Annotated in this window: 102 protein-coding genes (2 of these 102 cut by a window edge); 70 read left to right on the forward strand and 32 right to left on the reverse strand. The window is 61.0% G+C overall.

Annotated elements, in window-relative coordinates; all coding sequences use genetic code 11:
• The 11 genes from ffh to C0058_RS05835 form a co-directional block, all read left to right on the forward strand.
• Positions 1-774, forward strand: partial view of a signal recognition particle protein gene (gene ffh, locus C0058_RS05785; protein WP_003209589.1) — the 3' portion only. The gene continues 603 nt to the left of window position 1, outside the view; only the last 774 of its 1,377 coding nucleotides appear in the window; the start codon falls outside the window, past its left edge; the stop codon is at positions 772-774.
• A 250-nt stretch (positions 775-1,024) separates the two neighbouring features.
• On the forward strand, positions 1,025-1,276 hold the full coding sequence (gene rpsP / locus C0058_RS05790) for a 30S ribosomal protein S16 (protein ID WP_003209587.1): 252 nt from the start codon (positions 1,025-1,027) through the stop codon (positions 1,274-1,276).
• 5 nt (positions 1,277-1,281) lie between these two features.
• The gene (rimM, locus tag C0058_RS05795) at positions 1,282-1,818 is read left to right on the forward strand and encodes a ribosome maturation factor RimM (RefSeq protein ID WP_003175898.1); all 537 of its coding nucleotides are present in this window, start codon (positions 1,282-1,284) and stop codon (positions 1,816-1,818) included.
• Between the two features lie 43 nt (positions 1,819-1,861).
• Positions 1,862-2,572 carry a tRNA (guanosine(37)-N1)-methyltransferase TrmD gene (gene trmD / locus C0058_RS05800; protein ID WP_236260845.1) on the forward strand — a complete coding sequence of 237 codons (711 nt, stop codon included), beginning with the start codon at positions 1,862-1,864 and terminating at the stop codon, positions 2,570-2,572.
• A gap of 45 nt (positions 2,573-2,617) precedes the next feature.
• The gene (rplS, locus tag C0058_RS05805) at positions 2,618-2,968 is read left to right on the forward strand and encodes a 50S ribosomal protein L19 (RefSeq protein WP_003175895.1); all 351 of its coding nucleotides are present in this window, start codon (positions 2,618-2,620) and stop codon (positions 2,966-2,968) included.
• A 362-nt stretch (positions 2,969-3,330) separates the two neighbouring features.
• Positions 3,331-4,227 carry a site-specific tyrosine recombinase XerD gene (gene xerD, locus C0058_RS05810; RefSeq protein WP_003209584.1) on the forward strand — a complete coding sequence of 299 codons (897 nt, stop codon included), beginning with the start codon at positions 3,331-3,333 and terminating at the stop codon, positions 4,225-4,227.
• A gap of 154 nt (positions 4,228-4,381) precedes the next feature.
• Positions 4,382-5,113 carry a bifunctional protein-disulfide isomerase/oxidoreductase DsbC gene (gene dsbC, locus C0058_RS05815; protein WP_003209582.1) on the forward strand — a complete coding sequence of 244 codons (732 nt, stop codon included), beginning with the start codon at positions 4,382-4,384 and terminating at the stop codon, positions 5,111-5,113.
• A 126-nt stretch (positions 5,114-5,239) separates the two neighbouring features.
• Positions 5,240-6,544, forward strand: coding sequence for a homoserine dehydrogenase (locus C0058_RS05820; RefSeq protein WP_003209580.1), 1,305 nt, complete (start codon positions 5,240-5,242; stop codon positions 6,542-6,544).
• 67 nt (positions 6,545-6,611) lie between these two features.
• Positions 6,612-8,021, forward strand: a complete 1,410-nt coding sequence (thrC, locus tag C0058_RS05825; RefSeq protein WP_003209579.1) for a threonine synthase — start codon at positions 6,612-6,614, stop codon at positions 8,019-8,021.
• A 109-nt stretch (positions 8,022-8,130) separates the two neighbouring features.
• Positions 8,131-11,712: a transporter substrate-binding domain-containing protein gene (locus tag C0058_RS05830; RefSeq protein ID WP_102368199.1), complete on the forward strand. Its 3,582-nt coding sequence runs from the start codon at positions 8,131-8,133 to the stop codon at positions 11,710-11,712.
• Positions 11,713-11,785: 73 nt separating this feature from the next.
• Complete coding sequence (locus tag C0058_RS05835) at positions 11,786-13,030, forward strand: EAL domain-containing protein (protein WP_003209575.1); 1,245 nt, start codon at positions 11,786-11,788, stop codon at positions 13,028-13,030.
• Here C0058_RS05835 and C0058_RS05840 read toward each other — a convergent pair.
• Positions 12,999-13,652, reverse strand: coding sequence for a response regulator transcription factor (locus C0058_RS05840; RefSeq protein ID WP_003209573.1), 654 nt, complete (start codon positions 13,650-13,652; stop codon positions 12,999-13,001). The genes C0058_RS05835 and C0058_RS05840 overlap by 32 nt on opposite strands.
• A gap of 150 nt (positions 13,653-13,802) precedes the next feature.
• Positions 13,803-14,003, reverse strand: a complete 201-nt coding sequence (locus tag C0058_RS05845; protein ID WP_003209572.1) for a hypothetical protein — start codon at positions 14,001-14,003, stop codon at positions 13,803-13,805.
• Positions 14,004-14,305: 302 nt separating this feature from the next.
• Here C0058_RS05845 and C0058_RS05850 point away from each other — a divergent pair, with 302 nt between their 5' ends.
• A complete protein-coding gene (locus C0058_RS05850; RefSeq protein ID WP_003209570.1) occupies positions 14,306-14,590 on the forward strand; it encodes a DUF3509 domain-containing protein in 285 nt (94 codons plus the stop codon).
• A gap of 171 nt (positions 14,591-14,761) precedes the next feature.
• Here the strand turns inward: C0058_RS05850 and C0058_RS05855 are convergent, their stop codons facing one another.
• Both C0058_RS05855 and C0058_RS05860 read right to left on the reverse strand, forming a co-directional pair.
• Positions 14,762-15,640: a TIGR02285 family protein gene (locus C0058_RS05855; RefSeq protein WP_102368200.1), complete on the reverse strand. Its 879-nt coding sequence runs from the start codon at positions 15,638-15,640 to the stop codon at positions 14,762-14,764.
• Positions 15,640-16,839, reverse strand: coding sequence for a CaiB/BaiF CoA-transferase family protein (locus C0058_RS05860; RefSeq protein WP_003209568.1), 1,200 nt, complete (start codon positions 16,837-16,839; stop codon positions 15,640-15,642). The genes C0058_RS05855 and C0058_RS05860 overlap by 1 nt, the downstream gene beginning before the upstream one ends.
• Positions 16,840-16,984: 145 nt before the next feature.
• On the opposite strand from C0058_RS05860, the gene C0058_RS05865 reads away from it, so the two are divergent.
• The 6 genes from C0058_RS05865 to C0058_RS05890 all read left to right on the forward strand — a co-directional run bounded on the left by C0058_RS05865 (position 16,985) and on the right by C0058_RS05890 (position 22,277).
• Positions 16,985-17,527, forward strand: coding sequence for a YaeQ family protein (locus C0058_RS05865; RefSeq protein ID WP_003209567.1), 543 nt, complete (start codon positions 16,985-16,987; stop codon positions 17,525-17,527).
• Positions 17,528-17,713: 186 nt separating this feature from the next.
• A complete protein-coding gene (recJ, locus tag C0058_RS05870) occupies positions 17,714-19,423 on the forward strand; it encodes a single-stranded-DNA-specific exonuclease RecJ (protein ID WP_008438230.1) in 1,710 nt (569 codons plus the stop codon).
• A gap of 151 nt (positions 19,424-19,574) precedes the next feature.
• A complete protein-coding gene (locus C0058_RS05875; RefSeq protein WP_003209564.1) occupies positions 19,575-20,681 on the forward strand; it encodes an NADH:flavin oxidoreductase/NADH oxidase in 1,107 nt (368 codons plus the stop codon).
• Positions 20,682-20,873: 192 nt separating this feature from the next.
• Entirely contained in the window at positions 20,874-21,374 is a 501-nt protein-coding gene (locus tag C0058_RS05880; protein WP_102370223.1) for an ATP-binding protein, read from the forward strand.
• Positions 21,358-21,894, forward strand: a complete 537-nt coding sequence (locus tag C0058_RS05885) for a GNAT family N-acetyltransferase (RefSeq protein ID WP_102368201.1) — start codon at positions 21,358-21,360, stop codon at positions 21,892-21,894. The genes C0058_RS05880 and C0058_RS05885 overlap by 17 nt, the downstream gene beginning before the upstream one ends.
• Positions 21,895-22,091: 197 nt before the next feature.
• Positions 22,092-22,277 carry a hypothetical protein gene (locus tag C0058_RS05890; RefSeq protein WP_003209560.1) on the forward strand — a complete coding sequence of 62 codons (186 nt, stop codon included), beginning with the start codon at positions 22,092-22,094 and terminating at the stop codon, positions 22,275-22,277.
• A 45-nt stretch (positions 22,278-22,322) separates the two neighbouring features.
• Here the strand turns inward: C0058_RS05890 and C0058_RS05895 are convergent, their stop codons facing one another.
• From C0058_RS05895 to C0058_RS05945, 9 genes are all read right to left on the reverse strand, one after another.
• Positions 22,323-23,948 carry a glucan biosynthesis protein D gene (locus tag C0058_RS05895; RefSeq protein WP_102368202.1) on the reverse strand — a complete coding sequence of 542 codons (1,626 nt, stop codon included), beginning with the start codon at positions 23,946-23,948 and terminating at the stop codon, positions 22,323-22,325.
• A gap of 357 nt (positions 23,949-24,305) precedes the next feature.
• Positions 24,306-26,168 (reverse strand): NAD(P)/FAD-dependent oxidoreductase, encoded by a 1,863-nt coding sequence (locus tag C0058_RS05905; protein WP_087695108.1) that lies wholly within the window; start codon positions 26,166-26,168, stop codon positions 24,306-24,308.
• A gap of 174 nt (positions 26,169-26,342) precedes the next feature.
• Complete coding sequence (locus tag C0058_RS05910) at positions 26,343-27,767, reverse strand: gamma-aminobutyraldehyde dehydrogenase (protein ID WP_003209554.1); 1,425 nt, start codon at positions 27,765-27,767, stop codon at positions 26,343-26,345.
• A gap of 178 nt (positions 27,768-27,945) precedes the next feature.
• Positions 27,946-28,755, reverse strand: a complete 810-nt coding sequence (locus C0058_RS05915) for an ABC transporter permease (RefSeq protein ID WP_003209553.1) — start codon at positions 28,753-28,755, stop codon at positions 27,946-27,948.
• Positions 28,745-29,674 carry an ABC transporter permease gene (locus tag C0058_RS05920; protein WP_003209552.1) on the reverse strand — a complete coding sequence of 310 codons (930 nt, stop codon included), beginning with the start codon at positions 29,672-29,674 and terminating at the stop codon, positions 28,745-28,747. Before C0058_RS05920 ends, C0058_RS05915 begins: the two co-directional genes overlap by 11 nt.
• Position 29,675: 1 nt before the next feature.
• On the reverse strand, positions 29,676-30,710 hold the full coding sequence (locus C0058_RS05925; RefSeq protein ID WP_003209551.1) for an ABC transporter ATP-binding protein: 1,035 nt from the start codon (positions 30,708-30,710) through the stop codon (positions 29,676-29,678).
• 180 nt (positions 30,711-30,890) lie between these two features.
• Positions 30,891-32,042 carry a putative ABC transporter substrate-binding protein YdcS gene (ydcS, locus tag C0058_RS05935; RefSeq protein ID WP_003209550.1) on the reverse strand — a complete coding sequence of 384 codons (1,152 nt, stop codon included), beginning with the start codon at positions 32,040-32,042 and terminating at the stop codon, positions 30,891-30,893.
• A gap of 72 nt (positions 32,043-32,114) precedes the next feature.
• Positions 32,115-33,572, reverse strand: a complete 1,458-nt coding sequence (locus C0058_RS05940; protein ID WP_003209549.1) for a gamma-aminobutyraldehyde dehydrogenase — start codon at positions 33,570-33,572, stop codon at positions 32,115-32,117.
• Between the two features lie 133 nt (positions 33,573-33,705).
• On the reverse strand, positions 33,706-34,617 hold the full coding sequence (locus tag C0058_RS05945) for a LysR family transcriptional regulator (RefSeq protein ID WP_003209548.1): 912 nt from the start codon (positions 34,615-34,617) through the stop codon (positions 33,706-33,708).
• Positions 34,618-34,785: 168 nt separating this feature from the next.
• Between C0058_RS05945 and C0058_RS05950 the strand changes: the two genes are divergently transcribed.
• The 17 genes from C0058_RS05950 (at position 34,786) to C0058_RS06040 (ending at position 52,443) form a co-directional block, all read left to right on the forward strand.
• Positions 34,786-35,499, forward strand: a complete 714-nt coding sequence (locus tag C0058_RS05950; RefSeq protein ID WP_003209547.1) for a tellurite resistance TerB family protein — start codon at positions 34,786-34,788, stop codon at positions 35,497-35,499.
• Positions 35,500-36,134: 635 nt separating this feature from the next.
• The gene (locus C0058_RS05965) at positions 36,135-37,757 is read left to right on the forward strand and encodes a methyl-accepting chemotaxis protein (protein WP_102368205.1); all 1,623 of its coding nucleotides are present in this window, start codon (positions 36,135-36,137) and stop codon (positions 37,755-37,757) included.
• Complete coding sequence (locus tag C0058_RS05970) at positions 37,757-38,269, forward strand: chemotaxis protein CheW (RefSeq protein ID WP_102368206.1); 513 nt, start codon at positions 37,757-37,759, stop codon at positions 38,267-38,269. Before C0058_RS05965 ends, C0058_RS05970 begins: the two co-directional genes overlap by 1 nt.
• Positions 38,269-39,531: a protein-glutamate O-methyltransferase CheR gene (locus C0058_RS05975; protein ID WP_102368207.1), complete on the forward strand. Its 1,263-nt coding sequence runs from the start codon at positions 38,269-38,271 to the stop codon at positions 39,529-39,531. The genes C0058_RS05970 and C0058_RS05975 overlap by 1 nt, the downstream gene beginning before the upstream one ends.
• Complete coding sequence (locus C0058_RS05980) at positions 39,528-40,214, forward strand: chemotaxis protein CheW (RefSeq protein ID WP_102368208.1); 687 nt, start codon at positions 39,528-39,530, stop codon at positions 40,212-40,214. Before C0058_RS05975 ends, C0058_RS05980 begins: the two co-directional genes overlap by 4 nt.
• Entirely contained in the window at positions 40,211-42,514 is a 2,304-nt protein-coding gene (locus C0058_RS05985; RefSeq protein ID WP_102368209.1) for a hybrid sensor histidine kinase/response regulator, read from the forward strand. Before C0058_RS05980 ends, C0058_RS05985 begins: the two co-directional genes overlap by 4 nt.
• Positions 42,511-43,521 carry a chemotaxis response regulator protein-glutamate methylesterase gene (locus tag C0058_RS05990; protein WP_003219250.1) on the forward strand — a complete coding sequence of 337 codons (1,011 nt, stop codon included), beginning with the start codon at positions 42,511-42,513 and terminating at the stop codon, positions 43,519-43,521. The genes C0058_RS05985 and C0058_RS05990 overlap by 4 nt, the downstream gene beginning before the upstream one ends.
• Positions 43,522-43,572: 51 nt before the next feature.
• Positions 43,573-44,574 (forward strand): diguanylate cyclase, encoded by a 1,002-nt coding sequence (locus C0058_RS05995; RefSeq protein ID WP_003219248.1) that lies wholly within the window; start codon positions 43,573-43,575, stop codon positions 44,572-44,574.
• Between the two features lie 247 nt (positions 44,575-44,821).
• Positions 44,822-45,917 (forward strand): peptide chain release factor 2 gene (prfB, locus tag C0058_RS06000; protein WP_096236834.1). Its coding sequence is split into 2 segments (ribosomal slippage): positions 44,822-44,893 and positions 44,895-45,917, totalling 1,095 coding nucleotides; the frame shifts between segments, so codons are not numbered across the junction.
• 78 nt (positions 45,918-45,995) lie between these two features.
• Entirely contained in the window at positions 45,996-47,498 is a 1,503-nt protein-coding gene (lysS, locus tag C0058_RS06005; RefSeq protein ID WP_003219243.1) for a lysine--tRNA ligase, read from the forward strand.
• Between the two features lie 152 nt (positions 47,499-47,650).
• On the forward strand, positions 47,651-48,367 hold the full coding sequence (locus C0058_RS06010) for a TetR/AcrR family transcriptional regulator (RefSeq protein WP_102368210.1): 717 nt from the start codon (positions 47,651-47,653) through the stop codon (positions 48,365-48,367).
• Between the two features lie 16 nt (positions 48,368-48,383).
• A complete protein-coding gene (locus tag C0058_RS06015; protein ID WP_003219239.1) occupies positions 48,384-48,932 on the forward strand; it encodes a hypothetical protein in 549 nt (182 codons plus the stop codon).
• Positions 48,933-48,953: 21 nt separating this feature from the next.
• Positions 48,954-50,231, forward strand: coding sequence for a flavohemoglobin expression-modulating QEGLA motif protein (locus C0058_RS06020; RefSeq protein WP_003219237.1), 1,278 nt, complete (start codon positions 48,954-48,956; stop codon positions 50,229-50,231).
• Positions 50,232-50,404: 173 nt separating this feature from the next.
• On the forward strand, positions 50,405-51,310 hold the full coding sequence (locus C0058_RS06025) for an alpha/beta hydrolase (RefSeq protein ID WP_102368211.1): 906 nt from the start codon (positions 50,405-50,407) through the stop codon (positions 51,308-51,310).
• Positions 51,307-51,633: a hypothetical protein gene (locus C0058_RS06030; RefSeq protein WP_003219233.1), complete on the forward strand. Its 327-nt coding sequence runs from the start codon at positions 51,307-51,309 to the stop codon at positions 51,631-51,633. The genes C0058_RS06025 and C0058_RS06030 overlap by 4 nt, the downstream gene beginning before the upstream one ends.
• 112 nt (positions 51,634-51,745) lie before the next feature.
• Positions 51,746-52,000 (forward strand): FlxA-like family protein, encoded by a 255-nt coding sequence (locus C0058_RS06035; protein ID WP_102368212.1) that lies wholly within the window; start codon positions 51,746-51,748, stop codon positions 51,998-52,000.
• Positions 52,001-52,209: 209 nt separating this feature from the next.
• Positions 52,210-52,443, forward strand: coding sequence for a hypothetical protein (locus C0058_RS06040; RefSeq protein WP_008431103.1), 234 nt, complete (start codon positions 52,210-52,212; stop codon positions 52,441-52,443).
• A gap of 27 nt (positions 52,444-52,470) precedes the next feature.
• On the opposite strand, the gene C0058_RS06045 is transcribed toward C0058_RS06040, so the two are convergent.
• The 3 genes from C0058_RS06045 to C0058_RS06055 all read right to left on the reverse strand — a co-directional run bounded on the left by C0058_RS06045 (position 52,471) and on the right by C0058_RS06055 (position 54,369).
• Positions 52,471-53,256: an OmpA family protein gene (locus C0058_RS06045; protein WP_003219227.1), complete on the reverse strand. Its 786-nt coding sequence runs from the start codon at positions 53,254-53,256 to the stop codon at positions 52,471-52,473.
• Between the two features lie 55 nt (positions 53,257-53,311).
• Complete coding sequence (locus C0058_RS06050) at positions 53,312-53,740, reverse strand: DUF4398 domain-containing protein (RefSeq protein WP_003219226.1); 429 nt, start codon at positions 53,738-53,740, stop codon at positions 53,312-53,314.
• Between the two features lie 284 nt (positions 53,741-54,024).
• Positions 54,025-54,369, reverse strand: coding sequence for a hypothetical protein (locus C0058_RS06055; RefSeq protein WP_003219222.1), 345 nt, complete (start codon positions 54,367-54,369; stop codon positions 54,025-54,027).
• A gap of 187 nt (positions 54,370-54,556) precedes the next feature.
• On the opposite strand from C0058_RS06055, the gene ppc reads away from it, so the two are divergent.
• The 7 genes from ppc to C0058_RS06095 all read left to right on the forward strand — a co-directional run bounded on the left by ppc (position 54,557) and on the right by C0058_RS06095 (position 61,782).
• Positions 54,557-57,202 carry a phosphoenolpyruvate carboxylase gene (gene ppc, locus C0058_RS06060; RefSeq protein ID WP_102368213.1) on the forward strand — a complete coding sequence of 882 codons (2,646 nt, stop codon included), beginning with the start codon at positions 54,557-54,559 and terminating at the stop codon, positions 57,200-57,202.
• A 268-nt stretch (positions 57,203-57,470) separates the two neighbouring features.
• Positions 57,471-58,118: an adenylate kinase gene (adk, locus tag C0058_RS06070; protein WP_102368215.1), complete on the forward strand. Its 648-nt coding sequence runs from the start codon at positions 57,471-57,473 to the stop codon at positions 58,116-58,118.
• Between the two features lie 89 nt (positions 58,119-58,207).
• A complete protein-coding gene (tsaB, locus tag C0058_RS06075; RefSeq protein ID WP_102368216.1) occupies positions 58,208-58,894 on the forward strand; it encodes a tRNA (adenosine(37)-N6)-threonylcarbamoyltransferase complex dimerization subunit type 1 TsaB in 687 nt (228 codons plus the stop codon).
• A gap of 160 nt (positions 58,895-59,054) precedes the next feature.
• Positions 59,055-59,366, forward strand: coding sequence for a hypothetical protein (locus C0058_RS06080; protein ID WP_003219213.1), 312 nt, complete (start codon positions 59,055-59,057; stop codon positions 59,364-59,366).
• A complete protein-coding gene (locus tag C0058_RS06085) occupies positions 59,366-60,226 on the forward strand; it encodes a DUF72 domain-containing protein (protein WP_102368217.1) in 861 nt (286 codons plus the stop codon). Before C0058_RS06080 ends, C0058_RS06085 begins: the two co-directional genes overlap by 1 nt.
• A 26-nt stretch (positions 60,227-60,252) precedes the next feature.
• Positions 60,253-61,080, forward strand: coding sequence for an oxaloacetate decarboxylase (locus C0058_RS06090; protein ID WP_102368218.1), 828 nt, complete (start codon positions 60,253-60,255; stop codon positions 61,078-61,080).
• A gap of 3 nt (positions 61,081-61,083) precedes the next feature.
• Positions 61,084-61,782, forward strand: a complete 699-nt coding sequence (locus C0058_RS06095) for an extensin family protein (RefSeq protein ID WP_087695213.1) — start codon at positions 61,084-61,086, stop codon at positions 61,780-61,782.
• Between the two features lie 3 nt (positions 61,783-61,785).
• On the opposite strand, the gene C0058_RS06100 is transcribed toward C0058_RS06095, so the two are convergent.
• Complete coding sequence (locus C0058_RS06100; RefSeq protein ID WP_102368219.1) at positions 61,786-62,406, reverse strand: energy transducer TonB; 621 nt, start codon at positions 62,404-62,406, stop codon at positions 61,786-61,788.
• A gap of 95 nt (positions 62,407-62,501) precedes the next feature.
• On the opposite strand from C0058_RS06100, the gene C0058_RS06105 reads away from it, so the two are divergent.
• Positions 62,502-63,284 (forward strand): class I SAM-dependent methyltransferase, encoded by a 783-nt coding sequence (locus C0058_RS06105; RefSeq protein WP_003219204.1) that lies wholly within the window; start codon positions 62,502-62,504, stop codon positions 63,282-63,284.
• A gap of 835 nt (positions 63,285-64,119) precedes the next feature.
• On the opposite strand, the gene C0058_RS06120 is transcribed toward C0058_RS06105, so the two are convergent.
• On the reverse strand, positions 64,120-64,758 hold the full coding sequence (locus C0058_RS06120) for a TetR/AcrR family transcriptional regulator (RefSeq protein WP_008430503.1): 639 nt from the start codon (positions 64,756-64,758) through the stop codon (positions 64,120-64,122).
• A gap of 92 nt (positions 64,759-64,850) precedes the next feature.
• Between C0058_RS06120 and C0058_RS06125 the strand changes: the two genes are divergently transcribed.
• The 3 genes from C0058_RS06125 (at position 64,851) to C0058_RS06135 (ending at position 69,757) form a co-directional block, all read left to right on the forward strand.
• Positions 64,851-65,951, forward strand: a complete 1,101-nt coding sequence (locus tag C0058_RS06125) for an efflux RND transporter periplasmic adaptor subunit (RefSeq protein WP_102368220.1) — start codon at positions 64,851-64,853, stop codon at positions 65,949-65,951.
• A gap of 6 nt (positions 65,952-65,957) precedes the next feature.
• Complete coding sequence (locus C0058_RS06130; RefSeq protein ID WP_102368221.1) at positions 65,958-69,023, forward strand: efflux RND transporter permease subunit; 3,066 nt, start codon at positions 65,958-65,960, stop codon at positions 69,021-69,023.
• Positions 69,024-69,565: 542 nt separating this feature from the next.
• Positions 69,566-69,757, forward strand: a complete 192-nt coding sequence (locus C0058_RS06135; RefSeq protein ID WP_008430499.1) for a hypothetical protein — start codon at positions 69,566-69,568, stop codon at positions 69,755-69,757.
• A 48-nt stretch (positions 69,758-69,805) separates the two neighbouring features.
• Here the strand turns inward: C0058_RS06135 and C0058_RS06140 are convergent, their stop codons facing one another.
• From C0058_RS06140 to plsB, 3 genes are read right to left on the reverse strand one after another with little or no spacing between them, the layout of a single operon-like run.
• Positions 69,806-70,495, reverse strand: coding sequence for a DUF4197 domain-containing protein (locus C0058_RS06140; protein WP_003219356.1), 690 nt, complete (start codon positions 70,493-70,495; stop codon positions 69,806-69,808).
• Between the two features lie 28 nt (positions 70,496-70,523).
• On the reverse strand, positions 70,524-70,925 hold the full coding sequence (locus C0058_RS06145) for a YbaY family lipoprotein (RefSeq protein ID WP_003219355.1): 402 nt from the start codon (positions 70,923-70,925) through the stop codon (positions 70,524-70,526).
• Positions 70,926-70,976: 51 nt separating this feature from the next.
• The gene (gene plsB, locus C0058_RS06150; protein ID WP_102368222.1) at positions 70,977-73,481 is read right to left on the reverse strand and encodes a glycerol-3-phosphate 1-O-acyltransferase PlsB; all 2,505 of its coding nucleotides are present in this window, start codon (positions 73,479-73,481) and stop codon (positions 70,977-70,979) included.
• 196 nt (positions 73,482-73,677) lie between these two features.
• On the opposite strand from plsB, the gene C0058_RS06155 reads away from it, so the two are divergent.
• Positions 73,678-73,887, forward strand: a complete 210-nt coding sequence (locus C0058_RS06155; protein WP_003219353.1) for a cold-shock protein — start codon at positions 73,678-73,680, stop codon at positions 73,885-73,887.
• Between the two features lie 142 nt (positions 73,888-74,029).
• Here the strand turns inward: C0058_RS06155 and C0058_RS06160 are convergent, their stop codons facing one another.
• From C0058_RS06160 to C0058_RS06175, 4 genes are all read right to left on the reverse strand, one after another.
• Positions 74,030-74,407, reverse strand: a complete 378-nt coding sequence (locus tag C0058_RS06160; protein ID WP_102368223.1) for a hypothetical protein — start codon at positions 74,405-74,407, stop codon at positions 74,030-74,032.
• 78 nt (positions 74,408-74,485) lie between these two features.
• Positions 74,486-75,295 carry a putative RNA methyltransferase gene (locus C0058_RS06165; RefSeq protein WP_102368224.1) on the reverse strand — a complete coding sequence of 270 codons (810 nt, stop codon included), beginning with the start codon at positions 75,293-75,295 and terminating at the stop codon, positions 74,486-74,488.
• Positions 75,295-76,446, reverse strand: coding sequence for a succinyl-diaminopimelate desuccinylase (gene dapE, locus C0058_RS06170; protein ID WP_008430488.1), 1,152 nt, complete (start codon positions 76,444-76,446; stop codon positions 75,295-75,297). The genes C0058_RS06165 and dapE overlap by 1 nt, the downstream gene beginning before the upstream one ends.
• Before the next feature lie 237 nt (positions 76,447-76,683).
• Entirely contained in the window at positions 76,684-79,275 is a 2,592-nt protein-coding gene (locus C0058_RS06175) for a glycosyltransferase (protein ID WP_003219347.1), read from the reverse strand.
• Between the two features lie 219 nt (positions 79,276-79,494).
• On the opposite strand from C0058_RS06175, the gene tcdA reads away from it, so the two are divergent.
• Entirely contained in the window at positions 79,495-80,304 is an 810-nt protein-coding gene (gene tcdA / locus C0058_RS06180; RefSeq protein WP_003219345.1) for a tRNA cyclic N6-threonylcarbamoyladenosine(37) synthase TcdA, read from the forward strand.
• Between the two features lie 117 nt (positions 80,305-80,421).
• Here the strand turns inward: tcdA and C0058_RS06190 are convergent, their stop codons facing one another.
• The 4 genes from C0058_RS06190 to C0058_RS06205 all read right to left on the reverse strand — a co-directional run bounded on the left by C0058_RS06190 (position 80,422) and on the right by C0058_RS06205 (position 83,537).
• Entirely contained in the window at positions 80,422-80,835 is a 414-nt protein-coding gene (locus C0058_RS06190) for a SufE family protein (RefSeq protein ID WP_102368225.1), read from the reverse strand.
• Positions 80,832-82,037: an aminotransferase class V-fold PLP-dependent enzyme gene (locus tag C0058_RS06195; protein ID WP_008432246.1), complete on the reverse strand. Its 1,206-nt coding sequence runs from the start codon at positions 82,035-82,037 to the stop codon at positions 80,832-80,834. The genes C0058_RS06190 and C0058_RS06195 overlap by 4 nt, the downstream gene beginning before the upstream one ends.
• A gap of 69 nt (positions 82,038-82,106) precedes the next feature.
• Positions 82,107-83,141: a 2,3,4,5-tetrahydropyridine-2,6-dicarboxylate N-succinyltransferase gene (dapD, locus tag C0058_RS06200; protein WP_003219342.1), complete on the reverse strand. Its 1,035-nt coding sequence runs from the start codon at positions 83,139-83,141 to the stop codon at positions 82,107-82,109.
• 33 nt (positions 83,142-83,174) lie between these two features.
• Positions 83,175-83,537: an ArsC family reductase gene (locus C0058_RS06205; RefSeq protein ID WP_003219341.1), complete on the reverse strand. Its 363-nt coding sequence runs from the start codon at positions 83,535-83,537 to the stop codon at positions 83,175-83,177.
• A gap of 213 nt (positions 83,538-83,750) precedes the next feature.
• On the opposite strand from C0058_RS06205, the gene C0058_RS06210 reads away from it, so the two are divergent.
• Entirely contained in the window at positions 83,751-85,394 is a 1,644-nt protein-coding gene (locus C0058_RS06210) for a Na+/H+ antiporter (protein ID WP_003219338.1), read from the forward strand.
• Between the two features lie 120 nt (positions 85,395-85,514).
• Here the strand turns inward: C0058_RS06210 and dapC are convergent, their stop codons facing one another.
• The 3 genes from dapC to map form a co-directional block, all read right to left on the reverse strand.
• Positions 85,515-86,714: a succinyldiaminopimelate transaminase gene (dapC, locus tag C0058_RS06215; RefSeq protein WP_102368226.1), complete on the reverse strand. Its 1,200-nt coding sequence runs from the start codon at positions 86,712-86,714 to the stop codon at positions 85,515-85,517.
• Between the two features lie 46 nt (positions 86,715-86,760).
• Positions 86,761-89,463 (reverse strand): [protein-PII] uridylyltransferase, encoded by a 2,703-nt coding sequence (locus tag C0058_RS06220; RefSeq protein ID WP_102368227.1) that lies wholly within the window; start codon positions 89,461-89,463, stop codon positions 86,761-86,763.
• 61 nt (positions 89,464-89,524) lie between these two features.
• Positions 89,525-90,307 carry a type I methionyl aminopeptidase gene (gene map / locus C0058_RS06225; RefSeq protein WP_003219332.1) on the reverse strand — a complete coding sequence of 261 codons (783 nt, stop codon included), beginning with the start codon at positions 90,305-90,307 and terminating at the stop codon, positions 89,525-89,527.
• 385 nt (positions 90,308-90,692) lie between these two features.
• Here map and rpsB point away from each other — a divergent pair, with 385 nt between their 5' ends.
• The 21 genes from rpsB to eno all read left to right on the forward strand — a co-directional run.
• The gene (gene rpsB / locus C0058_RS06230) at positions 90,693-91,430 is read left to right on the forward strand and encodes a 30S ribosomal protein S2 (RefSeq protein ID WP_003219330.1); all 738 of its coding nucleotides are present in this window, start codon (positions 90,693-90,695) and stop codon (positions 91,428-91,430) included.
• Between the two features lie 192 nt (positions 91,431-91,622).
• Entirely contained in the window at positions 91,623-92,486 is an 864-nt protein-coding gene (gene tsf / locus C0058_RS06235) for a translation elongation factor Ts (RefSeq protein WP_008432237.1), read from the forward strand.
• A 211-nt stretch (positions 92,487-92,697) separates the two neighbouring features.
• On the forward strand, positions 92,698-93,441 hold the full coding sequence (gene pyrH, locus C0058_RS06240; RefSeq protein ID WP_003219327.1) for a UMP kinase: 744 nt from the start codon (positions 92,698-92,700) through the stop codon (positions 93,439-93,441).
• On the forward strand, positions 93,438-93,995 hold the full coding sequence (frr, locus tag C0058_RS06245) for a ribosome recycling factor (RefSeq protein ID WP_003219325.1): 558 nt from the start codon (positions 93,438-93,440) through the stop codon (positions 93,993-93,995). The genes pyrH and frr overlap by 4 nt, the downstream gene beginning before the upstream one ends.
• A 17-nt stretch (positions 93,996-94,012) precedes the next feature.
• Positions 94,013-94,768, forward strand: a complete 756-nt coding sequence (gene uppS / locus C0058_RS06250; protein WP_003219323.1) for a polyprenyl diphosphate synthase — start codon at positions 94,013-94,015, stop codon at positions 94,766-94,768.
• Positions 94,768-95,574: a phosphatidate cytidylyltransferase gene (locus C0058_RS06255; RefSeq protein ID WP_102368228.1), complete on the forward strand. Its 807-nt coding sequence runs from the start codon at positions 94,768-94,770 to the stop codon at positions 95,572-95,574. Before uppS ends, C0058_RS06255 begins: the two co-directional genes overlap by 1 nt.
• Complete coding sequence (ispC, locus tag C0058_RS06260; protein ID WP_087694925.1) at positions 95,571-96,761, forward strand: 1-deoxy-D-xylulose-5-phosphate reductoisomerase; 1,191 nt, start codon at positions 95,571-95,573, stop codon at positions 96,759-96,761. The genes C0058_RS06255 and ispC overlap by 4 nt, the downstream gene beginning before the upstream one ends.
• A 53-nt stretch (positions 96,762-96,814) precedes the next feature.
• Positions 96,815-98,167: a sigma E protease regulator RseP gene (gene rseP, locus C0058_RS06265; RefSeq protein ID WP_008432227.1), complete on the forward strand. Its 1,353-nt coding sequence runs from the start codon at positions 96,815-96,817 to the stop codon at positions 98,165-98,167.
• Between the two features lie 74 nt (positions 98,168-98,241).
• Positions 98,242-100,629: an outer membrane protein assembly factor BamA gene (bamA, locus tag C0058_RS06270; protein ID WP_008432225.1), complete on the forward strand. Its 2,388-nt coding sequence runs from the start codon at positions 98,242-98,244 to the stop codon at positions 100,627-100,629.
• 45 nt (positions 100,630-100,674) lie between these two features.
• Positions 100,675-101,178, forward strand: coding sequence for an OmpH family outer membrane protein (locus C0058_RS06275; RefSeq protein WP_003219314.1), 504 nt, complete (start codon positions 100,675-100,677; stop codon positions 101,176-101,178).
• Between the two features lie 3 nt (positions 101,179-101,181).
• Complete coding sequence (lpxD, locus tag C0058_RS06280) at positions 101,182-102,237, forward strand: UDP-3-O-(3-hydroxymyristoyl)glucosamine N-acyltransferase (RefSeq protein WP_102368229.1); 1,056 nt, start codon at positions 101,182-101,184, stop codon at positions 102,235-102,237.
• A gap of 110 nt (positions 102,238-102,347) precedes the next feature.
• A complete protein-coding gene (fabZ, locus tag C0058_RS06285) occupies positions 102,348-102,788 on the forward strand; it encodes a 3-hydroxyacyl-ACP dehydratase FabZ (protein WP_003219309.1) in 441 nt (146 codons plus the stop codon).
• On the forward strand, positions 102,785-103,561 hold the full coding sequence (lpxA, locus tag C0058_RS06290; RefSeq protein WP_003219308.1) for an acyl-ACP--UDP-N-acetylglucosamine O-acyltransferase: 777 nt from the start codon (positions 102,785-102,787) through the stop codon (positions 103,559-103,561). Before fabZ ends, lpxA begins: the two co-directional genes overlap by 4 nt.
• Before the next feature lie 2 nt (positions 103,562-103,563).
• Complete coding sequence (gene lpxB, locus C0058_RS06295) at positions 103,564-104,703, forward strand: lipid-A-disaccharide synthase (RefSeq protein WP_087694922.1); 1,140 nt, start codon at positions 103,564-103,566, stop codon at positions 104,701-104,703.
• On the forward strand, positions 104,700-105,332 hold the full coding sequence (gene rnhB, locus C0058_RS06300) for a ribonuclease HII (RefSeq protein ID WP_102368230.1): 633 nt from the start codon (positions 104,700-104,702) through the stop codon (positions 105,330-105,332). Before lpxB ends, rnhB begins: the two co-directional genes overlap by 4 nt.
• Before the next feature lie 75 nt (positions 105,333-105,407).
• Positions 105,408-108,929, forward strand: coding sequence for a DNA polymerase III subunit alpha (gene dnaE, locus C0058_RS06305; RefSeq protein WP_102368231.1), 3,522 nt, complete (start codon positions 105,408-105,410; stop codon positions 108,927-108,929).
• Positions 108,930-109,068: 139 nt separating this feature from the next.
• Positions 109,069-110,016 carry an acetyl-CoA carboxylase carboxyltransferase subunit alpha gene (locus C0058_RS06310; RefSeq protein ID WP_003219302.1) on the forward strand — a complete coding sequence of 316 codons (948 nt, stop codon included), beginning with the start codon at positions 109,069-109,071 and terminating at the stop codon, positions 110,014-110,016.
• 175 nt (positions 110,017-110,191) lie between these two features.
• A complete protein-coding gene (gene tilS, locus C0058_RS06315; RefSeq protein ID WP_102368232.1) occupies positions 110,192-111,511 on the forward strand; it encodes a tRNA lysidine(34) synthetase TilS in 1,320 nt (439 codons plus the stop codon).
• Between the two features lie 273 nt (positions 111,512-111,784).
• Entirely contained in the window at positions 111,785-113,416 is a 1,632-nt protein-coding gene (locus C0058_RS06320; RefSeq protein ID WP_003219298.1) for a CTP synthase, read from the forward strand.
• Between the two features lie 5 nt (positions 113,417-113,421).
• Positions 113,422-114,267 carry a 3-deoxy-8-phosphooctulonate synthase gene (gene kdsA / locus C0058_RS06325; protein ID WP_003219295.1) on the forward strand — a complete coding sequence of 282 codons (846 nt, stop codon included), beginning with the start codon at positions 113,422-113,424 and terminating at the stop codon, positions 114,265-114,267.
• A 156-nt stretch (positions 114,268-114,423) separates the two neighbouring features.
• A protein-coding gene (gene eno / locus C0058_RS06330) for a phosphopyruvate hydratase (protein WP_102368233.1) crosses the window boundary here: on the forward strand, positions 114,424-115,343 show its 5' portion. 370 nt of this gene lie beyond the right edge of the window; 920 of the gene's 1,290 nt are visible here — the first part of the coding sequence; it begins with the start codon at positions 114,424-114,426; its stop codon lies beyond the right edge, outside the window.

The following is a 115,343-nucleotide window of genomic DNA, read 5'->3' on the forward strand; positions in this document are numbered from 1 at the left end:
ATGGGCGAGATCAAGGCGCTGCATGCCGCGATCAACCCGGTAGAAACCCTGTTCGTGGTCGATGCCATGACCGGCCAGGATGCGGCCAATACCGCCAAGGCCTTTGGTGATGCACTGCCGCTGACCGGTGTGATCCTGACCAAGGTCGACGGCGATGCCCGTGGCGGTGCCGCCTTGTCGGTACGCGCCATTACCGGCAAGCCGATCAAGTTCATCGGTATGGGCGAGAAGAGCGAAGCGCTCGAGCCGTTCCACCCTGAGCGTATCGCCTCGCGTATCCTCGGCATGGGCGACGTGCTCAGCCTGATCGAGCAAGCGGAAGCGACCCTCGACAAGGACAAGGCCGACAAGCTGGCTAAAAAGCTGAAGAAGGGCAAGGGCTTCGACCTCGAGGACTTCCGCGACCAGCTGCAGCAGATGAAGAACATGGGCGGCCTCGGCGGCCTGATGGACAAGCTGCCGAACATCGGCGGCGTGAACCTGGCGCAAATGGGCAATGCCCAGGGCGCGGCAGAGAAGCAATTCAAGCAGATGGAAGCCATCATCAATTCCATGACCCCGGCCGAGCGCCGCGACCCTGAGCTGATCAGCGGTTCGCGCAAACGTCGGATCGCCATGGGTTCCGGCACCCAGGTGCAGGACATCGGTCGCTTGATCAAGCAACACAAGCAGATGCAGAAGATGATGAAGAAATTCTCCGCAAAAGGCGGAATGGCCAAGATGATGCGCGGCATGGGCGGTATGTTGCCCGGCGGCGGCATGCCGAAAATGTAAAGAATTCGAGCAGAAGTTCGCTTCTGCTCCGACCCGCAGGGATGCGGGATCTCCAGCAAACCCGCCATTGGCGGGAGCTGACTTGCCGTTTTAACCGACGGCTCTATAGCAGATCTGAATGGCACGCTGATAGGCGCCAGAAAAAGACATTTGCAAAAGTCCGGATATTCCTTAGAATATGCGGCCTTTCGGGCACCTATGCCCGCTGTGCATTTAGATTTGCAGCACCGACTACAGGAACGATGTTCACATGCTAACAATCCGTCTTGCCCTTGGCGGCTCCAAAAAGCGCCCGTTTTACCACTTGACCGTAACTGACAGCCGCAACCCACGTGACGGCTCTCACAAGGAACAAGTTGGCTTCTTCAACCCGATCGCTCGTGGTCAAGAAGTCCGTCTGTCCGTGAACCAAGAGCGCGTAGCCTACTGGCTGAGCGTTGGTGCACAACCTTCTGAGCGCGTTGCTCAGTTGTTGAAGGATGCATCTAAGGCTGCGGCCTGAGCAATATGAACGCGACGCCAGCGGTTGCTGATGATTTGATCGTTATCGGCAAGATTTATTCTGTTCATGGCGTTCGCGGCGAAGTGAAGGTGTATTCCTTTACTGATCCGACTGAAAACCTGTTGCAGTACAAGACCTGGACGCTCAAGCGCGAAGGTAGTGTGAAACAGGTAGAGCTGGTCAGTGGACGCGGGAGCGACAAGTTCCTGGTCGCAAAGCTCAAGGGTCTTGATGATCGTGAAGAAGCTCGTCTTCTGGCCGGTTATGAGATCTGCGTGCCGCGCAACCTGTTCCCTGAATTGACCGACGGCGAGTACTACTGGTACCAGCTGGAAGGTCTGAAGGTTATTGATCAACTTGGGCAATTGCTCGGGAAAATCGATCATCTTCTGGAAACCGGCGCCAATGATGTAATGGTGGTCAAGCCTTGCGCTGGCAGCCTGGATGATCGCGAACGCCTGTTGCCCTATACCGAGCAATGCGTGTTGGCCGTCGACCTGGCAGCGGGCGAGATGAAGGTGGAATGGGACGCGGACTTCTAACGTGGCTAACCTGCGCGTTGAAGTGATCAGTTTGTTTCCCGAGATGTTTTCCGCCATCAGCGAGTACGGCATCACCAGTCGGGCGGTGAAACAGGGGCTCTTGCAGCTCACCTGTTGGAACCCGCGAGACTACACGACGGATCGACATCACACTGTGGACGATCGCCCATTTGGCGGTGGCCCGGGCATGGTGATGAAGATCAAGCCCCTGGAAGATGCGTTGGTTCAGGCCAAGGCAGCCGCCGGGGAGAAGGCGAAGGTAATTTACCTGTCCCCTCAAGGCCGTCAGCTGAATCAGTCGGCGGTACGCGAGTTGGCGAATCTGGAAGCATTAATCCTGATTGCCGGTCGCTATGAAGGCATTGACGAGCGTTTTATTGATGCTCATGTCGATGAAGAGTGGTCGATTGGGGACTATGTCCTGTCTGGCGGCGAGCTGCCGGCGATGGTCCTGATAGATGCGGTTACACGACTGCTGCCTGGAGCTTTAGGGCATGCGGACTCCGCGGAGGAAGATTCCTTCACGGATGGTTTGCTGGATTGCCCGCACTACACCCGACCGGAGGTGTATGCGGATCAGCGTGTTCCCGACGTATTGCTAAGTGGCAATCACGCACACATCCGGCGTTGGCGTTTACAGCAGTCCCTCGGGCGGACCTATGAACGACGCGCCGATCTTCTGGAAAGCCGCTCGCTTTCTGGAGAAGAGAAGAAGCTGCTCGAGGAATACATCCTCGGGCGGGACGATAGTTAACAACGTATCGATGGTAGGTCCGACGACTTACCTTAGGAGCACAGCATGACTAACAAAATCATCCTTGCACTCGAAGCAGAGCAGATGACCAAAGAGATCCCTACCTTTGCCCCGGGCGACACCATTGTCGTTCAGGTGAAAGTGAAGGAAGGCGACCGTTCGCGTCTGCAAGCGTTCGAAGGCGTGGTAATTGCCAAGCGTAACCGTGGTGTGAACAGTGCTTTCACTGTTCGTAAAATCTCCAACGGTGTTGGCGTAGAGCGTACTTTCCAGACCTACAGCCCGCAAATCGACAGCATGGCCGTTAAACGTCGCGGTGACGTACGTAAAGCCAAGCTGTACTACCTGCGTGACCTGTCCGGTAAAGCAGCTCGCATCAAGGAAAAACTGGCTTAAGTCCAGCTTCCCGATGCAGAAAAAAGCAGCCTACGGGCTGCTTTTTTGTTGCCTGAAATTTGTCCATTTCCCCGGTATCTATTCATGACTCCCCGCCTCGAAGAAATTCAGCGTCGCACTGACCTTAAAGCCGTTTTCCGCTTTTGTGGCGAGGGAGCTTGCTCCCGTTGGGCTGCGCAGCGGCCCTGAAACCGGCAATAGAAGTCTCTCTGTTGGACCTCAATGGTCAATCAGGGCCGCTTCGCGCCCCAGCGGGAGCAAGCTCCCTTGCCACAGATTATTTGCCCGCTTTCATTGATGTGTAGCGGCCCGTGCTGCGATAGGATCTACCCGACATCGCCATTTTCCCTGCTTGAGCCCTCATGTCCGCCATCGACCACCCCCAGATAGACCGCTTCCTCGACGCCCTCTGGCTGGAAAAAGGCCTGTCGGACAACACCCGCCAGGCTTACCGCAGCGACCTCGCGTTGTTCAATGGCTGGCTGCAGGAGAAAAACCTCGAGCTGCTCGACGCCGGTCGCGAGCTGATTCTCGACCACCTGGCCTGGCGCCTGGAGCAAAACTACAAGCCTCGCTCTACTGCGCGTTTTCTCTCAGGCGTGCGTGGCTTCTATCGCTACCTGCTGCGGGAAAAGCTGATCGCTGTCGACCCAACCCTGCAAATCGACATGCCACAGTTGGGCCGGCCACTGCCCAAATCCCTGTCGGAAGCCGACGTCGAAGCCCTGCTCGCAGCCCCCGACCTGAGCGAAGCCATCGGCCAGCGCGACCGTGCCATGCTGGAAGTGCTGTATGCCTGCGGCCTGCGCGTCACCGAGCTGATCAGCCTGACCCTGGAACAGGTCAACCTGCGCCAGGGCGTATTGCGCGTAATGGGCAAGGGCAGCAAGGAGCGCCTGGTGCCCATGGGCGAAGAGGCGATCGTGTGGATCGAACGCTACATGCGCGACGCCCGAGCCGAGTTGCTCAACGGTCGGCCCAGCGATGTACTGTTTCCCAGCCAGCGCGGCGAACAGATGACCCGCCAGACCTTCTGGCATCGCATCAAGCACCAGGCCAAGGTTGCCGGCATCGGCAAGTCGCTGTCGCCCCACACCCTGCGCCACGCGTTCGCCACGCATTTGCTCAACCACGGCGCGGATTTGCGCGTGGTTCAAATGCTCCTGGGCCACAGCGACTTATCCACCACCCAGATCTACACCCACGTGGCGCGGGCACGTTTGCAGGAGATGCACGCCAAGCACCATCCCCGTGGATGAAAAACACTTCGGAAAAAGCCCAATTTCCCCGCGACTGGCTGCCCTGCGGCCCAACTGTGGTAGGCTTTGCCGGTTCGCAAAGGGGACGGCCCAAACCCGTGTTTGAAGATCGGTGTTCCTGCTCCCGTCCCTGCATCTGCCTTCAGGAGTTCCCATGCGCTTGACCCAGATTTTTGCCATCGCAGCCATTGCGTTGGTCTCAACCTTTGCCGTCGCCGACGACGCCGCAGAGAAGACAATCCGCAAGAGCCTGGAAGCCCTCCAGCTCGACACCCCGATTGAAAGCATCAACGCCAGCCCGATGGCCGGCCTGTACGAAGTCAAGCTCAAGGGCAGTCGCGTGCTGTACGCCAGTGCCGATGGCCAGTACATCGTCCAGGGCTACCTGTTCCAGCTCAAAGACGGCAAGCCGGTGAACCTCACCGAGAAAGCCGAGCGCCTGGGCGTGTCCAAGCTGATCAACGGTATTCCGGTGGCTGAAACCGTGGTTTACCCGGCCATCGGCGAAACCAAGACCCACATCACCGTGTTCACCGACACCACCTGCCCGTACTGCCACAAGCTGCATGCCGAAGTGCCTGAGCTGAACAAGCTCGGCGTTGAAGTGCGCTACGTGGCGTTCCCGCGCCAGGGCCTGGGTTCGCCGGGTGACGAGCAGTTGCAAGCCGTCTGGTGTTCGGCCGACAAGAAAGCGGCGATGGACAAGATGGTCGATGGCAAGGAAATCAAGGCCGCCAAGTGCGCCAACCCGGTTTCCAAGCAGTTCGCCCTCGGCCAGTCGATTGGTGTGAACGGTACGCCGGCCATCGTTTTGGCTGACGGCCAGGTGATTCCGGGCTACCAGCCTGCGCCGCAAGTTGCCAAACTGGCACTGAACGCAAAGTAAGCATTATCGTCGAGCCTTGACGATCATGATCCGCCGACAGTTCGGCGGGTCATTAATAGAGAGCCGCAGTTGTGCGGCTGTTTTCACGGCCGACCTTGAGTCGGCCGTTTCATGGGGAGTTCTTCAGTGAAACCGGTCAAAGTAGGCATCTGTGGGTTAGGGACCGTCGGTGGCGGCACCTTCAACGTACTTCAGCGTAACGCTGAAGAAATTTCCCGCCGTGCAGGGCGTGGGATTGAAGTGGCACAAATTGCCACGCGTACGCCAAAGCCTCAGTTCCAAACGACCGGTATTGCGATTACCAACGATGTCTTCGAAGTCGCCACCAACCCTGAAATCGATATCGTCATCGAGCTGGTAGGCGGCTACACCGTGGCCCGCGAGCTGGTGCTCAAGGCCATCGAAAACGGCAAGCATGTGGTCACTGCCAACAAGGCGCTGATTGCCGTGCACGGTAACGAAATCTTCGCCAAGGCCCGCGAGAAGGGCGTGATCGTGGCGTTCGAAGCCGCCGTGGCCGGTGGCATCCCGGTGATCAAGGCGATCCGTGAAGGCCTGTCCGCCAACCGTATCAACTGGGTGGCCGGCATCATCAACGGCACCGGTAACTTCATCCTCACCGAAATGCGCGAGAAGGGCCGTACCTTCGAAGACGTGCTGGCCGAAGCCCAGGCCCTGGGTTACGCCGAAGCCGATCCGACCTTCGACGTGGAAGGCATCGACGCTGCCCACAAGCTGACCATCCTGGCGTCCATCGCCTTTGGTATCCCGTTGCAGTTCGACAAGGCCTACACCGAAGGCATCACCAAGCTGACCACCGCCGACGTGAACTACGCCGAAGCCCTGGGCTACCGCATCAAGCACCTCGGTGTGGCGCGCAGCACCCCGGCCGGTATCGAGCTGCGTGTGCACCCGACACTGATCCCGGCCGACCGCCTGATCGCCAACGTCAATGGCGTGATGAACGCCGTGATGGTCAACGGTGACGCTGCCGGTTCCACCCTGTTCTACGGCGCCGGCGCCGGCATGGAGCCGACCGCTTCGTCTGTGATCGCCGACCTGGTGGACGTGGTGCGTGCCATGACCAGCGACCCGGAAAACCGCGTACCGCACCTGGCCTTCCAGCCGGACTCGCTGTCGGCCCACCCGATCCTGCCGATCGAAGCCTGCGAAAGTGCCTACTACCTGCGCATCCAGGCCAAGGATCATCCGGGCGTGCTCGCCCAGGTGGCCAGCATCCTGTCGGAGCGCGGCATCAACATTGAATCGATCATGCAGAAGGAAGTCGAAGAACAGGACGGCCTGGTGCCCATGATCCTGCTGACCCACCGTGTGCTGGAGCAGCACATCAACGACGCCATCGCCGCGCTTGAAGCGTTGCAGGGCGTGGTTGGGCCGGTGGTGCGGATTCGCGTCGAACACCTGAACTAATCGTTTTGCGGCAAGGGCCCCACGCGTTCGGCGGCCCTTGTTCAAGCATGCTCTAGAGGAGCCAGTCATGCGTTATATCAGCACCCGCGGCCAGGCACCGGCCCTGAATTTCGAAGACGTTCTGCTGGCCGGTCTGGCCACTGACGGCGGCCTGTACGTGCCGGAAAATCTGCCACGCTTCACCCAGGAAGAAATCGCTTCGTGGGCCGGCCTGCCGTACCACGAGCTGGCGTTCCGGGTCATGCGCCCGTTCGTCACCGGCAGCATCCCGGATGCGGATTTCAAGAAGATCCTGGAAGAAACCTACGGCGTGTTTTCCCACAGCGCCATCGCCCCGTTGCGTCAACTGAACGGCAACGAATGGGTCCTGGAGCTGTTCCACGGCCCAACCCTGGCGTTCAAGGACTTCGCCCTGCAACTGCTGGGTCGCCTGCTGGACTACGTGCTGGAAAAACGCGGTGAGCGCGTGGTGATCATCGGCGCTACTTCCGGTGATACCGGCTCGGCGGCGATCGAAGGCTGCAAGCACTGCGAAAACGTCGACATCTTCATCCTGCACCCGCACAACCGCGTGTCGGAAGTGCAGCGTCGGCAGATGACCACGATCTTCGGCGAGAACATCCACAACATCGCCATCGAAGGCAACTTCGATGACTGCCAGGAAATGGTCAAGGCCAGCTTCGCCGACCAGAGCTTCCTCAAGGGCACCCGCCTGGTAGCGGTGAACTCGATCAACTGGGCGCGGATCATGGCCCAGATCGTCTACTACTTCCATGCTTCCCTGCAGTTGGGCGGCCCGGCGCGTTCGGTGTCGTTCTCGGTGCCAACCGGCAACTTCGGCGACATCTTCGCCGGTTACCTGGCACGCAACATGGGCCTGCCGATCAACCAGTTGATCGTCGCCACCAACCGCAACGACATCCTGCACCGCTTCATGAGCGGCAACCAGTACGTCAAGGAAACCCTGCACGCCACACTGTCGCCGTCGATGGACATCATGGTCTCGTCGAACTTCGAACGCCTGCTGTTCGACATGCACGGTCGCAACGGTGCTGCACTGGCCGGCCTGATGGACAGCTTCAAGCAAGGTGGCGGTTTCAGCGTCGAGCAGGAGCGCTGGACCGAAACCCGCAAGCTGTTCGACTCCCTGGCGGTGGACGACGCAGAAACCTGCGAGACCATCGCCGAAGTCTACGCCCAGACCGGCGAGCTGCTGGACCCGCACACCGCCATTGGTGTCAAGGCCGCGCGTGAATGCCGCCGCAGCCTGGACATCCCGATGGTGATTCTCGGCACCGCGCACCCGGTCAAATTCCCGGAAGCGGTAGAGAAGGCCGGGGTTGGCAAGGCGCTGGAATTGCCGCCGCACCTCACCGACCTGTTTGAGCGTGAAGAGCGTTGCACGGTATTGGCCAATGACCTGAAAGCGGTGCAGGCGTTTGTCAGCCAGCATGGCAATCGCGGCAAGCCACTCTGATCCAACGGCTTTGCGTGGTGGATCAAGCCCGTCTTCGTGACGGGCTTTTTCATTCTGGCGAGCCATACTTGCGCGGCGACCAACAAGAATAATCAAGGAAACCCAACCGGTGTATTTATCGACCCGAGCACACGCGTGGCTGGCATGTGTGCTGCTGCTTGGCCATGGTTCGGCAAGCCTCGCGGCTGTCAGCCTGCCGTTCAAGCTGGTGCCGGCGTTCATTGCCCTGGAGCCCATGCCCCTGACGGCCAGCGAGCAGCAATGGCTGGCGGCCCATCGGCCACTGAGAGTGGGCATTTCGATTGATGACTATCAGCCGATCGATATCACCCGCGACCGCAATCGCTACCAGGGCATCAGCGCCGATTACCTGAGCCTGATCGGCGCGCGTCTGCATGCACCGATGCAAGTCCTGGGTTTTGCCGAGCGGGCGCAGGCGGTGGAGGCCCTGCGGAGCGGCGCCATCGATATTCTCACCAGTGCCAACGGTTACGAGCGTGATGTGTCGGGGTTGCGCTTTACCGAAGACTACATGCCGGACCGCTCGGTGGTGGTCGTGCGCCGGGATGACAGCACCCAGAACGAGGACCTCAAGGACAAGAAGCTGGTGTTGCTGGACGGTTACGCCAACGTCAAGAACGTCCATCAGGCGTATCCCGGGAGCCACATCATGCTGGCACCGAATCTCTACAGTGGCCTCGAAGCGCTGAAGCAAGGTGATGCCGATGCGTTTATCGGCAACGAAGTGATCGTGCGCGCCTATAAATCGCTGCGGCCCTACCTGGGCTTGCAGATCAAGGTGGAAAGCCGGCTGGCGCCCATCGGCTTTGCCTTTGCCACGCGGGAGGCCGACCCGCTGTTGGGGACGCTGATGGACCGGGCGCTGGCGAGTATTGATGAGTCTGTGCGGCGGGAGATCCTTGCGCGCTGGACCACCGGACTGGGGGTGGGCATTGCCGCCGAGCGCATCGCCTTGTCGGCCCCGGAGCGGGCCTGGGTACTTCAGCATCCGCATGTGGTGGTGGCGTCCCAGCAACTGTCTCCCTATGTATTCAAGGACAAGGACGGCCAGTGGGTGGGGCTGAATGTGGACTTGCTCAACCGCATTTCACGCATGACCGGCCTGCAGTTCGTGATGGAGGAAGTGTCCTCCACGGCACAGACCCTGGGGTTGCTGGAAACGGGCAGGGCGGACATGAACACCACCCTGGCCGAAAATCAGGAGCGCAAGGCCTTTCTCGATTTCAGCCATGGGTTCGGGGGCTCAGGCTGGGTGTTTATCCAGCGCGCTGACGCACCGCCAGTGGCCAGTTTGAGCGAGCTTTCAGGCAAGGTGCTGGCGCTGCCGGCACGCCATGTCCTGGAGGGATATATTCGTCGCGAGCACCCCGGGATCAAGCTGCAATCGGTGGATAACTACGTCCAGGCCCGTGAGCTGGTAACGCAGGGTCGCGCGGCGGCGACTATCCAGAGTGAAGTGGAAGTGCAGAGTTACCCGGCCGATGAGTTGCGCATCGGCCGCAGTGTCGAGGGCAAGTGGTCGGCCAACAGCCTGTCGGTGCGCAAGGATCAACCGGAACTGCTGAGCATTTTGAACAAGGCGCTGGAAGCGCTGCCGGTCGCGGAATTGAGCGCCCTGCGTTTGCGTTGGCTGGGGAGCGTACCCGTCCCGGTGCCGGCCTGGCAGCGTGTGCCGCCATGGGCCTACTGGACGGTCGCCATGGCGCTGCTGTTTGTGCTGGTGTCCCTGGCCTGGAACAGCCGGCTCAAGCGCCAGATTCGCCAGCGCCTCCAGGCCGAGCAGCGGCTCAACGACCAGTTGGCGTTCAAGCGCGCGCTGCTGGACGGCATGCCCAACCCGGTATTTGTGCGTGATCTGGAAGGACGCCTGGTGACCTGCAACACCAGCTATGAACAACAGTTGAACACCCGGCGCGAGCAGATCCAGGGCCTGACGCTGATGGAAAGCGGGCTGATGCCTGACGCTACGGCCGCGCGCCTGCATGCCGGCCACATGGAGCAATTGGCGAGCCAGCAGTCGCTGTTCGTCGACCGGCAGCTGGAGTTCAATGGCGGGGCGTTTCATGTGTATCAGTGGACGGTGCCGTTCTTCGACGCCAAGGGCCAGCTCCAGGGTTTGCTCGGTGGCTGGGTCGATATCAACGAGCGCAAGGTCCTGGAGCTCCAGCTGATGGATGCGCGGCAGGCCGCTGACGAAGCGAACTACGCAAAAAGCGCGTTTCTCTCGACCCTGAGCCACGAGATTCGCACGCCGATGACCGCCATTATCGGTCTGCTCGAGCTGGAGCAGGAGCGTGCCCAGGCTGAAGGCAAGCCAGTGTCTGAAGCCCTGCGAGTGGCCCATCGCTCGGCGCGTGAGTTGATTGCCCTGATGGGTGACAGCCTGGACCTGGCCAAGATTGAAGCCGGTCATCTGCAACTGGCGCCGCAGGCCACTGACTTGAAAGGTTTCTTCGAGGGCATACAGCGCTTGTTCGAACCCATGGCGCAGAAAAAGGGCCTTCACCTGACCCTGGCATTCGACCCGAGCGCGCAAGGATATTACTGGTTCGACCCGCTGCGCCTGCGTCAGGTTATCCATAACCTGTTGGGCAACGCGCTCAAGTTCACCTCGCGCGGTGAGGTTCGGGTCAGTGTTGCGCGCAAGCTTGACCCGGCGGGGGCCGAATATTTGCAGCTGTGTGTGGAGGACAGCGGGCCGGGCATTGGCGTCGAGCAGCAGGCGCGAGTGTTCAAGCCGTTTATCCAGGTCAGCGCGCGGACGGCTGCCGAGCACGGCGGCACGGGACTGGGCTTGAGCATCTGCCAGCAACTGGTGGAATTGATGGGAGGCAGCATCACCCTGAGCAGCGTGGTGGGAGAGGGCACGGTGGTGTGCATCGACCTGTACCTGGATCGGGTCAGCAGCGACGACGTGCCAGCATCTGCCGGTGTACCGCTGCTGGTGGCCGGCCGCAACCTGTCGGTGTTGGTGGTGGATGACCTGCCGGCCAATCGGCTGGTGCTGGTTCAGCAGTTGCAGTTCCTGGGTCATCAAGTAGTGGCCGTCGATTCGGCCGAAGCGGCCTTGCAGCGTTGGCACCATGAGGTGTTTGACGTCCTGGTCACCGATTGCAATATGCCGGGCATGTCCGGCTACGCCTTGAGTGAGGCCATCCGCCGGCTGGAAGCCCAGGAGCAACGGCCACGCCTGGCGCTGGTGGGTTGCACGGCGAATGCCCTGGATGATGAACAGCAGCGCTGCCGGGAGTCGGGAATGGATGAACTGCTGGTCAAGCCCGTGACCCTTGAGCACTGGACGCGTGTGCTCGCCCGCGTCGTGCCTGCACGTTCTTTCAGCATCCAGACCCTGCGCACCATGACCCAGGCCGACGGACCGGTTTTGCAGCGGATGCTGCAGGAGCTGGCGAGGAGCCTTGAGCAGGAGCATAACCTGATGGCCTCCGCCATGGCGGACCACGACCAGGTCCGGCTGGCCGCCTCGCTGCACCGCCTGAAGGGCATATGCTGCCTGGTGGATGCGTTGCCGCTGGCCAAGGCCTGTGTGGCGCTGGAAGGGTGTATTCGGGAGCAGCGCAACGCTGAGATTGAACTGCATTGGTTAGCGCTGCGCGAAGCATTGATCGAATTCCAGGTCGAGCTTGAGGCTTATCTGGACCCGTCCGAATAAGACATGTCCTATGGGGAAGGCGCGGGGTTTTTATTAGTCTGTGCACCCTCGCTTCTCCCCGGTAACGTTTTTCATGCGCTCCCTCAACGTCCTGATCCTCGAAGATAACCCGTTCCAACTGATGGCCCTGCATCAGATGCTCAACGCCAACGGCGTATTCAATGTACGCACGGCCGAAACGGTTGACGCCGCTCGCCAGTCACTGGAGAGCAAGGGCGCGGTGGACATCGCGATTTGCGATCTGTACCTGGAGCAGGGTGATGGCCTTGAGCTGATTCGGGAAATGGCCGAGCGCCGCCAGGCTCAGGTGTTGATCCTGCTGAGCAACGCCGAGCCGGATGTGCTGGAAGGCGTGGCGCACATGGCCCGACAGTTGGGGCTCAACGTGCTCGGCTGCCTGCCCAAACCGGCGTCGGCAACGCTGATCGGGAAAGTCCTCGAGGCGTGCCGGGAACGCTTGCGGCCCGGGCCGCCGGTGGTGTCCTGGGAGCGGGTGCGCCAGTTGCTGGACTTGAGTGAGTCCGAGCAGTTGCCGCCTTCGGCAGATCTGAGCCAGGTCGCTATCGCCCGCTGCGGCACGGTCTGGTATCAGCCCATTGTCAGCCAGGCGGGCGCGTTGCAAGGTGTCGAAGCGCTGGCCCGCTGGCAGCTTCCTGACGGCGAGTTGCTGTTGCCTGACGCGTTTCTGCCGGTGCTGGAGTTTGCCGGAATGGAAGAGGCGTTTACCTGGCACGTGCTGGAACAAGCGCTGGGCCAGGCGGCACACGTCATGCGCGAAACCGGGCAGGTGCTGCCGGTGGCGGTGAATATCCCGGGGCGGATGCTGGAGCGTCCGCACTTTCCCCAAGTGCTGCAAGGCTTGCTGCAACTTCACGGCGTGCCCGCCCGTGGCCTGACTCTGGAACTGGTGGAAACCTCGCGCCTGAACACCGACAGCGCCCACGTCACCGGCTTGCTGCGTTTGCGGATGATGGGGTGCAAGCTGTCCATCGGTGATTTCGGCGTGGGCGGCACCAGCCTGCAACGCTTGCTGGAATTGCCCTTCAGCGAATTGAAGATCCCGCCGGCGTTTGCCAGCGGCATGGCCAGGGACGATCGCAAGGCGGCAGTGGTTGCCGGCGCCATGAGCATGGCGAGGCGACTGGGTGTGGGTGTGGTGGTGACCGGGGTTGAAAGCGCCGCCGACTATCACGCGGTAAGTGAACTGGGGGCTGCGTGGTTGCAAGGCTGCTTTATCGCCGGCCCCATGGACGCCGAGGCGCTCAAGCAGTGGATCGCGTTTCAGGCTAGGCCAGCCCGTGTTCCTGCACATAGATAAACAGCGCGGCGTCGTTGCTCAGGCCCAGCTTGCGCATGGCGCTGACCTTTTGTGCACTGACGGTTTGCTTGCTGCGATGAAGATTCGCGGCGATCTCGCCTACCGTCAGGCCGCCGGCCAGCAGGCGGATGACTTCCAGTTCACGGGGTGATAGTTGATCCTGGGAGTGCACACGCTCGACGCCTGCCAGGTTCAGTGACTGACTGATGGTCTGGGCCACATAACGTCGCTGCTGGCGCACCTGACGGATTGCTTCAGGCAATTCGTCTGCGAGACTGGCCTTGCTCAGCAGGCCCATGACACCCAACTCCAGGATGGCGTGGAACAGGCCGGCGTTGTTCAGCATGGTCACCACCACGATGGGCAGGCCCGGGTGATGCCGGCGCAGTTGTTCGATCAGGCGCAAGCCGTCGGCCTGGGGCTCGGCGGGCATCATGAAGTCGGTCACCAGAATGTCGCAGGCACAACGTTGCAGCAGTTCGCCAAGGGCCTGGGGTGAGTTGGCTTCACCGACGATGGTTAGCCTCTCGTCACGTTCCAGGACTGCCCGCAGACCGATGAGGAAAATCGGGTGGTCGTCGGCGAGGACGATGCGCAATGGCTTGTCAGACGTTTCGTTCAATACAGGCTCCCAGGGTAATTTGGGGATTCTAGCCTGTTAACGCAGGAGAGGCTCTGAAGGTGGGTTCTACAAAGGCGTAAAAAACGCCGCGTCCCCGTCCGTGGGGCAGCGGCGTTTTTCGTTTCTGGCAGGCCCGGTCGGAGTGATCGTTTAGGCGAGTAGTTTCTGAGCCACTGCCATTACGGTTCCGACAGCCGTGAAGAAGCCGATGGCGATACCAACGGGATACCAGAAATTCTCTCGGGTTATCTTGTGGGATTCTGCGTTTAGCTTGCGTTGCTCGGCATAAATTCTGGATATGTCGGCGTGAATCTTCTCTAGTATTGCCTGCTCTTTTTCGTGTTCCAGCATGGTCTTCGTCCTTCGCAACGGGGCCTTTTGGTATGCGCTGTTTATCGATGTGCCGGCATGATCAGCGCTCATCGAGTATAGGATTCACCCTCGGCATCAGCGCCAAAACGGCAACTCATTGAGTAAGCAGTTATGTGCTGCCGTTTTTTGCTTGTCATGTTGCAAGCGCATGCTGGACACGTCATCCCCCGGCAACCCTTGAAAGACGAAAAAGCGAACTTTCCTACGACGCAAATAGTCACTTAGGATAGATGCAGCTCCCGTTTACACGATTGTTTCCGAACTATTGAGTGGTGATCGAGATGGAAAGTATCAGCCTATTGCTCGGTGAAGCACTGAGCCCTTATCAGGTCACGCTGACCACCTCGGGTGTGCAGGGCGAATGCCTGGTGACCGTAAAGAATCCGGCCGGTGCCATCGTGGTCGAACGAGAAGTCGACCAGGCACAATTGACCGACAAGCGTGCATTGGTGGATGTGGTGGACTGTTTGCACCGCGACTTGATGATTGCCGAAGGACGCCTGGAACCCTCGGTCATGGCGGCCCTGCGCAATGCGGCCCTGACTCGGCCGATCGCCTGCGCATGAAGATTTATTTTTGTTGGGAACCTTCCTACGGCAAGGTGAGTCAGATTTTGTAACAGCGAGATCAAGCATTGTGCTCCGGTGCTTGTGGCTCGTTGTTACTGGTCTTTTTAGGCCCTTATTAACCCCGAGTTGTCTCCCCACTGCTCGGGGTTTCTTTTTGCCTGCGATTTGTCATGGGCTCGGGGCATCCTGAAAAAACGTCGGGTGGTCTTGCAGGTATTGCTCACGCATGACCGGGTCGAGCCATGAGGCGTAGGACTGTCGCAGTTGCTCCTGCGGGATCTCGCGCAGCACCTGATTGATCCGCTCGATAGCCGTGCGGCCTGAGGCGTTATCCGTGCAGGCAATCCGGGTCAGTTGATAGGGCGGGGTGCCTTTGATGGGGTAGAAGATCAGCTCCTGTGGATCAATGCCTTGTTGCAGCGCCTGGTAGCGCACTTCTGTCCAGTAACCCAGCACCGCTTCCAGCCGCCCCTTTCGTTGCATCTGCAGCAGGCTGCCGAGGGCGTCATTGCCGTAATGCGGCGCCAGTTTGTGAGCACTGGTGTGCTTCAGCGCTTCATCGATGATGGGGCCGTAGCTGCGTTCGGCGATGATGCCAAGGCGCGCATCCCGTGCATTCAAAAATGCCTCCAGGTCGAACAGTCCATCCACCACAAACGGCGCCAGCAGCGCCCGCTGACCCTGGCGGATCGTCACCCCGTTGCTCACGGCCGCGAAGGCCTGGGCGGAAAACACGATGGTTTTAGCGCGCTCCGCCGTCCACAACAGGGACGGGTCGCAGGTAAGCGTGCCGGGGTCGCGGAGCATCTGCATGCCGCGCGCGCGGTTCACGTGGAGGATCTGATGTCGATACTCCGGCATGTGTTCGGCGAGTATCGGCAGCAGTTGGTCGAGGGCGCCCTGGCCTTTTTGCGGGCCTTCGAAAATCGTCACTGGCGGCAGGTCACGCAACAGCCAGATCAAGGTTTCCTGGGCCTGGCTCGACAGTGGCCAAGTCCCGAGCAGTGAACCCAGGAGGCAGAGTCGAATGATGAAGCGCCGGCCCATCAGATCGCGCCGTTCTCACGCAGGCGGGCAACGGCGGCCGCGTCGTAGCCCAATTCAGCGAGCACCACGCTGTTATGCTCGCCCAACTGCGGTCCGACCCACTCACAGCTGCCCGGTGTGTCCGACAGTTTGGGCACGATGCCGGGCATCTTGAAGTCCTTGCCGCCCGGGAGCTGCGCCTTGAGGAACATCTCGCGGGCGAGAAATTGCGGGTCTCCCAGCATGTCTTGCGCGCTGTAGATACGGCTGGCGGGCACTTCGGCCTTGTTCAACTGTTCCACCACTTGCTCAAGCGGCAGCGAGTTGACCCAGCGATCAATCACCCCGTACAACTCATCGCGCCGGCTGTCGCGGCCATCGTTGCTGGCCAGCGCCGGGTCGTTGGCCAGGTCGTCCCGACCAATGGCTGACATGAAGCGCTTGAAGATCGCGTCGCCATTGGCGCCGATCTGCACATGCTTGCCATCTTTGCTGGTGTGGATCGAGGAGGGCGTGATGCCGGGCATGATGTTGCCGGTGCGCTCGCGGATAAAGCCGAACACGTCGAACTCCGGGATCATGCTCTCCATCATCGCGAAGATCGCCTCATACAGCGCCACATCCACCACCTGGCCGAGCCCGCCATTCACTTCACGATGACGCAGGGCCATCAGCGCCCCGATCACGGCCCACAACGCCGCGATCGAGTCCCCGATGGAAATCCCGGTGCGCACCGGCGGGCGGTCCTCGAAACCGGTGATGTAACGCAGGCCCCCCATGGATTCGCCCACCGCGCCAAACCCTGGCTGGTCCTTCATCGGCCCGGTCTGGCCGAAGCCTGAGAGACGCACCATCACCAGTTTTGGGTTCAGGGCGTGCAGGGTTTCCCAGCTCAGGCCGAGTTTTTCCAGCACGCCAGGGCGAAAGTTCTCGATCAAAATATCGGCGTCCGCCAACAGTTGCTTGAGAATCGCCAGGCCGTCCGGGTGTTTCAGGTTCAGGGTCAGGGATTTCTTGTTGCGCGCCTGCACAAACCACCACAGCGAGGTGCCTTCATACAGCTTGCGCCACTTGCGCAGCGGGTCGCCGCCATCCGGGGATTCGACCTTGATCACCTCGGCGCCGAACTCGGCGCAGATGCGCGACGCAAACGGGCCGGCGATCAAGGTGCCGAGTTCGATGACTTTCAGGCCGGCAAGTGGTTTGGCGGTAAACGACATGAGGAACCTTTCGGGCAGGGCAGGGATGTGAGCCTTTTAACATAGGCGAGTGGCGCAGTGATAAGGATGATGCAGCGCAGTATTCGTTGAATCACCTCGCCATCGGTTAGACTTGCCGCCTTTCCCTGTCTCTAGAAGTCCGTTCATGGCCCAGCCGTCCACGACCTACAAGTTTGAACTCAACCTCACCGACCTTGACCGTTCGGTGTACGAGAGTGTCAAGCAGACCATCGCCCGCCACCCTTCGGAAACCGAAGAGCGCATGACCGTGCGTTTGCTGGCCTACGCGCTTTTCTACAACGAACAGTTGTCTTTCGGTCGTGGCCTGTCAGATGTAGACGAACCAGCGCTGTGGGAAAAAAGCCTGGATGATCGCGTCCTGCACTGGATCGAAGTCGGCCAGCCGGATGCGGACCGCCTGACCTGGTGTTCCCGCCGTACCGAACGCACGACCTTGCTGGCCTACGGCAGCTTGCGCGTCTGGGAAGGCAAAGTGGTGCCGGTGGCGAAGAACCTGAAAAACGTGAGCATCGCCGCCGTACCCCAGGAAATCCTGGAAGTGCTGGCCAAGGACATGCCCCGGGTGATCAAGTGGGACGTGATGATCAGCGAAGGCACGATCTTCGTGACCGATGACCGTGGGCAGCACGAAGTCCAGCTGGAATGGCTGGCTGGCGAGCGCGGCTGAAACGTCGATAACTGATTGGACGCTGGTCGAGTGTGGGAGCTGTCGAGCTTCAGCGAGGCTGCGATGCAGGCGCTGCGGTCTGACAGGTACACCGAGGTGATCCCATCGCAGCCTCGCTGGGGCTCGACAGCTCCTACAAGGGATCACCGCTAATTTTCAACATTAAAGAGAAGCTTCCGTCACCCCATGCGTATCGATCCTCGCCCGTTGCCCGCCGTCCTGCCATTCCTCGGTGAATTGCCACCGTTGTTGACCCGTCTCTACGCCGCACGCGGGGTGCAATCGGAAGCCGAGCTGGATAAAAGCCTGGCGCGGCTGATCCCGTATCAGCAGCTCAAGGGCATCGATGCTGCGGTGGACTTGCTGGTGACGGCCCTGGAGCAGCGCCAGCGGATCCTGATCGTGGGTGACTTCGACGCCGACGGCGCCACCGCCAGCACCGTGGGCACCCTGGGCCTGCGCTTGTTGGGCGCCGCCCATGTCGACTACCTGGTGCCCAACCGTTTCGAATACGGCTACGGCCTGACCCCGGAAATCGTCGCCGTGGCCCTGCAGCGCCAGCCACAGCTGCTGATCACCGTGGACAACGGTATCTCCAGCGTCGAAGGCGTGGCGGCCGCGAAAGCGGCGGGGCTCAAGGTGCTGGTTACCGACCACCACTTGCCGGGCGACGAACTGCCCGCAGCCGACGCCATCGTCAACCCGAACCAGCCGGGCTGTGAATTCCCCAGCAAGGCCCTGGCCGGTGTGGGCGTGATCTTCTACGTGCTGATGGCCCTGCGTGCGCGCTTGCGCAGTTTGGGTTGGTACGAGAACAAGCCGCAGCCGAATATCGGCGAACTGCTGGACCTGGTGGCCCTGGGCAGCGTGGCCGACGTGGTCCCGCTGGACGCCAACAATCGCATCCTGGTCTACCAGGGCCTGGAACGCATTCGCGCCGGTCGTGCCCGGCCGGGGATCAAGGCGATCCTCGAAGTGGCCAAGCGCGATCACGCCCGCATCACCTCCACCGACCTTGGTTTTATCCTCGGCCCGCGCCTGAACGCCGCCGGGCGCCTGGATGACATGAGCCTGGGTATCGAGTGCCTGCTCACCTCGGATTTCGCCGCCGCCCGGGAAATGGCCGCGCAACTGGACGGCATGAACCAGGACCGCAAGTCCATCGAACAAGGCATGCAGCGCGAGGCCCTGGCCCAGCTCAAGGACTTGCCGGTGGAGTCGATGCCGTATGGCTTGTGCCTGTTCGACCCGGAATGGCACCAGGGCGTGATCGGCATCCTTGCCTCGCGCATGAAAGAGCGTTACTTCCGCCCGACCATCGCCTTTGCCGACGCCGGTGACGGCCTGCTCAAGGGCTCCGGGCGCTCCGTGCCGGGTTTTCATATTCGTGACGCGCTGGCCGTGGTGGCCAGCCAGCACCCAACGCTGATCGCCAAGTACGGCGGCCACGCCATGGCGGCGGGTCTTACCTTGCCCGAGGCCAACTTCCCACTGTTCGCCGAGGCCTTTGACGCCGAAGTGCGTCGGCAACTGCGCGAAGAAGACCTGACGGGCCGGCTGCTGTCCGACGGCACCCTGGCGGTTGAAGAGTTTCACCTGGAACTGGCCCGCGCCCTGCGCAACGCCGGGCCGTGGGGCCAGCATTTCCCAGAGCCGTTGTTTCACGGGGTGTTCCAACTGGTGGAGCAGCGCGTCGTCGGCGAGCGCCATCTGAAGGTGGTGCTCAAGAGCGAGTGTGGATCGGTGAAGCTCGATGGCATTGCTTTCGGCATCGACCGCGAGATCTGGCCCAATCCCACCATTCGCTGGGTGGAACTGGCCTACAAGCTCGACGTGAACGAGTTCCGTGGCCAGGAAACCGTGCAACTGATGATCGCGCATATCGAGCCGCGCTGAACCCTGTGCAATCCTCTGTTGTCGACTAGTCTCTAAGCACTGTGTGATCGGTCTTGTGACCTTGTCTTATTTCAGCCCGCCGGGGACGGGTTTTTCGTCGACCTTTCAAACAGAACCCTGGAGCCTGCCCACTGCATAAAAGAGGTGCCCCATGAGTCTGCTGCTTGAACCCTATACCCTGCGCCAACTGACCCTGCTCAACCGCATCGCCGTGTCACCAATGTGCCAGTATTCCAGCGTCGATGGTCTGGCCAATGACTGGCACCTGGTGCACCTCGGCAGCCGTGCCGTCGGTGGCGCCGGGCTGATCTTTACCGAAGCCACCGCCGTGACTGCCGATGGCCGCATCACCGCCCAGGACCTGGGCCTGTGGAACGACGAACAGATCGAACCGCTGCAACGCATCACGCGCTTTATCAATGCCCAGGGCGCGGTGGCGGGCATTCAACTGGCCCACGCCGGGCGCAAAGCCAGCACGCACCGGCCATGGATCGGCAAGCACGGCAGCGTCAAGCCGGAAGACGGTGGCTGGGTGCCGGTGGGCCCCTCGCCGATTGCCTTCGATCCGCAGCACACTTCACCCAAGCAACTCGATGAAGGGCAGATCCAGCAAGTGATCGCTGACTTCGTCGCTGCCGCCAAGCGCGCGTTGACCGCCGGTTTCAAAGTGGCGGAAATCCATGCCGCCCATGGCTACCTGTTGCATCAATTTCTTTCGCCCCTGAGCAACCAGCGTCAGGACCAGTACGGCGGCTCGTTCGAAAACCGCATCCGCCTGGTGCTGCAAGTGACCACGGCGGTGCGTGAAGCCTGGCCGCAGGAGCTGCCGCTGTTTGTGCGGGTCTCGGCCACCGATTGGGTCGAGGACGGCTGGAACCCGGATGAAACCGTCGAACTGGCGCGCCGCCTGAAAGACCTGGGCGTCGACCTGATCGACGTCTCCTCGGGTGGCACCGCGGCCAATGCGGAAATTCCTACCGGGCCCGGCTACCAGACCCGCTTTGCCGAGCGTGTGCGCAAAGAGTCGGGAATCGCCACCGGCACCGTGGGCATGATTACCGAGCCCGCCCAGGCCGAGCACATCCTGCGCACCTGCCAGGCCGATATCATTTTCCTCGCCCGTGAACTGTTGCGTGACCCGTACTGGCCACTGCATGCCGACGATGACCTGGGTGGGCGCAAAGCCACCTGGCCGGCCCAGTATCAGCGGGCCACCCATCGCGACCAGCCGATTCATGAGTCGGATTTGCGGGATTAACCTTGCGTAGGAAAACGCCTGAAGCTAATGTCGAAACTATGACTCTATTACTGAACGCCTCGATTATTCCCACCCTCCAGGAGAGGGTGGGCTGACGCGTGCTGGAAAAGCATGAAAAACCCGCCCTTGATCCGGCGGGTTTTTTATTGCCCGCCGATCACCGGCCAAGCCCTGCGACACAAGGAGAAGCTCATGTTGCACCTGATCTGCGGCAAAATCGCATCCGGTAAATCGACCCTGACCCAGCAGTTGTCGCAAGCCCCACAGACGGTATTGATCAGCGAGGATGAGTGGCTGCCACGCCTTTATCCCGGACAGATCCAGGCTCTGGGCGACTACGTGCGCTGCACCGGCCACCTGCGCGATGCGTTGACGGCCCATATCATCTCGTTGCTCAAGGCCGGCGTCTCGGTGGTGCTGGATTTTCCCGCCAACACCCTGGTCAGCCGCCGCTGGATGCGCTCACTGTTCGAAGGCGCAGGCGCTGACCACCAATTGCATTACCTGGACGTACCGGACGAGGTCTGCAAGGCACGCCTGCGTGCGCGCAACGCGGAGGGTACCCACGCGTTCGAAACCAGTGACGCCCAGTTCGACTTGATCACCGGCTATTTCGAAGCACCGACACCTGCGGAAGGATTCAACCTTGTTCACCATCAACCCTTGGAAGCACAGCATGTTGATCAAGCGTGACCTGACCGAAAAGGACCTGCCGTTGCTGGCGCTGATTGACCGTACCGAACGGATCGAGGCGTGCTATCGCGTGGAGCACGGGGAGTTGCTGCTGTACCCCGAGCACCACGACATGCGCGGCTGGCCCGAAGGCGAAGCCGAGCAGGATGCCGTGGCCTTGCAGGCGTGCCTGAAGCGCGGAGGGTGGCTGCACGGAGTGTTTGACGATGAGAAGCTGCTGGCGGCCGTGGTGCTGGACAACCGGGTTATCCTCAACCAGGGCCTGCGTATGCGCCAGCTCAAATTCCTGCATGTGAGCCATGGGGCCCGTGGCCTGGGCCTGGGTGGCCAGCTGTTTGCCCTGGCCTGTGAACACGCCCGCGCAGCCGGGGCCGAGGCGTTGTACGTATCGGCCACGGAATCGCGCAATACGGTGGAGTTCTATCTGCGGCTCGGCTGCCGGTTGCTCAAGCAGCCGGATCCCGAGCTGTTTCAGCAGGAGCCGCACGACATCCACCTGTACCGGCCGCTTGTGGGATAACGCTGTAGGTCATTGCCCTGCAAGCGTTTTTTTAAGTGATTACTCTAAAAAAGTCCCACGCCCGGCAAGATAGTTTCTACGCTTAAGGTAAGCATGATTTCTGGCCCAGGAAATCGGCTTGTTGATCCTCGCAGGTCGCATCGCGGGATGGGGTTATGGGCAACCAGGAGCAGTTGATTGATACGAGGAGACAGTCCATGGCCAAGTCCTATGGTGTAGCGGGGGTGTTGTCGTCTTTTCTGGCCCGCAGGATGTCGCTGCGCAGCCGACGCCTGAGTTCGGACGAAGAGCAATTGCTGGAACAGTACCGCGCCCTGACCGAGAGTGATCAGGTGGCGATGCGGTACTTGATTGGGGCGATGAAGAGTATTTCGCGGTTCTGAAGATCCCGAAGGGGCGTTCCCACGCGAGCGTGGGAACGTTCGGTATCAGGTGTACTTGCGCTTGTCTGGTGCAGGTGGGAAGTATTGGTACAGCCAGGTTTCGCTCAAGGTGCGGTCCTGGGTGCGGATGAACAGCCGCAGTTCAACCGGCTCGACGCTGTCGCTGGTCGGGTACCAGTCAAACAGAATTCGATAGCCCTTGATGGCATCCAGTACCAACACGCTGAAGTCTTTGACCTCACCATGGGAGCAGGTCACCACCGGCTCGATCCCGGTGCCTTCAGGCAAACGATCCAGCCCGCCGCCGTTGAAGTCCACGGCAAAGCGCCGCGCCCAGACTTCGGGGTAGTGCTCGCCCGGCGCCCAACCTTCGGTGAAACCGCCCATGCCCGAACGGGTGGCATTGACCTGCGCCAGTGGCGTGCTGACCGGCGGCAGGGCGCTCCAGTAGAGCTTGTAGCCGTAGTTCAGGGATTCGCCGGCAGCGACGGGCTTCTTCGGGGTCCAGAAGGCCACGATGTTGTCCAGGGTCTCGCCGGTTGTAGGAATTTCCAGCAGATCGATAGAGCCTTCACCCCACGCAGTAGTAGGTTCTACCCACAGGCTTGGGCGTTTGCTGTACCAGTCCACCGTGTCCTGATAGCTGGCGAACTCATGATCGGTCTGCACCAGGCCGAAGCCTTTCGGGTCGGTGTCGGCAAACGCGTTGAATTGCAGGGTAGCCGGGTTGTTCAGCGGGCGGCAGATCCACTCGCCATTGCCGCGCCACATGGCCAGGCGATCCGAGTCGTGGATTTGCGGGTGAATGGTGTCGCACATCCGCCGCTCAACGGTGCCGCAGCTGAACATGCTGGTCATCGGTGCGATGCCCAGTTGCTCGATGGCGGTACGCGCATTGATATGGGCGTCGATGGCCATTACCACCTGGTTGGCCTGGCAGTCGATATCGAAGCGATAGGCACCAGTGGCGCTCGGCGAATCCAGCAGGGCGTAGACCACGAAGCGGGTGCTGTCCTTGTCCGGGGTTTCGAACCAGAACTTGGTGAAGTCCGGGAATTCCTCGCGCTTTTTCGCGTAGGTGTCGATGGCCAGGCCGCGTGCAGAAAGGCCGTACTGGCCGGTGGAATCCACCGCACGGAAGTAGCTGGCGCCGAGGAAGGACAGCACGTCGTGGCGGTCCAGTTCCGGGGCCTTGAACAGCTTGAAGCCGGAGAAACCCAGGTCGCCGGTCAACTGCTTGGTGTCTACCGTGGTTTTTTCATAGTTGAACAGCGAAGGGCGGAAGTGCACCTCGCGGGCCTGGCGGGTTTTCGGGTCGACGCTGTACATGCGCACCGGCGTCTTGAAGCCCATGCCGACGTGGAAGAACTGCACGTCCAGTTGGCCGTTCAATTCTTTCCACAGCGAATGCTTGCCGTCGTAGCCGATGGCGTTGAAATTCTGCGGGGTCATGGTCGCCAGGGTCGGCGGCAATACCTGCTTGGTGTCCTGGTAGCGATTGCTTGCCAACTGCTTGGCCTGGATCTTCAGGGCCTCGAAATCGAAGGCCTGGGCCTCGCCATCAGCGGCGCGGTTGCCCGCCCAGGCCTGGGCGGCCAGCAGGCCACTGGCCGACAGACCGGTGTAAGCCGCGATGGCCATGGACGCTTTGAGCAAATTCCTGCGGTGCATAAATACAACCTGTCGTGAACAATCCCGCGCCGTTCCTGGCACGTGCTGGATCAAGGAAAACGGTTCGGACATGCCTTCGGCCAAACGCAACGGACATTAAACAGATACCAAATAGCTTAAGCGGTTCGGTGCGCAAGGAAAAATGATTGATGGCGGGTTGATGGCGCTGCATATGAAACAAGACGTTTCTGTGGAAACCGTGTGGCGAGGGAGCTTGCTCCCGTTGGGGCGCGAAGCGACCCCAAACCAGACGATCGAAATCCTTCAGGGATATCTCGAGCGCCTGGTTTGGGGCTGCTGCGCAGCCCAGCGGGAGCAAGCTCCCTCGCCACAATAACCTCTTCAGGAACGCCGGGATCAGCCCACTTCGCCTACCGCTCGATATGCCTCATCAATCGCCGCATGGGCATACGCGCTCCACGCGGCATCCGAGTTGGCGATGCTCACATGTCCCACCGGCTGGCGCGCCAGGTCCTTCAGTTTTTCGCTTTCATCGGCATCGTCAAACAAGCTGTTGGAGAAGGTCGCATAGCCGTGTGACCAACGGTTGACAGTGATCGCCAGAATGTCGGTCTGGTGGTTGAAGCCACCCGGGCCGAGCATGCGCTGCAGCTGATCCCGCAGTTGCGCTTCCAGTTGTTCAAATGTCTGCCCATACAACTTGCCCCGCCCGGCGCGGGCCTGGTCGCGGCCGTTCATGCCGCTGTTGGGGCTGGTGGGCACGTACACCATGTGCAAACCAATCGGCTGCGTCGGGTCGCGCGGGTGCTCGTAGCCGCCCATGCTCACCGGGTAATCCAGCTTGATCCGGCTGTAAGGCTGGGTCGCTGCATAAATCTCGTGCACCCCCAGCTTCTGGAACGACGTCCAGTTGCGTACCACCACTTTGGTGTAGACCAGCGGGTACTTCACGTTCTGGCTCAGGGCCTGGGCTTGTTCTGCCGGCAGATCGCGCAGCAGGTACGGGATCATCATGTTGTAGCAGGCCAGGATGCAGCGTTTGCCGCGGACCTGTGCGAGTTGGCCGCCACGACTGTAGCCGATGTGCACACCGTCACCGACGTTACGCACACTGACCGCAGTGCTGTTCAAACGCACCCGCACCGGCGTCCTGGGCTGATCAAGCCTGGCGTAGTCAAACGGCGCCAGCACGATGTCATCCATGGTGTGCCCCGGTGCCACTGCCGGAATCAGGCTGCGCACCAGCAAGCGTGCCAGCGAGGCGTTGCCGTCGGGGAAGTGGTAGATGTAGGGTTCTTCCATTTCTGCGGCGGCTTCTTCGCTGATCGGTGCCAGGTTCATTCCGCCGAAGCCAGGGAAACCCACACTGTAGGCATCAGCCGACGCCACCGCGTCGATACTCAAGGCCATGAAGTCGTTGGTGCGGCTTTGGAAGTACTTCACCGCGCCTTCCGAGAGTCCTACGTTCTTGAGCAGGAAATCGCGGTAGCTGGTGGCCGCGAGGTACTCGGCCTTTTCCTCGGCAGTCTTGCCCGGCAGGTAATCCTTGGGCGCGACGTGCAAGGCAATCAGCGCCTGACGGTCGGTTTCCGGCAGCGGGAAATCATTGATGAAGTCGCTGATGGAGCGCGCATGCAACTGGTCCGGGGCGATGTCGTCGGCGACCATCGGCGTCGGGTCGCCGGTCACCAGTTTGTCTTCGCCAAAGTTTTCCTTGTCGAAGAACACCCCGCGGGACAAACCCAGGCCCGGGTAGAACTGGCGGTCGAAGGCGGTCTCGAAGCGCTTGATGTTCACCCCGAGTTTTTTCAACAGCCCGTTTACTTCCTTGCTGTAAAGATGATTCGGTGACTGGAACGCTTCGCTGCCGCCGTAGCCGATGATCAGCCGGCCACCGGCCTGGAATTCATTGCGCTTGGCATGGCCGCCGAAGTCGTCGTGGTTCTCCAGGATCAGGATCTTCGCCTTCGGGTGCTTCTCACGGTAGAACCACGCCGCCGACAAACCGCTCAAGCCACCGCCGACCACCACCAGGTCGTAGTCTTCGGTGATCGGCAGTTTATCGGTGTCGAAGGCCTTCTTTTCCCAGCCCATCTGGTGGGCAACTTCGAATGAGCCGACATGGCTGCCGCGCAAGCCGGTGAGGGCGGGCGGGTAGTAGCGCCCATCGGGAGCGGCCTGGAGGATTTGCAGCGGGGTCATACCGGCGGCAATCGTGATAGCGACGCCGTTGAGGAAGTCGCGGCGGGTGATGTCCATGGGAACCTGCGAATTATTTATTGTTATGAGATCCCTGCAGGAGCCGGCTGTTGTGGCGAGGGAGCTTGCTCCCGCTGGGCTGCGTAGCGGCCCCAAAAATCCTGGGAGCGCCTCGCACTCCAGCGGGAGCAAGCTCCCTCGCCATAGTGAGCTCGTTTCGACAGGGGTAAAGGGTCAGTGCTTGAACATCACATGGCGAACCGTGGTGTAGTCCTCCAGGCCGTACATGGACATGTCCTTGCCGTAGCCGGACAGTTTCTGACCGCCATGGGGCATTTCGCTGACCAGCATGAAGTGGGTGTTCACCCAGGTGCAGCCGTACTGCAACCGTGCAGCCAGGCGATGGGCGCGGCCGACATCGGCGGTCCACACGGAAGAGGCCAGGCCGTAGTCCGAATCGTTGGCCCAGGCCAATACCTGGGCCTCGTCGTTGAATTTGGTTACCGACACTACCGGCCCGAACACTTCGCGGCGCACGATTTCATCGTCCTGCTGCGCGTCGGCCAATACGGTCGGCTCAAAGAAGAACCCGTTGCCTTCCACCGCCTTGCCACCCGTGATCAGGCGGATATGGGATTGCGCCACGGCACGCTCCACAAACCCGGCCACACGGTCACGGTGCTGCGCGGTGATCAGCGGGCCCAGCTCGGTGGCCGGGTCATCCTGCAAACCGTATTTGATGCTGGCAACCGCCGCGCCGAGCTTCTCGACGAACGCGTCGTAGATATCGGCCTGTGCATAAATCCGGCACGCAGCGGTGCAATCCTGCCCGGCGTTGTAGAAGCCGAAGGTGCGAATGCCTTCCACCGCCGCGTCGATATCGGCGTCGTTGAAGATGATCACCGGCGCCTTGCCGCCCAGTTCCATGTGCATGCGTTTGACGCTGTCGGCAGTGCTGGAAATGATATTGGCCCCGGTGGCAATCGAACCGGTCAGCGACACCATGCGCACTTTCGGGTGATTCACCAGCGGGCTGCCCACGGTTGGCCCACGGCCAAACACCAGGTTGAGTACACCGGCCGGGAAAATTTCAGCGGCCAGTTCCACCAGGCGCAGCGCGGTCAGCGGGGTTTGTTCCGAAGGCTTGAGCACCACGGTATTACCGGCGGCCAGGGCCGGGGCGATTTTCCAGGCGACCATCATCAGCGGGTAGTTCCACGGCGCGATGGAGGCAATTACGCCCACCGGGTCACGGCGGATCATCGAGGTGTGGCCCGGCAGGTACTCACCGCCGGCCGAACCGCTCATGCAGCGGCTGGCGCCGGCGAAGAAGCGGAACACATCGGCCACCGCCGGGATCTCATCATTCAGCGCGGCGCTGTAGGGTTTGCCGCAGTTGTCCGACTCAAGCTTTGCCAGCTCTGCGCCGTGGGCTTCGATGGCGTCGGCGAGTTTGAGCAGCAGCAGCGAGCGATCCTTCGGTGGCGTTTGCGACCAGCCTTCAAAAGCGCTGTCGGCAGCACGCACGGCGGCGTCGACCTGGGCTTCGCTGGCTTCCTTGATTTCCACCAGTACCCGACCCAACGCCGGGTTGAACACCGGCTGCGCCGGGCCTTCGCCTTCGACCAGATGGCCGTTGATCAGCAGTTTGGTTTGCATGGTTCTGTCCTCTTAAAGCTGCATCGTTTCCCCTGCCGAAACCGGTTCAAGTGTGGGAGCGGGCTTGCTCGCGAATACGGTCTTTCAGTTGATACATCACCTGACTGATACACCGCTTTCGCGAGCAAGCCCGCTCCCACATTTGAATCTCATTCCTTCAGTGGCAATGTGTTGTCAGTTATTTACCGCCACTACCGGCCACGCTTTCGCCGCCGCGGGTCAGGTAATAGGCACCCAGGATCGGGAACATCGTCACGATCATCACCAGCATCGCCACCACGTTGGTCACCGGCACATCCCGTGGCCGGCTCAACTGGTTGAGCAGCCACAGCGGCAAGGTGCGCTCGTGGCCGGCGGTGAAGGTGGTGACGATGATTTCGTCGAACGACAGCGCGAACGCCAGCATGCCGCCGGCCAGCAACGCCGAGCCGAGGTTGGGCATGATGATGTAGCGGAAGGTCTGCCAGCCGTCGGCGCCGAGGTCCATCGAGGCTTCGATCAGGCTGTGGGAAGTGCGGCGCAAACGGGCGATCACGTTGTTGTAGACGATCACCACGCAGAAGGTCGCGTGGCCGACGATGATCGTGAACATCCCCGGCTCAATCCCCAGGGTCTTGAAGGTCGCGAGCAACGCGATACCGGTGATGATCCCCGGCAGTGCAATCGGCAGGATCAGCATCAGCGAGATGCCTTGCTTGCCGAAGAACTCCCGGCGATACAACGCCGCCGAGGCCAGGGTGCCGAGCACCATCGCAATCAGCGTGGCGATGGCCGCGATTTGCAGCGACAGCTTGATCGCTTCCAATACGTCCGGCCGCGAGAAGGCCACGCTGAACCACTTCAGGGTGAAGCCCTGGGGTGGAAAGCTGAACGCCGCCTCTTCGGTGTTGAAGGCGTAGAGGAAGATGATCAGGATCGGGAAGTGCAGGAAAACCAACCCGCCCCAGGCCGCGATTTTTAGACTGAGTGAGGCTTTTTCAGAGTGCATCGAAGGCCCCCAGACGTTTGACGATGGACAGGTAAACCGCGATCAGCACGATCGGCACCAGGGTGAACGCCGCGGCCATGGGCATGTTGCCGATAGCGCCTTGTTGCGCGTACACCATGCCGCCGACGAAGTAACCCGGCGGGCCCACCAGTTGCGGCACGATGAAGTCGCCCAGGGTCAGCGAGAACGTAAAGATCGAACCCGCCGCAATCCCCGGCACCGACAGCGGCAGAATCACCTGCATGAAGGTCTGGCGCGGCTTGGCGCCGAGGTCTGCCGAGGCCTGCAGCAACGACGGCGGCAAACGCTCCAGCGAGGCCTGGATCGGCAGAATCATGAACGGCAGCCAGATGTACACAAACACCATGAACCGCCCCAGGTGCGAGGTGCTCAAGGTGCTGCCGCCCACGCCGGGAATGCCCATGATGAATTGCAGCGCCGGCTCCAGGCCCAGGTGCTGCACGAACCACTGCGCCACGCCGCCCTTGGCCAGCAGCAGGGTCCAGGCGTAGGCCTTGACGATGTAGCTGGCCCACATCGGCATCATCACCGCGATGTAGAAAAACGCCTTGGTCTTGCCGGTGGTGTAGCGCGCCATGTAGTAGGCGATCGGGAACGCGACGATGGCACTGGCGATGGACACCACCACCGCCATGCTCAAGGTGCGCACGATGATGTCGAAGTTCGACGGCTGGAACAGCGCGGCGAAGTTGGCCAGGGTCAGGTCCGGGGTGACCGCCATGGTGAAGTCATCGAACGTATAGAAGCCTTGCCACAGCAAGGTCAGCAGCGACCCCAAATAGATTGCGCCAAACCAGATCAGCGGCGGCACCAGCAGCAGCGACAGGTACAGGTTGGGCTTCTTGTACAGCAGGTTGGAAAACCTGCGCATCGGGGGTTGGGACAGGGCCAGGCTCATGTCACACCTCGCCTGCGATGTCGGTCAACGGCGTCATGGCTTCCCGCGCCCAGCGCGCGGTGATGGACTGGCCGACTTGATGCCCGGCGGTGGTGTCCAGCCATTGGTTGTTGGCCTGGCTGATGTTCAGCGCCTGGCCGTTTTCCAGTTTCAGTTCGTAGCGGGTGGCGCTGCCCTGGTACTGAATGTCATGCAGCAGGCCGCTGACTTCCACCTCGCCGCTGCCCAGCGGGCCTTCGGCGAAACGCACGTGTTCCGGGCGGATCGAGAACGGCTGCGGGTTACCGCTCAAGCGTTGCGCCAATTCGCCGCGAATCACGTTGGAGGTGCCGACGAATTCCGCGACGAAGGTGGTGGCGGGCTTCATGTACAGGTTGCGCGGGGTGTCGACCTGTTCGATGCGGCCCTTGTTGAATACGGCCACACGGTCGGACATCGACAGTGCTTCGGTCTGGTCGTGGGTGACGAAGATGAAGGTGATGCCAAGTTGGCGTTGCAGTTTCTTCAGCTCGCTTTGCATCTGTTCGCGCAGCTTCAGGTCGAGAGCGCCGAGGGGCTCATCCAGCAGCAATACGCGCGGACGATTGACCAGTGCGCGGGCCAGGGCCACACGTTGACGCTGGCCGCCGGAGAGTTGCACCGGCTTGCGGTCGCCGTAACCGCCGAGGGCGACCATACCCAGGGCTTCTTCGGCGCGGTTGAGGCGTTCGGTCTTGCCCACGCCTTTGACTTTCAGGCCGTAGGCCACGTTGTCGCGCACGTTCATGTGGGGGAACAGCGCGTAATCCTGGAACACAGTGTTCACGTCGCGCTGATACGGCGGCAAGCCGGCGGCTTCCTCACCGTGGATGCGGATGGAGCCGGCACTGGGTTGCTCGAACCCGGCGATCAGGCGCAGGCACGTGGTTTTGCCCGAGCCGGAAGGGCCGAGCATGGAAAAGAACTCGCCGTCCTGGATATCGATGGAAACCCGGTCAACGGCTTTCACTTCGCCGAACTGACGGGAAACGTGGGTGAATTGGACTGCAAGCGTCATGGTGCGGTGCTCCAAAAAGGCGCGTCTTGTAAAAATTAAATCGGAGGTAGAGGTGATCGTTCCCACGCTCTGCGTGGGAATGCAGCGCTGGACGCTCCGCGTCCGCCCTTAAAGTCGTGACGCGGAGCGTCACAGGAGGCATTCCCACGCGGAGCGTGGGAACGATCAACTAGGGAGTGCTTAGCGCCCGCCCATGATCGCGATGTAATCCTGGGTCCAGCGGCTGTACGGCACGAACTTGCCGCCTTCAGCCTGCGGGGTTTTCCAGAAGGCGATCTTCTCGAACTGGTCGAAACCGTTGGTCTTGCAACCCTCGGCGCCCAGCAGTTCGCTTTCCTTGCACGCCGCGGGAACCGCCGGCAACGAACCGAACCACGAGGCCACATCACCCTGGACCTTCGGCTGCAGCGACCAGTCCATCCACTTGTAGGCGCAGTTCGGGTGCTTGGCATCGGTGTGCAGCATGGTGGTATCCGCCCAGCCGGTGGCGCCTTCCTTCGGAATGGTCGAGGCAATCGGCTGTTTCTCGTTCACCAGGCCGTTGACCTGATACGGCCATGCGCTGGAGGCCACCACGCCTTCGTTCTTGAAGTCGCTCATTTGCACGGTGGTGTCATGCCAGTAGCGGTGGATCAACGGCTGCTGGGCGCGCAACAGGTCGAGCACGGCCTTGTACTGGGTTTCGGTCAGCTCGTACGGGCTCTGGATGCCCAGTTCCGGCTTGGTGGCCTTGAGGTACAGCGCCGCATCGGCGATGTAGATCGGGCCGTCATAGGCCTGCACGCGGCCTTTGTTCGGCTTGCCGTCCGGCAGGTTCTGCGCATCGAACACTACGTTCCAGCTGGTGGGCGCGGTCTTGAACACGTTGGTGTTGTACATCAACACGTTCGGGCCCCACTGGTACGGCGTGCCGTACGTTTGCTGGCCGACCACGTACCACGGCGCATCTTTCAGGCGCGGGTCGATGTTCTTCCAGTTGGGAATCAGCGAGGTGTTGATCGGCTGTACGCGCTTGCCGACGATCAACCGCAGCGAGGCATCGCCCGACGCGGTGACCAGGTCGTAGCCGCCCTTGGCCATCAAGCTCACCATCTCGTCGGAGGTGGCGGCGGTCTTGACGTTGACCTTGCAGCCGGTCTCTTTCTCGAAACCGGTGACCCAGTCGTAGTTCTTGTCGCTTTCGCCACGTTCGATATAGCCGGGCCAGGCGACGATATCCAACTGGCCTTCACCGGCACCCACCGCCTTCAGCGGTTCGGCGGCCTGGATGCTGACACTGGCCAGCAGCGCGGTGGTCAGGGCACTGAGCAGTGCGGTCTTGTGCGCAGACATGGGGGTTCCCTCTTCTTTAATTATGGTCGGGGCAGTTTTTGCAGCAGGTGGTGCATGAGCGTAGTTGTTGTTTTAAAGATGCTGGCCGTGGCGCGCCATGATGTGCCGCACCACGCTGTAGTCCTGTAGCGAATCGCTGGACAGATCTTTGCCATACCCCGAGCGCTTCAAGCCGCCGTGGGGCATTTCGCTGACCAGCATGAAATGACTGTTGATCCAGGTGCAGCCGTATTGCAGGCGCGACGCCACTTGCATCGCCTTGTCCAGATTCTGGGTCCACACGGAGGAGGCCAGGCCGTATTCCGAGTCGTTGGCCCAGTCCACCGCCTGTTCCAGCTCGTCGAAGCGGGTCACGGTGACCACCGGGCCGAACACTTCGCGCTGCACGATTTCATCATTCTGTTTACAACCGGCCAGCAAGGTTGGCTGGTAGAAGAAGCCAGCACCGGAATGCACGGCGGCGCCGGTGATGCGTTCGATATGCGGCTGGCCGAGGGCGCGTTCGACAAAACTGGCGACGCGGTCGCGCTGGCGGGTGCTGATCAGCGGGCCGAGTTCGTTGTCGGCATCGCGCTTGCCGGCAAACCGCAGGCTGCTGACGGCGGCGCCGAGCTCGGCCACCAATTTGTCGTGGATGCCGGCCTGGGCGTAGATGCGGCACGCGGCGGTGCAGTCCTGGCCGGCGTTGTAGTAACCGTAGGCGCGCACGCCTTCGACCACGGCTTGCAGATCGGCGTCGTTGCACACGATCACCGGGGCCTTGCCGCCCAGCTCCAGGTGCGTGCGCTTGAGTGTCTTGGAGGCGGCCTGGAGGATCTTCTGCCCGGTGACGATATCGCCGGTCAACGAGACCATGCGCACCTTCGGGTGGCTGACCAAATGGCTGCCGACCCCTTCGCCGCCGCCACACAGGATGTTGATCACCCCGCGCGGCAACAACTGGCTCAGTACGGGCGCCAGGGCCAGGATCGACAGCGGGGTATGTTCCGACGGCTTGAACACCAGGGTATTACCGGCCGCCAGGGCCGGGGCGATTTTCCAGGCGGCCATCATCAGCGGGTAATTCCACGGCGCAATGGAGGCCACCACGCCGATAGGATCGCGACGCACCATGCTGGTGTAGCCCGGCAGGTATTCACCGCTCAGTTGCCCGGTCTGGCAGCGCACGGCGCCGGCGAAGAAACGGAACACATCGACGGTTGCGCTCAAATCGTCCTGACGTGCCAGGTGCAGCGGCTTGCCGCAATTTAGCGATTCCAGGCGGGCGAGATAGTCGGCTTGTTTTTCGATTGTCTCGGCGATGCCCAGGAGAATGTTCGAACGCTGCTGGGGCGTGGTCCGCGACCAACCGGCAAAGGCCCGGTGGGCGGCGAGGATTGCGGCTTCGACCTGCTCGGTACTGGCTTCGGCGATATGGGTGAGGATTTCACCGGTGGCCGGGTTGATGATCGGCTCGACAAACCCCTGGCCCGGGACCAGTTCGCCGTCGATCAGCAACGCAGTGAGCAGCGGTGTGGGCGCGCCAGACATTTTTCGCGATCTCTTTTCTTGTGTGGTCATGGCTGTTCTCGTGCGAGGCGCCTGACCTTCTCTTATGGGATGAGCAGAGACTAGAGGTCAGGCGCGAGGTCAACAAATACTAAATACTGAAAGCAGCATTCGATTAAATAGATGGCTTGCGTGGGTGGGGCTGTTCGCGGGCCACCGTCAGGAATGGGTCCACCAGCGCCGGGCGCGCCGTGCCCCGGCGCCAGGCCAGGCCCACGTCGAGGGTCTGGCTGAGGTCGGCAATCGGCCGTGCCTCGATGATGTCGCCTTCCAGGGACCAGGGGCGGTAGGTCATGTCCGGCTGGATCGACACGCCCAGGCCGGCGGCGACCAGGCTTCGCACGGCTTCCGTCGAGGCGGTGCGCAAGGTGACGCGAGGTTGCAGCCCGGCGCCGGTCCACATGCGTTGGGCGTTGTGGCCCATTTCGTCGACGTTCAGTTGAATCAGCGGCTCGCGCGCCACATCCGCCAGGTTGATGCTGTCGTGTTCCAGCAGCGGGTGCTGGGCCGGCAGCCATAAACGGTGGGGCGAGTGGGTGAGCACTTCGGTTTGCAGGGCGTGGCGGTCTTCGAGGTTGGAGAGGATCAGCACGCCGACGTCGATTTCACCGCTGACCAGCAGGTGTTCGATGTAGGGGCGTTCGTCCTCCATCACGCGGATTTCGACATTGGGGTAGGCGCGCTGGAAGCGGGTAAGCAAGTCCGCCAGGTAGTAGCCGGCGACCAGGCTGGTCACGCCGATGATCAACTGCCCGGCCACCTGGTCGGTGCTCTGTTGCAGGCTGCGCTTGGCGTTGTCGACGGTGGCGAGGATGAGGTGCGCCTGGCGCAGGAACTGGTGGCCCTGGTGGGTCAGGGTCATGCCCTTGGCGTGGCGGTTGAACAGGTTGACGCCGATTTCCTGTTCCAGTTGCTGGATCGCCAGGGTCAGGGTGGACTGGGAGATGAAGGCGGTCTGGGCAGCGGCGGAGATCGAGCCGGTCTCGGCCACGGCGATGAAGTGACGGATCTGACGCAAGGTCATCATGCTGGAATTACCAGTGGGGTGTTTTTATAGATTTGTTCGAGTGTATATCGTTTTAATTGAGGGGTAAGCGCGTTACATCTGGAAGCACTCTAGATCGGGGGTTTTTGGCACTTAGTTTTACGCTGGGGGCCTATTGGTCCTGTGAACTTGAGTTTCTGGAGGTTGTGAATGAATACCCGTGGATTGCTCGATCAACTGCTCAAATCCGGCCAGGACATGTTGCAGAACAAGGCTGGCGGGCAGCGCAAGTCAGATGACAAGGGTGCCCTTGGCGGACTGCTGGGTGGCGGCGGGTTGGGTAGCTTGCTTGGCGGTGCCGGTGGTGGGGCCCTCGCGGCCGGCGCCATGGGTCTGTTGCTGGGCAACAAGAAGGCCCGCAAGTTTGGCGGCAAGGCGCTGACCTATGGCGGGTTGGCTGCTTTGGGGGTGATTGCCTACAAGGCCTACGGTAATTGGCAGGCGCAGCAGGCCAGTGCGCCTCAAGGGGAGCCGCAGACCATTGATCGGTTGCCACCGGCCCAGGTCGAGCAGCACAGCCAGGGGATTTTGAAGGCGCTGGTGGCTGCGGCCAAAGCTGACGGGCATGTGGATGAGCGTGAGCGGGCGTTGATCGAAGGGGAGTTTGTGAAGCTGGATAACGATCGTGAGTTGCAGCAGTGGTTGCATGCCGAGCTGAACAAGCCGCTGGATCCGGCAGATGTGGCTCGGGCTGCCAGTACTCCGGAGTTGGCTGCCGAGATGTATATCGCCAGTGTGATGTTGGTGGATGAGGAGAACTTCATGGAGAAGGCTTACCTCGATGAGTTGGCGCGGCAGCTTAAGTTGGAGCCGGGGTTGAAGGCTGAACTGGAGAAGCAGGTGCGGCAGGCTGAGGTGGTTTGATTGTGTACATATCCGTTTCTGCGGTAACGGCTACTTATGGTAAAAGCAAAGACCAGAACGAAAGCAGAGCCGCTTTTCTGTAGGAGCTGGCTTGCCGGCGATGCAGGCACCTCGGTCTTCCAGACACACCGAGGTGATGCCATCGCCGGCAAGCCAGCTCCTACAGTGGACCGTGCCCGCTTTAGCTTTTGATTTGGCTTTTAAACACTCAAGCCGGCCGGTAGGCCGCTGTGCTCTTGATCTGCTTTTGATCTTGATCTTGGGCGCCCCGTTAAACCACGCTGGCCGAACGCAGGCTTTGGAGCGTGGGTAACCTGGCAGGACGCCAGGTTAGCCGTCCTGGGCCAAGGATGGCCCATGACGGCGGCCCACGGTCCAAAGCCGGAGTGAGGGCACACCGAGCCTAAGCGAGGTGCCGAGTGGTGGGGCAAGAGCGTTTTGCTTACTTTTGCGCTGTTCAAAAGTGAGCCGCTGTAAGAGCGGAACCAATAGCAGCCGTTACCGCAGCAACGGATATGCCCCCCCAAGAAAACTTTCCTCCCCCGAGCGTGACCCAGATCCCACAAGCCGTTGATTAATGATGGCATCCGCTCAGCTATACTCCTCTCCATTTGAATGGCCCTTGAGGAATTACTGTGAAGAACTGGACCTTGCGCCAACGGATTTTGGCGAGCTTTGCGGTCATCATCGCGATCATGCTGCTGATGGTAGTGGTCTCGTATTCACGCCTGTTGAAGATCGAGGCCGGCGAAGAGTCAGTCCGCGATGACGCAGTCCCCGGGGTCTACCTAAGCTCCATGATCCGCAGCGCATGGGTCGACAGCTACCTCGACACCCTCGACATCATCGGCCTGCGCAAAGACAAGACACTCACCGAAGCCGACAAGGCCGACTACAAGTCCTTCGAAGCGCGCATCATCACGCAAATGGCCAATTACAAGGCAACTATCAACGGCGCTGAGGATCAGGCCGAGTTCGATAAGTTCGAAGCCCTGCACCAGGCCTACAACAAGGCTTTGGCCGCAGTCACTGAAAACCTGCAACGCAGTGACGTCGCCGCCGCCCGCAAAGTGTTCGACGAAGAGCTGACCCCGACCTGGACCGCAGGCCGCATGAAGCTCAACGACATCATCACCGAAAACAAAAACGTCGCGGACCGCGCCACCAACGCTATCGACGACGCCGTGTCCGCTGCAAAAATCAGCATGGGCGTCTCGCTGATCCTCGCGATCCTCGCCGCTGGCCTCTGCGGCCTGCTGCTGATGCGCGCGATCATGGCGCCGATGAAACGCATCGTCGACATCCTCGAAACCATGCGCACCGGCGACTTGAGCAAACGCCTGAACCTCGAACGCAAGGACGAATTCGGCGCAGTAGAGACCGGCTTCAACGACATGATGACCGAGCTCACCGCCCTGGTGTCCCAGGCACAGCGCTCTTCGGTACAGGTCACTACCTCGGTCACCGAGATTGCCGCGACTTCCAAGCAACAACAGGCCACGGCCACTGAAACCGCCGCGACGACCACCGAGATCGGCGCTACTTCGCGGGAGATCGCTGCTACTTCCAAGGACTTGGTCCGTACCATGACCGAAGTCTCCACCGCCGCCGACCAGGCCTCGGTGGCCGCCGGCTCCGGCCAGCAAGGCCTGGCGCGCATGGAAGAAACCATGCACTCGGTGATGGGCGCGGCCGACCTGGTGAACGCCAAGCTGGCGATCCTCAATGAGAAGGCCGGCAACATCAACCAGGTGGTGGTGACCATCGTCAAGGTCGCCGACCAGACCAACCTGTTGTCCCTCAACGCTGCCATCGAGGCCGAGAAGGCCGGTGAGTACGGTCGCGGGTTTGCCGTGGTAGCCACCGAAGTGCGGCGCCTGGCCGACCAGACCGCCGTGGCCACCTACGACATCGAGCAGATGGTGCGCGAGATCCAGTCGGCGGTGTCGGCCGGGGTGATGGGCATGGACAAGTTCTCTGAAGAAGTGCGCCGTGGCATGTTCGAGGTGCAGCAGGTGGGCGAGCAGCTGTCGCAGATCATCCATCAGGTGCAGGCCCTGGCGCCACGGGTGTTGATGGTCAACGAAGGCATGCAGGCCCAGGCCACCGGCGCCGAGCAGATCAACCATGCGCTGGTGCAGTTGGGCGATGCCAGCAGCCAGACCGTGGAGTCCCTGCGTCAGGCCAGCTTTGCCATCGACGAGCTGAGCCAGGTCGCCGTTGGCCTGCGCAGCGGCGTGTCGCGTTTTAAAGTCTGATGAACGACCTCGCGGCTAAACGCGGTGCCGTTGCGGCAGTGAAGAAAGCACTGTTTTTGGTGTTTCACATCGGTAATGAACGGTATGCCCTCAAGGCCACGGAAGTGGCCGAGGTGCTGCCGCGCCTGCCGCTCAAGCCCATTGCCCATGCGCCTGCGTGGGTCGCCGGGATCTTTGCCCATCGCGGGGCAATGGTGCCGGTGATCGATCTCAGTGCCTTGACCTTCGGTACGCCGGCCCAGGCCCGCACCAGCACGCGCCTGGTGTTGGTCAATTATCAGCCGGATGCACTCACTCCGGCACGCTGGCTGGGGCTGATCCTCGAACAGGCCACCGATACCCTGCGCTGTGACCCGGCGGAGTTCCAGCCCTACGGCCTGGACAACCGCCAGGCCCGTTACCTGGGCCCGGTGCGCGAAGACGAGCGTGGCTTGATGCAGTGGATCGGCGTGGCGGACCTGCTGACGGCTGACGTGCAGGCGCTGCTGTTTGCCGCGGGCGAGGAGGGTTGATGAGCAGTGATCAACGCTTCTTCGACTTCCTTAAGGAGCGCATTGGCCTGGACGTTGCCTCGGTGGGCGAAGCGATCATCGAGCGTGCCGTACGCCAGCGCAGCATGGCGCTCAGCGCGCAGACCGCCGATCAATACTGGCAGCAATTGCAGGCCTCCACCGACGAACAGCAAGCGCTGATCGAAGCGGTGATCGTCCCCGAAACCTGGTTTTTCCGTTACCCCGAATCCTTCGCCACCCTGGGTCGGCTGGCGGTCACCCGCCTGGCCGAAATCAAGCAGATGCGCGCCCTGCGGATCCTCAGCCTGCCGTGTTCCACCGGCGAAGAACCCTATTCGATTGCCATGGCCTTGCTCGACGCCGGGCTGGCACCGCATCAGTTCAAGGTGCAGGGCATGGACGTCAGCCCGCTGTCGGTGGAGCGCGCCCGCCGTGGGGTGTACGGCAAGAATTCGTTTCGCGGCCAGGACCTCGAGTTCCGCGATCGCCACTTCACCGATCAAACCGACGGCTACCGGATTGCCGACCGGGTACGCGAACAAGTGCGCCTGCAGGTGGGCAACCTGCTGGACCCCACGCTGCTGGCCAACGAGCCCACCTACGATTTTGTGTTCTGCCGCAACCTGCTGATCTACTTCGACCAGCCGACCCAGAAGCAGGTGTTTGAAGTGCTCAAGGGCCTGACCCATGTCGACGGCGTGCTGTTTATCGGTCCTGCCGAAGGCAGCCTGCTGGGGCGCCTGGGCATGCGTTCGATTGGCGTGCCGCAGTCGTTTGCCTTCAGCCGGCATGCGGAGCCCGCGCCTGAACCGGTATTTGTGCCGATGCCCGCGCCGATTCCTCAGCGCAGTGCCGCGCCTATCCCGACCAGGCCCCGGCCATTCAGCACCGTCAGTGCCCAAGTGGTACCGATCAAGCCGCCGCCCCCGCAGTCGGACGCCGCCGATCTGCTCAGTCAGATTGCGACCCTGGCCAATGAAGGCAAGAGCCTGGAAGCCCGTGCTGCCTGCGAGCGTTATTTGCAGAGCCATCCGCCGGCGGCCCAGGTGTTTTATTGGCTGGGCCTGCTCAGCGATGTGGCCGGCAGCGCCCTGGAAGCCCAGGGTTATTACAGAAAAGCCTTGTACCTGGAACCCCAGCACCCGCAGGCCTTGATGCACCTGGCCGCGTTGCTCGAGTCCCAGGGCGATGTCGCCGGCGCCCGGCGTTTGCAGGCTCGTGCCGCGCGCAGCGAGCGAGCTGACAGTGAGCGTAAATCATGACCCTGGATCCCGAGCTGAACCTGACCCTGGCCGATACCCAGGCCATCGATGACTGCTGGAACCGCATCGGCATCCACGGTGACAAGTCCTGCCCGTTGCTGGCCGAGCACATTCACTGTCGCAATTGCTCGGTGTATTCCGCCGCCGCCACGCGCCTGCTCGACCGTTATGCCTTGCAGCAGGACGATCACCGCCCCGTCGCGACGCCGGAAGTCGAGGGTGATGTCCTCACCCGTTCGCTGCTGATGTTCCGCCTCGGCGAAGAATGGCTGGGCATCGCCACTCGCTGCCTGGTGGAAGTGGCGCCGTTGCAGCCGATCCATTCCTTGCCCCATCAGCGTTCCCGCGCCTTGCTGGGCGTGGCCAATGTGCGTGGCGCACTGGTGGCGTGCCTGTCACTGGTGGAATTGCTGGGGCTGGACAGCACCGGCAGCGGCCCCAGTGGCGCACGAATCATGCCGCGCATGCTGATCATCGCGGCGCAGGACGGCCCCGTGGTGGTGCCGGTGGACGAAGTGGACGGTATCCATGCCATTGATGAACGCACCTTGAACGCGGCGTCTGCCTCCGGCACCCAGGCCAGCGCCCGCTATACCCAAGGGGTGTTGCAGTGGAAAGGCCGCAGCCTGCGCTGGCTGGACGAGGCGCAATTGTTGTCTGCCGTGACCCGGAGCCTCACATGACCCCCGACCAGATGCGCGATGCCTCGCTGCTGGAGCTGTTCAGCCTGGAAGCCGACGCCCAGACCCAGGTGCTCAGCGCCGGCCTGCTGGCCCTGGAGCGCAACCCGACCCAGGCCGACCAGCTCGAAGCCTGCATGCGCGCCGCCCATTCCCTGAAGGGCGCGGCGCGGATTGTCGGGGTGGACGCGGGGGTCAGCGTGGCCCACGTGATGGAAGATTGCCTGGTCAGCGCCCAGGAAAGCCGCTTGTACCTGCTGCCGGAACATATCGACGCACTGCTGCAAGGCACCGATTTGCTGATGCGCATTGCTACGCCGGGCAATACCGTGGGCCCGGCGGACATCGAGTCCTATGTGGCATTGATGGAGCGGTTGCTCGATCCGTCGCAGAAAGTCGCACCGCCCGCTGCGCCAAAGCCTGCGCCGCCGCCCACACCCGCGCCAGAACCTGAATTGTCGATGGAAGCGCTGCTGACCCTGCCGCCGGAGCCCGAACCCGCGCCGCCGGTCAGTGCCGAACTGCCACGCCAAAATAAGCGCATGACCGAAGGCGGCGAGCGGGTGTTGCGGGTGACCGCCGAACGTTTGAACAGCCTGTTGGACCTGTCCAGCAAGTCCCTGGTGGAAACCCAGCGGCTCAAGCCTTACCTCGCCAGTTTGCAACGCCTCAAGCGCATCCAGAGCAACAGCGCCCGCGCCCTGGAAAACCTCGACGGCCACCTCAAGACCGTCGACCTGAGCCTGGAAGCCCAGGAAGCGCTGGCTGATACCCGCCGCCTGTTGAGCGAAGCCCAGGCGCTGCTCGCGGAAAAAACCGCCGAAATCGACGAGTTCGGCTGGCAGGCCGGGCAACGCGCCCAAGTCTTGTACGACACGGCGCTGGCGTGCCGCATGCGGCCGTTTGCCGACGTGCTGGCCGGGCAGGTGCGCATGGTGCGTGACCTGGGCCGCAGCCTTGGTAAACAGGTACGCCTGGAAATCGAAGGCGAGAAAACCCAGGTCGACCGCGATGTGCTGGAAAAACTCGAAGCGCCGCTGACCCATTTACTGCGCAATGCTGTGGACCACGGCATTGAAATGCCCGAGCAACGCCTGCTGGCGGGCAAACCGGCTGAAGGCCTGATCCGCCTGCGGGCGTCTCACCAGGCCGGCTTGCTGGTGCTGGAGTTGAGCGACGACGGCAACGGTGTCGACCTCGAGCGCCTGCGCGGCACCATCGTCGACCGGCATTTGTCGCCGGTGGAAACCGCCCTGCGCCTGAGCGAAGAGGAACTGCTCACGTTCCTGTTCCTGCCGGGGTTCAGCCTGCGGGACAAGGTCACCGAGGTCTCGGGGCGCGGGGTCGGCCTGGATGCGGTGCAGCATATGGTGCGCCAGTTGCGCGGCGCGGTGGTGCTGGAGCAGACGGCGGGGCAGGGCAGTCGCTTCCACCTGGAAGTGCCGTTGACCCTATCGGTAGTGCGCAGCCTGGTGGTGGAAGTTGGCGAGGAGGCCTACGCCTTCCCGCTGGCCCACATCGAGCGCATGTGCGATCTTGCGCCCGACGACATCGTGCAACTGGAAGGTCGCCAGCATTTCTGGCACGAAGGCCGGCATGTCGGCCTGGTCGCCGCCAGCCAGTTGCTGCAGCGCCCGCCGGGGCAGGGCAGTCAGGAAACCCTGAAGGTCGTGGTGATCCGCGAGCGCGATGCGGTCTACGGGATTGCCGTGGAGCGTTTTATCGGCGAGCGCACGCTGGTGGTATTGCCCCTGGACGACCGGTTGGGCAAGGTCCAGGACATCTCCGCCGGAGCGTTGCTCGATGACGGCTCGGTGGTGCTGATCGTCGACGTCGAAGACATGCTGCGATCGGTGGACAAACTGCTGAATACCGGTCGTCTGGAACGCATCGCCCGACGCACCCAGCAAACCCTCGAAGCACCGCGCAAGCGTATTCTGGTGGTGGATGACTCGCTGACCGTGCGTGAGCTGCAACGCAAATTGTTACTTAATCGCGGTTATGAAGTGGCCGTGGCGGTCGATGGCATGGATGGCTGGAACGCGCTGCGCTCCGAAGACTTCGACCTGCTGATCACGGACATTGATATGCCTCGCATGGACGGTATTGAATTGGTCACACTCTTGCGCCGTGATACTCGCCTGCAATCCCTGCCGGTGATGGTTGTTTCCTACAAGGATCGGGAAGAAGACCGTCGCCGTGGACTGGACGCCGGCGCCGACTATTATCTAGCCAAGGCCAGCTTCCATGACGACGCGCTGTTGGACGCGGTGGTGGAGCTGATTGGAGGAGCACGGGCATGAGGATTGCGATCGTCAATGACATGCCCATGGCCGTGGAGGCCTTGCGCCGGGCGTTGAGCCTAGAGCCGGCCCACGAAGTGGTGTGGGTTGCGGGCAACGGCCTGGAAGCAGTGCAGCGTTGCGCCGAGTTCACGCCCGACCTGATTCTGATGGACCTGATCATGCCGGTGATGGACGGTGTGGAGGCCACCCGGCAGATCATGGCCGAGACGCCCTGTGCGATCCTGATTGTCACCGTCGACCGCCAGGCCAACGTCAGCCGTGTATTCGAAGCCATGGGCCATGGCGCCCTGGACGTGGTTGACACGCCTGCACTGGGCGTGGGCAATCCGAAGGACGCCGCGGCACCGCTGTTGCGCAAGATCCTCAATATCGGCTGGCTGATTGGCCAGCGTGGCAGCCGCGTGCGGGCCGAGCCTGCGCCCCAGCGGGCCACGGGCAAACGCCAGAGCCTGGTGGCCATCGGTTCGTCCGCAGGCGGCCCGGCTGCCCTGGAATCCCTGCTCAAGGGCTTGCCCCGGGACTTCTCGCCGGCCATTGTGCTGGTGCAGCATGTGGACCAGGTGTTCGCCGCCGGCATGGCCGAATGGCTGAGCAGTGCCTCGGGCCTGCCGGTGCGCCTGGCCCGGGAAGGCGAGCCGCCCCAAAGCGGTGTCGTGTTGCTGGCGGGCACCAATCATCACATTCGTCTGCTGAAGAACGGCACGCTGGCCTACACCGCAGAGCCTGTGAACGAGATTTACCGGCCGTCCATCGACGTGTTTTTCGAGAGCGTCGCCAGCTACTGGAATGGCGATGCCGTTGGCGTGCTGCTGACGGGGATGGGGCGTGATGGCGCCCAGGGACTTAAGTTGATGCGTCAGCAAGGCTACCTGACCATCGCGCAGGACCAGCAAAGCTGTGCTGTTTACGGCATGCCCAAAGCGGCAGCGGCGATTGACGCGGCTGTTGAAATTCGCCCATTGGACAGAATTGCGCCACGATTGCTGGAGGTATTCGCAAAATGACCGATATCACACGCTGTCCTGGCCTGCAGGTAGTAATTCAGGTGACCGTAAATGAATGATTTGCAGCTCGACGACTTCAAGACCGACGAAAACGCCGCCATGGTGCTGCTCGTCGACGACCAGGCGATGATCGGCGAGGCCGTACGCCGGGGCCTGGCCCATGAAGACAATATCGACTTCCACTTTTGCGCCGACCCGCACCAGGCCATTGCCCAGGCGATCCGTATCAAGCCGACGGTGATCCTGCAGGACCTGGTGATGCCGGGTCTCGATGGCCTGACCCTGGTGCGCGAATACCGCAATCACCCGGCGACGCAGAACATCCCGATCATCGTGCTTTCCACCAAGGAAGACCCGCTGATCAAGAGCGCGGCGTTTGCTGCCGGGGCCAACGATTACCTGGTCAAGCTGCCGGATAACATCGAACTGGTGGCGCGCATCCGCTATCACTCGCGCTCCTACATGACCCTGTTGCAACGGGACGCGGCCTACCGGGCGCTGCGGGTCAGCCAACAGCAGTTGCTGGACACCAACCTGGTGCTGCAACGGCTGATGAACTCCGACGGCCTGACCGGGCTGTCCAATCGCCGGCATTTCGACGAATACCTGGAACTGGAATGGCGCCGCGCCATGCGTGACCAGACCCAACTGTCGCTGCTGATGATCGACGTGGACTTCTTCAAGACCTACAACGACAGTTTCGGCCACCTGGAAGGCGACGAGGCGTTGCGCAAGGTGGCGGCGACCATTCGTGATGCCAGCAGCCGTCCTTCGGATTTGCCGGCGCGTTATGGCGGTGAAGAGTTTGCCCTGGTGCTGCCCAATACCTCGCCGGGCGGTGCGCGGCTGGTGGCCGAGAAACTGCGCCAGGCGGTGGCGAGCCTGAAAATCCCGCACATTGCCCCGGCAGAAGGGGCGAGCCTGACCATCAGTATTGGCTTGGCGACCATGACCCCGGTGCAGGGCACCGATTGCCGGCAATTGATCTCGGCGGCGGACAAGGGCCTGTACCTGGCCAAGCACAATGGGCGCAATCAGGTGGGGATCGAGTAGGGAATACGGTCTGCGGGATGTCGCAGACCTAATGTGGGAGCGGGCTTGCTCGCGAATGCGGTGTGTCAGTCAATGCATCTGGCGACTGAACCACCGCATTCGCGAGCAAGCCCGCTCCCACATTTGATCTTCATCGCTGTCTGGATGGTGCATATCCCCGCCTTTTCGGCCAAGCGGACTGCCGTTATCAGCCGTTTGTCGTTATACTCGTCGGCTTTCAAAAGTTCGCCAACGAGTGCTGCCCGCCATGGAAATCAACCCGATCCTTAACACCATCAAGGACCTGTCCGAGCGCTCCGAAACTATTCGGGGGTATCTTTGACTACGATCAAAAGCATGAGCGTCTGACCGAAGTCAATCGCGAGCTTGAAGATCCGGCTGTCTGGAACAAACCTGAATACGCCCAGGAACTGGGCCGCGAGCGCGCTGCGCTGGCGCAGATCGTCGACACCCTCGACGAATTGAACACCGGTCTGGGCGATTGCCGCGACCTGCTGGACATGGCCGTCGAAGAAAACGACGAAGGCGCAGTGGGCGATGTCGTCGCCGAGCTGGCCCGTCTCGAGGAAAACCTCGCCAAACTCGAATTCCGCCGCATGTTCAGCCATGAAATGGACCCGAACAACGCCTACCTGGACATCCAGGCCGGTTCCGGCGGCACCGAAGCCCAGGACTGGGCCAACATCCTGTTGCGCATGTACCTGCGCTGGGCCGACAAACGCGGTTTCGACGCGACCATCATGGAACTGTCGGCCGGTGAGGTCGCCGGCATCAAGGGCGCGACCGTGCACATCAAGGGCGAATACGCCTTTGGCTGGCTGCGGACCGAGATCGGCGTACACCGCCTGGTGCGCAAGAGCCCGTTCGACTCCGGCAACCGTCGCCACACGTCGTTCTCCGCCGTTTTCGTCTCGCCAGAGATCGACGACAAGGTGGAAATCGAGATCAACCCGGCAGACCTGCGGATCGACACCTACCGTTCCTCCGGTGCCGGTGGCCAGCACGTAAACACCACCGACTCGGCCGTACGTATTACCCACGTACCGACCAATACCGTGGTGAGCTGCCAGAACGAACGTTCCCAGCACGCGAACAAGGACACCGCCATGAAAATGCTGCGGGCCAAGTTGTACGAGCAGGAAATGCAGAAACGCAACGCCGCGTCCCAGGCGCTGGAAGACACCAAGTCGGATATCGGCTGGGGTCACCAGATCCGCTCGTATGTGCTCGACGCGTCGCGGATCAAGGATCTGCGTACCAACATCGAACGCAGCGACTGCGACAAGGTGCTCGACGGTGATATCGACGAATACCTGGAAGCCAGCCTGAAATCTGGCCTGTAACTCCTTTGTAGGAGCCGGCTTGCCGGCGATCCCCGGCCGCAGGCCGGGGACAACGAACCTGATGGAAAATTTAAAGACATGAGCGACCAACAACTCGACCCGCAAGCCCTGCAACAGGAAGAAAACTCCCTGATCGCCCTGCGCAAGGAAAAGCTTGCTGCCGAGCGCGCCAAGGGCAATGCCTTCCCGAACGACTTCCGCCGCGAAAACTACTGCGATGCCTTGCAGAAACAGTACGCGGACAAGACCAAGGAAGAGCTGGCAGAGGCTGCAATCCCGGTCAAGGTTGCCGGTCGCATCATGCTCAACCGTGGCTCGTTCATGGTGATCCAGGACATGACCGGTCGCATCCAGGTCTACGTCAACCGTAAAACCCTGTCCGAAGAAACCCTGGCCTCGGTAAAAACCTGGGACATGGGCGACATCATTGCCGCCGAAGGCACCCTGGCGCGTTCCGGCAAGGGTGACCTGTACGTTGAAATGACCAGCGTGCGCCTGCTGACCAAATCCCTGCGCCCGCTGCCGGACAAGCACCACGGCCTGACCGACACCGAGCAGCGCTATCGCCAGCGCTACGTTGACCTGATCGTCAACGAAGAAGTGCGCCAGACCTTCCGCGTGCGTTCGCAGGTTATTGCGCACATCCGCAGCTTCCTGATGAAGCGCGACTTCCTCGAAGTTGAAACACCGATGCTGCAAACCATCCCGGGTGGTGCCGCAGCCAAGCCGTTCGAAACCCACCACAACGCGCTGGACATGGAAATGTTCCTGCGTATTGCGCCTGAGCTGTACCTCAAGCGGCTTGTTGTTGGCGGCTTCGAAAAAGTGTTCGAGATCAACCGCAACTTCCGTAACGAAGGCGTTTCGACTCGTCACAACCCTGAATTCACCATGTTGGAGTTCTACCAGGCCTACGCCGACTACGAAGACAACATGGACCTGACCGAGGAACTGTTCCGCGAACTGGCGCAACTGGTCCTGGGCACCACCGACGTGCCATACGGCGACAAGGTGTTCCACTTCGGCGAGCCGTTCGTGCGCCTGTCGGTGTTCGACTCGATCCTCAAGTACAACCCTGAGCTGACCGCCGATGACCTGAACGACATCGACAAGGCCCGCGCCATCGCCAAGAAAGCCGGCGCCAAGGTGCTGGGCTTCGAAGGCCTGGGCAAATTGCAGGTGATGATTTTCGAAGAGCTGGTGGAGCACAAGCTGGAGCAGCCGCACTTCATTACCCAGTACCCGTTCGAAGTGTCGCCGCTGGCCCGTCGCAACGATGACAACCCGAACGTCACCGACCGTTTCGAGCTGTTCATCGGCGGCCGTGAAATCGCCAACGCCTACTCCGAGCTGAACGATGCCGAAGACCAGGCCGAGCGCTTCATGGCCCAGGTGGCTGACAAGGACGCTGGCGACGACGAGGCGATGCACTACGACGCCGACTTCGTACGCGCCCTGGAATACGGCATGCCGCCTACCGCCGGTGAAGGTATCGGCATCGACCGGTTGGTGATGTTGTTGACCAACTCGCCGTCGATCCGTGACGTGATCTTGTTCCCGCACATGCGGCCACAAGCGTAACCGTAGCGAAATCCGAAGCCGCCTTTTATAAGGCGGCTTTTTTATGTGGCGTTTATAAGCGTCAAGTAAACAGCGCCAGGTGATCGTTCCCACGCTCTGCGTGGGAACGCAGCCCGTGACGCTCCGCGTCACACTGTGGAGGAAGATCCGTCGTGAACCGCGTAATGGCTCAAAAGGGTGCCGCCGGCATTGCCGCTGCCGTGGCTGAAAGTGTTCAGTACCAGGGCCGCAAGGCCAGTCGCCGGGGCAGTGAGCAGCGCAGGCAGGACATTCTCGATGCAGCGATGCGCATCGTGGTACGCGAAGGCGTGCGTGCCGTGCGTCACCGTGCGGTGGCGGCGGAAGCCGGTGTGCCGTTGTCGGCCACCACCTATTACTTCAAGGACATCGACGACCTGCTCACCGACACCTTCGCCCAATATGTGGAGCGCAGCGCCGCGTTCATGGGCAAGTTGTGGGTGCGTAACGAAGGCCTGCTGCGCGAGATGGTGGCTTATGGCGACGGCAGCCCGCAGTCGCGCTCGCAACTGGCCGATGACATCGCGCGCCTGACCGCCGATTACGTGCAACGCCAATTGCTCAACCGCCGTGAGCACCTGATGGCCGAGCAGGCGTTTCGCCAGGAAGCGCTGCTGAACCCGCGCCTGGGCGAGCTGGTGCGCTCCCACCAGCAAATCCTGCTGCAGGGCACTTGCCAGTTTTTCCAGGTATTGGGTTCCCGCGAGCCGCAACAGGATGCCAAAGTGTTGACGGCGATTATCGGTCGGATGGAATATCAGGGCCTGCTGGGCGGCTCAGAGCCTCTGACCAGCGAAGAAATGCTTGAGATCCTCAAGCGTTACATGCATTTGGTGTTGGCTTCGGTCTGACACAGGGGATTGTCCAATGAAAGCCTGGCGCGTCGTCGTGATCGCCTTGTCGTTCCTGTTGCTCAGCGGTTGCCTGGTGACCTTCAAGGACCCGTTGCCCGCCAGCGAGGCGGCGCCTGATGGTCTGCTTGGCAAATGGGCCAGCAAAAACGCCTGGGGTGAGCCGCTCAACCTGCAAATCAGCCGCGTCGGTAAGCACCGCTACAAAGCCGTGAGCTACCCTAAGGCCAAGCCGGGCCAGCGGGATGAATACCTGTTCACGGTTTCCCGGCATGGCAGCCGCTGGTATCTGTCGGCGCCATTGCCGGCCAGGTTCGGCGGGCATTACATCCTCGCCGGGTTCGAATTGAATGATGAGCACGAGCTGGTGGTCTACAACCTCGACCTGGATCAGGTCCACCAGGCGGTCGGCCAGAAGGTCCTGAGTGGCAGCACCGTCGAAACCGTCGAGGGTGCCGGTGTGTTGATCGACAGTTCCATGGCCCGGGTATTTGCGTACCTGGATGATCCGGCCAATGCCGATGTGTTCGTCGAAGCCGTGCGCTACCAGCGTGCAGGCAAATAACGTTTAAAGAGGAAGTACCGGGTGGACGATTACCAGCAGACGATACGCGCCTTGTCCGATCGCATTGTGCTGGCGCAAACACCGATTCGCGTCCTCGACGCCGTGAAGTGGGACGAGAATATTCGCCAGGGATTCCTCAAGGCCAAGGGCAAGGAAATGCCGGCGGTGGACCGCGACTACTACCTGACCCGGCCGCTGTCGTTCGATTCCAGCGCGGTGAAGCTGGAGTTCCAGAACATCGAGCGTGACATCACCCGTCAGCTTGGCCAGTTCAACCCGGTCGGGCAGATCATGCGGCGCATGTGCAAGGAGTACCGCATGGTGGTGCGCATGCTCGAAGCGCGGGGCACCGAGGATTTCGGCCTGATCTCCCAGGAGCTGTACGGTGCCGCTTCCGATGCGTTCCATGCCGGTGACCCGACCCTGGCCGACCTCGGCCTGATGATGTCGGACTACCTGAACAATATCGATGGCCGTGGCGACCTCAAGGACGAAGCCAAGACCCTGACCGCCAAGGACGCCGTCAACCTGCTGCAGAGCCGCCTGAACAAGGTATTCGGCGAGGCCGAGGAAACCATCCGGGTGTTCGAGTCCGACGGTATCGTGGCGGATGCGGCGGCAGGTGCCGACTACATCAAGATCCGCGCCGACGCGATGTTCAACGACCGCGACGTGCGCGCCCTGGAGGTCCATGAAGGCCTGGTGCACGTGGGCACCACCCTCAATGGGCAAAACCAGCCGATCTGCACCTTCCTGTCCAAGGGCCCGCCCTCGTCGACCGTGACCCAGGAAGGCCTGGCGATCCTGATGGAAATCATCACCTTCGCCTCCTACCCCAGCCGTCTGCGCAAGCTGACCAACCGCACTCGCGCCATTCATATGGTGGAGCAGGGAGCCGACTTCCTGCAGGTGTTCGAGTTCTTCCGTGAGCAGGGCTTTGAGATGGCGGAAAGCTACGGCAACGCGAGCCGGGTTTTCCGTGGGTCGACGCCTACGGGTCTGCCGTTTACCAAGGATTTGTCCTACCTCAAGGGCTTTATCATGGTTTACAACTACATTCAGTTGGCCGTGCGCAAAGGCAAGCTGGAGCAAGTGCCGTTGTTGTTCTGCGGCAAGACCACCCTGGAAGACATGCGTACCCTGCGCCAACTGGTGGACGAAGGCCTGGTGGTGCCACCCAAATACCTGCCGGATCAGTTCCGCGACATGAATGCGTTGGCGGCGTGGATGTGTTTCTCCAACTTCCTCAACCATTTGAGCCTGGACCGGATCGAGGCGGATTACTCCAATATCCTTTAACGATATCTCTGAAGGAACTCAGTCAAAATGTGGGAGCGGGCTTGCTCGCGAATGCGGTGTATCAGCAACAGATGTGGTTACTGAATCACCGCATTCGCGAGCAAGCCCGCTCCCACCTTTGATCTCCATAGGTCTTCAGGATCGTTCCCAACCCATTCACGAGGCTTCAACGGATGAGAATCCTCGGCATTCTTTGCCTGCTACTGACCCTTAACGGCTGCAGCTCCTTATTGTTCTATCCGGAGCGCGGCATGCCGTTCACCCCGGAAAAGGCTCGTCTGCAATACCGTGACGTCACATTGACCACCGCCGATGGCCTGAAGCTCCACGCCTGGTGGCTGCCGGCCAAGGCCGGCGTGCCGCTCAAGGGCACGGTGCTGCACCTGCACGGCAATGGCGGCAATCTCGCCTGGCACCTCGGCGGCAGCTGGTGGCTGCCGGAGCAGGGCTATCAAGTGCTGTTGGTGGACTATCGCGGCTACGGGTTGTCCGAAGGCGAACCTTCGCTGCCGGCGGTTTACCAGGACATCGACGCCGCTTTCAAGTGGATCGACAGCGCCCCCGAAACCCAGGGCCAGCCACTGATCGTGCTGGGCCAAAGCCTGGGCGGCGCGCTAGTGGTGCACTACCTGGCGGAACATCCCGAACGTCAGCCGCAGCTCAAGGCGCTGGTACTGGACGGTGTGCCGGCCAGTTATCGTGACGTAGGACAATTCGCCCTCAGCACCTCCTGGCTAACATGGCCATTCCAGGTGCCGTTGTCGTGGCTGGTGCCGGACGCCGACAGTGCGATCAACGCCATGCCCCGGCTGACCGGCGTGCCGAAATTGTTATTCCATAGCCTGGATGACCCGATCGTGCCGCTCTCCAACGGCATTCGTCTGTATCAGGCTGCGCCGCCACCGCGGGTGCTGCAACTGACCCGGGGTGGCCACGTGCAAACCTTTGCCGACAAGACCTGGCAAACCGTGATGCTGCGCTACCTGGACGACCCCCAGCATTTCAACGGGCTGCGCCGCCTGGGGGAAATCCCCAATTACCCGGCGGCCCCGAATTCCAACGCAGAGAACCCGCAATGAGCGAAGAACGCAACATGATCCCCCTGATCCTCACCGGCATCGGCACCATCATCGGTACCGTTGGCTGCCTGTGGTACTACGGCTATTTGCACTTCGCCAAGCCCGAGGATGCGTTGCTGCTCAGCGACTTCACCATGCTCAAGACCGTGCCGGGCGAGGACTACAAAATCTCCCTGACCCCGGCCGCCCAGGTGGCGCAATGCGTTGATGGCGTGCTGGTGCTGTTTGATACCGAACAGAAAGGGCTGACCGGCGTACTGGTGAACAGCAAGAAACAGGCGGTGCGTTGCATGGGGCAGGAAACGCCGCAATTGGAGCAGTAGCGCGAGTCAAGTGGGAAAGGTCTGGAACCATTTTAAGTGGATTACCACAGATTCCGTACTGGCCAGCAGCGCTGGATCGGTTATCTCGGATACTTAATTTGGAGTCACTTGAATGGACATTCCTCGCGTAAACAACTCGTCTTCCCCATTCACTGCAGGTGCGGGGGGAGGTGATTCGCGACTTCAGCAATTGGAACAAGAGATTCAGAAGTTGAAGAACCAGATCGCCCAAGGAGGCGGTGGTGCACAGGGCGCGCAGGGCGAAGAAAGCCTTGAGGAAAGGCTCAAGAGGCTCGAGGCGGAGCTGGCCCAACTCAAAGGGCAGGCGGCTCCGGAGCAGGATAACTCGGCGCAAGTAAGCTACTGACCCGATGCTCTTGAAGCGCACTGGGACCTCTTGATTCCTGGCCTGCAAATAAAAGAATCCCGCCATTTGGCGGGATTTTTCATGCGGCCTCAAACGATCATTCAGCGACGGAGCGGTCGGCGTGGTGTGCGGGCTGGGCCCTCCGGTGCAGTCGTAGTTGATGATGGAAATATCTGGAACCGTATTGCGTAACGCACCACAGAAGCGATGTGATTTACACGAGTCGGGGCGAGAAGGTGGCGATAGATATTGCTGCAATAAGCAACATGGTGAACATGCTCAGGGGGCACGAGAAGCTGGAAATGCTCGACGCCGAGGATCATAAGCTCAAGCACTTGCTCGACAAGCTGTCGGAACATGGCTACGGCGGGAAGATAGAGCTACCAGCCGAGGATCCCAACCGACCTGTCCGGTTCGACGACCCGAAAAAAAACCCACAGTAACGTGGGTTTTTTTCCAGCATCAATCGATCAGTTGGCCATCGAAGAACGTGGCTTGACCGGCTGGTTGTCGTTGGAGATGGTCACTTCAACGCGGCGGTTCATGGCGCGGCCCGAAACGCTGCCGTTATCGGCAACCGGGTATTCCTTGCCATAGCCCTGGGTCACGATGCGCGAGATATCCACACCCTGGTTGGCCAGTGCGCGCTGTACGGAAGCGGCGCGGCGCTCGGACAGGCTCTGGTTGTACGAGTCGGAACCGGTGCTGTCGGTGTAGCCTTCGACGATCACTTTACGGTCCGGGTTATCGCGCAGGAACTGCGCCAGCTTGGTGATGTTCACCAGGCCGCTGGACTTGAGGTCCGACTTGTTGGTGGCGAACAGCACGTCACCAAAGGTCACCAGTGTGCCGCGATCAGTCTGCTTGGCGTTCAAGCTGTCTTGCAGTTGCTTGATCTGCGCGTCACGGGCCTGCAGCAGGGCGCGGGCACGTTCGTCACCGGCGTTTTTCAGCTTGGCTTCGGACTCACGCAGGACGATGGTGTCCTTGGCCACTTCAACGCGCTGGTTGGTCAGGTAGGCCAACTGGTCGACCTTCTTCTGGTCTTCCTTGTCGCGGTAGGCCTTGTCAGCCTTGTCCAGCCAGTCGCTGGCGTCTTTGGTTTCCAGCGCCGCTACCTTGGTAGCTTGCGGGTTGGCTTGCAGGGCCGAGAAGTTGGTCCGAGCATTTTCCAGGTTCTGGTTCGGCGGGGTGGAGCAAGCCGCCAAAGCAACGCTCATCGCCAGCAGGGCAGGGATCATCAATTGTTTACGCATAGTCGTGTCGTCCTTTCAATTCGGTTTCGGGTGCAATGCAATCAGGGGCGGCGGCTTATTGTTGCGGCTGGATCACAGCCGGGCGCATGCCTTCCTGACGCAGCTCCTGAACAGCTTTCTGGGAATCCTTCACAGCCTGTTCGGCCTTGGCAGCCTGGGCTTTACGCTCTGCTACGCGAGCGTCCCACTCGGACTGTTCGGCCAGGCGACGGGCTTCGTCGTAGTTCTTGTCGTGCATGGCGATTTCAGCTTGCTTCAGTTTGTCCTGGGCAGACTTCATCTCCACGGCTGCGAACTCGGTACCGCCGGCGCTGACAGCGCTGTTCACCGCAGATTGGGTCACAGCGTATTGCTCGGTCGGCGGGTTGCCGGCGCAGCCAGCCAGTACGAAGCTGGTGCCGATTGCCAGCGCGGCCAATTTAAGCCCGCGCAGGTGGTTAAACGAGGTTTTGGCAGTGCTGGTCTTCATCGTCTTCAACTCCATTAGGTAACTCCTGAAAAACATCAAATCCATCTCCGGCTTGCAGTGTCTGCGGGGCCCGGCGGTTAGCTCAGGACGCCTATTCAAACGGCTGTTCCAAGTGATGGCTTACTGGCTGTGACCGGAGGCTTTTTTGAATAGTTCAGCGAAGATGGCGATTTGCCTAAAAAAATATTTGACTGAACGGTCAGCGTTTAAAAGTTGGAACTTTTGCATGGCGCAGCGGTATCCAGGGCCTTTGGGAGGCCCTGAATACGGGAGGTTAAGGGTTTTGAGGCGCAGGTTTACTAGTGTTTCTGCTTGTCGGACTGAGCTGACAAATCGTGTAGGTAACGCCGTGACAGGCTGAGAAAACGTGGGGTTGGGCCGACATCCTCATACAGCGGATCGCCTTCCTCATCGGTGGCAATCACCTGCTTGCCCTTGATATAGGGAAAGCTCGCTTCCAGCTCTTCGAGGGCTGCGCCAATCAACTCGCCGAGCAGTTCTTCGGTATGGCGTTTGGGGTACATCTCGGAGATCGCCGCCAGCCTGGCGGCGGCTTCCACGTCCAGATGGATGGCGTATTCGGTTTTGGTCAGGCGACCCTTGGCGTTTTCTTCCCAATGCTGGGCCAGTTCTCGGATTTTCATGGCAACCTCAATGGAGCCCACGGTACGCGGGCGATGATGAGTGACCAGCCGGCCAGCGCGGATAACGCTGCGGCTTACTGTTGAGACTAGCTGCAACTCACAAGGTTTAAAGTTCCTTGTAAGACGTCGCCGTGGGCGGCACTCTTGAAGATCAAAGCGTCCCGGATTTTCTGCTGGAGATTGGCTGATGAGCGATATCGATGCACGTTTGCGTGAGGATGTTCACCTGCTGGGTGAACTGTTGGGCAACACGATTCGAGAACAGTACGGCGATGAATTCCTCGACAAGATCGAGCAGATCCGTAAAGGCGCCAAGGCCGACCGCCGTGGCGCAGCCTCGGAGCAGGTGGCCGGCGAAGAGCTGAGCGCCAGCCTCAATCAACTCAAGGAAGACGAACTGCTGCCGGTGGCGCGGGCCTTCAACCAGTTTCTCAACCTGGCCAATATCGCCGAACAGTATCAGTTGATCCACCGCCGTGATGAATCAACCCCGGCGCCGTTCGAGTCGCGGGTGCTGCCGGAACTGCTGGCGCGCCTGCAGAGTGAAGGCCACAGCAGCGAATCCCTGGCGCGCCAGTTGGGTCGGTTGGAAATCGAACTGGTGCTCACCGCTCACCCCACCGAAGTCGCCCGCCGCACCCTGATCCAGAAATACGACGCCATCGCCGCACAACTGGCCCTGCAGGATCACCGCGACCTCACCACCGCCGAGCGCGAGCAGATCCGCAATCGCCTGCAACGCCTGATCGCTGAAGCCTGGCACACCGAAGAAATTCGCCGCACCCGGCCCACGCCGGTAGACGAAGCCAAGTGGGGCTTTGCGGTGATCGAGCATTCGTTGTGGCACGCCATCCCGAATTATTTGCGCAAGGCCGATCACGCCTTGCACGCGGCTACCGGCCTGCGCCTGCCTCTGGAGGCCGCGCCGATTCGCTTCGCTTCCTGGATGGGCGGCGACCGCGACGGCAACCCCAACGTCACCGCCCCGGTCACCCGCGAAGTGCTGTTGCTGGCGCGCTGGATGGCGGCTGACCTGTACTTGCGCGACATCGACCACCTCGCCTCCGAACTGTCGATGCAACAGGCCAGCCCGGCATTGCAGGCCAAGGTGGGTGACAGCGTCGAACCTTACCGGGCGTTGCTCAAGCAATTGCGTGAGCGGCTGCGCGCCACACGCCAATGGGCCCACACCTCGTTGACCAGCACCACGCCGGCGCCCGCCGATGTGCTGCAAAATAACCGCGACCTGCTCGAGCCTTTGCAACTGTGCTACGAGTCGCTGCATAGCTGCGGCATGGGCGTGATTGCCGACGGCCCGCTGCTGGATTGCTTGCGTCGGGCGGTCACGTTCGGGCTGTTCCTGGTGCGCCTCGACGTACGCCAGGACTCCACCCGCCACTGCGCGGCCATGACCGAAATCACCGACTACCTGGGCCTTGGCCGGTACGAGGATTGGGACGAAGAGGCGCGCATCAGCTTCCTGATGAAGGAACTGGCCAACCGTCGACCCCTGTTGCCAGGCTACTTCAAGCCTTCGGCAGACACCGCCGAAGTGCTGAACACCTGTAAGGAAATCGCTGCCGCACCGGCTGCGTCCCTGGGTTCCTACGTCATCTCCATGGCCGGCGCCGCGTCGGACGTGTTGGCCGTGCAACTGCTGCTCAAGGAGTCTGGCGTACAACGGCCGATGCGTGTGGTGCCGTTGTTCGAGACCCTGGCTGACCTGGACAACGCAGGCCCGGTGATCGAGAAACTGCTGCTGTTGCCGGGCTACCGCGCCCGCCTGCAGGGCCCGCAGGAAGTGATGATCGGCTACTCGGATTCGGCCAAGGACGCCGGCACTACCGCCGCCGCCTGGGCGCAATACCGGGCCCAGGAACGGCTGGTGGAAATCTGCCGCGAACAACAAGTCGAACTGCTGCTGTTCCACGGTCGTGGCGGCACCGTAGGCCGCGGCGGCGGCCCGGCTCACGCGGCGATTCTGTCGCAGCCTCCTGGGTCGGTGGCGGGGCGTTTCCGTACCACTGAGCAGGGCGAGATGATCCGCTTCAAGTTCGGCCTGCCGGACATCGCCGAGCAGAACCTCAACCTGTACCTGGCGGCGGTGCTGGAGGCAACCTTGCTGCCACCGCCACCACCGGAGCCGGCCTGGCGCCACTTGATGGACGAATTGGCCGCCGACGGTGTCAGTGCTTACCGCGCCGTGGTGCGGGAAAATCCGCAGTTCGTCGAGTATTTCCGCCAGTCGACCCCGGAGCAGGAACTGGGTCGCTTGCCCCTGGGCAGTCGTCCGGCCAAGCGCCGGGCTGGTGGCATTGAAAGCCTGCGGGCGATCCCGTGGATCTTCGGCTGGACCCAGACACGCCTGATGCTGCCCGCCTGGCTCGGCTGGGAAGCGGCGTTGAACAATGCCCTGGAGCGTGGCGAAGGCGAGTTGCTGGGGCAGATGCGCGAGCAGTGGCCGTTCTTTCGTACCCGCATCGATATGCTGGAAATGGTGCTGGCCAAGGCCGACGCCGACATCGCCCGGCTGTATGACGAGCGATTGGTGCAGCCCGATCTGCTGCCATTGGGTGCGCACTTACGCGACCTATTGTCGCAGGCGTGCAGTGTGGTGCTTGGCCTGACTGGCCAGTCTCAGCTGCTGGCCCACAGCCCCGATACGCTTGAGTTCATCCGCCTGCGCAACACCTACCTGGACCCGTTGCACCTGCTGCAGGCCGAATTGCTGGCCCGATCGCGGCAACAGGAAGCGGCACAAGACAGCCCTCTGGAACAGGCGCTGCTGGTGTCTGTGGCCGGTATTGCCGCTGGTTTGCGCAACACCGGCTGACATTTATGGCGTGTTCTCAATAGCTTGCAGATACCCCGCGCCGGTCGCCGTAAAATTGGCGACCGGCGTTTTGCTGTCAGGGTTGTACCTGCCTATAAAGCCAGCGCGGCGCGGGTTTCTCCTACTTTCGGCGGCTTGTGTGGTTTGGGCCTGCTGTGTATCTTGATCAGCCTTTGGCCGTTTGTGCGGCCTGGACCCAAAATTTCCGAGATTGGCCCCACGCGGCGAATCCGAGCGTCATCTCTATAAAAAATTGAGGAGCACATCGATGCGCGTCATTCTGCTGGGAGCTCCCGGGGCCGGTAAAGGTACTCAGGCAAAGTTCATCACTGAAAAATTCGGCATTCCACAAATCTCCACCGGCGACATGCTGCGTGCGGCCGTCAAGGCCGGCACCGAGCTGGGCCTGATCGCCAAGAGCGTGATGGACAGCGGCGGCCTGGTCTCCGATGACCTGATCATCAACCTGGTCAAGGAACGCATCAGCCAGGAAGACTGCAAGAACGGTTTCCTGTTCGACGGCTTCCCGCGCACCATTCCCCAGGCTGAAGCCCTGGTGAAGGCCGGCGTCGAGCTGGACAACGTGGTGGAAATCGCCGTTGAAGACGAAGAGATCGTGCAGCGTATTGCCGGTCGTCGTGTTCACGAGGCCTCGGGCCGCGTCTACCACATCGTCTACAACCCGCCGAAAGTCGCGGGCAAGGACGATGTTACCGGCGAAGACCTGGTACAGCGTAAGGACGACACCGAAGAGACCGTGCGTCATCGCCTGTCGGTCTACCATTCCCAGACCAAGCCGCTGGTGGACTTCTACCAGAAACTCTCGGCCGCCCAGGGCAAGCCGAAGTACAGCCACATCGAAGGTGTGGGTTCGGTTGAAGCCATCACTGGCAAAGTACTGGAAGCGCTGATCTGATCGTTCATCCGCTTGATTGACAACGGCCCGCTTGCGGGCCGTTGTTGTTTATACTGACGCACTTTTTTTCAACGTGGATGCATACACCGATGAGCACCTTGCTGGCCCTGGACACCGCGACTGAAGCTTGCTCCGTTGCCCTGCTGCACGATGGCAAGGTTACGAGCCACTACGAGGTGATCCCGCGCCTGCACGCGCAGAAGCTGTTGCCGATGATCAAGCAATTGCTGCTGGACGCGGGCACCACCTTGTCGGCGGTGGACGCCATCGCATTCGGGCGTGGCCCGGGCGCGTTCACCGGCGTGCGCATCGCTATCGGTGTGGTCCAGGGGTTGGCGTTTGCGCTGGAGCGTCCGGTATTGCCGGTGTCCAACCTGGCGGTGCTGGCGCAGCGCGCGTTTCGCGAGCACGGTGCAAGCCAGGTTGCAGCAGCCATCGATGCGCGCATGGACGAAGTGTATTGGGGCTGCTACCGCGAAACCGCTGGCGAGATGCGCCTGATCGGCGCTGAGGCCGTGCTGCCACCTGAAGCGGCGGCGTTGCCGGGCGATGCCAGCGGCGACTGGTTCGGTGCCGGCACCGGCTGGGGCTACGGCGAGCGCATTGGCGTGACGCTTGCCGACCAGGATGCGGGGATGCTGCCCCACGCCGAAGACCTGCTGGCCCTGGCACGCTTTGCCTGGGAGCGAGGCGAGGCGATTCCGGCGGACCAGGCGGCGCCCGTGTACCTGCGGGATAAAGTGGCGCAGACCAAGGCTGAACGCGGGATTATTTGACGTCAAAAGTGCGGGCAATTTCAGACAAAAATAGCCAATCGTCAGAATTTGCCCGCGCTTTTAAACCTTTTACCAATTATGTGTTCTAGTTATCACCAGAGCATTTGCGCGCCATGGAAAGCGCCACTAAAATGCCATCACCGATACCGAGTTCGCATGTATGCGCATAGACGGCTTTTCATCACAGTCCTACCCCCTCAAGCGCAAGCCTCGCAAGGCGAACGTGACGGTAGACGACTCCGTCGAAGACTCGCCCGATTTTGTTGAAATCCAGTCCGACAACACTGCTGTTTCAACCCGTTCCCAGGGTTCCGGCGGTGCACGCACCAGCGGCGTTCCTGCCCGCCAGCAAGACATGATCTTCCCGCGCTCCATGAGCAAAAACGTCGCCAATGCCCTGGCCAGCTACCTGACCACTGCCGGCTTTGTCGAATGGGATATGGAAGTGCTGGGCCTCGATATCCATATCTGATGCTGTTGCCTTACTACCTCGGTTGTCCGTCCTGGAGTGAAAACGCCTGGCGCGAATACCTGTATCCCGCCGACGCCCGCTCCAGCGATTACCTTGCCCTGTATTCCCAGGTCTTCAACGCCGTCGAGGGCAACACCACGTTCTACGCCCGTCCTTCCGTCGCTACCGTGCAGCGCTGGGCTGAAATCATGCCCGAGCATTTTCGCTTCACGGCCAAGTTTCCGGGGGATATCAGCCACAGCGGCAATCTGATCGAGCAGTTGCCGGCGGCGGAAAGTTTCCTGGGGTTGATGAGCCCGTTGGGCGAACGTATTTCGCCGTTGTGGCTGCAGCTGCCGGCCAGTTTTACCCCGCAGCGCCTGGGTGAGTTGGCCGGGTTTATCGACGGGCTGGAGCGACCGTTGGCGGTGGAGGTGCGTCACTCGGAATTTTTCGCCAAGGGCGATGCCGAGCGCAGTCTCAACCGCTTGCTGCGCGACCGCGGAGTCGAGCGCATCTGCCTGGACCCGCGTGCGTTGTTCAGTTGCACCTCCACCTCGGCAGCCGTGCTGCACGCCCAATCGAAAAAGCCCAAGGTGCCGCCTCGCCCGGCGGCGCTGACGCAGTTTCCGCAAGTGCGCTTTATTGGCCATCCGGAGTTGGAAGCCAATGATCCGTTCCTGATGCCCTGGATTGAAAAGGTCGCCGGCTGGATCGAAGAGGGGCGTACGCCCTACGTGTTTCTTCACACTTCCGACAATCGCCTGGCCGCCCAACTGGCCTTGCGCTTTCATGAGAAATTGATGCTGCGCTTGCCCGGCTTGCCGGCATTGCCCACCCTGCATCGAGAACCCGAAGCGGAGCAACTGGGGTTACTCTAAGGCTCCTTTCCCGACAGGAGTCAGTCATGGATGCCCAAACCCTTCGCGCCGAAACCTTCAAGGCCCTGCATGAGCGTGACCGCGCGTTCGTGATGCCCAATCCATGGGATGCCGGCTCCGCAAAAATGCTCGCCAGCCTGGGGTTTGAAGCCCTGGCCACCACCAGCGCCGGCTTTGCCTTCAGCCTCGGCCGCCCGGATGCCGAAGGTGCGTTGTCCCTGGAAGACACCTTGGGCAATGCCGGGGCGATCGTCCAGGCGACCTCGCTGCCCGTCGCCGCCGACCTGGAAAACTGCTTCAGTGACACCCCTGAAGGCTGCGCCGAGACTATCCTGCGGGCGGCAGCGACTGGGATTGTCGGTGGCTCCATCGAAGACGCCACCGGAATTGCCGTCGACCCGATCTATCCCTTTGATCTTTCCGTGGAGCGCGTCGAAGCCGCAGTCGCCGCTGCCCGCAGTTTGCCATTCCCCTTCACCCTGACCGCCCGCGCGGAAAACCTCCTGCATGGCCGGCTGGATTTGCCCGACACCATTCGCCGCCTGCAGGCCTACGCCGAAGCTGGCGCCGACGTGCTCTATGCACCGGCCCTGCGCAGTGCCGAGGAAGTATTGGCGGTGGTGAAGGCGGTTGCACCCAAGCCCGTGAATATCTTGATGTCAGGCGCCCTGAAACTCAGCGTGGCGCAGTTGAGCGAGATGGGCGTCAAGCGCATCAGCGTCGGCTCGGCCATGGCCCTGGCGGCTTATGGCGAGTTCTTCAGGGCGGCCCAGGAGGTTCATGAGTTGGGCACGTTTACCTTCACTGAGCGCTCGATGCCGTTCAGCCAGGCCAATCAACTGTTCAAGGGCTGAGGCGTGCGTTTCTTCAAGGTGCTGGGCGTGCTGCTGGTGTTGGCAGGTGGTGTGTTGGTTGGCGTGTGGCGGGGCTGGGTGCCGCTGCCCGATGAGTGGAACCCGTGGGCGCCGCTGGACGTGCGGGCAAGCCCGAACCTGCTGACCCGATTCAAGCTTGGGCGTTTGCAGGATGATCCCGCCCTATGTGACCAAGTGCTGAAGACCTCCGGGCTGCGAGTCGCCCATCAGGCGGACAGCCCTGCCGACGCGGCTTGCCCGCTGCGCAATACATTGCGGGTCCAAGGCGCTGATGTCGGCTTGAGCAGCAGCTTTCTCGCCAGTTGCCCGCTGGCCGTGGCGTTCGCCCTGTTCGAGCGCCATAGCCTGCAACCAGCGGCCCAGGCGGTGTTTGGCCAGGCAGTGACGCGGGTCGATCACCTGGGCAGCTTTGCCTGTCGCAATATCTACAACCGCGCCAACGGACGACTCAGCCAGCATGCGTCGGCCAATGCGTTGGATATCGCCGGGTTTCGCCTGGCGGACGGGCGCACCATCAGTGTGCTCAAGGATTGGCCGGGTGACGGCGAGCGTGCGCGCTTCCTGCGGCAAGTACGCGACGGCGCCTGCAAGGATTTCAATGTGGTGTTGAGCCCGGATTACAACGCCGCCCACCGTAATCACTTTCATCTGGACATGGGTCGGTGGTGGGTATGTCGCTGAGGGTCAGGCGGCCAGGCGCAGGTTGTGCAGGATCAGCGGACGCGCCCAGCGGCTGTCGAAATCCAGGGCTTTCTGTTGCTCAACCAGCTCTTCTGCCGGGAACGGTGGCGGTGGTGGTGGCAGCAGGTCCAGTTCGAATTCGGCGATCGGCAAATGCAGCGGGCGTGGTTGCGGCGCCGGACCCGGTTCGGGCAGCGGTTGGCCGGCGGCCAGGACGATCGGGCGCACCCAGGCGCTTTCGAAGTTTTGCTGCTTTTGCTGGGCGACCACTTCTTCCGCCGGGTACGGTGGCGGGGCCGGTGGCAGCAGTTCCAGTTCGAATTCGGCGATAGGCAGGAACAGCGGCTCGGGCGGGGCGATCTCGGTGTCTGTCACATCACAGGCGCGCTGGGTGACGATCTGCGACAGCAGGTCACTGCCTTCGCTGGGTTCTACCGCCGGGTCCACAGGTTTCGCCACCGACTTGGCGAGCGCGCCCGGCGTGTCGCCGAGCTGTTCGGCCAACGCCTGGGCGAAGAAGTCCTGCCACACATGACTGACGCCGGCCAGCGCTTGGGTATTGCGCAGGCCGAAGTGGTTGTGGGTCGGCAGTACACCGGTGAATAGCGAAGGAATGTCTGACATTTCTCTCGATCGTCGCTCAGCTCTGGCAAAATGCCGGATCCTTTTTTTATCGGCCGCTTTTTGCCGATCCTTAATATTTTTGAGCGTAGTCACCGATGAGCGAACAACCAGCGGCCAGCCGCATTCGGGTCGAGGCCTTGGCCGAAGGTTTTCAGGCGCGTGCGCAGCACTGGGCCGAGCAGCTGGGGTTGCCTTTGCAACTGGATGAGGCGGACTTTGCCTTGCAGGTGGGGGAGCAGGGGCTGCAGTTGCAACAGCTGGGGCCTGAGGCGCCGGGGCCGGTGCGGGTGGATTTTGTGGAGGGTGGGGCGGCGCACCGGCGTCTGTATGGCGGCGGCAGCGGGCAAATGATTGCCAAGGCGGTGGGTGTGGCGCAGGGCGTGCGGCCCAGGGTGCTGGATGCTACCGCGGGGTTGGGAAAGGATGCATTTGTGTTGGCCAGCCTGGGTTGCGAGATGAGCCTGATTGAACGCCAGCCGTTGATTGGGGCGTTGCTGGAAGATGGATTGGCGCGAGGTGCAGAGGATTTTGAGGTGGCGCCGATTGTGGCGCGGATGAGGTTGCTCAAGGGCAACTCCATTGAGGTGATGCGCGATTGGGAGGGGGAGCCGCCTCAGGTGATTTATCTGGATCCGATGTTTCCGCATCGGGAGAAGACGGCGTTGGTGAAGAAGGAGATGAGGTTGTTTCGGCCGCTGGTGGGGGATGATCCGGATGCGCCGGCGTTGTTGGCGGCGGCGTTGGCTTTGGCCAGTCATCGTGTGGTGGTCAAGCGGCCGCGTAAGGCGCCTTGTATTGAGGGGGTGAAGCCGAGTCATGCGTTGGATGGGAAGTCCAGTCGGTATGACATTTATCCTAAGAAGGCGCTGAAATCCTGAGGGTTGAGTACATATCCGTTATTTAGGTAACGGCCGCTTATGGTTCCGCTCTTACAGCGGGTCACTTTTGGCAAACGCCCGGAATGCCGGCCCAGCCAAAAGTAACCAAAAGGTCTTTGCCCCACCACTCGGTGCCTCGCTTAGGCTCGGCATGCCCGCACTCCGGCACGGTTCCGCGGGCCGCCGCGACGGGCCATCCATGGCCCGGCGCGGCTAAATCGGCATCCCTGCCGATTTACCCGCTCCACCGTGCCTACTTGCGGCCATCGTGGTTGACGGGGCCCGCAGATCAAAAGCAGAGCACAGCGGCCTCCCGGCCGGCTTGAGTGTTAAAAGCAAAATCAAAAGCTAAAGCGGGCACGGTCCAAATGTGGGAGCGGGCTTGCTCGCGAAGGTCGTTAACGATGACGTGGGTATCCTGATTCAACGCGGCGTCCTCTGGTTTTTCGCGAGCAAGCCCGCTCCCACAGAAAAGCAGAGCTGTTTTCGCTCTGGTATTTGCTTTTGCTTTTAACACTCAAGCCGGCCGGTAGGCCGCTGTGCTGTTGATCTGCTTTTGATTTTGATCTTAGGCGCCCCGTTAAACCACGCTGGCCGAACGCAGGCTTTGGAGCGTGGGTAACCCGGCAGGACGCCGGGTTAGCCGTCCTGGGCCAAGGATGGCCCATGACGGCGGCCCACGGTCCAAAGCCGGAGTGAGGGCACACCGAGCCTAAGCGAGGTGCCGAGTGGTGGGGCAAGAGCGTTTTGCTTACTTTTGCGCTGTTCAAAAGTGAGCCGCTGTAAGAGCGGAACCATAAGCGGCCCTGACCCAAAAAACGGATATGTACCCAGTTCAAAAAGCCCGATAAGCCCGCATGAACAACCCAACCACTTCCTGCACATGCTCCTCGGCCGCCTCAGCGCTCAGTTGCCCCCCACACCCATACAACAAACAAAAATTCGCCGTCCCCTTGAGCAAGCAAAAAAAATGCTCCGCCGCGGTGAACGGCTTGGCAATACGCAATGCGCCACTCTGGTCGATCTTACCGAGCAGCCGCTCCATCCCCTGCAACATACGCATCGGCCCGGCCTCGAAAAAGATCTGCGACAACTTCGGATCCTGACTCCCGGAAGTCATCATCAACCGATGCAGGTTCACCGACTCCTCGCTATTGATCAGCACATGAAACCCGCGGGCGATATTGAGCAGCACCTTCTCCACCGGCACACCCTCGGGCAGCTCGAAATACATCACCGGTAACTGCTCTTCGCACTTGGCAACCACCGCCGCCGAGAACAGCGTCTCCTTGTCGGTGAAATGGCTGTACACCGTCAGCTTCGACACCCCGGCCTCCACTGCCACGGCATCCATGCTGGTACTGGCATACCCATTACTCAAAAACAGGATCTTCGCCGCATCAAGAATCGCCTGGCGTTTTGCCATGTCCTTGGGACGCCCGGGGCTATTGGTGTTCACAGGATTGTCGGACATTTTCACTTTATTACTGGACTGGTGAGTTTGGTATTAATAACATACTGGCCAGTATAATTATTCCTAGCACCATTAGCGAAAGGTCCTTCAGCATGCGCAGCTATTTCCTGCCACTCGCTTTGCCTGCCAGCTTGTTATTCCTGTTGGCTGCCTGTGGCCATGAAGAAGCGGCGCAAACCACCGTCCGCCCGGCCATGGTGGTTCAGCCAGAGCCTTCGGCGCAGGCTTCCGACAGCTACCCGGGCGAGGTGCGTGCACGCTATGAACCCGACCTGGCCTTTCGCATTGGCGGCAAAGTCAGCCGACGACTGGTGGAGGAGGGCGAGCGCGTCAAGGCCAACCAGCCCCTGGCCGAACTCGACCCTCAGGACGTACGCCTGCAACTGGAAGCCACCCGCGCCCAGGTCGCCGCTGCCGACGCCAACCTGAGCCTGGTACGCGCCGAGCGTGACCGCTACAAGACCCTGATGGACCGTCAGATGGTCAGCCGCTCCCAGTACGACAACTCCGAAAACCTCTACCGCACCGGTGAAGCACGCCTCAAGCAGATCAAGGCCGAATTCGACGTGGCCAATAACCAGGCCGGTTACGCCGTGTTGCGCGCACCCCAGGATGGCGTGGTCGCCAAGCGTGCAGTGGAAGTCGGCCAGGTGGTGTCGGCCGGCCAGACCGTATTCACCCTGGCCACCGATGGCGAGCGGGAGGTGTTGATCAGCCTGCCGGAGCAAAGCTTCGGGCGTTTCAAGATTGGCCAGCCGGTGTCCGTGGAACTGTGGAGCCAGCCTGACCAGCGCTTCAACGGCCGCATCCGCGAACTGTCGCCGGCTGCCGATCCAAAGTCGCGAACCTTCGCCGCCCGCGTCGCGTTTACCGGCGGCAAAGTGCCTGCGGAACTGGGGCAGAGCGCTCGCGTCTTCATCCAGGCTGACGGGGTGATTCCCCTGGCGGTGCCGCTGTCTGCCCTGAGCGCGGAGAACGGCGCGTCCTACGTCTGGGTGGTGCAGCCCGACAATACCCTCAAGCGCACACCGGTGCGGATCGGCGCCTTTGGCGAGAAAACCGTGCCGGTACTGGAAGGCTTGAACCCCACTGATTGGGTGATCGCCGCCGGTGTGCATGTACTCCATGAGGGCCAGCAAGTGCGCCCGGTGGATCGCGCCAATCGAGTGGTAAGTCTGGCGGCCAAGGAGTAGTCCCCGATGGGTTTCAATCTTTCCGAATGGGCGTTGCGTAATCGCCAGATCGTACTGTTCCTGATGATCCTGCTGGCAGTGGTCGGCACCTTGTCCTACACCAAGCTGGGACAAAGCGAAGACCCGCCGTTTACCTTCAAGGCCATGGTGATCAAGACCAACTGGCCAGGCGCTACGGCCCAGGAAGTGTCGCGCCAGGTCACCGAGCGTATTGAAAAGAAATTGATGGAGACCGGCGACTACGAGCGCATCGTCTCCTTCTCGCGACCCGGTGAATCCCAGGTCACCTTCATGGCCCGGGACTCGATGCACTCCGCAGAGATCCCGGACCTCTGGTACCAGGTGCGCAAGAAAATCAGCGATATTCGCCAGACCCTGCCACCGGATATCCAGGGCCCGTTTTTCAACGATGAATTCGGTACCACCTTCGGCAATATCTACGCCCTGACCGGCGATGGCTTTGACTACGCCGTGCTCAAGGACTACGCCGACCGCATCCAGATTCAGCTGCAACGGGTGCCGGATGTCGGCAAGGTCGAACTGCTGGGCTTGCAGGACGAGAAGATCTGGATCGAGCTGTCCAACCTCAAGCTCGCCACCCTCGGCCTGCCGCTGGCGACGGTGCAGCAGGCGTTGCAGGAACAGAACGCGGTGTCCACCGCCGGCTTCTTTGAAACCCCGAGCGAGCGCGTGCAGTTAAGGGTGTCCGGCAACTTCAAGACCGTTAAGGAGATTCGCGACTTCCCGATCCGCGTCGGTGATCGTACGTTCCGTATCGGTGACGTGGCCGAGATTCATCGTGGCTTCAACGATCCACCGGCACCGCGCATGCGCTACATGGGCGCCGACGCCATCGGGCTGGCCGTGGCCATGCGTGATGGTGGCGACATCCTGGTGCTGGGCAAGGCCCTGGAAGGCGAATTCGCACGCCTGCAGAAGAACCTTCCTGCCGGTATGGAACTGCGCAAGGTGTCGGACCAGCCGGCAGCGGTAAAAACCAGTGTCGGCGAATTCGTCCAGGTGCTCGCCGAGGCCCTGGCGATTGTGTTGCTGGTGAGCTTTTTCTCTCTGGGCGTGCGCACCGGCATGGTGGTCGCCCTGGCGATTCCGCTGGTGTTGGCCATGACGTTTGCCACCATGTATTACCTCGGCATCGGCCTGCACAAAATCTCCCTCGGCGCGCTGGTGCTGGCGCTGGGCTTGCTGGTGGACGATGCGATCATCGCCGTGGAAATGATGGCGATCAAAATGGAGCAGGGGTACGACCGGCTCAAGGCCGCCAGTTTCGCCTGGACCAGCACAGCCTTCCCGATGCTCACCGGCACCCTGATCACGGCCGCGGGTTTCCTGCCGATTGCCACGGCGCAATCGAGCACCGGTGAATACACCCGCTCGATCTTCCAGGTGGTGACCATTGCGCTGCTGGCCTCGTGGGTCGCCGCCGTGATGTTCGTGCCGTACCTGGGGGAAAAACTCCTGCCGGACCTGGCGAAGATTCATGCGGCCAAGCATGGCACCGACGGGCCGGATCCCTACGGCACACCCTTCTATCAGCGCGTAAGACGCCTGGTGGAGTGGTGTGTGCGTCGGCGCAAGACGGTGATCGTCCTGACCTTGCTGCTGTTTATCGGCTCGGTGGCGCTGTTCCGCTTTGTGCCCCAGCAGTTCTTCCCGGCTTCCGGGCGACTGGAACTGATGGTCGACCTGAAACTGGCTGAAGGCGCGTCCCTGAGCAATACGGCTGACCAGGTCAAACGCCTTGAAGCCTTGCTCAAGGAACATGCAGGTATTGAAAATTATGTGGCCTACGTCGGTACCGGTTCGCCACGTTTCTACCTGCCGCTGGACCAGCAACTGCCGGCCGCCAGCTTTGCCCAGTTTGTGGTGTTGGCCAAGACCATCGAGGAGCGCGAAAGCTTGCGCACCTGGCTGATCGAAACCCTCAACGAACAATTCCCGGACCTGCGTTCGCGGGTTACGCGGCTTGAAAACGGCCCGCCGGTTGGCTACCCCGTGCAGTTTCGGGTAACGGGCGAGCACATCGAAGAAGTCCGGGCCCTGGCGCGGAAAGTGGCGGCCAAGGTTCGCGAAAATACCCACGTGGTCAACGTGCACCTGGACTGGGAAGAACCGAGCAAGATCGTCTACCTCAACGTTGACCAGGACCGCGCCCGTGCCCTCGGCGTGAGCACCGCCAACCTGTCGAAATTCCTCCAGAGTTCCCTCACGGGCTCCAGCGTCAGCCAGTACCGCGAGGACAACGAGTTGATCGAAATCCTGCTGCGCGGCACGGTGCATGAGCGCACCGAGCTGTCGCTGCTGCCAAGCCTGGCGGTGCCGACCGACAACGGCAAGAGCGTGGCGCTGTCGCAGATCGCGACCCTGGAATACGGCTTTGAGGAAGGCATCATCTGGCACCGTAATCGCCTGCCGACCGTGACCGTTCGCGCCGATATCTACGGCAAGGAACAACCGGCCACCCTGGTGCAGCAGATCCTGCCGACCCTCGAAGGCGTGCGTGCTGAACTGCCGGACGGCTACCTGCTGGAAGTTGGCGGCACGGTCGAGGATTCCGCCCGTGGGCAGAACTCGGTCAAGGCCGGTGTGCCGCTGTTTATCGTGGTGGTGCTGACCTTGCTGATGCTGCAATTGCGCAGCTTCTCCCGCACCGCGATGGTGTTTCTCACGGCGCCCTTGGGCCTGATCGGGGTGACACTGTTCCTGCTGGTGTTCCGCCAGCCCTTTGGGTTCGTGGCGATGCTGGGGACCATCGCGCTGTCGGGGATGATCATGCGTAACTCGGTGATCCTGGTGGACCAGATCGAGCAGGACATCAAGGCCGGCCTGGCTCCCTGGCAGGCGATTATCGAGGCGACCGTGCGGCGCTTCCGGCCGATTGTGCTGACGGCGCTGGCGGCCGTACTGGCGATGATCCCGCTGTCCCGCAGCGTGTTCTTCGGGCCGATGGCCGTGGCGATCATGGGCGGCTTGATTGTTGCGACGGCATTGACCCTGTTGTTCCTGCCCGCGCTGTATGCGGCGTGGTTTCGGGTCCGCAAGGAGGCGGTGTAAGGCTGCGAGTGGCAGGGGTGTCCTGTAAGGAAATGCCTCTGGTCATTCACACATAGACGCAAACTGCGACCCTGGGCGACGGAACGTTTGCCCGTGGTGCTCCACTCAGAATTGTCTGATTGACAGACGTCGTTGTCGGGGCCGCAAGCCTGCGGTCCCGATGAACAACAATGAGTTCATGGAGTGTCATATGTTTATTTTGTCTGCCCTGGCAGCTTTCAAAGGTGCTTTCCTGGGGTCACTGCTGGGCAATCTGTTGCCTGGTTCCAATAAAGAAGCTGATACGGCGCGACCGCACAAGCCCGGCCATGGACGGCCCGGTTTCAACCACGGCCATCACTCCCGACCAACGGGGCCTGTCCTGCCTGCGCGGCCCAAGCCGTATCACCAGGCGCCGGTGCATGAGGCCCACCAACCCTACCAGAGGTCGTCGGCACTCTTTCCGATCCATCGGTAGCCGCTGACTCGAGGCAGCCCGGGAACCACTCGGGCTGCCTTGCCACTCAGAGGGGGCTTTTGACCATAGATATCGAGGAGTGTGTATGATTTTTCCAGTACTGGTTTCACCACTGCACCTGTTGGGGGCTGTATTTGGAATAGGGCCGAATTTCGGTCGGTCCAATGGCAATGGCCAGCCCGAGATCAACATTAATATCAAAACCGAAAACAACACCACCAACAGCAGCAACAGCAATGCCGTGGGTAGTGATTTGCCTTGCAAGTGCCGCTATTAAAAAAAACGCCCTGAATAGTTCAGGGCGTTTTTAGTTGCCGGGTATGGTCTACAGCGCCCCGAACACCTTCTTGGCCAAGCTGGTGGCAGCCGCCGCCGGGTTCTTGCGAATGGTTTCTTCCTGCTGGGCGATCATCTTGAACAGCCCGTCCAGCGCCTGTTCGGTCACGTAGCTTTCGACATTGGCGCTCTTGGCATCAATGGCGCCAAAGGTGGCGGCCTTGCCGGCGAGCGCGTTGTACTGCTGGGCCACGCCGACCTTGTCGGTAGCGGCCTTGACGATCGGCAGGAACTTGGCCCGGATCTCGTCACGGCTGCTTTTGTTCAGGTACTGGGTGGCCGAGTCCTGGCCGCCGGTGAGGATGCCCTTGGCATCGGTCACGCTCATGTTTTTCACCGCGTTTACCAGGATCGGCTGGGCCTGGGTGACAGCAGACTCGGCCGCCTTGTTCATGCTGGTTTCAAGTTGCGTGACCTGGTCACCCATGCCGAACATTTTCAACTTGTCAGCGACTTTGCCCAACTTGCCCGGCAGGCCGATCTTCACTTCGGGGTTGTTGCTGAAACCACCGGGCACACCCAGTTGTTTCACGGCAATCTGTGCGCCTTGGGTCAGTGCATCCTTGAGGCCGCCGGTGGCGTCGCCCTGGGACAGGCTGCCGAGGGACAAGGCCATGGCGTTGGCACCGAGCAGCAAGCCGGCGCACAGGGCAGTGAGGCGAAGGGAGTTACGGAGCATGGGCGCTTCCTTATGTTCGATATTTTAATCAGTGTGCAACCGCATCCACGCGCAGGCGCAGCGGTTGTGGGTCCTGGCCGTTCAACTGCACGGAGTGCCGTTCGGTGGTGATAAACAGTAGCTTGCCCTCCAGTTCGATGCGAGCGCTCACTGAGTAACTGTGGCCAGGCTTGACCTGGGTCGGGTCGTAGCTCAGATGAAAGGGCAGCGGCACCTGGCCTTTCACCGGGCCTTTCTGCTCGGCCAGGGTCACGGCCGGGGCATCCATCAAGGACACATCCTGCAGGGTCACACTCAAGGTGGCGGCGGGCGGCAGGGCGATGCGTTGCAGGTAGAACACTTCGCCATCGAGGCTGGCTTTGGGCGCGGGGCTCATGGTCTGGCAGGCTCCCAGCAGGGCGGTCAGGCCCAGGAGGATGATTTTTTTCATGGTGCAGCTCCTTGTCAACGGCGCCAGAAACACCCTGGCGCCTCGGTCACTCTAGTGTGTTTCTTCGGGTACCACAGGCTGGTCTGGCGCCTCTTCGCTGCGATGCAGTGCGACCTGGCGAATCGACAGGCGAATCTCCGCGGGCAATACGCGTTTGGCTGCACCTTCGGCCAGCTCACCCAGCAGCGGGTGATAGCTCAGTTTGCCGGCCTCGTCGCGACGCAGCACATCTTGCTCCAGCAGGGTCTGGATAAAATGTCGGAAAAGGCTCTTGTCGAAGAACTCCGGGGCATTCAGGCCGTGCAGGATCGACAGGCGCTGGGCCATGACCGTGCACAGGTCTTCCAGCTCTTCGGCGCTGATGCTGTTCTGGCCGCTGTTGAGCAGCAGCGAGATCGCCATGTAGAAGCGTTGCAGGGTCTGGGCGATGCTCTTGGACAGCAGGGTCAACAGCACAAACTGCCGTGAGCTCGGCGCCGGGCGCAGGTACACGTCGTTTTCAAAACGCAGCAGGCCTTGTTCGACGAAGGCTTCGAGCCACTGGTCGACCACAGCGTCCAGTTCGTCCAGGGACCAGCGGATAAACAGCTCCGATTGCAGGTACGGGTAGAGCGCACGGGTATAGCGCAGGATCTGTTCGCGGCTCATCCGCGAGCTGCTCTGGAAGAAACTTGCCAGCAGCGCCGGCAGGGCGAAGATGTGTAGCACGTTGTTGCGGTAGTAGGTCATCAGGACGGCGTTCTGCTCGTCCAGGTAGAGGATCTTGCCCAGTGCATCGCTCTGTTCCGACAGCAGGTGCATGTCCTTGACGTGCTTGATCAGCGCCAGGCCGTCGCCTTCCGGCAGGGTGGTGTGGGGCGAGTAGGGCACCTTGCGCAGCAGTGCCAGGTACAGATCCAGCTGGCGCGCCATCGCCTGTTCGTCCAGGGCCAGGCGGGTGGTGGACAGCAGCGCGAGGGCCACCAGGTTCACCGGATTGATCGCCGCCGCTTCGTTCAAGTGTTGCGCCACCCGTTCTCCGAGGCGGTTGGTGGTTTCGTTGAGCCACGCCGGCTTGTAGTTCGGGCCCAGCTCCTGGGAGCGCCAGTCGGGCTGCTCGCTGTCGAGGAATTCAGCCAGCTTGATCGGTTCGCCGAAGTTCACGGCGACCTGGCCAAAGCGCTGCTTGAGGGCGCCGACCACTTTGAAAATATCGAAAATCGACTCTTTCTTCTTGCTCGCACCGCGCAGTTCGCCCAGGTAAGTGCGGCCTTCCAGCACCCGCTCATAGCCGATGTACACCGGCACGAACACGATGGGCATGCGCGAGGAACGCAGGAAGCTGCGCAGGGTGATCGCCAGCATCCCGGTCTTCGGTTGCAGCATGCGCCCGGTGCGCGAGCGTCCGCCTTCGACGAAGTATTCCACCGGGAAACCCTTGGTGAACAAGGTGTGCAGGTATTCGTTGAACACCGAGGTGTACAGCGGGTTGCCCTTGAAAGTACGGCGCATGAAAAACGCCCCGCCACGGCGCAACAGGCTGCCGATCACCGGCATGTTCAGGTTGATCCCGGCGGCGATGTGCGGCGGGGTCAAGCCATTCTTGAACAGGAGATAGGAGAGCAGCAGGTAGTCGATATGGCTGCGATGGCACGGTACATAGATCACCTCGTAGCCCTGGGCGACCTTTTGCACACCTTCGATGTTGTTGACCTTGATGCCGTCGTAGATCTTGTTCCAGAACCAGCTCAGCACCACTTCGAGGAAACGGATGGCGGTGTAGGTGTAGTCCGAGGCGATCTCGTTGCCATAGCGCAGGGCCTGGGCCTTGGCTTTCTCGGGGGTGATTTTCTCGCGTTCGGCCTCGTCGAGGATCGCCTGGCGTACCAGTGGCATGTTCACCAGGCCCTTCACCAGGTTGCGCCGGTGGGACAGGTCGGGGCCGATCACTGCGGTTTTCAGGTTGCGAAAGTGCACCCGCAGGATGCGCTGGGCCATGCGCACGGTGCGTTCGTGGCCTTTATTGTGCTCGATCAACTCACGCAGGTTGATGGGCGCGGAGAATTGCACCCGGGTCTTGCGGCCCAGGATCAGGATGCTCAGCAGCCGGCGCAGGCGGCCGGTGACGGCCCAGCTGTCGGCGAACAGCAGTTTCCAGGGGCTGGACTCGCTGTCGGGCGACTGGCCCCAGAACACGCTGACTGGAATGATCTGTGCATTCTCTTCGGCGTGTTCGGTGAGCACATCCACCAGGCGGGTCAGGGTGGGTGGGGCGCCACGCTTGTCCTGGCGCCCCAGCCAGTCGGGGTCGGGCGTCAGGTAGAAGAAGGCTGCCGGCTCCATCAGCGGGCCGACCGACACCGGCAGCACCGGGCGCGGCAGGCCGGCCTTGGTACATTCGGTATCAACCACCGCCAATTCGGTGAGGGATGGAGATTGCAGGACGTAAAACACCGGACGACTGCGGTCGAGGTTCAAGGTAAGGGACGACTGGTTGATCGTCTCTGAGCGAACCCAGAGGTACAACAGCCGGCGCAAGGTGCCAAATACCAGACGGCGAAAGGGAGAACGGGTCATACGGCTTCTGCTTTGAGTGGGGAAAAAAACCGGGCAGGTGCTCGGGGCGCTAGTGTGCAGTATTAGCCGAAAATCGGCAAAAAAGCGGCGAAGTAATCTTGAGTTGAAGCTTTTTGAGCCTGTCTTATACTCGGCAGTTCAACTGCGACGACTCAACAATAAACGTACTTATAAAAAGCATGTGGGAGCAAAACAGATGGCAACTCGCGAAACCGGCAATGTGAAGTGGTTCAACGACGCCAAGGGCTATGGCTTTATCCAGCGGGAAGATGGCAAGGATGTGTTTGTGCACTACCGCGCCATTCGCGGTGAAGGGCATCGTTCATTGGCCGAAGGCCAGCAGGTGGAATACGCCGTGGTGACGGGCGAGAAGGGCTTGCAGGCTGAGGATGTGGTGGGCCTGTAAACAATTGCAGCGACACCGGATAACCCATGTGGGAGCGGGCTTGCTCGCGAAAGCGGAGTGACAGTTGATACTCAGGTGACTGACACACTGCATTCGCGAGCAAGCCCGCTCCCACATTCTTGATTGGATTTACAGCGTTAGATCAGGTTGTTTTCCAGGTGATCTGCTCTTCACCGTCGGCGCTGATACGAATCCAGGTATCCGCGCTTTCTTCACCTTCTTCTTCTATCCAGCTGCCCGGCGCGCAACGCACTTCGACGTTCAGCGCGGCAAAGGCTGCGCGGGCGCAGGCGATGTCGTCTTCCCACGGGGTCTGGTCGCTTTCCAGGTACAGGCTGTTCCATTTGCCTACGGCTTTCGGCAGCCAGGTGACCGGTACGCTGCCGGCTTTGCACTTGTAGGTCTGGCCGCGCTGGACCCAGTCGGTGCACGGGCCCAGGGCGGCGCCCAACCAGGCGGCGATGGCCTTGTGGTCGACGTCGGCGTCCTTGAGGTAAATCTCGATATCAGGTTGGCGCATGGATGTTCCTCGTTGCGGGATTTTGAAAATCCATTCGCGGATTCGGCGCGGGCCCCAAGAGGCCCACAAAATATTGGGTTATTGAAGCACGAAATAGTCGTAGCGCATCGACACAGTGACCAGCAGCGGTTCGGCGGCTTCGATCACCCGGGCCCGGCGTTCGGCACTGGCGCGCCAGCCGTGGGGCGTCATCGCCAGCAGGTTGGCGCGATCCTTGGGATCGGCCAGGCTGAGCTTGAACTCCAGGGTTTCGCTGTGTTGCAGGCTCATGCCCTGCGGCACCAGCGCCAGGTGCTTGTCGTCGGTGTACTCGCGCACTTCGTCGTACAAACGCTCACGCAGCTCCATCAGGTGGCCGCGGGTCGGGCCGACTTTCATCAAGCCGCCGCCCGGGCTGAGCAGGCGCTTGGCCTCCAGCCAGTCCAGCGGGCTGAACACGCTGGCCAGGAACTGGCAACTGGCATCGGCCAACGGCACCCGGGCCATGCTGGCGATCAACCAGGTCACCGTGGGGTTGCGCTTGCAGGCGCGCTTGACCGCTTCCCTGGAAATATCCAGGGCATAACCATCGGCGCGCAGCAGGGCGTCGGCGATCTGTGCGGTGTAGTAACCCTCGCCACAGCCGATGTCGAGCCAGCGCTGGGGTTTGCGTTCAGCGGCCAGTTCGGCCAGGCGCCTGGCCACCGGGGCGTAATGCCCGGCGTTGAGAAAGTCGCGGCGCGCTTCCACCATCGCCAGGTTGTCGCCCGGGTCACGGCTGTTCTTGTGCTGCACCGGCAACAGGTTCAGGTAACCCTGGCGCGCCCGGTCGAAACGGTGCCCGGCCGGGCAGGCTACACCGTTGTCCACTTCCTGTAGCGGTGCGCTGCAAATGGGGCAAGCGAGCATCAGGCGAGCAACTTGATCAGGGTCTGGTAGTAGATTTCGGTCAGCACATCGAGGTCGCTGGCGAGGATGCGCTCGTTGACCTGATGGATCGTCGCGTTGACCGGGCCCAGCTCCACCACCTGAGTGCCGAGGGTCGCGATGAAGCGCCCATCGGAGGTGCCGCCGCTGGTGGACGCCTGGGTCTCGCGACCGGTGACGGCCTTGATGCTGGCGGAGACCGCATCGAGCAACGCGCCCGGTTCGGTGAGGAACGGCAGGCCCGACAGCGCCCACTCCACATGCCAGTCCAGGCCATGCTTGTCGAGAATCGCCGCGACCCGCTGCTGCAGGCCTTCGACGGTGGACTCGGTGGAGAAGCGGAAGTTGAACACCGCCGTCAGGTCGCCCGGGATCACGTTGGTGGCGCCGGTGCCGGAGTTGAGGTTGGAAATCTGGAAGCTGGTAGGCGGGAAGAAGGTGTTGCCATCGTCCCAGTGCTCGGCGGCCAGTTCGGCCAGGGCCGGAGCGGCCAGGTGGATCGGGTTCTTCGCCAGGTGCGGGTAGGCCACATGGCCTTGCACGCCGCGCACGGTCAGGGTGGCGCCGAGGGAGCCGCGACGGCCGTTCTTGACCACGTCGCCCACCAGGGTGGTGCTCGACGGTTCGCCGACGATGCACCAGTCCAGGCGCTCCTTGCGGGCTGCCAGGCGTTCGATCACCGCCTTGGTGCCGTGGTGCGCCGGGCCTTCTTCGTCACTGGTGATCAGGAATGCGACCGAACCCTTGTGGTCCGGGTAGTCGGTCACGAAGCGCTCGGAAGCGACCAGCATCGCCGCCAGGCTGCCTTTCATGTCGGCTGCGCCACGGCCACAGAGCATGCCGTTTTCATCGATCAGCGCGTCGAACGGGTCGTTCTGCCAGGCCTTGACCGGGCCGGTCGGCACCACGTCGGTGTGGCCGGCGAAGCACAATACCGGGCCTTCGTGTTTGCCGTGGGTGGCCCAGAAGTTATCCACATCCTCGATGCGCATCGGCTCAAGCGCAAAACCGGCGTCGCCCAGGCGCTGCATCATCAGCTTCTGGCAATCGGCGTCGACCGGCGTCACCGACGGGCGGCGGATCAGGTCGATAGCGAGTTGGAGGGTCGGCGAAAGGTCGGCGTGGGCCGTCATGTAAAAACTCCAGAAGCATGTCAGGGCGCAAGGCTTATGTGGGAGGGGGGCTTGTGTGGGAGCGGGCTTGCTCGCGAATACGGAGTGTCAGTCAACAATGTATGAACTGACCCGGCGCATTCGCGAGCAAGCCCGCTCCCACACAAAGCAATGGCCTGGGCCAAGTCTCACAAAATGGCCGTTATCTTATAGCAAAACGGCGGCCAGAGGCCGCCGTTTAGTGCATTGCGCAGGATTTTAAGCAGCGGCCACAGGCTCTTGCTTCGGTGCCGGTTTCGGCAGCGACGACAGGAACGCCATGATCAGCGCCGCCACATACGGCAGCGACTGCACCAGCAACATCACCACCCAGAAGCGCATGTCATTGCTTGGCAGCCCCTGCACCAGGTAAATCCCCAGTGCCGCACCCCACAACAGCAGCATGATGAACATCTCTTCCCGGGCTTCGGAAATCGCCACCCAGAAACCGTGGTTATCGGCATTCTTCGGTGTACGGAAGAACGGAATGCTGGTGGTGAAGAACCCGTACAGCACCGCCTTGGCGATGGTGTGCGACAACGCCAGCCCGGCCAGTGCCGCGCAGAACGCATCTTTCAGGTTCACACCCACCGCACGACGGTAGAGGAAGATGATCTTGCCGACCTTGAACACGAACAACGCCAGTGGCGGGATCGCGAAAATCAGCAGCGGCGGGTCAACCCGCGTCGGCACGATAATCATCGCCGCCGACCACAACAAGGCGCCCACGGTGAAGAAGATGTTCATGCCGTCGGCCACCCACGGCAACCAACCCGCGAGGAAGTGGTAGCGCTGGCCACGGGTCAGCTCGGTGTCCTTGCCGCGCAAGAGGCTCGCAGTGTGACGCTTGATGATCTGGATCGCGCCGTAGGCCCAGCGGAAACGCTGTTTCTTGAAGTCGATAAAGGTATCGGGCATCAGGCCCTTGCCGTAGCTGTCGTGGTAGTACGCCGCCGACAGGCCCTTCTCGAAGACCCGCAGGCCCAGCTCGGCATCCTCACAGATGCACCAGTCGGCCCAGCCCAGCTCTTCCAGCACCGAGCGACGGGTCATGGTCATGGTGCCGTGCTGGATGATCGCGTCACGGTCGTTGCGGGTGACCATGCCGATATGGAAGAAGCCTTTGTATTCCGCGTAGCAGAGCTTCTTGAAGGTGCTTTCGTTCTGGTCGCGATAATCCTGTGGCGACTGCACCACGGCGATTTTCGGGTCGGCGAAGTGCGGCACCATGTGCTTGAGCCAGTTTGGCGACACGCAGTAATCGGAGTCGATCACCGCGATCACTTCGGCATCCTTGGCGGTGTGCGGGATCAGGTAGTTCAGTGCGCCGCCCTTGAAACCGGCCAGGGGCGAGACGTGGAAGAACTTGAAGCGCGGGCCGAGGGTTTCGCAGTAGTCGCGCACCGGCTCCCACACGGCCGGGTCCTTGGTGTTGTTGTCGATGATCAGGACTTCGTAGTCCGGATAATCGAGGGCGGCCAGGGCGTCGAGGGTCTGTTTGACCATCTCCGGCGGCTCGTTGTAGCACGGCACGTGGATCGAGACTTTCGGGCGGTAGTCCGAATCCCCTTCAACCGGCAGGAATTCACGCCGGCGTTTGTGGGTCCAGACTGCTTCGGCCAGCTCATGGGCTTCGGTCAGCAACACGATAAATACGCCCAGGGCGCCGAGTGCCAGCAGGAAGCCCACCGTCAAGCTGAACCAGGTGCTGTATTGCTGGCTGTAGTCATAACCGATCCACACCAATACCGACCCGCACAGGAACGCGATAAAGGTCAGGAACGTACGGCCGCGCTGGCGCAGGGCCGAGCCGTCGATCATCAGCAGGGTCAGGGACAGCAGCGCAAGCACCACCGAGCCGATCGCCAGCACTCGCCATTGCGGAATCGCGACCACCGGGCCATCAAAGTTGAATTTCTGCTGGCGTGCGGCGTTGAACACGCCCCAATAGGCGCCTACAGAGCCTTCGTCGCTGGCTTTCCATGGCTGGTCAAACGCTTCGATCACGAAGTAGTTGTAGCCCTGGCGGTTCAGCGTGTTAACCAACGTGCGCAGGTAAATCGCTTGGTCGGCGGGGGAGGCGTCAGCACCGCCACGCATCCGTCCGTTGCTCGGCCAGCCAACCTCCGACAGCAACAGCGGCTTTTTCGGGAAGGTCTTCTTCAGGTCCCGTGCGCGATCGAGGACGAACTGGCCGGCCTTGTCCACCGGGATATGTTCCCAGTACGGCAGGATGTGCGCGGCGATCAGGTCGACGTGCTTGGCCAGTTGCGGGTTGTGTTCCCAGATGTGCCATTGCTCTGAGGTGGTTACGGGCACCTTGACGGCGGCCCGTACCCGATCCAGCAGCACGATCAGCGCTTCCGGAGTGATTTCCTCACGGAACAGCGCCTCGTTGCCCACCACTACCCGCACTACGCTGCGGGAGCTGTTGGCGATTTCGATGGCGCGCTGGATCTCGCGCTCGTTGCGCTCGAGGTCCGGACTGATCCAGATCCCCAGGGTCACCCGCAGGCCGAATTCTTCCGCCAGCTTGGGGATATCCCCCAGGGTGCCGTCGACCGAGTAGGTACGGATGTTGTCCGTCAGCTTGCTCATGATCGCAAGGTCCTGACGCATTTGATCGTCGGTCGGATACTGGTCTTTCTGTGGGTACTGGCCTTGCTGGAACGGCGAGTACGAAAAACCGGAGATCTGCTCGGGCCAGTTAGGGGCATTGACCGGGCGGTTGATCAGCGCCCAGAAGCCGGTGAACAGCGCGGCAATTGCCAGCACCACCACCAGGTTGAGTCCAAATTTACGCGATGACATGGCTATTTCGGGTTCCAAAGGGTGTGGAACGAAAAGAGGTGTCGGCCTGCGCCGAACGGCGCGCATCCTACACTGGCCTTTCACCGACCGTACAGCAAGCCGGGAAAAACCGGACATTGGGCAGTGCAACTCGTCGTAAGTTCTCTTACTTGTAGCTTGTAGTTTAAAACTTGTCGCTGTGTAGCCCTATAATGCGCGCCGGTTTTTGGGGTAATGGTCATGAGTACAGAAGATCCACGGTTTGCCGGCGTCGCCCGCTTGTATGGCATTGAAGGCCTGGAGCGCCTGAAGGCGGCCCATGTGGCCATCGTCGGCGTGGGCGGGGTGGGTTCGTGGGCGGCGGAAGCCATCGCTCGCTGCGGCGTGGGCGAGATTTCGCTGTTTGACCTCGATGATGTATGCGTCAGCAACAGCAACCGCCAGCTGCATGCGCTGGACAGCACCGTGGGCAAGGCCAAGGTCGAGGTCATGGCCGAGCGCCTGAAAGGCATCAACCCGGATTGCACCGTGCACGCTGTGGCGGACTTCGTGACCCGCGAGACGATGGCCGAGTACATCACGCCCAATATCGATTGCGTGATCGACTGCATCGACAGTGTGAACGCCAAGGCCGCACTGATTGCCTGGTGCAAGCGGCGCAAGATCCAGATCATCACCACCGGCGGCGCGGGCGGGCAGATTGATCCGACGTTGATTCAGGTGTGTGACTTGAACCGTACGTTCAATGACCCGCTGGCGTCGAAGGTGCGCTCCACGTTGCGTCGCGATTATGGCTTCTCCCGCACTGTGACCCGCCATTACAGCGTGCCCTGCGTGTTCTCCACCGAACAGCTGCGTTACCCGAAGCCGGACGGCAGCATCTGTTTGCAGAAGAGTTTTGTCGGGGATGGCGTGAAGCTGGACTGCGCCGGCGGGTTTGGCGCGGTGATGATGGTGACTGCGACCTTCGGCATGGTGGCCGCGACCAAGGCGGTGGACAAGATAGTGGCCGGGGTGCGCCGGCCTGCTGACAGGGTCAAGGCCCCTTAGATCTCAGTCTGGAATGAAGATCAAAATGTGGGAGCGGGCTTGCTCGCGAAAGCGGTGTATCAGTCGACATCTCCGGTGACTGACACGCCGCCTTCGCGAGCAAGCCCGCTCCCACATTTAGTTTTGTATAAGGCTCAACTCCCGCATGCGCTGCAACACCGCATTCAACCCATTGCTGCGCGACGGCGATAACTGCCGCGACAGGCCCAGTTGCTCAAACCAGCCGGGCAAGTCGACCGCCTGCAACTCAGCGGCAGACAAGCTGTTGACCCGCGCCAGCAACAACGCCACCAGCCCGCGTATCAGCCGTGCATCGCTGCTGGCGGCAAACTGCCAATGCCCATCCTGCAAGCGCCCCACCAGCCACACCAGGCTTTCACAGCCCTGCACCAGGTTGACGTCTACCTTGTCTTCGTCCGGCAAGGCGGGCAGCCGCTCGCCCCATTGCATCAGCAGGCGGGCTCGTTGCTCCCAACTGCCGACTGCCTGGAACGCTTCCAGCGCGACAACGGCCTCAGTCGGCAAGCTCATCGCAACATATCCAGGGCTTGATCCAGCGCTTCAAAAAAGCGCTCCAGGTCATCGGAGTCGTTGTACAGCGCCAATGACACCCGAATCGCCCCCGACAATCCCATCTGCTTGAGCAGCGGCATCGCACAATGATGGCCGGCGCGCACCGCAATCCCTTGTTCGGTCAGCAAGTGGGCGAGGTCGGCGTTGTGCACGCCTTCCACCACGAAGCTGGCCAGGGCGACGTGCGGCGACCCCAGCAAGCGCACGCCATTGCGCGCTTGCAAGCCACGCAACAGGTAGTCGTGCAGGGCGGCTTCGTGAGCCGTCACCGCCTGCTGGTCCAGGGAACTCAGGTAATCCAGGGTTGCCCCCAGGCCGATCACGCTGGCGATCGGCGGAGTCCCGGCTTCGAAACCGAGGGGCGCCGGGCGGAAACTGGCGCTTTGATAATCAGCCTGCTGCACCATCTCGCCCCCAAACTGCCAGTGGCGCAGGTGATGCAGGGCTTCGGTGCGGCCATACAGCACGCCGACGCCGTCCGGCCCGTAGAGTTTATGGCTGGAAAACACGTAGAAGTCGCAGCCCAGGGCCTGCATATCATGGCGACCATGCACGATGCCCTGGGCGCCATCGACCACCGTCAGTGCATCGTGGGCCTTGGCCAGCGCCAGCAGTTGCGGCAACGGCTGCCAGGCGCCAAGTACGTTGGACAGTTGGCTCACCGCCAGCAGGCGGGTGCGCGGGCCGATCAGTTGGGCGGCGGCTTGCAGGTCGATCAAGCCGCCAGCGTCAAGCGGCAGTACCACCAGCGCCAGCTCGCGACGCTTGGCCAGTTGCTGCCACGGCAGCAGGTTGGCGTGGTGCTCCAGGGCGCTGATGACAATCTCGTCGCCCGGGTTGAATAGGTGCTCAAGGCCATAAGCCAGGAGGTTCAGCGCCGATGTCGCGCCGTGGGTGAAGATGATTTGCCCCTCGTCACCGACGTTCAGCCACTGTGCCACCTTGCTGCGACTGTCCTCGAAAGCCTGGGTCGCGTGGGCGCCCGGCAAATGCTGGGCACGGTGCACATTGGCTGCGCCATTGGCGTAGTAATGGCTGATGGCGTCCAGCAGGGCTTGAGGTTTTTGCGTGGTGGCGGCGTTGTCCAGATAGGTCTGGTCTTGCCGTTGCAGGGTGGCGATGGCCGGAAAATCGGCGCGCCAGGGAGAGGGCACAAGCATGGTGATCAAGACTCGTATAAACGGCCCGCACCGGTCAGGCGCGGGCCGTTAGTGGCATCGAGTCGCTGCTTAGTTGTGAGCGTGCAGCGCTGCGTTCAGTTCGATGGCCGATTTGTGGGTTTTGCACTCCACGGCACCGGTCTCGGAGTTGCGGCGGAACAGCAGGTCCGGTTGGCCGGCCAGCTCGCGGGCCTTGACCACCTTGACCAGCTGGTTCTGCTCGTCCAGCAGCGCAACCTTGGTGCCGGCGGTCACGTACAGGCCCGACTCCACGGTGTTGCGGTCGCCCAACGGGATACCGATACCGGCGTTGGCGCCGATCAGGCAGCCTTCGCCGACCTTGATCACGATGTTGCCGCCACCCGACAGGGTGCCCATGGTGGAGCAACCGCCGCCCAGGTCCGAACCCTTGCCGACGAACACGCCAGCCGACACGCGGCCTTCGATCATGCCCGGGCCTTCGGTACCGGCGTTGAAGTTGACGAAACCTTCGTGCATCACGGTGGTGCCTTCGCCTACGTAGGCGCCCAGGCGGATGCGCGCGGCATCAGCGATACGCACGCCGCTCGGCACCACGTAGTCGGTCATCTTCGGGAACTTGTCCACCGAGAACACTTCCAGCAGGTCGCCACGCAGGCGCGCTTCCAGTTGACGCTCGGCCAGCTCATTGATGTCGATTGCGCCCTGGCTGGTCCAGGCCACGTTCGGCAACTGCGGGAACACACCGGCCAGGCTCAGGCCGTGAGGCTTGACCAGGCGATGGGACAGCAGGTGCAGCTTGAGGTAGGCCTCAGGCGTGGAGGTCAGTGCGGCGTCTTCGGCCAGCAGGGTGGCGACCAGCGGCGTGTGGCTTTCAGCCAGGCGGCTCAACAGGGCGGCTTGGGCAGCGTCGACGCCCTTGAGCGCGTCAGCCAGTTGCAGGGCCTGGGTGACGGTGAAAGTGATCGCCTGGTTGCCTTCGGTGTAACCGAGGATCGGCGCGATGGCCGCGATGATTTCAGCCGATGGATTGAGCAGCGGTTGTGCGTAAAACACTTCCAGCCAAGCACCTTGGCGGTTCTGAGTGCCGACGCCGAAGCCCAGGCTGAACAGGGAATTGGACATGCTGTTACCTCTACAGAAATGGAGTGGGCTGGCCTACTTGAGGGCCGCCGAATAGCTATCTGGCTTGAAGCCAATCAGGGTTTTGTCACCGAGATCAAGCACCGGGCGCTTGATCATCGAGGGTTGCGCGAGCATCAATTCAATGGCTTTCGCTTGGTCGAGATCGGCTTTGCGTTCGTCTTCGAGTTTGCGAAAGGTGGTGCCCGCACGGTTCAAAACCACCTGCCAACCGTGCTCATTGCACCATTGGGTCAAGTGTTCGCGGTCGATACCGGCCGTCTTGTAGTCATGAAACTCATACTGGATAGCGTGCTCATCGAGCCAGGTGCGCGCCTTTTTCATGGTGTCGCAGGCTTTGATGCCGAAAAGGTGCAACGTTTTGCTTGAAGCGGTCAAGGAATTGCCCCCCTTTGGGCTCACGCAGATTAAAGGTCACGGATTATGCCATGGCCAGCGGCTTTCGGCGCCGCTCGTCACACTTACGTTTTGCTCGTGTGCGACTTTTGTGCAAAGGCCATCGCGCAGCATAGGCGGCTAATATGGCACTTCAACGGCGAGTTGTTGCCTGATGTGTGTTGTTGCAAGTTGATTGTCTGGGAATCCCGCGTTATGCAAACCGCCTACACCGTACTTATCCTGCTGATGCTGGTCAGCGTTTCGCGCCTTGTCGGGCGTGTGATCCCACTGCCGTTGCCACTGGTGCAGATCGCCGCCGGTGCGTTGCTGGCCTGGCCGACCCTGGGGCTGCATGTCGCCCTGGACCCTGAGTTGTTTCTTTTCCTGTTTCTGCCGCCGCTGCTGTTCTCCGATGGCTGGCGCATGCCCAAGCGTGAATTGTGGCGCCTGCGCGGGCCGATCCTGACGCTGGCGGTGGGGTTGGTGCTGTTTACGGTGGTGGGGGCCGGTTACTTCATTCACTGGTTGTTGCCGAGTATTCCCCTGCCGGTGGCCTTCGCCCTGGCGGCCGTGTTGTCGCCGACGGATGCCGTGGCGGTGTCGGCCATTTCCCAGAACCGCTTGCCGACGCCACTGATGCACATGCTCCAGGGCGAGGCGTTGATGAATGATGCCTCGGGCCTGGTGACCTTCAAGTTCGCCCTGGCGGCGGCGCTGACCGGCGTGTTCTCGCTGGCGGATGCGAGCCTCACCTTTGTGCTGGTGGCCGTGGGTGGGCTGGCGGTCGGTGTGGCGTTGAGCTGGCTGGTCGGCCGCCTGCGTGCCTGGATGATCGCCCGGGGCTGGGACGACCCGGCGACGCACGTGGTGTTCATGTTGTTGCTGCCATTCGCCGCCTACGTGCTGGCGGAACGCCTTGGCGCATCGGGCATCCTGTCGGCGGTGGCTGCGGGCATGATGCAAAGCTGGCTCGACCTGCTGCCGCGCCAGACCAGCACCCGGTTGCTCAATCGCAGCGTCTGGTCGCTGCTGGAGTTTGCGTTCAACGGCTTGATCTTCCTGCTGCTGGGCCTGCAACTGCCTGACATCATCAAGGCGGTGGTCAGCCATGAGCCGACGCTGTGGCCGACCTTGTTGTATCGCTGCCTGGACGTGATCGCGATTTTCCTGGTGCTGGTGGTGTTGCGGTTTATCTGGGTGCAAAGCATCTGGCGACTGTCGGGTTTATTGCGCCGGATTCGTGGGAAAAGTGAGCTGACGCTGGTGCCCACCGCGCGGTCCTGCTGGTTGCTGACCGTCGGTGGCGTACGCGGTGCCGTGACCCTGGCGGGTGTGATGTCAGTACCGTTACTGCTTGCGCCGGGGCAGGATTTTCCCGAGCGCGACCTGCTGATCTTCATCGCCGCCGGTGTGATCCTGCTTTCGCTCGTCGCGGCCTGCATCGCTTTGCCGCTGCTGTTGCGCGGCATCGAGAAGAGCCCGGATGAGAAACGCCACAATGAAGTGCGCGAGGCCTGGAAGAAGACCGCCGTGGCTGCTATCCATGCCCTGGAAGCCGAAGAACCCGCTGAAGCTGCACCCCAGGATGCCGCCCAAGCAGCCTTGGCCACCGAGCTCAAGGCGCGGTTGATGTCGGAGTATCGTCATCAACTGGAAGTGTTCAACGATTCGGCCGAAGCCCAGGCGCTGGCGTTGCAGATGGATCAACTGGAGCGCAAGTTGCGGCTCAAGGCCCTGCGGGCGCAGCGTCTGGAACTGTATAGCCTGAGCCGTCACCATCAGATTGGTGATGATGTGCTACGGGAGGTGTTGGCGGATCTGGATATGAGCGAGGCGAATCTGGGTCATATCAAATAACACCGCGGTGCTTGCTTGTGGCGAGGGAGCTTGCTCCCGCTGGGCTGCGTAGCGGCCCCAAAAAAGCGGGAGCGCTGCGCACTCCAGCGGGAGCAAGCTCCCTCGCCACATTCAGCGCAGTTATTTATTGCGGGTAATAAAGTCGCGAATCCGCGTCGCCGCTTCCACGCACTCCGCCAGCGGCGCGACCAGCGCCAGGCGCACACGCCCGGCGCCCGGGTTGACCCCGTCCACTTCCCGCGACAGGTACGAGCCCGGTACCACGGTCACGTGTTCTTCCACGAACAAGTCCCGGCAGAACGCCGCATCGTCGCCCTTCACGTTCGGCCACAGGTAGAAGCCGCCGTCCGGGTTTTGCACGTCCAGCACCGGCTTCAGGATCGTCAGCACGGCATCGAACTTTTCCCGGTACAGATCACGGTTGGCCTGCACGTGGGCTTCGTCCTGCCAGGCAGCAATGCTCGCCAGTTGGGTTTGCACCGGCATCGCGCAACCGTGGTAGGTGCGGTACAGCAGGAAGCCCTTGAGGATATCGGCGTCGCCGGCCACAAAGCCCGAACGCAGGCCCGGCAGGTTGGAGCGCTTGGACAGGCTGTGGAACACCACGCAACGCTTGAAGTCCTGGCGGCCCAGTTCCACGCAGGCGCTGAGCAGGCCTGGCGGCGGGGTTTGTTCGTCGAAGTACAGCTCGCTGTAGCACTCGTCGGCGGCGATCACGAAGTCGTATTCGTCGGCCAGGGCGATCAGCTTTTTCAGGGTGTCGACGGGAATCAGTGCACCGGTGGGGTTGCCTGGCGAGCACAGGAACAGGATCTGGCAGCGTTTCCAGATGTCCGGCGATACCGCGTCGAAATCCGGGTTGAAGCCGTTTTCATCCAGGCACGGCAGGTAATGCGGCTTGGCCCCGGCGAGGAACGCCGCCCCTTCGTAGATCTGGTAGAACGGGTTCGGGCTGACCACCAGCGCGTCGTCGCCACGGTTGACCACGGTCTGGGTGAAGGCGAACAGCGCTTCACGGGTGCCATTCACCGGCAGGATGTTGCGCGCCGGGTCCAGCCAGCCCTTGGGCACGCTGAAACGACGTTCACACCAGGCGCCAATGGCTTCGCGCAGGGCGGGAATGCCCAGGGTGGTGGGGTACACCGCCATCTGGTCCAGGTTGTTGGCCAGCGCCTCGGCGACAAACTGCGGGGATTTGTGCTTCGGCTCACCGATGGACAGGGCGATGGGGCGTTTGTCCGGGTTCGGCGTGACGCTGCCCAGCAGGACGCGCAATTTCTCGAACGGGTAGGGCTGCAGCTGGTTCAGGGCGTTGTTCATCGATAAATCTCGTTCAATTCATTGGAAGCTGAAAATGGGCGGTCGGTCAGATGCTCAAGCGTGACATCTCGACGCCGGTCTCCTGATTGACGCTCAACTGCTGGACGATGGCTTCCTGCAAGCGTCGGCACAGTTCAGGGTCGGAAAGCGGCTGGTTGTCGGCATCGGTAATGAAGAACACGTCTTCCACCCGCTCGCCCAGGGTCGCAATCTTGGCGTTCTGCAACGACAGGTCGAACTCCAGGAATATCGTGCCGATCCGTGCCAGCAGGCCCGGGCGGTCCGGCGCGCTGAGTTCCAGCACCGTCACCGGGCGCTGGGCGTCGTTGTGGATGGTCACCTCGGGGGCAAAAGCAAAGTGCTTGAGCTGGCGCGGCACCCGACGCTGGATGATGGTCGGGTAGTCGTCAGGATTGCGCAGCGCGTCGGTCAGGCCTTTGCGGATCTTTTTCACCCGCTCCGGGTTGTCGCCGATGGACTCGCCTTCCGTGTCGAGCACGATGTAGGTGTCGAGGGTGAACTGGCTGCTGGAGGTGATGACCCGGGCGTCGTGAATGTTCAGGTTGAGCTGGTCCATCGCCGCCACGGTCACGGCGAAGAAGTCGTGCTGGTCGGGCGCGTAGATGAAGATCTGGGTGCCACCCTCGAACTCGCGCTGGGTGGTTTCCTTGATCAGCACCAGTGGGCCGCCATCGGCCGGCTGCTGCAGGATCGCGTCGCTGTGCCAGGCCACGTCGCCGGCGGTGTGGCGCAGGAAGTAGTCGTCTCCCAGTTGCGACCAGAGTTGCTCGACGTCGTCCGGGTCGTTGCCGCCACGCACCAGAATATCCAGGGCCGCGCTTTGGGTGCGGCGGATCTGCTCTTCGCGGTCCACCGGGTTCTCCAGGCCGCGACGCAGCGCGCGCTTGGTCTCGGTGTAGAGCTGGCGCAACAGGCTGGCGCGCCAGGAATTCCACAGCGTCGGGTTGGTGGCGTTGATGTCGGACACGGTGAGCACGTACAGGTAGTCGAGGCGGGTTTCGTCGCCGACGGCCTGGGCGAAATCATGGATCACCTGCGGGTCGGACAAGTCCTTGCGCTGGGCGGTGGTGGACATCACCAGGTGGTTCTGCACCAGCCACACAATCAGGCGGCTGTCCCACAGCGGCAACTGGTGACGCTGGCAGAACGCTTCGGCGTCCACTGCGCCAATTTCCGAGTGATCACCATGCCGGCCCTTGCCGATGTCGTGGTACAGGCCGGTGAGGTAGATCAATTCCGGCTTGGGCAGACGCGCCATGAGCTTGCTGGCCAGTGGGAATTTCTCTGACACCTGGGTGTACTGCAACTTACGCAGGTGCTTGATCAGGTTCAGGGTGTGGGCGTCCACCGTGTAGATGTGGAACAGGTCGTGCTGCATCTGCCCGACGATAAAACCGAACTCCGGCAGGTAGCGCCCCAGGATCCCGTAGCGGTTCATGCGACGCAGGTTGCGGTGGATGCCGATCTTGCACTTGAACAGCTCGATAAACAGACTGGTATTGCGGATGTCGTGGCGGAAATCGTCGTCGATCAGGTGACGGTTTTCCCGCAGCAGGCGAATGGTGTCGGCGCGTACGCCCTTGATTTCCGGCTGCTGGGCCATCAACACGAAGATTTCCAGCATGGCGAACGGCGTGCGTTTGAACACGTTGTCGTTGCGTGCCTCGATATAGCCATCGTGGAGCTGGAAGCGCGCGTTGATCGGCTGCGGCGGTGCTTCGTCTTCCGGGGCCAGGATCACTTCTTCGAAGTGCTGGATGATCAGGTCGCTGAGCTGGGCAATGCTCATTACCACGCGGTAGTACTGCTGCATGAAACTTTCGATGCTGGTCTTCGCGTCTTCGCCTTCAAACCCCAGCAGGGTGGCGATGGAGCGCTGGTGGTCGAACAGCAGGCGGTCTTCGGAGCGCCCGGCCAGCATGTGCAGCGCGTAGCGCACTTTCCAGAGGAATTCCTGGGAGGAGGCCAGCAGGGCGTTTTCGCTCTCCACCAGGAAGCCTTCCCCGGCCAGGGCGCGCAGGTTCAGGGTGCCGTACTGGCGACGGGCGACCCACAAAATCGTCTGGATGTCCCGCAGCCCGCCCGGGGAGCCTTTGACGTTGGGTTCCAAGTTGTATTCGGTGTCGTTGTACTTGTGGTGCCGGGCTTTCTGCTCGGCACGCTTGGCCAGGAAGAAGTCCTTGCTCGGCCACATGTGCGCGGTGCTGGTGACTTCCAGCATGCGCTGGCGCAGGCGCTCGGGGCCGGCGATGGTGCGGCTTTCCATCAGGTTGGTGATCACCGTCAGGTCGGCGCGGGCTTCCTGGGCACACTCGTCCACCGAGCGTACGCTTTGGCCGACTTCCAGGCCGATGTCCCACAACAGCGTCAGAAAACGCTCGATGGAGTCGCGAAAGATCTCGTGATCGGCGCTGTCCAGCAAGATCAGCAGGTCGATGTCGGAGTAGGGGTGCAGTTCGCCACGGCCGTAGCCGCCGACCGCCACCAGGGCGATATCGGCGTCTTCACTCCAGCTGAACTGTTCCCAGGCCTTTTGCAGGATGTTGTCGACGAACCAGGCGCGGTCCTCGATCAGCCGGCGGATATCGCGGCCGGTACGAAAGCGCCCGTCGAGCACCTCGCGGGCCTGACGAATGGCCTTCTTGAAGGCGGCGATGGGGCTGGCCTTCAGTGCCAGTTCCGCCTGGAACTGGCCACGGTCGAAGAGTTCGGGATCCACCTGGGGCATCGATCGGTTTTCCTTTCTATCTATGGGTCACAGCGTCGCTATTAGAAAACCGGTGCAAACATTACGCCGAAACGCGGGGAATCGTGTCGTCGGCACGCAGGGTGAAGATCTCGTAGCCGGTGTCGGTCACCAGCAGGGTGTGTTCCCACTGCGCCGAGAGCTTGCGGTCCTTGGTGATGGCGGTCCAGCCGTCGCCCAGCACCTTGGTGTCGGCCTTGCCCTGGTTGATCATCGGCTCGATGGTGAAGGTCATGCCTGCCTTGAGCTCCATGCCGGTGCCGGCGCGGCCGTAGTGCAGGATCTGTGGCTCTTCGTGGAACACCTTGCCGATGCCGTGGCCGCAGAACTCGCGCACCACCGAGAAGCCGTTCTTTTCAGCGTGCTTCTGGATGATTTCACCGATGTCGCCCAGGCGGCAGCCAGGCTTGACGATCTCGATGGCCTTGTACATGCATTCCTGGGTGACTTGCGACAGGCGCTCGGCCCAGACCGGCACGGTGCCGACGTGGAACATGCGGCTGGTGTCGCCGTGGTAGCCGTCCTTGATGACGGTGACGTCGATGTTCAGGGTGTCGCCGTCCTTCAGCGGCTTGTCGCCGGGAATCCCGTGGCACACCACGTGGTTGATCGAGGTGCAGATCGACTTGGGGAAACCCTTGTAGTTCAGCGGCGCAGGGATGGCCTTTTGCACGTCGACGATATAGTCGTGGCAAATGCGGTCCAGCGCTTCGGTGGTGACGCCGGGCTTGACGTGTTCGGCAATCATTTCCAGGACGTCGGCAGCCAGTTTGCCGGCAACACGCATGCCAGCGATATCTTCGGCGGTTTTGAGGGTTACGGTCATACAGGCTCTCTCTAGCGCGACGCGCTGAAATCAATACGGTTTACGGGTGTGCGACAAAAGGTTGCAGAATTCGCACAAGCCCAAAAAACGCGATTCTAGCAGACGCAAGGGTGAAACCATGAGCGTCTGGCGATCGCTTCTGTCTATAAGGATGGGGGCATTCTGGCTCTATTCAAAGGCTTAGGCAAAAGCGACTGACGGCAAATGTGATTGCGGGTTTCGTTTTTGCAAGCTCTGTGGTATAAAATGCGCCGCTTTCCGGGGATACCCCGCAAAGCTTAAATCCACACACGTGTCGACACGATGACCTGGGTGCCGGAGGCGAATGCCGCTGGTTGGTCATTGGGATACGTGGAGGCCAAACCCGACTTATTAAGGAACTATCATGTCCCAAGTCAACATGCGCGATATGCTGAAGGCCGGTGTGCACTTCGGTCACCAGACCCGTTACTGGAACCCGAAAATGGGTAAGTACATTTTCGGCGCGCGTAACAAGATCCACATCATCAACCTTGAAAAAACCCTGCCAATGTTCAACGAAGCTCTGACTTTCGTAGAGCGCCTGGCCCAGGGCAAAAACAAGATTCTGTTCGTCGGCACCAAGCGTTCCGCTGGCAAGATCGTTGCTGAAGAAGCAGCACGTTGCGGTTCGCCGTACGTCGATCACCGCTGGTTGGGCGGCATGCTGACCAACTTCAAAACCATCCGTGCTTCCATCAAGCGTCTGCGTGACCTTGAAGTGCAAGCCGAAGACGGTACTTTCGCCAAGCTGACCAAGAAAGAGGCGCTGATGCGCACTCGCGACCTGGAAAAGCTCGATCGTTCCCTGGGTGGTATCAAGGACATGGGCGGTCTGCCTGACGCACTGTTCGTTATCGACGTTGATCACGAGCGCATCGCGATCACCGAAGCCAACAAGCTGGGCATCCCGGTTATCGGCGTAGTCGATACCAACAGCAGCCCGGAAGGCGTTGACTACATCATCCCAGGCAACGATGACGCAATCCGCGCTATCCAGTTGTACATGGGTTCGATGGCTGACGCTGTAATCCGTGGTCGCAACCACGTTGCTGGCGGTACCGAGCAGTTCGTTGAAGAAGCTCCGGTAGCTGCAGCTGAGTAACTGACGCCTTGGCGTTGACTCAGTAAGCAAAAAGGGGGCTTGGCCCCCTTTTTGCCACCTCGAAAACCATTTGTCGGCAGCGCAGCTACAACATCTGTAACGTGCAGCGGCCTACAAGGGTGGTTCGGGAAGAATTGATCGCCCGTTCAATCGGGTGGAATGGTTGAAAACCTATCCAAGAGGATTTTGAAAATGGCAGAGATTACTGCAGCGTTGGTTAAAGAACTGCGTGAGCGTACCGGCGAAGGCATGATGGATTGCAAAAAGGCCTTGACCAAGGCCGGCGGCGACATCGAAAAAGCCATTGATGACATGCGTGCTTCGGGCGCCATCAAGGCTGCCAAGAAAGCAGGCAACGTCGCTGCTGAAGGCGCCATCGCAATCAAGGAAGACGGCAAATCGGCCGTTATCCTGGAAGTTAACTCGCAGACCGACTTCCTGGCCCTGCAAGACGACTTCAAGAACTTCGTCGCTGCCAGCGTTGAAAAAGCATTCGCTGACAAGCTGACCGACGCCGCTCCGCTGATCGAAGCTCAAGAAGCTGATCGTCTGGTTCTGGTGGGTAAAGTAGGCGAGAACGTTAACATTCGTCGCCTGACCCGCGTTGAAGGTGACGTTGTGGGTGCTTACCTGCACGGCAACAAGATCGGTGTTGTGGTTGCCCTGAAAGGCGGCAACGTTGAACTGGCCAAAGACATCGCTATGCACGTAGCGGCCAGCAACCCTGAATTCCTGCTGCCATCGGAAGTTTCTGCTGAAGCCATCGAACGCGAGAAAGCCGTGTTCCTGCAGCTGAACGAAGAGAAAATCAAAGGCAAGCCTGAAAACATCGTTGAAAACATGGTCAAGGGCCGTATCAGCAAGTTCCTGGCTGAGGCTTCCCTGGTTGAGCAGGCGTTCGTCAAGAACCCTGAAATCAAGGTTGGCGAACTGGCTAAGAAAGCCGGTGCTGAAATCGTTTCCTTCACCTACTACAAAGTAGGCGACGGCATCGAGAAGCCGGTCGACAACTTCGCTGAAGAAGTTGCTGCCCAGCTGGCTGCCACCAAGAAGTAAGACAGTTTTTAACTGTCGCCCAAAAGAGGCTGCCCGCTTACGCGCGCAGCCTCTTTTCAAATGGGGTGATCGATTTTTATTGGTTTCCCTTTGGAACTGGCTTACAAAGCCGTGTTCCGATGGCGCTGTGACAGCGTCAAGCTAGAGTGAACGCAGGCCGTAAACGGCTTGCCAAGAATTTTCAAAAAATACGCCGCAGGAGAGATTCGCAATGGCTCAGCAGGGCAGTGGTCATCAGGCTCGCTATAAACGCATTCTACTCAAGCTTAGCGGCGAGGCCCTGATGGGCTCGGAAGAGTTTGGGATCGATCCCAAAGTACTCGATCGCATGGCGCTGGAAGTCGGCCAACTGGTCGGTATCGGTGTCCAGGTCGGTCTGGTGATCGGCGGCGGCAACCTGTTCCGTGGTGCGGCACTCAGCGCTGCCGGCATGGATCGGGTGACAGGCGACCACATGGGCATGCTGGCCACTGTGATGAACGCCCTGGCCATGCGTGATGCGCTGGAGCGCGCCAATATCACCGCGATCGTGATGTCGGCTATTTCCATGGTTGGCGTAACGGATCACTATGATCGTCGCAAGGCCATGCGTCACCTGGATGCCAAGGAAGTCGTGATTTTTGCGGCCGGTACCGGCAACCCATTCTTTACCACCGATTCGGCAGCTTGCCTGCGTGGTATCGAGATCAACGCGGACGTGGTGCTCAAGGCCACCAAGGTTGACGGTGTCTACACTGCAGACCCATTCAAAGACCCGCATGCCGAGAAGTTCGATCATCTGACTTATGATGAAGTACTGGATCGCAAGCTGGGCGTGATGGACCTGACGGCAATTTGCTTGTGCCGCGACCACAAGATGCCGCTGCGCGTATTTAACATGAACAAGCCCGGCGCCCTGCTGAACATCGTACACGGCGGCGCGGAAGGGACTCTGATCGAGGAAATCGAACAATGATCAACGAAATCAAAAAAGACGCTCAAGAGCGCATGCAAAAATCCCTGGAATCCCTGAACCATGCGTTTGGCCAGATTCGTACCGGCAAGGCCCACCCAAGCATCCTGGGCAGCGTGATGGTGCCTTACTACGGCGCTGATACCTCGATCACCCAAGTGGCCAACATCACTGTAAAAGATTCGCGCACCCTGCAAGTCGTTGCTTTCGAGCGCAACATGCTCGGCGCCGTCGACAAGGCCATCCAGAGCGCCGGTTTGAACCTCAATCCGACCAACCTGGGCGAATTGCTGCTGATCTCCATGCCTGCCCTGACCGAAGAAACCCGCAAGGGCTTCACCAAGCAGGCGCGCAGTGCAGCAGAAGACGCACGTGTTGCCGTGCGCAACATCCGTCGTGATGCCTTGGGTGACCTGAAGAAGCTGGTCAAGGACAAGGAAATCAGCGAAGACGAAGAGCGCCGTGCCGTTGCTGATATCGACAAGCTGACTAAAGATGCCGAGGCCCAGATCACCAAGGCCACGGAAGATAAAGAAAAGGACCTGATGGCCGTATAAGGGGTCAGGACGCCTTCATGGAAAAGACCAAGCAGACTGTGCCCTCCGTGGTGCCGCGCCATGTCGCGATCATCATGGACGGGAATAATCGCTGGGCGAAGAAGCGCTTTATGCCGGGCGTTGCCGGGCATAAGGCGGGTGTCGACGCTGTACGAGCCGTGATTGAGGTGTGCGCCGAGGCCAAGGTCGAAGTATTGACCCTGTTCGCGTTCTCCAGTGAAAACTGGCAGCGCCCGGCCGAGGAGGTCAGTGCCTTGATGGACCTGTTCTTCAAGGCCCTGCGCCGCGAGGCCAAGCGCCTGAACGAGAACAACATCAGCCTGCGTATCATCGGTGACCGTTCTCGGTTTCATCCGGAGCTGCAGGCGGCCATGCGCGAAGCCGAGGCGATCACTGCCGGCAGCAACCGTTTTGTGCTGCAGATCGCAGCCAATTACGGCGGCCAGTGGGATATTGCCCAGGCTGCGCAGCGTCTGGCGCGGGAAGTGCAGGCCGGCCATCTGCGCCCGGAAGACATTACCCCCGAACTCTTGCAAACCTGCCTGGTGACCGGCGACCTGCCGTTGCCGGACCTGTGCATTCGTACCGGTGGCGACCATCGCATCAGCAACTTCCTGTTGTGGCAGTTGGCCTATACCGAACTGTACTTCTCCGACCTGTTCTGGCCGGACTTCAAACACGATGCCATGCGCAATGCGCTGGCCGATTTCGCTTCCCGTCAGCGTCGCTTCGGTAAAACGAGCGAGCAGATCGAAGCTGGAGCCCGGGTTTAATGCTTAAACAACGAATCATCACGGCGCTGATCCTGCTGCCTATTGCCCTGTGCGGGTTTTTCCTGCTTGAAGGTGCGAACTTCGCGCTGTTCATCGGCCTGGTTGTGACCCTGGGTGCCTGGGAATGGGCGCGCCTGGCGGGTTTCGCCGCGCAGTTGCCTCGTGTGGTGTATGCCGCTGTCGTGGCGTTGTTGATGTTCCTGATGTACATCCTGCCGGACGTGGCGCCCTGGGTGCTGGGTGCGGCGGTGTTGTGGTGGGCGTTGGCGACCTATCTGGTGCTGACCTATCCGGGCACCAGCAGTCATTGGTCCAGTGTCGCCTGCAAGCTGGTGATTGGCCTTTTGATTCTGTTGCCTGCCTGGCAAGGCCTGGTCTACATCAAGCACATGCAACTGGGTAACTGGCTGATCATGGCGGTGATGGTTCTGGTGTGGGGTGCCGATATCGGCGCCTATTTCTCCGGGCGTGCCTTCGGCAAGCGCAAGCTGGCGCCGGCTGTCAGCCCGGGCAAAAGCTGGGAAGGTGTGTATGGCGGCCTGGCGTTGACCCTGGTGATTACCGTGGTGGTCGGTGTGGTGCGTGACTGGACCGTCAAGGAAATGCTCCTGGGCCTGGTGGGCGCAGCCGTGGTGGTGTTCATCTCGGTAGTCGGTGACCTGACCGAAAGCATGTTCAAGCGCCAGGCCGGGATCAAGGACAGCAGTAACCTGCTGCCGGGTCACGGTGGCGTGCTGGACCGTATCGACAGCCTGACTGCCGCGATCCCGATCTTTGCCGTACTGCTGTGGATGGCTGCCTCGTGAGCCGCCTGCAACAGGTAACCGTGCTGGGCGCTACCGGCTCGGTGGGGCTAAGCACCCTGGATGTGATTGCCCGTCATCCCGAGCGTTATCAAGTATTCGCCTTGACCGGTTTCAGTCGCCTGAGTGAACTGCTGGCACTGTGTGTGCGGCACGCGCCGCAATACGCAGTAGTGCCCGAAGCGGCAGTTGCACGTGGTTTGCAGGATGACTTGCGCGCTGCGGGCCTGGCGACTCAGGTATTGGTGGGGGAGGAGGGGTTGTGCCAGGTTTCGGCAGACCCTGAGGTCGACACCGTGGTTGCGGCGATTGTCGGCGCTGCCGGCTTGCGCCCGACCCTGGCGGCCGTTGATGCGGGCAAGAAGATTCTGCTGGCCAACAAAGAAGCCCTGGTGATGTCCGGGGCACTCTTCATGCAGGCGGTGCGCAAGAGCGGCGCCGTGCTGTTGCCGCTCGACAGCGAGCACAACGCGATTTTCCAATGCATGCCTGGTGATTTCGCCCGCGGGTTGAGCCAGGTCGGCGTGCGCCGGATTCTGCTGACAGCCTCCGGTGGTCCGTTCCGGCAGACGCCGCTGGCCGATCTGGAGCATGTTTCTCCCGATCAGGCGTGCGCTCACCCGAACTGGTCCATGGGGCGCAAGATCTCGGTGGATTCAGCGAGCATGATGAACAAGGGCCTGGAGCTGATTGAGGCCTGCTGGTTGTTCGATGCCCGGCCGGACCAGGTCGAGGTGGTGATCCACCCGCAAAGTGTGATTCATTCCCTGGTGGACTATGTGGATGGCTCGGTATTGGCCCAACTGGGCAATCCGGACATGCGTACGCCGATCGCCAATGCCCTGGCATGGCCTGAGCGGATTGACTCGGGTGTTGCGCCGTTGGATCTGTTTGCCATTGCCCGTCTGGACTTCGAAGCGCCCGACGAGCAACGCTTCCCTTGCCTGCGTCTTGCGCGGCAAGCTGCGGAGGCGGGTAACAGTGCCCCGGCGATGCTGAATGCGGCCAATGAAGTGGCTGTGGCGGCGTTTCTGGACCGGCGCATCCGCTTTCCGCAGATCGCGGGTATCATCGAGGACGTTTTGAGCCTTGAGCCCGTCGTCCCGGTGAATGATCTGGGCGCGGTGTTCGAAGCGGATGCAAAGGCCCGGGCCTTGACCGAGCAGTGGTTGAGCCGCAATACGCGTTAGCCTCTGGGTGTGTTCAAGCCTTCAGGCACTGGATTGAAATGCGGAGAAATTAGATGAGTGCGCTCTACATGATTGTCGGCACCCTGGTTGCTCTGGGTGTGCTGGTTACCTTCCACGAGTTCGGCCATTTCTGGGTCGCGCGTCGTTGCGGCGTCAAGGTACTGCGCTTTTCCGTAGGCTTCGGCATGCCGTTGCTGCGCTGGCACGACCGTCGTGGCACCGAGTTCGTAATTGCGGCCATTCCATTGGGCGGCTACGTCAAGATGCTCGACGAGCGCGAAGGCGAAGTGCCGGCTGATCAGTTGGATCAATCCTTCAACCGCAAGACCGTTCGTCAGCGCATCGCCATCGTCGCGGCAGGCCCGATCGCGAATTTCCTGTTGGCGATGGTGTTCTTCTGGGTCCTGGCCATGTTGGGTAGCCAGCAGGTGCGTCCGGTGATCGGTGCCGTCGAGGCCGACAGCATGGCGGCGAAGGCCGGCCTGACTGCCGGGCAAGAAATTGTTGCAGTTGATGGCGAACCAACCACCGGCTGGGGTGCCGTCAATTTGCAGTTAGTGCGTCGCCTGGGTGAAAGCGGCATCGTGAAACTGGTGGTGCGCGATCAGGATTCCACCACCGAAACCTCGCGCGAGCTGGCCCTGGACCACTGGCTGAAAGGCTCCGATGAGCCTGACCCGATCAAATCCCTGGGCATTCGCCCATGGCGTCCGGCCTTGCCGCCGGTGCTGGCGGAGCTGGATCCGAAGGGGCCGGCCCAGGCCGCGGGTCTGAAAACCGGTGATCGCCTGCTGGCCCTCGATGGCCAGGCGCTGAGTGACTGGCAGCAGGTGGTCGACCTGGTGCGTGTACGCCCTGATACCAAAATTGTGCTGAAAGTTGAGCGCGATGGTGCTCAAATCGACGTCCCTGTGACCCTGGCGGTTCGTGGGGAAGCCAAGGCAGCCGGGGGTTACCTGGGGGCCGGCGTCAAAGGTGTCGATTGGCCACCTTCGATGGTTCGAGAGGTCAGCTTCGGGCCGTTGGCGGCGATTGGCGAGGGTGCGAGACGCACCTGGACCATGAGTGTGCTGACCCTCGATTCCCTCAAGAAAATGTTGTTCGGCGAGCTCTCGGTAAAAAACTTGAGTGGACCGATAACCATTGCTAAAGTGGCGGGCGCTTCTGCCCAGTCGGGCGTTGTAGATTTCCTGAATTTCCTGGCTTATCTGAGTATTAGCCTTGGGGTTCTGAATTTGTTGCCCATTCCAGTATTGGATGGGGGGCATCTGTTGTTTTATCTGGTCGAGTGGGCGCGTGGTCGCCCCTTGTCGGATCGGGTGCAGGGTTGGGGGATACAGATCGGTATCAGTTTGGTGGTCGGGGTGATGTTATTAGCCCTGGTCAACGATCTGGGACGACTGTAACGCTTCGCTGAATTGCGAATCTGCCGCATTTTGCGGCAGTTTGTTTATTGCCAGTTGGAATAAGAAAGGACTTCATGAAACGTCTGCTGCTAACTGCGGTTCTCACCGTATTGATGATCGCCGAAGTTCACGCCGAGTCCTTCACCATCTCCGATATTCGCGTCAACGGCCTCCAGCGGGTTTCCGCGGGTAGCGTCTTTGGTGCCTTGCCGTTGAACGTCGGGGAACAGGCTGATGACCGTCGCCTGGTGGAATCCACTCGTGCGCTGTTCAAAACCGGGTTCTTTCAAGATATCCAACTGGGTCGCGAAGGTAACGTCCTCGTCATTACTGTCGTCGAGCGACCTTCTGTCGCCAGTATCGAGATCGAAGGCAACAAGGCGATCTCCACTGAAGACTTGATGAAAGGCCTCAAGCAATCCGGCCTTGCCGAAGGCGAGATCTTCCAGCGTGCCACCCTCGAAGGCGTGCGTAACGAACTGCAACGCCAGTACGTTGCCCAGGGTCGTTACTCGGCTACCGTCGAGACCGAAGTGGTGCCGCAACCGCGTAACCGCGTCGGCCTGAAGGTCAATATCAACGAAGGCACCGTGGCGGCCATCCAGCACATCAACGTGGTGGGTAACACCAAGTTTGCTGATGACGACCTGATCGACCTGTTCGAACTCAAGACCACCAACTGGCTGTCGTTCTTCAAGAACGATGACAAGTATGCCCGTGAAAAACTCTCCGGTGACCTGGAGCGCCTGCGTTCCTACTACCTGGACCGCGGCTATATCAACATGGATATCGCTTCGACCCAGGTGTCCATCACCCCGGACAAGAAGCACGTCTATATCACTGTCAACGTCAACGAAGGCGAGAAGTACAAGGTTCGTGACGTCAAGCTCAGCGGCGACTTGAAAGTGCCTGAAGACCAGGTCAAGTCCCTGTTGCTGGTGCAGAAGGACCAGGTGTTCTCGCGCAAGCTGATGACCACCACCTCCGAGCTGATCACCCGCCGCCTGGGTAACGAAGGCTATACCTTCGCCAACGTCAACGGCGTACCGACCCCGCACGACGAAGACCACACCGTGGACATCACCTTCGTTGTAGACCCGGGCAAGCGTGCCTACGTGAACCGCATCAACTTCCGTGGCAACACCAAGTCTGCCGACGAAGTGCTGCGCCGCGAAATGCGTCAGATGGAAGGTGGCTGGGCGTCGACTTACCTGATCGACCAGTCCAAGGTTCGCCTCGAGCGCCTGGGCTTCTTTAAGGAAGTCAACGTTGAAACCCCGGCTGTACCGGGTGTGGATGACCAGGTTGACGTGAACTACGCCGTAGAAGAGCAAGCGTCCGGTTCGATTACCGCCAGCGTCGGTTTTGCCCAGAGTGCCGGTCTGATCCTCGGTGGTTCGATCACCCAGAACAACTTCCTCGGTACCGGTAACAAGGTTTCCATCGGCCTGACCCGAAGCGAATACCAGAGCCGCTATAACTTCGGTTATGTCGACCCCTACTGGACTGCTGACGGCGTGAGCCTGGGCTACAACGCCTTTTATCGCACAACCGACTACAAAGACCTCGACGTTGACGTTGCAAGCTATGCAATCGACAGCTTCGGTGTTGGTGCCAACATTGGTTACCCGATCAGTGAGACCTCGCGTCTGACCTTCGGCCTGACCGCGCAGCAGGACAAGATCAAGACCGGTGTGTACACCGTGGATGAGATCTTCAACTTCGTGCGTAAAGAAGGCGACCAGTTCCTGAACTTCAAGGCTTCGGCCGGTTGGTCGGAATCGACCCTGAACAAAGGCGTACTCGCGACCCGCGGCCATTCCCAGAGCCTGACCCTGGAAGCCACCACGCCGGGCAGCGACCTGTCGTTCTTCAAACTCGACTACCGTGGCCAGTTGTTCCAGCCATTGAGCGAAAACTACACCATGCGCCTGCACACCGAGCTGGGTTATGGCGACGGTTACGGTTCGACCAGCGGCTTGCCGTTCTATGAGAACTACTATGCGGGTGGTTTCAACTCGGTACGTGGTTTCAAGGACAGCACCTTGGGTCCTCGTGGTACCCCAAGCCGTGGCGTGGGTGTGACCGGTAACCAGGGGACTGTGGCTGACTCGGACAACGACCCGCTGCCATTCGGTGGTAACGTGCTGATCCAGGGTGGTGCTGAGATTCTGTTCCCGCTGCCATTCGTTAAAGATCAACGTTCCCTGCGTACTTCGGTCTTCTGGGATGTGGGTAACGTATTCGACTCCAAGTGCGAACAGGTCACCAACCCGAATGGCTCGAAGTCCAACACGCAGTGCAACGACGTGAGCTTCAGCAACCTGGCAAGCTCTGTCGGTGTCGGTGTGACCTGGGTTACCGCGCTTGGCCCATTGAGCTTTGCTCTGGCCATGCCGGTCAAGAAACCGGATAACGCTGAAACCCAGATTTTCCAATTCTCCCTCGGCCAGACGTTCTAAGCGTCTGACCCAAGATAACGACAACGGATTCTGTAGGAGTGCATCGTGCGTAAGTTGACTCAATTGGTTCTCCTGGCGACTGTCCTGGTAGCGACCCCGGCCTTTGCCGAAATGAAAATTGCCGTTCTGAACTATCAGATGGCGCTGCTGGAATCCGATGCGGCCAAGAAATATGCCGTAGATGCCGAGAAGAAATTCGGTCCTCAACTGACCAAGCTCAAGACGCTGGAAAGCAGCGCCAAAGGCATCCAGGATCGTCTGGTAGCCGGTGGCGACAAGATGCAGCAAGGCGAGCGCGAGCGTCTGGAGCTTGAATTCAAGCAAAAGGCCCGTGACTACCAGTTCCAGTCCAAGGAGCTGAACGAAGCCAAGGCTGTTGCCGACCGCGAAATGCTCAAGCAGCTGAAGCCGAAACTCGACAGCGCTGTGGAAGAAGTCATCAAGAAAGGTGCCTTTGACCTGGTATTCGAACGCGGTGCAGTCATCGACGTTAAACCTCAGTACGACATCACCCGTCAGGTGATCGAGCGCATGAATCAGCTGAAGTAAGCCATGACTGCGACTATCAAGCTCGGCCAATTGGCCGAGTTCCTGGGAGCCACCTTGCGTGGCTCCGCGGAGAAGGAAATCACTGGGCTAGCCACCTTGCAGGAGGCTGGCCCAGCTCAGTTGAGCTTCCTGGCAAACCCCCAATACCGTAAATACCTGGGCGAAAGCCGCGCCGCAGCCGTGCTGCTGAAGGCCGCTGACGCCGAAGGTTTTGCCGGGGACGCGCTGGTTGTTGCCGATCCGTACCTGGCGTATGCCCGGGTGTCGCACCTGTTCGATCCGAAACCCAAGGCCCCCGCCGGTATCCATCCGACGGCGGTGATCGCCGATGACGCTCAGGTTGACCCTGCCGCGAGCATCGGTGCTTTTGTGGTGATTGAAAGCGGTGCACGCATCGGGGCGGGTGTAACGCTGGGTGCCCAGTGTTTTATCGGCGCGCGCAGCGAGATTGGTGCCGGTGGCTGGCTGGCTCCGCGTGTGACCCTGTACCACGACGTGCGTATCGGTGAGCGTGTGGTGATTCAGTCCGGTGCCGTGATTGGCGGCGAGGGCTTCGGCTTCGCCAACTCGAAGGGTGTCTGGCACAAGATTGCCCAAGTGGGCGGCGTGTTGATTGGCGATGACGTTGAAATTGGCGTCAACACTGCCGTTGACCGCGGGGCCCTGGCCGATACCGTCATTGGTAACGGCGTGAAACTGGATAACCAGATTCAGATCGCCCACAACGTGCAGATTGGCGATCACACCGCCATGGCCGCCTGCGTGGGGATCTCCGGCAGCACCAGGATCGGCAAGCATTGCATGCTCGCCGGGGGTGTTGGCCTGGTGGGCCATATCGAAGTGTGCGACAACGTATTCATCACCGGCATGACCATGGTGACCCATTCGATTACCGAGCCTGGGTCCTATTCATCCGGTACGGCCATGCAGCCTGCGGCCGAATGGCGCAAGAGCGCGGCGCGTCTGAGGCAGCTCGACGATATCGCTCGGCGCCTGAAACATCTGGAAAAGCGTGTTGGGGACGTGACCCCTGGCGGTAATGCTTCATCAGATGGCTGATACCATTTCCATATCAAGTGTGCACAGCCGCTAGACTGCCTCCTTGATTTGCTAGAGGGGCGTGCCTTAGTCCGCACGCTCCCAATCTTTATTACAGGCTTCCCCCCGAAATGATGGACATCAACGAGATTCGCGAATACCTGCCTCACCGTTACCCGTTCCTGCTGGTGGACCGGGTCACGGACCTCAATGTTGAGGAAAAGCGCATTCGTGCCTACAAGAATGTCAGCATCAACGAACCGTTCTTCAACGGTCACTTCCCTGCGCATCCCATCATGCCAGGCGTATTGATCATCGAAGCGATGGCCCAGGCTGCCGGTATCCTTGGTTTCAAAATGCTCGACCTGAAGCCTGCCGATGGCACGCTCTACTATTTCGTGGGCTCTGACAAACTGCGCTTCCGCAACCCGGTAACTCCGGGTGACCAGTTGATCCTTGAAGCCAAGTTCATCAGCTGCAAGCGCCAGATCTGGAAGTTCGAATGCCAGGCCTCGGTCGACGGCAAGCCGGTGTGCTCGGCTGAAATCATCTGTGCGGAACGCAAACTATGAGTTTGATTGACCCTCGCGCAATCATCGATCCGACGGCCGTACTGGCCGCCGACGTTGAGGTCGGCCCATGGTCGATCGTCGGCGCAGGTGTGGAAATCGGCGAGGGGACAGTCATCGGGCCGCATGTGATCCTCAAAGGCCCGACGAGGATTGGCAAACACAATCGTATCTATCAGTTTTCATCGATAGGCGAAGACACCCCGGACATGAAGTACAAGGGTGAAGAAACACGTCTGGTAATCGGTGATCACAACATCATCCGTGAAGGCGTGACCATTCACCGCGGTACTGTCCAGGACCGTGCCGAGACCACCCTGGGTGACCACAACCTGGTGATGGCTTATGCCCATATCGGTCATGACAGCGTAATCGGCAACCATTGCATCCTGGTCAACAACACTGCGTTGGCCGGCCATGTGCACGTTGACGATTGGGCGATCCTGTCCGGTTTTACCCTGGTGCATCAGTACTGCCATATCGGCGCCCACAGCTTTTCCGGCATGGGTACCGCCATCGGCAAGGACGTTCCGGCGTTCGTCACCGTATTCGGCAACCCGGCCGAGGCCCGCAGCATGAACTTCGAAGGCATGCGCCGTCGGGGCTTCAGCGAAGACGCGATCCACGCCCTGCGCCGCGCCTACAAGGTGGTTTACCGCCAGGGGCTGACGGTCGACCAGGCCTTGATCGAACTGACGGAGCCAGCCGCATTGTTTCCGGAAGTCGCGATATTCCGTGACTCTATCCAGTCGTCGACTCGCGGCATCACCCGCTGATCATGGCCAGGCTGCGTATAGCGTTGGTGGCCGGAGAAGCTTCCGGCGATATTCTCGGTGCAGGCCTGATGCGGGCTCTCAAGCTCCAGCATCCGGCGGTTGAATTCATCGGTGTCGGCGGTCCGCTGATGCAGGCTGAAGGCCTGACGTCCTACTTCCCTATGGAACGCTTGTCGGTCATGGGGCTGGTGGAGGTGCTGGGCCGTTTGCGCGAGCTGCTGGCCCGTCGCAAAAAGCTGATCCAGACCCTGATCGAAGAAAAGCCCGACGTCTTTATCGGAATCGACGCTCCGGACTTCACCCTCAATATCGAACTCAAGTTGCGTCAGGCCGGGATCAAGACCGTGCATTACGTCAGCCCGTCCGTGTGGGCGTGGCGGCAAAAGCGCGTGCTCAAGATTCGCGAAGGCTGCGACCTGATGCTGACCCTGCTGCCCTTCGAGGCCAGGTTCTACGAAGAGAAGGGCGTGCCGGTGCGGTTTGTAGGGCACACCCTGGCCGATACCATTCCTCTGCAGGCCGACCGTGCTGCCGCGCGTGCCGAACTGGGTTTGCCCGAAGGTCCGCTGGTGGCCTTGATGCCGGGGAGCCGTGGCGGCGAAGTCGGTCGTCTCGGCGCGCTGTTTTTTGATGCAGCCGAACGCCTGCAGGCGCTGAAGCCGGGTGTGCGCTTCGTATTGCCATGCGCCAGTCCTCAGCGCCGTGCACAAATTGAAGAATTGCTGGTAGGGCGCAACTTGCCGTTGACCCTGCTCGACGGGGGCTCGCACCTGGCACTGGCGGCGTGCGATGCGGTGCTGATCGCCTCCGGCACTGCGACCCTGGAGGCCTTGCTCTACAAGCGCCCGATGGTCGTGGCCTATCGCCTGGCGCCGCTGACCTACTGGATTCTCAAGCGTATGGTCAAAAGCCCCTACATCTCCCTGCCGAATTTGCTGGCCCAGCGTCTGTTGGTGCCCGAGTTGTTGCAGGACGATGCGACGCCTGAAGCCCTGGCGCAAACCCTTTTCCCGTTGATCGACGGTGGCGAAGAGCAGACCCGTGGTTTCGACGAAATTCACCGCACCTTGCGCCGTGATGCGTCGAACCAGGCGGCGGATGCCGTGCTGACGTTGATCGGTCATAAGCAGGAAGCCCTATGAAGACGCAAATGGGCCTGGATTTCAGCCTGGTCGCCGATGCCCTTGACCTGGTTGCCGGTGTTGACGAAGTCGGACGCGGCCCGCTGTGCGGCGCAGTCGTCACCGCCGCGGTGATTCTCGATCCAAACCGTCCGATCCTTGGCCTCAACGATTCGAAGAAACTCACCGAAGCCCGTCGCGAAAAACTCTACGACGAGATCTGCGAGAAAGCCCTGAGTTGGCACATCGCCCGCGCTGAAGTCGAAGAGATCGACAAACTGAACATCCTGCACGCCACCATGCTGGCCATGCAGCGCGCCATTGAAGGCCTGCATATCACGCCAAAAATGGCGATGATCGACGGCAACCGCTGCCCGAAGCTGACGATGCCCGCAGAAGCGGTGGTCAAGGGTGATAGCAAAGTGCCGGCGATTGCCGCTGCATCGATCCTGGCCAAGGTCAGCCGTGACCGTGAAATGGCGGCTTTCGAATTGATCTATCCCGGCTACGGCATCGGCGGGCACAAAGGCTATCCAACGCCCGTTCATCTGGAAGCTTTGGCTCGCCTGGGCCCCACCCCGATCCACCGCCGCTCGTTCGCACCGGTTCGCCAGGCTTACGAGGCTCGGGAAAGCCTGATCGAGGTTTAGCAGCAAGGCTGATGTTTTTGCCAAGGCCCGGTACAATCCGGGCCTTGTTGTCTCCACGTTTTGTACAGGATCACTATGCCGGCTTCATTCGTTCACCTGCGCCTGCACACTGAATACTCCCTGGTCGACGGCCTGGTACGGATCAAACCCCTGGTCAAAACCCTGGTGGGCATGAACATGCCTGCCGTGGCGGTGACCGACCAGAACAACATGTGTTCCCTGGTCAAGTTCTACAAGGCCGCCATGGGCGCCGGCATCAAGCCGATCTGCGGTGCCGACCTGTGGCTGTCGAACAAGGACCCGGATAACCCACTGAGCCGCATCAGCCTGTTGGCGATGAACGGCGTGGGTTACCGCAACCTCACCGAACTGATTTCCCGTGGCTTTATCGATGGCCAGCGCAATGGCTCGATCATCATCGAGCGCGAGTGGGTGGCCGAAGCCAGCGAAGGGCTGATCATGCTCTCGGCGGCCAAAGAAGGTGAAATCGGTATCGCGCTGTTGGGCGGCAATCCTCATGAGGCTGAAGTGCTCGCCCGTGAGTGGATGGAGGTGTTCCCCGACCGTTTCTACCTGGAAATCCAGCGCACCAACCGCCCCAACGATGAAGAGCAGTTGCACGCCGCTGTGGCCCTGGCTGAAAAGCTTGGCGCGCCGCTGGTGGCGACCAACGATGTACGCTTTATCAAGAAGGAAGACTTCGAGGCCCACGAAACCCGCGTATGCATCGGTGAAGGCCGGGCGCTGGACGATCCGCGCCGCTCGAAAAACTACAGCGAAGAGCAGTACCTCAAAAGCGCCGATGAAATGGCCGAGTTGTTCAGTGACCTGCCCGAGGCCCTGGAAAACTCTGTCGAAATTGCCAAGCGCTGCAATATTGAAGTGAAGCTGGGCAAGCACTTCCTGCCCAACTTCCCGATTCCCGATGGCATGACCATCGACGAGTATTTCCGCAAGGTCTCGTTCGACGGTTTGGAGGAACGCCTGAGCGTCCTGCTGCCCAAGGACACCACTGAAGATTATGAAGCCAAGCGCCAGGTCTACGTCGACCGCCTGAATTTCGAGCTGGATATCATTATCCAGATGGGGTTCCCCGGTTACTTCCTGATCGTAATGGACTTTATCCAGTGGGCCAAAAGCAACGGCGTGCCGGTGGGGCCTGGCCGTGGATCGGGTGCTGGGTCGCTGGTGGCCTATGTGCAGAAGATCACCGACCTCGACCCGCTGGAATACGACCTGCTGTTCGAACGTTTCCTTAACCCGGAACGGGTATCGATGCCCGACTTCGACGTCGACTTCTGCATGGATGGTCGCGACCGGGTTATTGAGTACGTGGCCGAGAAATACGGACGCAACGCAGTAAGCCAGATCATCACCTTCGGTTCCATGGCGGCGAAAGCGGTAATTCGCGACGTGGCCCGGGTACAGGGCAAGTCCTACGGCCTGGCTGACCGCCTGTCGAAGATGATTCCGTTTGAAGTCGGCATGACCCTGGAAAAAGCCTACGAGCAGGAAGAAATCCTGCGGGACTTCATCAAGGTCGATGAAGAAGCGGCTGAAATCTGGGACATGGCGCGCAAGCTCGAAGGCGTGGTGCGTAACGTCGGTAAACACGCCGGTGGTGTAGTAATCGCGCCTACCAAGCTGACCGACTTTTCGCCGATCTATTGCGACGAAGAAGGCGACGGCCTGGTAACCCAGTTCGACAAGGACGACGTGGAGGCGGCCGGCCTGGTGAAGTTCGACTTCCTCGGCCTGCGTACCCTGACGATCATCGACTGGGCGCTGAAGACCATCAACCGCGACCGCGCCAAGGTCAATGAGCCACCGCTGGATATCGCGTTTATCCCGCTGGATGACAAGCCGACCTACAGCCTGCTGCAAAAAGCCGAAACCACGGCCGTGTTCCAGCTTGAATCCCGCGGCATGAAAGAGCTGATCAAAAAGCTCAAGCCCGACTGCCTGGAAGACTTGATCGCACTGGTGGCCCTGTTCCGTCCGGGCCCGCTGCAATCGGGCATGGTGGATGACTTCATCAACCGTAAGCACGGGCGTGCCGAGCTGGCTTACCCGCACTCCGACTACCAGTACGAAGGTCTCAAGCCGGTACTGGCACCGACCTACGGCATCATCCTGTATCAAGAACAGGTGATGCAGATTGCCCAGGTCATGGCCGGCTATACCCTCGGCGGCGCGGACATGCTGCGTCGAGCCATGGGTAAGAAAAAGCCCGAGGAAATGGCCAAGCAGCGCGGTGGCTTCATTGAAGGTTGCGCCACCAACAACATCGATGCCGACCTGGCCGGTAACATCTTCGACCTGGTGGAAAAGTTCGCCGGTTACGGCTTCAACAAATCCCACTCTGCCGCCTATGGCCTGGTGTCTTACCAGACTGCGTGGCTGAAGGCTCACTACCCGGCGCCGTTCATGGCGGCGGTACTGTCTGCGGATATGCACAACACCGACAAGGTCGTGACCTTGATCGAGGAAGTGCGCACCATGAAGCTGCGCCTCGACGCGCCGGACGTGAACACTTCCGAGTTCAAGTTCACGGTGAACGACGAAGGCCGCATCATCTATGGCCTCGGTGCGATCAAGGGCGTGGGCGAAGGCCCGGTGGAGGCGATTACCGAAGCGCGTCAGGACGGGCCGTTCAAGGACCTGTTCGATTTCTGCGCCCGGGTCGACCTCAAGCGCATCAACAAACGTACTCTGGATGGCTTGATCCGCAGCGGCGCCCTGGATCGCCTGGGCCCGTACTTCCATGATGAGCCGAAGGCGTACCAGGCCAATATCGACCGCAACCGCGCGGTATTGCTGACCGCCATGGAAGAAGCGATCAAGGCCGCCGAGCAGACCGCACGCACCCACGACAGCGGCCACGCCGACCTGTTTGGCGGGCTGTTCGTCGAAGAAGATGCCGACGTCTACGCCAACCATCGCAAGGCCAAGGACCTGACCCTCAAGGAGCGCCTCAAGGGTGAGAAAGACACCCTGGGCCTGTACCTCACCGGTCACCCGATTGACGAATATGAAGGTGAAATCCGGCGTTTCGCCCGCCAGCGCATCATCGACCTGAAGCCGGCGCGGGATACCCAGACCGTCGCAGGCATGATCATCGCGCTGCGGGTGATGAAGAATAAAAAGGGCGACAAGATGGGTTTCATCACCCTCGACGACCGCTCGGGCCGGATCGAAGCCTCGCTGTTTGCCGATGCCTTCCATTCCGCCCAGTCGCTGTTGCAGACCGACGCGATGGTGGTGGTGGAAGGGGAGGTCAGCAACGACGACTTCTCCGGCGGCCTGCGCCTGCGGATCAAGCGCGTGATGAGCATGGAAGATGCTCGCACCAACCTGGCCGAAAGCCTGCGCCTGAAGGTCAAGACCGATGCGCTCAAAGGTGATCAGCTACGCTGGTTGGGTGACTTGCTTAAACGCCACCGTGGCGCCTGCCCGGTGACCATGGAGTACACCGGCAACGACGCCAAGGCGATGTTGCAGTTTGGCGAGACGTGGCGAATTGACCCCGCCGATGGCTTGATTCAAGCATTGCGTGACCAGTTCGGGCGTGACAACGTCTTCCTCCAATACCGTTGACGGTCAGGCAGTACGAAGATCGCCTGATCTCGACCGAACATTTAATCTCGACCTAACCGCGCCTCTCCCTTAAGGTAGGGCGCGAATAGACAACCGGCTGGCCAGGCACTCCTTGGCCGTCGACCCAAGACGGACGCTTATGAACCCGAATTTTCTTGATTTCGAACAGCCGATCGCTGACCTGCAAGCCAAGATCGAAGAGCTGCGCCTGGTCGGCAATGACAATTCGCTGAATATCGGCGATGAAATCGCTCGCCTGCAAGACAAGAGCAGCACGCTTACCGAAGACATCTTCGGCAAGCTGACCAGCTGGCAGATCGCGCGCCTGGCCCGCCACCCGCGCCGTCCGTACACCCTGGACTACATCGACCATATCTTTACCGAGTTCGATGAGCTGCACGGCGACCGTCACTTCTCCGACGACGCCGCCATCGTGGGCGGTATCGCTCGCCTGGACGACCAGCCAGTGATGGTCATCGGTCACCAGAAAGGCCGTGAAGTGCGCGAGAAAGTCCGCCGCAACTTCGGCATGCCGCGCCCTGAAGGCTACCGCAAGGCTTGCCGCCTGATGGAAATGGCCGAGCGCTTCAAGATGCCGATCCTGACCTTCATCGACACCCCGGGCGCCTACCCGGGTATCGACGCTGAAGAGCGCAACCAGAGCGAAGCGATCGCCTGGAACCTGCGGGTGATGGCGCGCCTGAAGACGCCAATCATCGCTACCGTGATCGGCGAAGGCGGTTCCGGCGGCGCATTGGCGATTGGCGTCTGCGACCAGCTGAACATGCTGCAATATTCCACCTACGCGGTGATCTCGCCGGAAGGTTGCGCCTCGATCCTGTGGAAAACCGCCGAGAAGGCACCGGATGCCGCGGAAGCCATGGGCATCACTGCCGATCGCCTGAAAGGCCTGGGTATCGTGGATAAAGTGATCGCCGAGCCATTGGGCGGCGCCCACCGTGACCCGGCTGCCGCTGCCGCGACCATTCGTGCCGAACTCAGCTCGCAGCTGGCGATGCTCAAGAAGTTCGACAACGAGGCGCTGCTGGCCCGTCGTTACGAGCGCCTGATGAGCTACGGTCTCTAAGCCGACGCGTTACTAAATGCGGGAGCTGGCTTGTGTGGGAGCGGGCTTGCTCGCGAAGGCGGTGATTCAGTCAAGATAGTTGGCGACTGACACACTGCATTCGCGAGCAAGCCCGCTCCCACATTTGCCTTGTGTATGCTGGTTACCGCATTCCAGTTTGATGGCGTACTTTGCTATGAAGCCCACCTTAACCGCCAAGCTCCTGCAAATCCTCGCCCCCTGGCGCAACGCCCCGGCCTGGCATATCGCCTTCTCCGGCGGCCTCGACTCCACCGTCCTGCTGCACCTCCTGGCCACGCTGGCCAAAATCGACAAGCTCCCGCCACTCAGCGCTATCCATGTTCATCATGGGCTGCAAGCTGCGGCGGATGCGTGGCCGGCCCATTGCCAGTCCGTGTGCGACGCCTTGTGCGTGCCTCTGCGGGTGATCCGCGTGCAAGTGCAACAAGGTGCAAGCCTGGAGCGCGCGGCCCGTGACGCGCGGTATCAGGCGTTTGCCGAGGTCACCGGGGCAGGGGAGTTGCTGGTCACGGGCCAGCACCGTGACGATCAGGCAGAAACCTTACTGTTTCGGCTGTTGCGTGGGGCTGGCGTGCGTGGCCTGGCGGCAATGCCCGCGCAGCGCCCTTTGGCAGATGGCTATCTGGTGCGACCCTTGCTGGATGTGTCTCGCGCCGAGCTTGAAGCCTACGCCCGTGAACATCAATTGACCTGGATCGAAGACCCGTCGAACGCTGATCCGCGTTTCTCCCGCAATTACCTGCGCCACCATGTTTTCCCACACCTGACTGAACGTTGGCCCCAAGCCGTCAGCACCATGGCCCGCAGCGCCGAACATCTGAGCGAAGCCCACGGCTTGCTCGACGAACTGGCGCAGATGGACCTGCTGGCCGCCAGCCAGCACCCGGTGTTTCCCTGGCTGGCATTGCCTTCGCTGACCCTTGAACCGCTTGCCGCGCTCTCCGATGCCCGCCAGCGCAACGCACTTAGGCACTGGCTGACACCGTTGACACGCTTGCCCGACAGCGACCACTGGACCGGCTGGGCGACCTTGCGCGACGCCAAACACGATGCACAGCCACTGTGGCGCCTGGCCGACGGTCAATTGCACCGTTGTGGTGGGCTTATCTGGTGGTTACCTGCCAGTTGGTCGGAATTTTCTGACGCATCGGTGAGCTGGCCGCACCCGCAAAACCCACTACAGTTACCCGGTAACGGCCAAGTGCGCTTCAGCGGCAGTGCACCCGAAGGCCCCCTGAGCATCCGTTATCGCCAGGGCGGTGAAATCATGGAATTGCCAGGCCGGGGCCGGCGCGACCTGAAGCGCTTGCTTAACGAAAGTGCGGTACCAGGCTTCATCCGTGGCAGATTGCCGCTGCTGTATCAGGGCCAGCAATTGCTGGCTGTGGCCAACCTGCCGGGGCTTGCGGCGGGTGGCGGTACCGGCTGGCAATTACATTGGATGCCACCAACCTGCGATCAAGGTTTGAGCTGATAGAGCCTTTCCGGTAGACTACGCTCCCTTCTTGATACAACTTCTGTGGATTCGCCTGAATCGCAGCAGTTGCCGATTACCAAGCAGTCTTTGCTGGGCGATTCCAAAAAATGTGTAGCGATCAACGTACCGGTGTTTCATTGCTGGTCTGTCACAACGCGGCGGTTTTTTTGAAAGGTGCACTGTGATTAATGCAGGTGATCGGGGGCTTCGGCCTTCCTTCGCTTTCCCCGGCGGCTCGGACCGCTTTAACGCAGACTTCTAGGGTTTTTCATGACGCGCTACATATTCGTCACGGGCGGTGTTGTTTCTTCATTGGGGAAAGGCATTGCCTCCGCTTCATTGGCGGCCATCCTGGAGGCGCGGGGACTTAAGGTCACCATGCTCAAGCTGGACCCGTACATCAACGTTGACCCGGGCACCATGAGCCCGTTCCAGCACGGTGAAGTGTTCGTCACCCACGACGGCGCCGAGACCGACCTGGACCTGGGCCACTACGAGCGGTTCATCCGCACGACCATGACCCAGAACAACAACTTCACCACCGGCCGTGTCTACGAGCACGTGCTGCGCAAGGAGCGCCGTGGTGACTACCTGGGTGCAACCATCCAGGTGATCCCGCACATCACCGACGAAATCAAGCGCCGCATCATCAAGGGTGCAGGCGATGCCGACGTGGCGATGGTCGAGATCGGTGGCACCGTGGGTGACATCGAATCCCAACCGTTCCTCGAAGCCATCCGCCAGTTGCGTTTCGAAGTCGGCGCCAAGCGCGCGATGCTGATGCACCTGACGCTGGTGCCGTACATCGCCACCGCCGGCGAAACCAAAACCAAGCCTACCCAGCACTCGGTCAAGGAACTGCGTTCCATCGGCCTGCAGCCGGACGTGCTGGTGTGCCGCTCCGACCACGCGATCGACATCGCGTCCCGTCGCAAGATCGCCCAGTTCACCAACGTTGAAGAACGTGCGGTAATCGCCTTGGAAGACGCCGACACCATCTACAAGATCCCGGGCATCCTGCATTCCCAGGGCCTGGATGATTTTGTCGTCGAGCGCTTCGGCCTGCAGTGTGGCGGCGCCGATCTGTCCGAGTGGGAAGCCGTGGTCGACGCCAAGCTCAACCCTGAGCATGAAGTCACCATCGCCATGGTCGGCAAGTACATGGAGCTGCTGGACGCCTACAAGTCGCTGATCGAGGCGATGAGCCACGCGGGCATCAGCAACCGTACCAAGGTCAACCTGCGCTACATCGACTCCGAAGACATCGAGAACCAGGGCACCGCGTTGCTGGAAGGCGTTGACGCCATCCTGGTTCCGGGCGGCTTCGGTCTGCGTGGCGTGGAAGGCAAGATCACTGCCGTCCAGTACGCTCGTGAGAACAAGGTGCCGTACCTGGGTATCTGCCTGGGCATGCAAGTGGCGGTCATCGAGTTCGCTCGTAACGTGATGGGCTGGAAAGACGCCAACTCCACCGAGTTCGATCGCACCAGCGGCCATCCGGTCGTGGGCCTGATCACCGAGTGGGAAGATGCCACCGGCGCCGTCGAAACCCGTACCGAAGCCTCCGACCTGGGCGGCACCATGCGCCTCGGCGCGCAGGATTGCCTGCTGGAGCCGGGGTCCCTGGTTCACGATTGCTACGGCAAGGACGTGATTGTCGAGCGTCACCGTCACCGCTACGAAGTGAACAACAACCTGCTGCCGAAAATCATGGAAGCCGGCCTGAAAATCTCCGGTCGTTCCGGTGATGGCGCGCTGGTTGAAGTGGTTGAAGCACCGGATCATCCATGGTTCGTGGCTTGCCAGTTCCACCCGGAGTTCACCTCGACCCCGCGCGACGGTCACCCGTTGTTCAGCGGCTTCGTTAAAGCAGCACTGACGCAACATCAGAAGAAGGCGTAAACCTGATGGCCCAGAAGATCATTCGCGTAGGCGACATCGAGATTGCCAACGACAAGCCCATGGTGCTGTTCGGCGGCATGAACGTGCTGGAAAGCCGCGACATGGCGATGCAGGTCTGTGAAGAGTACGTGAAGGTGACCGAGAAACTCGGTATCCCCTACGTGTTCAAGGCCAGCTTCGACAAGGCCAACCGTTCGTCCGTGACTTCCTACCGCGGCCCGGGCCTTGAAGAAGGCATGCGGATCTTCCAGGACATCAAGCAAGCCTTCGGCGTGCCGATCATCACCGACGTCCACGAGCCTGAGCAGGCAGCCGTGGTTGCCGAGGTGTGCGACATCATCCAGTTGCCGGCCTTCCTGTCGCGCCAGACCGACCTCGTGGTCGCGATGGCCAAGACCGGCGCTGTGATCAATATCAAGAAAGCCCAGTTCCTCGCGCCTCAGGAAATGAAACATATCCTGAACAAGTGCGTGGAAGCGGGTAACGACCAGTTGATCCTCTGCGAGCGTGGTTCGAGCTTCGGCTACAACAACCTCGTGGTGGACATGCTCGGTTTCGGCATCATGAAACAGTTCGAATACCCAGTGTTCTTCGACGTGACCCACGCGCTGCAAATGCCCGGTGGTCGCGCCGATTCCGCTGGCGGGCGCCGTGCCCAGGTACTGGACCTGGCCAAGGCCGGCATCAGCCAGTCCCTGGCAGGTTTGTTCCTGGAAGCCCACCCGGACCCGGACAACGCCAAGTGCGACGGCCCATGCGCCCTGCGCCTGGACAAGCTGGAGCCATTCCTGGCCCAGTTGAAGCAGTTGGACGACCTGGTCAAGAGTTTTCCGACGGTAGAGACCGCGTAAGCGCCATTTCTCCGGTAGACTTTCCCTCGCTTTACGCTCAGGCCCGCAGGCCTGAGCCTTGTCGCCTGCAAGCCTGCCCGTTGTTCCACCCTTGCGGTCGGTCAAAAGATTTCCTTCAGCTGCGTCGTTTTCGTCAACTTTGGAGTGTTTACAACAATGGCAAAAATCGTCGACATCAAAGGTCGTGAAGTTCTCGACTCCCGTGGCAACCCTACCGTCGAAGCCGACGTGCTTCTCGATAACGGCATCATCGGCAGCGCCTGCGCGCCGTCCGGTGCTTCCACAGGTTCCCGCGAAGCACTGGAACTGCGTGATGGCGACAAGAGCCGTTACCTGGGCAAGGGCGTACTCAAGGCGGTGGCCAACATCAATGGCCCGATCCGCGACCTGCTGCTGGGCAAGGATCCACTTGACCAGAAAGCCCTCGATCACGCGATGATCAAGCTCGACGGTACCGAAAACAAAGGCAGCCTGGGCGCCAACGCCATCCTCGCCGTGTCCCTGGCCGCTGCCAAGGCCGCTGCACAGGACCAGGACCTGCCGCTGTACGCCCACATCGCCAACCTGAACGGCACTCCGGGTGTCTACTCGATGCCGGTTCCGATGATGAACATCATCAACGGTGGCGAGCACGCTGATAACAACGTCGACATCCAGGAATTCATGGTGCAGCCGGTTGGCGCCAAGACCTTCTCCGAAGGCCTGCGCATGGGCACCGAGATTTTCCATCACCTCAAGGCTGTGCTGAAGGCCCGTGGCCTGAGCACTGCAGTGGGTGACGAAGGTGGTTTCGCGCCGAACCTGGCGTCCAACGAAGACGCACTGAAAGTGATCTCCGAAGCCGTGGCCAACGCTGGCTACAAGCTGGGCACCGACGTGACCCTGGCCCTGGACTGCGCGGCCAGCGAATTCTACGAAGACGGCAAGTACAACCTGTCCGGCGAAGGCCACGTGTTCACCTCGGAAGGTTTTGCTGACTACCTCAAGGGCCTGACCGAGCGCTACCCGATCATCTCGATCGAAGACGGCCTGGACGAGTCCGACTGGGCTGGCTGGAAAGTGCTCACCGACAAGAT

The sequence above is a fragment of the Pseudomonas sp. NC02 genome (genome assembly GCF_002874965.1).
Taxonomy (GTDB): domain Bacteria; phylum Pseudomonadota; class Gammaproteobacteria; order Pseudomonadales; family Pseudomonadaceae; genus Aquipseudomonas.

Coding starts and splice junctions, on each gene's coding strand:
- rpsP (WP_003209587.1), top strand. CDS start 1,025: ATGCTAACAATCCGTCTTGCCCTTGGCGGCTCCAAAAAGCGCCCGTTT.
- rimM (WP_003175898.1), top strand. CDS start 1,282: ATGAACGCGACGCCAGCGGTTGCTGATGATTTGATCGTTATCGGCAAG.
- trmD (WP_236260845.1), top strand. CDS start 1,862: ATGTTTTCCGCCATCAGCGAGTACGGCATCACCAGTCGGGCGGTGAAA.
- rplS (WP_003175895.1), top strand. CDS start 2,618: ATGACTAACAAAATCATCCTTGCACTCGAAGCAGAGCAGATGACCAAA.
- xerD (WP_003209584.1), top strand. CDS start 3,331: ATGTCCGCCATCGACCACCCCCAGATAGACCGCTTCCTCGACGCCCTC.
- dsbC (WP_003209582.1), top strand. CDS start 4,382: ATGCGCTTGACCCAGATTTTTGCCATCGCAGCCATTGCGTTGGTCTCA.
- thrC (WP_003209579.1), top strand. CDS start 6,612: ATGCGTTATATCAGCACCCGCGGCCAGGCACCGGCCCTGAATTTCGAA.
- C0058_RS05835 (WP_003209575.1), top strand. CDS start 11,786: ATGCGCTCCCTCAACGTCCTGATCCTCGAAGATAACCCGTTCCAACTG.
- C0058_RS05845 (WP_003209572.1), bottom strand. CDS start 14,003: ATGCTGGAACACGAAAAAGAGCAGGCAATACTAGAGAAGATTCACGCC.
- C0058_RS05850 (WP_003209570.1), top strand. CDS start 14,306: ATGGAAAGTATCAGCCTATTGCTCGGTGAAGCACTGAGCCCTTATCAG.
- C0058_RS05855 (WP_102368200.1), bottom strand. CDS start 15,640: ATGGGCCGGCGCTTCATCATTCGACTCTGCCTCCTGGGTTCACTGCTC.
- C0058_RS05860 (WP_003209568.1), bottom strand. CDS start 16,839: ATGTCGTTTACCGCCAAACCACTTGCCGGCCTGAAAGTCATCGAACTC.
- C0058_RS05865 (WP_003209567.1), top strand. CDS start 16,985: ATGGCCCAGCCGTCCACGACCTACAAGTTTGAACTCAACCTCACCGAC.
- recJ (WP_008438230.1), top strand. CDS start 17,714: ATGCGTATCGATCCTCGCCCGTTGCCCGCCGTCCTGCCATTCCTCGGT.
- C0058_RS05875 (WP_003209564.1), top strand. CDS start 19,575: ATGAGTCTGCTGCTTGAACCCTATACCCTGCGCCAACTGACCCTGCTC.
- C0058_RS05880 (WP_102370223.1), top strand. CDS start 20,874: ATGTTGCACCTGATCTGCGGCAAAATCGCATCCGGTAAATCGACCCTG.
- C0058_RS05885 (WP_102368201.1), top strand. CDS start 21,358: ATGTTGATCAAGCGTGACCTGACCGAAAAGGACCTGCCGTTGCTGGCG.
- C0058_RS05890 (WP_003209560.1), top strand. CDS start 22,092: ATGGCCAAGTCCTATGGTGTAGCGGGGGTGTTGTCGTCTTTTCTGGCC.
- C0058_RS05895 (WP_102368202.1), bottom strand. CDS start 23,948: ATGCACCGCAGGAATTTGCTCAAAGCGTCCATGGCCATCGCGGCTTAC.
- C0058_RS05905 (WP_087695108.1), bottom strand. CDS start 26,168: ATGGACATCACCCGCCGCGACTTCCTCAACGGCGTCGCTATCACGATT.
- C0058_RS05910 (WP_003209554.1), bottom strand. CDS start 27,767: ATGCAAACCAAACTGCTGATCAACGGCCATCTGGTCGAAGGCGAAGGC.
- C0058_RS05915 (WP_003209553.1), bottom strand. CDS start 28,755: ATGCACTCTGAAAAAGCCTCACTCAGTCTAAAAATCGCGGCCTGGGGC.
- C0058_RS05920 (WP_003209552.1), bottom strand. CDS start 29,674: ATGAGCCTGGCCCTGTCCCAACCCCCGATGCGCAGGTTTTCCAACCTG.
- C0058_RS05925 (WP_003209551.1), bottom strand. CDS start 30,710: ATGACGCTTGCAGTCCAATTCACCCACGTTTCCCGTCAGTTCGGCGAA.
- ydcS (WP_003209550.1), bottom strand. CDS start 32,042: ATGTCTGCGCACAAGACCGCACTGCTCAGTGCCCTGACCACCGCGCTG.
- C0058_RS05940 (WP_003209549.1), bottom strand. CDS start 33,572: ATGTCTGGCGCGCCCACACCGCTGCTCACTGCGTTGCTGATCGACGGC.
- C0058_RS05945 (WP_003209548.1), bottom strand. CDS start 34,617: ATGATGACCTTGCGTCAGATCCGTCACTTCATCGCCGTGGCCGAGACC.
- C0058_RS05950 (WP_003209547.1), top strand. CDS start 34,786: ATGAATACCCGTGGATTGCTCGATCAACTGCTCAAATCCGGCCAGGAC.
- C0058_RS05970 (WP_102368206.1), top strand. CDS start 37,757: ATGAACGACCTCGCGGCTAAACGCGGTGCCGTTGCGGCAGTGAAGAAA.
- C0058_RS05975 (WP_102368207.1), top strand. CDS start 38,269: ATGAGCAGTGATCAACGCTTCTTCGACTTCCTTAAGGAGCGCATTGGC.
- C0058_RS05980 (WP_102368208.1), top strand. CDS start 39,528: ATGACCCTGGATCCCGAGCTGAACCTGACCCTGGCCGATACCCAGGCC.
- C0058_RS05985 (WP_102368209.1), top strand. CDS start 40,211: ATGACCCCCGACCAGATGCGCGATGCCTCGCTGCTGGAGCTGTTCAGC.
- C0058_RS05990 (WP_003219250.1), top strand. CDS start 42,511: ATGAGGATTGCGATCGTCAATGACATGCCCATGGCCGTGGAGGCCTTG.
- C0058_RS05995 (WP_003219248.1), top strand. CDS start 43,573: ATGAATGATTTGCAGCTCGACGACTTCAAGACCGACGAAAACGCCGCC.
- lysS (WP_003219243.1), top strand. CDS start 45,996: ATGAGCGACCAACAACTCGACCCGCAAGCCCTGCAACAGGAAGAAAAC.
- C0058_RS06015 (WP_003219239.1), top strand. CDS start 48,384: ATGAAAGCCTGGCGCGTCGTCGTGATCGCCTTGTCGTTCCTGTTGCTC.
- C0058_RS06025 (WP_102368211.1), top strand. CDS start 50,405: ATGAGAATCCTCGGCATTCTTTGCCTGCTACTGACCCTTAACGGCTGC.
- C0058_RS06030 (WP_003219233.1), top strand. CDS start 51,307: ATGAGCGAAGAACGCAACATGATCCCCCTGATCCTCACCGGCATCGGC.
- C0058_RS06035 (WP_102368212.1), top strand. CDS start 51,746: ATGGACATTCCTCGCGTAAACAACTCGTCTTCCCCATTCACTGCAGGT.
- C0058_RS06045 (WP_003219227.1), bottom strand. CDS start 53,256: ATGCGTAAACAATTGATGATCCCTGCCCTGCTGGCGATGAGCGTTGCT.
- C0058_RS06050 (WP_003219226.1), bottom strand. CDS start 53,740: ATGGAGTTGAAGACGATGAAGACCAGCACTGCCAAAACCTCGTTTAAC.
- C0058_RS06055 (WP_003219222.1), bottom strand. CDS start 54,369: ATGAAAATCCGAGAACTGGCCCAGCATTGGGAAGAAAACGCCAAGGGT.
- ppc (WP_102368213.1), top strand. CDS start 54,557: ATGAGCGATATCGATGCACGTTTGCGTGAGGATGTTCACCTGCTGGGT.
- adk (WP_102368215.1), top strand. CDS start 57,471: ATGCGCGTCATTCTGCTGGGAGCTCCCGGGGCCGGTAAAGGTACTCAG.
- tsaB (WP_102368216.1), top strand. CDS start 58,208: ATGAGCACCTTGCTGGCCCTGGACACCGCGACTGAAGCTTGCTCCGTT.
- C0058_RS06080 (WP_003219213.1), top strand. CDS start 59,055: ATGCGCATAGACGGCTTTTCATCACAGTCCTACCCCCTCAAGCGCAAG.
- C0058_RS06085 (WP_102368217.1), top strand. CDS start 59,366: ATGCTGTTGCCTTACTACCTCGGTTGTCCGTCCTGGAGTGAAAACGCC.
- C0058_RS06090 (WP_102368218.1), top strand. CDS start 60,253: ATGGATGCCCAAACCCTTCGCGCCGAAACCTTCAAGGCCCTGCATGAG.
- C0058_RS06100 (WP_102368219.1), bottom strand. CDS start 62,406: ATGTCAGACATTCCTTCGCTATTCACCGGTGTACTGCCGACCCACAAC.
- C0058_RS06105 (WP_003219204.1), top strand. CDS start 62,502: ATGAGCGAACAACCAGCGGCCAGCCGCATTCGGGTCGAGGCCTTGGCC.
- C0058_RS06120 (WP_008430503.1), bottom strand. CDS start 64,758: ATGTCCGACAATCCTGTGAACACCAATAGCCCCGGGCGTCCCAAGGAC.
- C0058_RS06125 (WP_102368220.1), top strand. CDS start 64,851: ATGCGCAGCTATTTCCTGCCACTCGCTTTGCCTGCCAGCTTGTTATTC.
- C0058_RS06130 (WP_102368221.1), top strand. CDS start 65,958: ATGGGTTTCAATCTTTCCGAATGGGCGTTGCGTAATCGCCAGATCGTA.
- C0058_RS06135 (WP_008430499.1), top strand. CDS start 69,566: ATGATTTTTCCAGTACTGGTTTCACCACTGCACCTGTTGGGGGCTGTA.
- C0058_RS06140 (WP_003219356.1), bottom strand. CDS start 70,495: ATGCTCCGTAACTCCCTTCGCCTCACTGCCCTGTGCGCCGGCTTGCTG.
- C0058_RS06145 (WP_003219355.1), bottom strand. CDS start 70,925: ATGAAAAAAATCATCCTCCTGGGCCTGACCGCCCTGCTGGGAGCCTGC.
- plsB (WP_102368222.1), bottom strand. CDS start 73,481: ATGACCCGTTCTCCCTTTCGCCGTCTGGTATTTGGCACCTTGCGCCGG.
- C0058_RS06155 (WP_003219353.1), top strand. CDS start 73,678: ATGGCAACTCGCGAAACCGGCAATGTGAAGTGGTTCAACGACGCCAAG.
- C0058_RS06160 (WP_102368223.1), bottom strand. CDS start 74,407: ATGCGCCAACCTGATATCGAGATTTACCTCAAGGACGCCGACGTCGAC.
- C0058_RS06165 (WP_102368224.1), bottom strand. CDS start 75,295: ATGCTCGCTTGCCCCATTTGCAGCGCACCGCTACAGGAAGTGGACAAC.
- dapE (WP_008430488.1), bottom strand. CDS start 76,446: ATGACGGCCCACGCCGACCTTTCGCCGACCCTCCAACTCGCTATCGAC.
- C0058_RS06175 (WP_003219347.1), bottom strand. CDS start 79,275: ATGTCATCGCGTAAATTTGGACTCAACCTGGTGGTGGTGCTGGCAATT.
- tcdA (WP_003219345.1), top strand. CDS start 79,495: ATGAGTACAGAAGATCCACGGTTTGCCGGCGTCGCCCGCTTGTATGGC.
- C0058_RS06190 (WP_102368225.1), bottom strand. CDS start 80,835: ATGAGCTTGCCGACTGAGGCCGTTGTCGCGCTGGAAGCGTTCCAGGCA.
- C0058_RS06195 (WP_008432246.1), bottom strand. CDS start 82,037: ATGCTTGTGCCCTCTCCCTGGCGCGCCGATTTTCCGGCCATCGCCACC.
- dapD (WP_003219342.1), bottom strand. CDS start 83,141: ATGTCCAATTCCCTGTTCAGCCTGGGCTTCGGCGTCGGCACTCAGAAC.
- C0058_RS06210 (WP_003219338.1), top strand. CDS start 83,751: ATGCAAACCGCCTACACCGTACTTATCCTGCTGATGCTGGTCAGCGTT.
- dapC (WP_102368226.1), bottom strand. CDS start 86,714: ATGAACAACGCCCTGAACCAGCTGCAGCCCTACCCGTTCGAGAAATTG.
- C0058_RS06220 (WP_102368227.1), bottom strand. CDS start 89,463: ATGCCCCAGGTGGATCCCGAACTCTTCGACCGTGGCCAGTTCCAGGCG.
- map (WP_003219332.1), bottom strand. CDS start 90,307: ATGACCGTAACCCTCAAAACCGCCGAAGATATCGCTGGCATGCGTGTT.
- rpsB (WP_003219330.1), top strand. CDS start 90,693: ATGTCCCAAGTCAACATGCGCGATATGCTGAAGGCCGGTGTGCACTTC.
- tsf (WP_008432237.1), top strand. CDS start 91,623: ATGGCAGAGATTACTGCAGCGTTGGTTAAAGAACTGCGTGAGCGTACC.
- pyrH (WP_003219327.1), top strand. CDS start 92,698: ATGGCTCAGCAGGGCAGTGGTCATCAGGCTCGCTATAAACGCATTCTA.
- frr (WP_003219325.1), top strand. CDS start 93,438: ATGATCAACGAAATCAAAAAAGACGCTCAAGAGCGCATGCAAAAATCC.
- uppS (WP_003219323.1), top strand. CDS start 94,013: ATGGAAAAGACCAAGCAGACTGTGCCCTCCGTGGTGCCGCGCCATGTC.
- C0058_RS06255 (WP_102368228.1), top strand. CDS start 94,768: ATGCTTAAACAACGAATCATCACGGCGCTGATCCTGCTGCCTATTGCC.
- rseP (WP_008432227.1), top strand. CDS start 96,815: ATGAGTGCGCTCTACATGATTGTCGGCACCCTGGTTGCTCTGGGTGTG.
- bamA (WP_008432225.1), top strand. CDS start 98,242: ATGAAACGTCTGCTGCTAACTGCGGTTCTCACCGTATTGATGATCGCC.
- lpxD (WP_102368229.1), top strand. CDS start 101,182: ATGACTGCGACTATCAAGCTCGGCCAATTGGCCGAGTTCCTGGGAGCC.
- fabZ (WP_003219309.1), top strand. CDS start 102,348: ATGATGGACATCAACGAGATTCGCGAATACCTGCCTCACCGTTACCCG.
- lpxA (WP_003219308.1), top strand. CDS start 102,785: ATGAGTTTGATTGACCCTCGCGCAATCATCGATCCGACGGCCGTACTG.
- lpxB (WP_087694922.1), top strand. CDS start 103,564: ATGGCCAGGCTGCGTATAGCGTTGGTGGCCGGAGAAGCTTCCGGCGAT.
- rnhB (WP_102368230.1), top strand. CDS start 104,700: ATGAAGACGCAAATGGGCCTGGATTTCAGCCTGGTCGCCGATGCCCTT.
- dnaE (WP_102368231.1), top strand. CDS start 105,408: ATGCCGGCTTCATTCGTTCACCTGCGCCTGCACACTGAATACTCCCTG.
- C0058_RS06310 (WP_003219302.1), top strand. CDS start 109,069: ATGAACCCGAATTTTCTTGATTTCGAACAGCCGATCGCTGACCTGCAA.
- tilS (WP_102368232.1), top strand. CDS start 110,192: ATGAAGCCCACCTTAACCGCCAAGCTCCTGCAAATCCTCGCCCCCTGG.
- C0058_RS06320 (WP_003219298.1), top strand. CDS start 111,785: ATGACGCGCTACATATTCGTCACGGGCGGTGTTGTTTCTTCATTGGGG.
- kdsA (WP_003219295.1), top strand. CDS start 113,422: ATGGCCCAGAAGATCATTCGCGTAGGCGACATCGAGATTGCCAACGAC.